We start from the raw sequence: 115,343 nt of genomic DNA on the forward strand, positions 1-115,343 counted from the left end.
TTAGCTTTGAGCTTGAAGCGGGTAAGTTGCTGGCGCTGCTTGGGCATAATGGCGCGGGTAAATCGACCTTAATCAAGCTGATGTTAGGCCTGATGCCGCCAAGCAAGGGCACCCTTGAAGTTTATGGTCACTCACCTTTTAGTGGCCGTCAGCGCGGCGCCTTAAGCATTGGTTATTTGCCAGAAAACGTCAGTTTTTATGACAATATGGCTGGCGAAGATGTGCTGCATTACTTTGCTAAATTAAAAGGCGTGACTAAGGCGCGCGTCAATCAACTGCTGAGTGAGTTTCAACTGGATTACGCTAAAAAGCGGCCAGTGCGCACTTACTCTAAAGGCATGCGTCAGCGCTTAGGCTTAGCGCAAGCGCTGCTGGCGCAGCCTAATTTATTATTGCTGGATGAACCTACCGTTGGGCTTGACCCATTAGCCTCAGCCTTTTTATATGACAAGGTGCGAGAGCTGACTGACACCGGCTGCAGCGTCGTGATTTGCACCCATGAGCTCAGCTTAATTGAGCCGCGAATGGATCAAGCTCTCATCATAGGCCAAGGACAATTGTTAGCTTGTGGCAGCTTAGCTAGCCTGCGCGAGCAAGTGCCTGGCTCAGGTTTAAGTTCTGGGTTAAGTTCTGGGTTAAGTTCAGGCGAAAATTCACATACGGATTTACATGCAAACACTGACATGAGTCTCAGCACCCTGTTTTACCAATTAATGACGCAGTTGCCTTGTTTTGATAGCTCCGCCGGATTGGAGATAGCTTCATGTCAGCGATAGTCTGGACCATAGCCGCCAAAGAGTTTGGCGATAATCTGCGTAACCGTTGGCTGTGGATGATGACATCAGTGCTAGTGTTATTAGCCTTTGTGGTCAGTGTTGGTGGCGGCGTGCTGCAAGGCGCGGCCTTATTGCCAAGTTTAGGCAATCAATTGGCGGCCTTAGTGAGCTTGTCTTTGTTGTTATTGCCCTTAGCCGCCATTCTGATTAGTTATGACAGCTTTGTGGGCGAGCAAGAAAGCGGCACCTTATTGTTATTACTCACTTACCCGCTGACTAAGTGGCAGCTGATCTTAGGTAAATTAGTCGGCCACGGCTTAGTGCTGGCGGCGGCCATGCTAGTGGCCTTTGGCGGCTGCGCTGTATTTACTGCTATTTATGGCACGGCTGATGTGAGTGAAGTAGTGCAAGGCTTTGGTCATTTTATGCTGAGCGGCTGGTTACTGGCCATTATCTTTGTGCTGATTGGCTATGGCGTGAGTTTAAGTGTGCGCGAAAAAGCTAAGGCGCTTGGGGTGTTACTGTTGGTCTGGTTTGTGTTCGTCCTCCTCTATGACTTAGTGATTTTGGCAACAGTAGTGAGCTTTGCCGACGCCCTTAATCGGCAGTGGATTAATATCGCGATTTTAATTAATCCCGCGGATGTGTTTCGTAGCCTTAATTTAGCGGCAACACCAGCCTTGGCAGGTCAAGGACAATCGGGTCTGGCGAGTTTGCAGCAACTTGGGGTGACAAGCTTAAGCTTGTACGGGGCGTTAGTGACTTGGCTGCTCGTAAGCTTAGCTCTATGTTATTGGCGTTTTGCGGTTAAGCGCTTGTAACTAAGCCTTAATCATAGTTTTTGCTATCTATATCAAAAGAGATAAGTGGGGGCGGCGCAGGGGCTGGGTGTTTTAATTTCTGAAATTAAGATTTCCAATTTCTAATATATGAAATCAATATGTTAGCCTTAACTCAGATTGAGCTGACTATCACAGACACTTTATTTTTAACAGTATAAAATCCCCCTTAACGAAGTTACAAAATTTCAACAAAGTAAACCTTGATGGGGGAATTTAAGGTGTTACAACTGACTCCATATTTGAACTTGGATGTTCAGGGCAAATGCCTGGTAGACCATGTCAATGGCAGCCACATAGCTTTGACATTCTCCGAAGCCGAAGTATTAGCCAGACTATTAGCCGAACCTGATGTTATTTTAACTAAGGAAGAGCTATTAGCGGTCGGTTGGCCTGAACGTGTGGTCGCCCCTACCTCGTTGACGCAATGCGTTAGTACCTTACGTAAAAAATTAGAGCCTTATCCAGAAGTCCAGCTCAAGACCTTAGCGCGCCGCGGTTATCAACTGCATATTAGCGAGCAAAGTAAGGTCAAGATGGTGGCGCTGGCGGATCCCCAGTCCATTAAGAAAGCGGTACTCAATGTGTCGTTATCTATTAAGGCCACGGGTATTTTAGTGCTAGTGCTGATCATGGCCATTATTTGGTATCAGTGTGATTGGCATGGGATTATTAAGCACAGCGCGAATTGGCGCGCAGGTGAGGCTGTGCCATTAAACATTGGCGGCCAGCAAACGATGGCAAAGCTGATTTATCGCAATGGCATAGAGCAACTGCACCCATCGTGGTGGCAAAAACATATTGCGCCAGAAGGCAATAAGCTCACAGGTACCCCGGCATTTAGCAGCTTTGCGTTAGCCGATATTAAAGTCTATTCCATGGCATTATGCCCAGGGGATAGTTATGAGCATTGTGATGGTGATGGCATTATTAATATTGCCACTATTGATAGTCGCCCTGCTGGGTTGAATATGCAGGAGTTTATTCCGTTAACTAAAGCCCTTGAAAAACGTATTCGGTATAACCGCGTGACTATTCCAGAAATGGCATTTAGTGGCGGCTCTGTGCTTGAACATAATTATCATGGTGATGTGTATTTTCCGGTCGCAGGCGAGCTCTTGGTTCGCAACGATATCACTATGTCGCTGGTATACGATAAAGATACACAAGATACTGGCCAGTTTTATTATTCTTCTTGTGTCACCGACCAAGATTGTTTAACGACGCCGATAAAATCGCATCTGCGTGGTACTTTTGAGCAATATAAGCGCACTATTTCAGGCATGAAGGCTGACGTCTTTCATGTCAAAGTGACCCAAAAGAATTTAAGTCGGCCAGAAGAAATTAGTCGTTCAGCGGTGCACTTCTTTCGGGAAATGCGCAAACATGATGTGTTAGATGATGAGCTGTATTTTTACCGTCTATATCAAAACGATAATACCGCCGTATGGATAGTGCCGCGCATGGGTAATTTCATCATGTGGACTCGCTATCAAACCGTGTCGTTATAATGGTAATCATGCTGCTAAGAATGAATCAGATGAGTAGCTCAATGTAACCATTGGCGAGGTAGCAGTCAGATATTTGGGCTGCTACCTATGTGGACCGGCTATTATTTAACCGCTTGCAAGAGTTTACAAAAATGTATAAAAGCTTATAAGAGTACTGCCGCTTCAGCAAACCTATCACTCTCGCTATCATCCAAATCAATACAATGCGCTAATAGCCTTGCATAATCTCGTTTTATTCTAATTAGTTAGCTTAAAATTAATTTTTGGTTTATTTTAAATGCTTGTTTTTTTTGCATGATTTATCAAATGATGATAAATCCATTTGCAGCATTGAAAATTAATCTTTGCTTATATTTTATGTGATCTAGATCGCTCGCGTGCAGCGAGCTAGCGCTATAAACTGTCGCCATCTGTTTCAAGGATGTTAAGCGATGGCGTTACTGGTTAAAGTGTTATATCTAAGTATTTTTGGGATCTTTATTGTCTGGGGTTATCTTCCTCATGATGGCGGCATTAATCCCATTACTGATTTTATTTATGAGCATACTCAAGGCTTGCGTGAAACCGAAATTAACTTGCTCATTCATTTAATTGTACCTGGATTTATCATGGCATTAGGCTGGACTAGCTGGGATTTACTCTTGATGCTTGATGATAAAGTGGGTGATATGATTTAGCTCATGACCGCATTAGCCAATAATTGGTTGGCTAATATTATGCTTGGCGTGAATAGCGGATGCTTGTCATCCATGACTAAGTTTCCCTGACCTAGTTAATCTTAGCGTTCGATTATTTTCTATTGCTCTTACCTATTACTCTTACCTATTTTGTGCCTACCTATTTATTCATTCACTGTTGCTCGCGTTATAGTGCGCTAACGTTTTTATAGTGGCTAATATTGTTGATGATTAAATAATCCCTGCGTCCATTAAGGATGTGAAAATTTTGATCTAGTGCAAATATTTCCCGTGGCCAAGGGATTATAGTGCGCTCAATCACAGGAGGGAGATGAATAACATGAATCACTTAGCAAAATTGCTTTATTTAGCCATTTTTGGTTTATTGGTTTTTTGGGGCGTCATGCCACAAAATTCTGGTTTTTCTCCGTTTGCATTAATGGTGTATCAATACGCTCAAGGCTTAAGCCCTATTGAGCATCAGTTATTGAGTTATCTTATTATTCCAAGTTTCATTGTGGCGTTAGGCTGGTATAGCTGGAGCGTTTGGTCATTATTAGGCGAACGCTTAGTTAATCGTCCATCCCATAGCAGTTAATGGGTAAACAGTGAGACTGTTGCTGAACTCTGGTTTTCATATTGAACTCTGGTTTTCATATTGAACTCTGATTTCCTTATAGCGAACGTCTCGCGGCCATAACTCTTATGCTTAATCTAGGCTAAACAGGTAAAATAATGCCCTATTTATCTGTTTGCACTGATTAAATGACAGGCATAGCTGTTCCTGCTTGTCGCCATCATAGGATGTAAAGATGAAACTCGCCGATACCGTACTTGCCGTCAATAACGATTTACCTATACGTACCGACCAAGCTGTTCATAGTGGCAAGGTTAGAAGTGTGTATTGGCTCACCGCCGCAGATAGTGCTCGTCTGATTTCACAACAAAATTACGATGTTCCTGCCGATACGCCACTGGCCATTATGGTGATTAGCGACCGCATTTCTGCCTTTGATTGTATTTTCCACGGTGAGCAAGGTTTAGCGGGTATTCCCGGTAAAGGCGCAGCCTTAAACTCGATTGCTAATCATTGGTTTTCAGTGTTTGCCAACAATGGCTTAGCCGATTGCCATATTCTTGATGTGCCTCATCCATTAGTGTGGATTGTCCAAAAAGCCCAGCCGATTAAAGTGGAAGCCATTATTCGCAGTTATATTACTGGCTCTATGTGGCGCGCTTATAGCAAAGGTGAGCGCGAGTTTTGTGGTATTCGTCTTCCTGATGGCCTAACGAAAGATCAAAAGCTGCCTGAACTTCTCATCACGCCCTCTACCAAAGGCATTTTGCGCGGTATTCCAGCGGTGCCAGAGCAAGATGACGTTAATATCAGCCGCCATGATTTAGAACAAAATTATCAAGCCTTTGGTTTTCATAAGATTGAAGACATTGCCGTGTATGAAACCTTACTTAAGCAAGGGTTTGAAGCCATTCGCGCAGAGCTTGAAAAAATTGATCAAATCTTTGTGGATACCAAGTTTGAGTTTGGTTATGTCACCGACAAACAGGGGCAGCCTAAATTGATTTATATGGATGAAGTCGGCACGCCTGATTCATCGCGTATTTGGGATGGCGCGGCTTATCGCGATGGCCACATAGTTGAAAACTCTAAAGAAGGGTTTAGGCAAATGCTGCTGACTCAATATAACGACCCCGACTTGTTGCTCAATAAAGACAGAATGACTGAGCGTGAGCAGTTTGCCCGCGATACCGATTTACCCCTTGAAACTATGCTGGCGACATCGCGCACTTATGTGGGCATTGCCGAGAAGATTATGGGTAAGCCGCTGAAACTTGCCGACAATCCGCGCCAAGAAATCATTGAGGTACTGCGCGATAAGTATCAATTGATTGATTAGAAATGGTGTCAGGTGCGATGAGCTAAACAGTCGGCCTAGCTAAATAGCTAGGCCGACTGTTATTTAAGTAGTGATAGCCAGAGCGGTTAGAGCCTGACTAGCTATCGCTTAATGGCTTGAATGATTGCGGCTTGATTAATTATGGCTTGATTTTATAAATCACTTCTACCGAATCACTGACTGTGATTTGTCCTTGCTGATAGCTCATCTCTGGGCTGCTATCGGCCATGGCCGCCATGCGATACATGACTGGCCGAATCGGTTCTTGCGATAAATAACTGATTTGCCATACGCCTGCGAGCTTACTACCAAAACCTTTAGCCACATCGGCGGCGTTAGACTGGGCATCTTTTATGGCGGCTTGGCGCGCTTGCTGCTGCAGCTCCGCCATCTTGCTTGACGATAATTGAATGTTATCCACGCGATTTAAGCCTTGCTCGATAGCTGAATTTAAAATGTCATTCAGTTGGCTTAACTGCTCAATAGTGACAGTCACAGTGCGATTTGCCTGATAACCCACTAATTGGCGTGGGGCGTTATTGTGATACTCGTAACTTGGCTGTAAATCAAGATTGGCGCTATTAATATGCTCGCGTTTGACGCCAGCTTCTATCAGGCGCTGACTAAAATCCACCACGGCTTTATCTGACGCGGTTTTAGCTTCTTTGGCATCTTTTTTGATAATGCTCACTGTGACTTGTAGGCTCGCCATATCAGGCTCGGCGGTAATTTGCGCCTTACCTTGAGTCACTAAATGTGGGAAATCTAAGCCATTGGCTAAGGTCAGTGGGGATGCGAGTAATAACAGCGAGGTAGCAAGGTGCGACAATTTCATAGTGTAACTCCCAAAAAAGACTAATAACTATCTAGGCGTACAATAACAATAAATAGTGGCCGTGCGCAGTGGCCAAAAGCGAATACCCAACACTGTCACTTATACCATGTTTAGCCTGAGTTCGAACCCAAAGGCGGATTAATCGCTATGGCTGGTGACTTTTTAAGCAAGGCGGCTGTACCTTTTAGCTGCATCAGGTATAATCCGCGCAATTTTTTGATGCTACTTTGATAGCCAGTGAGACGCCATGACAGTAAATACCTTTGACCCCAAGCAGACGACTACGCTTGATACCCCAGCCAAGACCATAGCGGCCAGTGAAACTACTGCCACCACCGCCAGCGGTAATCGCATTGGTTTTATTAGCTTAGGTTGTCCTAAAAACTTGGTGGACTCAGAACGTATTTTGACTCAGTTAAGAATTGACGGCTATGAAGTCACCAATAGCTATGACAATGCTGACTTAGTAATTGTTAATACCTGCGGTTTTATTGATGCTGCCGTTGAAGAGTCGTTAGATGCCATTAAAGAGGCATTAGAAGAAAACGGTAAAGTATTAGTGACAGGTTGTCTTGGCGCCAAAGAAAACACTATTCGTGAAGTGTTTCCTGACGTATTAGAAATTACTGGCCCTCACAGTTATCAAGAAGTGCTTAAGCATGTACATCAATACGTGCCTAAGCCTGAGCACAACCCGTTTCTGTCATTAGTACCAGAAACTGGGGTGAAGCTGACGCCTAAGCATTACGCTTATTTAAAGATTTCGGAAGGCTGCGATAACCGCTGTACTTTCTGCATTATTCCTGAGCTGCGTGGTGATTTAGACAGCCGTCCAGCGGGCAGCATTTTAGATGAAGCTAAGCGCTTAGTTGAATCTGGCGTGCAAGAGATTTTGGTCGTGAGCCAAGATACTTCGGCCTATGGTAAAGATAAGGGCGGTCGCACCGATTTTTGGAACGGCATGCCAGTGAAGCAAGACATAGCTACCTTAGCTAAGCATTTGGGCAAAATGGGTGCTTGGGTGCGTCTGCACTATATCTACCCATACCCTTGGGTGGATGATTTAATTCCATTAATGCGTGATGGCTTAATTCTGCCGTATTTAGATATCCCAATGCAGCACGCGAGCCCGCGCATCCTTAAGATGATGAAGCGCCCTGGCCGTGTGGATAGACAGCTTGAAGCCATTCAGCGCTGGCGCGAAGTGTGTCCAGACTTAGTGATCCGCTCGACTTTCATTGTCGGCTTCCCTGGTGAAACCGAAGAAGACTTTGAAATGCTGCTCGACTTCTTGCGCGAAGCCAAGCTTGATAGAGTCGGTTGCTTTAAGTATTCAGAAGTGAAAGGCGCCGTAGCTAATACTCTGGCTGAGCTTATCAGCGAAGAAGTGAAAGAAGATAGATACCACAGATTCATGCAAGTTCAAGCTGACATCAGTGCCGAGCGTTTAGCGCGCCTTGTAGGCCGCGAGCTGGATGTACTGATTGATGACGTTGATGATGAAGGTGCCGTTGGTCGTTGTTATGCTGACGCGCCAGAAATTGATGGCATGGTATTTATTAATGGCGAAGTTGAATTAGAGCCTGGCATGTTAGTGCGCGCTGTGATTACTCATTCAGACGAACATGATCTGTGGGCTGAATTAGTGCAGTTGGAAGACTAATTAAGCGGTAGGTCGACAGCTAAATCTCATCCATTGTGATTGATACTAAGCGAGCTTTGGCTCGCTTTTTTTATGCGGCCGTTTTGTAGTGATGAGCATTAAGGTAGCTAGGTGTGGCGGTAAATGGTGATGCTTACTGATGTTTGCTGAAGCTCAGTGACGGCTAGTTAAGCTTGCTGCCGGCAATAATAGGGCAGATGTCAAAAGAGGCATCGCCTCGCAGCTGATGCCCCTTTTTGCTCCCTTGGCGTTGGTAAGCGCCTTTACCTTTTTTGGGTTGTTCAACCCGAGCCTTAAACAGTGGACTGGTAACTAATGCCTTGAGGGCATTATCTTGAATCTTACCGCGCCCGGTGTCATGGCTAAGTAACCGGTTATTCATTGCAATCTTTACTGGTTTACCCATATAAATTCCTTTAGGCATAGCTCTTTGCCGCAATAGGCTAAGTCACAGGATATGCCATGGTCAGCATAGCAAAAAGGCCATCAAGTAGATAACTTAATGGCCTTTATTATCACGATTTTTTGGCGCTTAAGTGTAAGGCTTAGTTACCCGCAATTTTCATGTTGCCAAGCAAGATACCGCCAGTGCGGATAGATGATCGTAAGTCACGATCTGAGCTAATCGCCTGAATATCTTGGAACATATCTTTAAGGTTACCGGCAATGGTAATTTCTTCCACGGGATATTGGATCACGCCGTTTTCGACATAGAAACCCGCCGCGCCACGGGAATAATCACCGTTTACCATGTTAACGCCTTGGCCCATCACTTCGGTCACAATTAAGCCGGTTCCCATTTGGGCAATCAGCTCATCAAAAGTGTGGCCGGTATCAGTTAAGGTCCAGTTATAAATGCCGCCGGCATGACCTGTGTTAGTCATGCCCATTTTGCGGGCTGAATAACTGGTTAATAGGTAAGTGGCTAACACCCCATCTTGAACAATGGCGCGATCGCGTGTGGCTACGCCTTCGCTGTCATACGGGGCGCTGGCAAGGCCAGATAACATATGCGGCTCTTCAGCAATCGAGAACCAATCTGGGAAGATTTTAGTGTCGAGAGAATCTAATAAGAAGCTTGATTTACGATATAAGCTGCCGCCACTAATAGCGCCAATCAAATGCCCCATTAAGCCAGTGGCGATTTCTGGCGCTAATAATACCGGTAATTGACCGGTCGCAATTTTGCGAGCGCCAAGGCGGCCTACAGTCTTTTGCGCCGCCTGCCTACCGACAATAGCTGGATCTAGCAGTTGATTAAACTGACGCGACACACTGTAGTCATAATCGCGCTGCATATCGCCTTGGGCATCTTCACCTATCATCACGCAGCTTAAGCTGTAGCGTGATGAGGCGTAACCATTAAGGAAACCGTGGCTATTACCATAGACTTTAATGCCGGTATGGGCATTGGCGCTGGCGCCGTCAGAATTTTTAATGCGACTATCAACATCCATTGCCGCAGCTTCTGCGCTGCATGCCATTTCGGCTAACGTGGCTGGAGTAATGTCTTGCGGGTGATATAAATCCAAATCTGGGAAGTGGCGCGCCATCAGGCTTGCATCCGCCAGACCAGAAAAAGGGTCGGCAGAGGTGAATTTAGCAATATTATCAGCAGCTTTAACGGCTTCACGAATGGCTTGTGGGCTTAAATCTGAGGTCGATGAACTGCCTTTGCAACCATCACGATATAAGCTGATGCCCAAAGCACCATCTTTATTAAACTCAACAGTTTCAATCTCTTGAAGGCGGGTTGAGACTGAAAGCCCTTGCTGCTTGCTGATAGCGACCTCAGCGGCTTGACAGCCCAGTTGACTAGCATAATCCAATGCCATGGCCACAGCTTCTTTAAGGGCATCTAATTGGGTTTCGATTCTGGTGTCTGACACAGCCATTCTCATTTAAAAATAGAAGATAGCTTTAGCATAACAAAGATAACTGGGTTGGCACACTGACTAATTAACTGATTGTACAAGTGCTTAAAAGATGAACAGCATAAATTCAAGACCTAGAATACTGAAGCGAAGATGCACGCAGAGTGTTAGAATTAGCCAGTAACTACTTTTGAGGCTTTATAGATGAATATCGTTGGTGATTCCGAACATTTTAAACAACCCTATGACAATGATGATGATTATATCAGTCGCACTGGGGTCAAGCGTGAATCAGAGGCTTCGCAGGAATTAGGGAAGCAATTGGTAAGCTTGAGCAAATCTCAGTTGGCAAAAATGGATTTGGAAGAGCGGGTGTTAGATTGTGTCTTAGCTGCTAAGAGTATCAAGATTAATACCGAGGCTTATCGCCGTCAATTGCAATACATTGGCAAGGTTATGCGCACTGTGGATCCTGAACCTATCCGTTTTGCCATGAACAATGTGCTCAACAAGAATAACAATGAAGCCGCTAAGCAACAGATTTTTGAAAAGCTTAAAGATCGTTTGTTAAGTGGTGGCGACAGTGAAATTCAAGTGTTGTTAGAGCAACATCCGCAGTTAGATAGACAAAAGCTGCGTCAGTTAATTCGCCAAAGCACTAAAGAATTAACTAAGGGTCCAGAATCAAAATCGGTCAAGGAATTGATCAAATATTTACGGACTGAAATACAAGCTTAATTAACTTTTTCGACAAGGATTGCGGCATGAGAAGTATCTCATCTACCAAATTTTACTGGCTAACTTTCTTGGCAATTATCTTACTGAGTGGTTGTAATGGCCCGAGTGATGAATCTGGTAGTGGTAGTGGTAGTGGTGAAGATAATTTATCTATTAGTTTTCATACCGTAGAGCAGGGAATATGTGGTGGCGCTACCAATTCGGTAAGTTTTGCCACAGGCTCAAGCATTTGTGTTAGCGCTAAGCTTAATGTTAAAGATGGCTCCAACGTGGGCCAAATGCTGAATTTTAGCAGTAGTTTTGCTGCTGTCACTCCCGCCACTAAATTGACCAATAGTGATGGTATCGCCCAAGTGATTATCACTAATGACGATAAAGCCCAAGGGGCTGGCAGCGTGACGGCCAGTTTTACCACAATTGCAGCGACTAATTTAAGCGCGAGCGCTAATTATGAATTTGTGGCGGCGGTTGAGGATAAATCCAGATACCAACTCATTAGCAGTATTAACCTTAATGGCACGCCAGTCACCCGCATCAAAGTGGGTGAAACCGTGCAATTACAAGCGCTAGTGACAGATGACCAAAATCAAGCTGTGACTAATGCTAAAGTGACGTTCAGTGCAGGTAATGCCAGTTTGCAGCCTGCCACTGCGCTCACCAATAACGCTGGCTTAGCGCAAATTCCATTTACCCCAAGCGTAAATGAATTAGGGGCGAGTGCGCTGACCGCAAGCATAGATCATAGCGGCCAAGTCATTACTAAGACCAGCTTATTTGAAGTGCTGAGTAATGATGTGGTTGAAGACAGTACTCAAATTAAGCTCGGCCATTTTGCCGATGGTACATTTATCAATGGTACTTTAGGGACTAGCTTACCTAAAGATAGCAATGGTAATTACCTGTTAAGTGCCATTGGTAGTTTTGGGCTAACAGCCTCGCTAGTGACTATCGATGAGCAAGGCAAAGTCACGCGTTTACAAACTCCAACCTCAGTGAGCTTTAGTTCAAATTGCTCGCTGGGTGGCAATGCCAAATTAGATACTCCGGTCACTAGCGTCGCAGGTGATGCTAAGGCCACCTTTGAAGATACTAGCTGCAGTGGTAACACTGAGCGCAATGATGAGATAATAGCGACTGCCTTAATTGGTAATCAGAGCCTGACAGCAACCTTGCCATTTATCTTAGCGCGCCAAACGTTAGCTAACTTAAGCTTTATCTCCGCTGAACCTAAGCAAATTCGCATTAAAGGCGCTGGCGGTACGGGTAGCAGTGAAAGCTCCTTAGTGACGTTTAAAGTCTTTAGTGCTAATGGTCAGCCTGCCGCGCAGCAAACGGTTGTATTTAGTCTAGATACTCTGGTGGGCGGGTTAAGCTTTGCCAATGGCCTTGGTAGCGCTACTGGCATCAGCAATGCACTGGGCGAAGTCAGTGTGCGGGTATTATCAGGCACAGTGCCAACACCTGTGCGAGTCACGGCAACAGCCACTGATGCTGACACTGGCATAAAAATCAGTAGTCAGTCCGAGCAGTTAACTGTTAATACCGGTTTGCCGCAGCAATTAGCCTTTAGTTTATCCACCACAACCTCAAACCCAGAGGCCGGTTCGCGGGACGGCACTAAAGTCACTATTACTGCCTATGCGGCTGATAATTTTTCCAACCCAGTACCTGATGACACTAGCATCAATTTTACTTCTGAAGGCGGTCAGATTGTACCTAGTTGTTTAACGGTTAATGGCAGCTGCAGCGTTGAGTGGACCTCAAGTGCGCCGCGAGTGCCTGATAATCGCATTACTATTTTGGCTTATGCCTTAGGTCATGAAACCTTTTTTGATACCAATGGTAATAACGTTTTTGATGCTGCCGATGGCGGAGTTATTGCTAAGGCTTGTATTGATGCTGTAGGTAATGCCCAGACTTGCTCGGGTAATGGCATGAATATTGAAACTTATCATAGCCAAGGCTTTAGCGATTTAGCCGCGCCATTTCGTGATGATAATGAAAATAATCAATATGATATTGGTGAGAAGTACTTAAGTTTAGCTGACAATGGTGTCTATCCTGCAGCTGATGGCCGCTTTAACGGCCCTCAGTGCCAAGGTACTCTTTGTGGGCAAGGGGTGTTTAGTAAGAGTTATATTCGCAAAGCGCTAGTGATGACTATGTCAGGTTCAGATGCCTTAATGACAGTGTTCAGTGCTAATACCATTATTGCCAACCCTAGTGGTCAGCTAGTTACCCCTAATCTGCCAGCCTTGGCAGGTCAAAGCTTTAGAGTGAACTTAACTGACACATCAACGCCAGCGCAGGTTTTACCCGCAGGTACAGTGGTTACTGTGACCTCAAGTCTAGGTGCGATTAGTTTTAATGGGTATCAGGTGCCTAATACCAATAGCGCTGGTGGCACTAGCACTAACTTTACCCTCACTAATAATGGCGTTCCAGGTGCTGCGGTAGTCACTATTACGGCAACAACGCCAAGCAGTAAAGTCACGCAAATGAACTTTACTGTGAACTTACAATAGTCCTTATTTTTTGCCATAAAAAAGCCTGCATTCGCAGGCTTTTTTCGTTAGGGCACATTAATGCTGAAGTGAACTTAAGTCGTGTTAATTCAAAGATTCATTATATGAAATCAGCACACATGTGAGCGGCGGCAATATTTTAGTTTGAATTGTACCGGATCCATGGTGAAGGTCTTAAAGGCATCAAACCAGCCCACCACACTTGGGATTAGTGTCCAGCAAAAGGCGAGGTACAAACTGCCTTTGAGTGGTTGACCTAGATAGAAGCGATGAGCCCCGACCCCGCCAAGTAATAAACTAAACCAAGCGGTAAGTTTCTGGCTTTTAAGGTGCAAGCTTGGGTCGATGCCAGCGAGTGCATCTAAGCTGAAATCGCACTGACATTGATGACAGGTTAAATCGCTATAGGCGATGGTGGCGCCACACTGATTACACAGTTGAGTTTGCAATTGACCGACTCCAGTTAGGTGAACATAGTGAGCTGCAATTATGCGTACAAGTGTTCGCTGAGATCTAGCAACGCGGATCACAAATTGAAAATATAGCTAGAAAACACAGCGAATCATGGCATGACCTCAGCCGTATTTTATTGATTTAGGCATTTACACTGGTGTTAAGTGATAGATGTTTCATTTGTTAACAATAAGTTGTAGCTTGTGTTGGTAAGCAGTTGTCATCAAGCGCTGCTCAATAACAATAATAAGCATGAGGTCACTATGGAATCTATTACTCAAATAATCAGCACTATTAATAGCTGGGTATGGGGGCCACCCATGCTGGTATTAATTTTAGGGGTGGGGTTCTTTTTATCTTTGGGGCTTAAGTTAATGCCCGTTTTAAAGATAGGTTACGGATTTAAGTTGATGTGGTCAGGCCGTACCGCTGAAAGCGATGATGCTGTAAAAGGCGAGATCAGTCCTTATAACGCCTTGATGACTTCCTTATCGGCCACCATAGGCACAGGTAATATTGCTGGCGTAGCGACCGCTATTTTCATGGGGGGACCGGGCGCATTATTTTGGATGTGGTGCACAGCTATGGTGGGTATGGCCACTAAATACAGTGAAGCGGTACTGGCGGTTAAATATCGTGAAGTCGATGACCAAGGTAACCATGTTGGTGGCCCCATGTATTACATCAAAAATGGCCTAGGTAAAAAGTGGGCGTGGCTAGGAACCCTGTTTGCTATTTTTGGCGCATTGGCCGGTTTTGGCATTGGCAATACTGTGCAAGCTAACTCAGTGGCTGAAGCGCTGGCGACAAGTTTTAATGTTCCTGCTTGGGCGTCCGGTACCACCATGATGGTGTTGGTGGGGTTAGTTCTCATGGGCGGGGTTAAGCGTTTAGCCGATATCTCAGGTAAATTAGTGCCCTTGATGACGGTTTTTTATGTGGGCGCAGGCCTTGGCGTGTTATTTATTTATGCCGATCAAATTCCGGCAGCGTTAGTGTTAGTGATTGAAAGCGCTTTTAATCCAGTAGCTGCTCAAGGCGGTTTTGCCGGCGCTGCCGTATGGGCCGCAATTCATTTTGGGGTTGCACGCGGCGTGTTTTCAAATGAAGCCGGGCTTGGCAGCGCTGCAATTGCGCACGCAGCTGCCAAAACCAAAGATCCAGTGGCTCAAGGGTTAGTCGCCATGCTTGGAACCTTTATCGATACCATCATCGTGTGCTCTATCACGGGGTTAGCCATTATAGTCACGGGGGCGTGGACATCGGGGGCTAATGGCGCTGCGCTCACATCCCATGCCTTCTCCCAAGCTTTGCCTATGGGCAATTATATTGTGGCTATTTCTTTAACTGTCTTTGCTTTTACCACCATTTTGGGCTGGAGTCTTTATAGTGAAAAGTGCGCTCAGTATCTGTTTGGCACACGGGTGATAACGCCCTTTCGATGGTTGTGGACATTAGCTGTACCGCTTGGAGCTATCAGTTCCCTCGATTTTATTTGGTTGCTGGCTGATACCTTAAATGCGCTGATGGCCATCCCGAACTTAATCGCCTTGATTTTATTAAGCCCAGTGATTTTTGGCTTAAGCCGCGAGTATTTTAAACGCCGTAAAGAGGCTTTAGCTAAGCAGTCGCTGAATTGATTAATACCGTTGGGTTTTATGATTGCTAGGTATTAAGGGGTAAGAATGGGGCGCAACTAAGTTAGCTTAGCTTTACAATTTGCTAGCCATGTTTTTTTAAGCATAACTTGCTAACCATGGTCATTATCAACAATGGCCATGGTTTTTAGTTTATTAAGGACGTTTATTGAGCATTCAGTTGAGTGCAGATTTAGCCGATTACCGATTGAGTGGTTTGATTGTGTAGGCTGCGAGCAACCTAACTATGCCTAGTCGCTACTGTTATCAAATTCTGTTTCATCGGTAAATTCTGCAATAGGGTCAACTACTGGTAAGTCGGTAAATAGGCGCTGGAAGTGACGTTGCACCCCTTTTAAGTTAATTTCGGCCAAGCCAGAGGCAAAGCCAAACCAAGCATAGAGGCCGCTGTAGTCTTCAAACATGGAAGGTAAGTACTGAGGTTTATCAATAACCCCTTGCTGATAGGCTTGATAAATCGCGGGAATATCTTCAATGGCAAGTTTGCCAACAAACAACATAGGGATAAGTTCTGGTAAGCCCGCGGTAATGGCGGCGCGAATGAAGTTAATGTTTTCAACATAGCCGCGCACATAAGAAATGTCTTTAGTGAAATAGCTGCCACCGCGCACATCGCCGCCGCGAAATACCCTTTGGGTGATGCGATAGCTGTCGGTGGCACTTAAGTTGCGTTCACGGAAATGACTAAATACTTCAATAAAATCAGCGCCATTTTCCGCCATGTTGACGGCTTCAATGCGATCGCTAATGCGCCGCGCTCGGCCAGGGGTTGAGCTTAAGGTGAGCATTTCTAGTAATACCGCCAAGCCTTCTTGGGTAGCGGCTACTCGCGGCGAACCGACCCCAAGCCAGCTGGCATAGGGCTGAGCGCGGCCATTTAAGGTGGTGCCTACATGCACCCAGCCTTCGTGGACTTCATAGATATTTAAATCCGCTTCACTGAACTTAGCATGGCTACTTATTTTTATGGTATCGCCACCGACTGCCGCGTCCGACATGATGCCGTCGCTGAGGCGCACCCGAATATCATCACTATGAAAATAACTATTTAACCGTCGACTTAATTCATCCACAGCGTAGCTGGCATCCAGTATCTTGGGGTGCTGACTATTGGCGCGTTTAGCGGCGGGGAGGGAAAATAAGTAGCTTAGGCGGTCACCTAACTGCTTGATGCTATGACGATCGCCATGCAGTTTTTGGGTGGATGAACCGTACAGTTGACTGCTGAGCTCACCAAAACGTTTATTGCCGCGATTTTCAAGCATTTCAATCACAAGTAAATATTGATCGGCGGTTTTACTTAGAATTTTGCCTAATGGATCGCGATGGCCAAGTTTGCGACGAATAGCCACTTTTAAATCCAGCAAAGCTAACGTTAATTCGCGCGGATAAAAAGGCAGAGGTCGCTGCTGATAAAAGGCTTGATCAATGGTGGGTAGGCGATTGGGGGTTTGTAAAAAGGTATGCTCGTATTCTCTTGGCCATTTTATGGCATCGAGAATCTGGATCGGTTTTTGGATCCGAATCAATTCATCAGACAGTGATTTTAAATTTTCTTTATATGCTAAGGAAATTGATGTCATCTTGATGTCCTTTATCAAACCTTTTTTGAGTGTATATCAAGTTAGTGAAAAATCAGAACATTTCGTCAAATGATGCCAAAATGTTGCTTGTTTTATGGTTTTTACTCAAGTGCCGCTTGCATTGATAAGGGGTTGCCACTTTGATTTTCCCACTCCTACTCGCTTTTATACGAGTTTCGTTGTTTTTGTGTGTTGCTAGGCTAAATAAATGTTGGTTAAATGTTTGAAATTGCTTGCGCCAGGTCACTGAATAGACAAAAATCTCTTTGCCGTCTTGGCCTTTTATTTTGGGTGTACGTATCGTGAAAATAGGAATTTTGTCCCAACATCCTGAGTTGTATTCCACGCAGCGCTTACTTACTGCATGTATTAGCCGCGGCCACGAGGCGCAGGTGATTAATACAGTCAATTGTTATATGAATATCAATTCGGTAAAGCCGAGCATCCATTTTGAAGGGCAAGATTTAGTGGGATTTGATGCCGTGATCCCGCGCATTGGCGCCGGTGTGACCTTTTATGGCTGCGCCTTAGTGCGGCAATTTGAAATGATGGGGGTGTTTGCCGCTAACGATTCCATCTCGATTGCGCGCTCACGGGATAAATTGCGAGCGTTACAGTTGCTATCGCGCAAAGGTATTGGCATGCCTATTACTGGCTTTGCCTGTAAGCCGGATGATATTTCAGATCTCATCAATATGGTGGGCGGCGCGCCCTTGGTGATTAAATTACTGGAAGGCACTCAAGGCATAGGTGTCGTGCTGGCAGAAACTAAAAAAGCGGCTGAAAGCGTGATTGAGGCGTTTTTAGGCCTTAAGACCAACATATTGATTCAAGAATTTATTAAAGAATCTAAGGGCAGTGATATTCGCTGTTTCGTTGTGGGCGATAAAGTGGTGGCCTCCATGCGCAGACAAGGCCCTGAAGGAGATTTTCGCTCCAATTTACATTTAGGTGGAGTCGGCGAGAAAGTTAAAATTACGCCGCAAGAGCGTAAAACGGCGATAGCCGCTGTTAAAGCCATGGGATTAGTAGTGGCAGGGGTTGATATTTTACGTTCCGATAGAGGCCCGTTAGTGCTTGAAGTGAATTCATCACCAGGGCTTGAAGGCATAGAAAATTGTACTGGCATAGCCATTGCTGAAAGTATTATTGAGCTAATCGAAAAAGAAGTGATGGCGCGTAAGGTTAATCGCAAAGTGATAGCTTAACGCAAAAATAAGCGTAAGCCGCTCAGGCGTTTTATTGGATTAAGCCCGCTATTGCGGGCTTAATTGTCAGCTAAATTTATAAAAACTAACTTTATAAATCAAAGCCGTATGAATAGCCTAATACCACTTTAGGATCGTCAGTCTTAAGGTCAGTGTCTGTGATCATAAAGCTCACTGTGCCAATCGTAGTTTCGGCATTAAGCGCAATGTTGTAATCAGAATAGTCTTTTTGATCGAACCAATCTTGGATCACATCACCGCTTGAATAACCATAATGAATATTGATTGAGTAAGTCTCGTTAACTGGGATACCTATGTCGGCAGTGAGATAACCATAATCTTCTTTATCCACACCTTCAGAGACTATGTCATCTGATGCATTGACCACATGAGAGTAACCCAGAGTGAACCACTTCCAACCAATGGAGCCATAGATTTCGCCCAAATCTATTTTATCGTCAGCATCTGGATAGGCGTAGTAGATATAACCAATGTCATACGCGAAATCGCCATAGCTGTTGGCATATCCGCCAGCTAAATCAAGTTCATAACTAGTGTCGGTACCAAAGTCGACATTTGATGCCCAGCTGGAAAGATAAAAGCCTGATTCATGCTCATAATCTAAACCGCCTTGCACTGCGGTGGCATCAGCAGTTTGCGTGACGCCGCGCCAAATGTAATTAGAAGTAACTCCAATATTGCCAGATACCGCAGCGCTTGCGATACCCGACACCATACTTGTAGCCACGATAATGGCTATGCTTGTTAATCGAGTGCTCATGCTATTTCCCTTTATTATTAGATGTTTAATTTAAACCTAATGCAAATGGTTACAGCAAATTTGCAAAACTGCAGGTTGTTCTAACGCTAGTGAGTTTTTGCTTGTCACTATTTGTCGCAGCTATCTAATTCTCAATTCTTATGCTTATGTTAAGCGCTGAATAAGGGCTTAATTTAATGAATCACGTAAGCCTTTGCCTGCTTTAAACTTGGGGATTTTTGCCGCTGGAATTTGAATTTCTTTACCGGTTTGTGGATTGCGACCGGTACGGGCTGAGCGAGTCGCTATCTCAAATGAGCCAAATCCAACCAATGAGATCTTGTCACCATTTTTCATGGCTTCAGTTACCGCCATTTCAAACGATTTCAGCGCGCGGTTTGCTTGTGCTTTTGACAGATCGGCATTTTCGGCAATTTTGGCAACCAGTTCAGCTTTGTTCATTATCGTGTCCTTCCTTAGAGAGTGATGTTTTCATGTAACATGCCACAGCACATTCTTGATTGGAAGTTGTTGTTGCTTAAAATTGACTCAATATGATGAGTTTTTACACTAGGGGTTTTAATGGCTCGCCAATTTGTGCGCATAGCTTTGATTGTTATGGACTCTGCAGCGCGCAATATCATTAAGGATTAACCTTCTAATATTTGATGCAACAAGCGTTTCACTAGTTTGGGCTCAAACGGCTTATCACACACGGCGTCTACTCCTGAATGAGAGATTTGATTCAGTTTATATTCATCGGCTTCTGATGTGACCATTAAAATCGGGGTGTGGCTATTTTCACTGTCTTCTCGAATAAAGCGCGTTAAACACAAGCCATCCATAGTTGGCATATTGAAATCTGTCACGACTAAGTCAAAATATTGCTGTTGAAATAATAATTTAGCCTCACTGCCATCGCTTGCTTCAGTAATGTTTCTGAAACCTAAATTATTGAGTGTGCGGCGAATAATATTGCGCGACAATTTTGAGTCATCAACTAACAATACGCGCAGTTCATGAGGGTCTAAATATTCAAGTTCGATTTCTTGATGGCTGAGTAAATCGGCGGCTGAAACGAGCGCGGTATGCAAATTATCCCGTGAAAAGGGTTTAGGTAAAATGGCAACCACCCCAGATTGCTTATAAGCATCTAATTGGGCGAATCGGGATTCACTCGAGACTAGCATTAACAAGATATTTTCAAGATCAGGATCTTGTTTAATGTATTTGACGAGATCAAGCGCTGTGCCGTCGGCAAAGTGCATAGCGCAAGCAATCACATCGGGATGGCATTGCTTAGCTTCGGCCTTAGCGGAAGTGATACTATCTGCCGTCTGAATATTACACACGCCTTCATCATGTAATCTTTCCATGATGATTTTCTGCTGCATAGGTGACGGCTCAACTAATAATAACGTGAGGTCACTAATATCAAACTGGCTCATAAATCCCTTAGGTCATATTCCATCCTTTGACTAAGTATTTACCAGACTGACAAGTTTGCAATTAATTGACTGAAATTGGCTTAAAAAAGTTGCGAGTTGAGGCGCTAAATGCCACTTGCCATTGCAACACTTGGCTGATGATTGCACTGGCTATCACTAGCCCAATCGGGATAACAATGCCATTCCACTGCACTACCACTTCTTTTGGATTTATCTGCCAAGCAATCACTGCCGTGGTGGCTAACGCCATGATGGCAAGAGCTTGAATAGCAATGTAGAGTCTTAACAGTAACAAGCCCCAATCGGCACGTAAGTAAATACCCACCAATACTGGTATCATACCTAAGCTAAATAAATTGAGATTAGCGCTAGTGATGGCGTAAGTCATTCCTAATGTAGCAGCAAGTAAATAGCAAATAGTTAGACTGGCAATGGGCCAAGGGTAGGATTTCATAGCAAGCTCTGTTAGTTTTTGCCAAAGTGTAAAAACTCCTATCGCTTGAGTCCAGTAAATTGCCTTAATATTCAAAGAAGAGGTTAGCGTGACAGAGAATGATTTTTGGCAGTTGGTGAGTCGCACCAGCGCTGAGCAAGATGAGCAAAGCTTAGTCACAGCCCTGACTCAAGCTTTAACTGCTTTGGACGATCAGCAGTTAGCTGAGTTTGATGTGTATTTTTCTAAACAAATGCGTAGAGCCTACACTTGGCCTATGTGGGGCGCCGCGTTTGTGTTGACCGGCTGTGATAATGAATATGCGTTTGCTGAATTCCGCTGCTTCTTGATTTCTTTAGGTAAAACCTGGTTTGAGCGTATTTTAGTGGAGCCAGATTATTTAGCTGAGTTACCTCAGTTTCCGATGCGCGATAATTTTCCTTATCCGTTTGTGGATGAATATGATTTGGTCGCTGGCAAGATTTATGAAGATCGCACCGGTGAAGAATTGCCGTTTGTGCCATCGACTGGCAATCGCCCCGCAGGCAAGAAATTTGATGACAGAAAAAAAATGCTGCTTAAGCATTATCCTGGCTTGTGTCAGCGTTTTCCTTTTTAAAGCGCGCAGATAAGCTAACCTCAGATTCACATGTAATTAGTGACATTTGATGTATATTTAAGCTAACTTTTGATGTACTAATCGTTGCTGTGAATTACAACGTTGAATCTGAGCGCGAGGGATATGCCTGCGCAAATTCCAAAGGAGAGCTTAATGAGTGCCCGATCTTATCTTTCACTTGTCATAGTTGGTGCTATTGCACTGACTGGCTGCGCGCAAACGCCTACTGAGAATAAGGCTGAGACAGTGGTTAACTCAGCGGTTGAAAACAGTCAGGATGCAAGTATGGTTACCCAAGCTGGAGCAGTAACCATAGAATGGCTGGATCCCGCTAAGTACACCGACATTAAGGCTTCTTCTGAATTGCAATCGCGCTTTCAGCAGCGGGTATTTGATACCTTAACGGCGAATTTAGCCCAGCAAGTAACGCCTATGCTGGAGTCGAACGAAAAGCTTGAGTTAGTAGTCACTAATGTTGATTTAGCTGGCGATATTCGGCCAACTTTTGGTGCGACCTTAAATGATATTCGCATTGTGAGTAATTTATACCCGCCTCGCATTACCTTTACGTATAAGGTGATTAAAGGCAACCAAACTATGCTGGCTGGCAGTGAGAAACTGCAAGACTTAGGTTTTCTTGATGGCATTCAACCTATTATAGATAGACCCTTTATGTATGAGTCTGGGCTCTTAACCACTTGGTTTAATAAAACCGTGGCGCCAGTTCTGCAAGGCTCACCTTCGGAATAACGCTTCGCACTAAAAACAAAACAGCCGCTTTTTAGCGGCTGTTTTTGTTAGTAACGCTTGATTGCTTAGCCTTGTTGCTTAAAGGCTTGCAAGGTTGATAGCACTAACGCGAGCTTTTTCACAACAGTTTGCAGCTGCTCAGTGTCGATATCTGTGGCTGGAAATTGCGCTACTTCAGTGGCTAAGTCTTTGACATAAGGTAGAAAACGTTTACTGTTTTGAGTAAAACCTTGTTCTGGCTTAAAAATGGTGCTGAATTTAGCGTGCCCAGCTTGCTGTAATGCATCTAATTTAGCATCGGCATCTATGGCTTGGCGGTAAGCAAGTTGCAGATTCTGTTGCAACTGTTCCAGAATTCGTGAATAAGGCATTAGGTTTCTCTCAACAAAGGTCAGTTAGGGATTATATATGAAATGCTCTTCTCCCCGCAAAATTCCGCGCGCATTTATGCTGTTATTACTTAGCTGGTGGGGATGGGGCGCCGCTTATGCCAGTGAAGCTAATCCGGCCTTTTACCGTTTAGATAAAGCGGGTAATAGCGCTTTTTTATTGGGATCAATTCATGTGGGGCAGGCGAGCTTTTATCCAATGCAGCCCCATATTGAAGCTGCTTTTAGTAAGGCGAAAAGCCTGGTGGTTGAAGTTGATATTAGACAGCCAATGGCGCCCGAGTTATTACTGCGGATTGCTAAGGCATCACCTGCTATTGGCATTACCCCAGCGACTCAAACTGAATTAACTCAGTATTGCCAGAGTCGCCAAGCCTTTTGTGAGGCATTAACGCCCTGGCAGCCATGGTTGCAATCCTTACAAATCAGTTTGCTGCAATTTGAGCAATTAGGTTTTACCCCAGCTTTTGGGGTTGATCAATATTGGCTTAATAAGGCGCAGGCTAAATCGGTATTAGAGCTAGAAACCAGTGAGTTTCAATTGGCCTTGTTAGCCTCATTTGATGCTAGCACCCAAAATTACTTGTTAGCAGAGGCTATTACTACACCCGATAGCAGTTTGCGCGCATTGATTGATGCTTGGCATCAAGGTCATGATCAGCAGCTGCTTGAGCTGACCGAGGCGGATATGCTTGCGAATACTCAGCAAGATTTAGTGCAAAAATTATTGTGGGATCGCAATCAAACCATGGCAGCTGATCTTTATCGCATGCTGGCGGATGGTCAGAGCCAGCAAGCTATTTTTGCGGTTATAGGTGCAGGGCATTTAGTCGGGCCTAAATCTGTGATTACTAAGCTTAAGGAATTAGGGGTAACAGTGACGGATTGCCGCCAAGACAGGTCAGCATGTGAATAATGTTAACTTGGCTATACTGGTTAAGGAATAAGCATGGAGGCTTAATTTTGCAACCTAACTCGCCAACTAGCTACGCTAGATTTGAACACATTAGCCGTAATTGGGATCAAAAATTCGATAAATTCGTCGCGCGGGTAAATCCTGGTGAATATTACTTAACGGGCAATGATGAGTTGATTTATACCCGACTAGGTTCTTGTATTTCTGCGTGTATTTATGACGATAAATTAGGCATAGGTGGCTTAAATCATTTTCTGTTACCAGAAGCTGGTAAGTATGAACGCCAAATTGCGGCCGATAGTTATTGTTGCCGTTATGGTAACTGGGCCATGGAGCAATTAATCAATGGTATTTTAAGCCGCGGTGGCAGTCGTTTTAATTTAAAAGCTAAAATATTTGGTGGCGCCAGTATTGGTAATCAAATCAAGACCAATATAGGTCAATTAAATATATCTTTTGTATATAGCTACTTAGATACAGAGAATATTCCCATCTTAGCGCAAGATGTTGGCGGCATTTGGCCGCGCAAGGTCTTGTTTAATCCCACTAGCGGTAAAGCCATGGTTAAACGGCTAGCCAGCGAAGCCATTGAAATGCTTGATACTCAAGAGGAGCGTTACCTCGATAGCATTTCTAAAAAGCCTAAAAATGGCGATATTGAGCTATTTGATTAATGGGATATGTCATCACTAGCCGCTATTTTTTCTCTTGGCCGATAAAATGCACATAACGGCCAAGGGATAAATAGGGTTCTTGTTGGCAGTAAGCTAATTCCATCGCTAATAACTGCTGAAAATCAAAATTGTCAGGCATGGATTTTTTAAGATAATCATTAATGACGCGTACGCCCGACTGACAAATAAGCTCAAGTTGCCATTCAGTAAACCAAGTTCTCACCTCTTGTATATAGAGAGGATGCGTTGGCGTTAAGCGTACCTTTTTCTTAATCTTGAAATCGGCACTGACATAATCAAAATTGCCCGAGACTAAGGCGTGAAAACGCATGGCTTCTTTATTGAAAAACATCAATGAGAATAAGCCATCCTTGCTCAGAAAATCTAATAATAGCGCTAAGGTATTTTTAGCATCATGCAGCCATTCAGCGACCGCGTGACATAAGATTAAATCAAATTTACCTTCCACATGCTGAGGTAACTCTTGAATGGCGCAGTGAATTAGGCGGATATCGAGCGGCTCTTCACTGGCAGCAATTTGCTCTTGCGCTTGGGCTAACATCTGCTCAGAAATATCACACAGAACAATTTCATGGCCTTGGGCTGCTAATTTTTGGCTGATAAAACCAAAGCCGCCACCTGCATCTAAGACTCTTAATTTATTCACTTTTTTATCTTGGCAATACTTCTCTATCGCCGCTTGCAAATCGCGCCATAAAACGGCAGCACGAATTTCTCCCTTTGGAGTTCCATAGATATTTTTCGCAAATTTAGTTGCGAGTTTATCGAAGTTTTTGTCTTGCACGTATGATCCGCCTTGAAGAACTATCGGCAAATTTTGCCACAGACGGCTAAGGGCGTCAGATAAATATCGGCGTAACTGGGTTAAAACCGCACTCTAGCTGAGTAAATGTTAATCAAGCTGTTTTTTTGGCGCGACTGGCTTATAATTCTTAGCTGATTTTTAGACAGACACCTGCGGATATGCAACATATAGTTCACCTTAATGAAATGCCATCGTTGTTCTCTCTCTATCGCAAGATAATGTTTGGGCGTAAGCCTGGCTGGAATGGCGAGTTATTGGAGTCAATTGAGGTTAACTGTTGTGATATTGCCATAAAAGCTGACGCCGTTGAGCGCTATGCCAAGGTCTGTGAATATCAGTTTGATGGTGAGACTCTACCTGCCACATTTTTGCATGTGTTAGTGTTTCGCCTGCAAGCTGAGTTGTTCACTCATAAAAGCATTACTTTCCCGCTGCTTGGCATGATCCACCTTAAGAATAATATCCGCCATCTGCGTAATGTCAGCATTGATGAGCGCGTCGATATTGGCTGCCACATGAGCGATAGCCGCATCACTGAACTTGGGCTTGAGTTTGATTTAACCGGCCAAGTAACGGTTAAGGATGAAGTGGTGTGGCAATCGGTATCTACCTATTTATATCGCTGCCCGCAAAGCCGCTCGTCTCGTGTGCGCCCGCCTAAAGGCGCTGCTATAAATTGGGAACAACCGCTGCAATGGCACTTAGATGACGACTTAGGTCGCCGCTATGCTATGGCCTCTGGCGACTATAACCTCATTCACTTGCACCCAATTTTATCGAAACGCTTTGGCTTTGATAGGGTATTAGTTCATGGCATGTGGTCGAAAGCGCGCTGCATAGCGCAAATGATGCCCCATGCGACTATGCCTGCCTTTGAAATAGACGTGGCCTTTAAATTGCCATTATTTATGCCTGCGGATGTTACTTTTGCGCTTGAGCCGATTGATGCTGGTTATCAATTTGAAATGCGAGATATTAAAGGTCGCAGGCCGCATTTAACTGGGCAATTGACTTACCTGTAAGCCTCATAGTTCACCTGTACCTTGATAAGCGTGTGTGCGCCGCAGCACGCTTGTTACGACTAAATCCATCTGTTTCTTTGAGCTAGCCCCAAATTCCTCTATGATCGCAACGCCCTAGCAGATCCCAGAGAATAAAAAATACATGCTATCTGATATCGAAATCTCAAGAAATTCCCCATTAGTGGCCATCAGTGACTTAGCAGCAAGGCTTGGTATCCAGCCCGATGAATTAGTGACTTATGGCGTCCATAAAGCCAAAGTTTTGCCAAGCGTATTCAAACGCTTAGCGCAAGCGCCACTTGGCCGTACCATATTAGTTACCGCAGTGACCCCAACGCCTTATGGTGAAGGTAAAACTGTAACCACCATAGGCTTAACTCAAGGCTTACACGCTTTGGGTGAGTCTGTGTGCGCTTGCATTCGCCAGCCGAGTATGGGGCCAGTGTTTGGCGTTAAAGGCGGCGCCGCGGGTGGTGGTTATGCTCAAGTAGTCCCTATGGAAGAGCTTAATCTTCACCTAACTGGTGATATTCATGCGTTAACTAGCGCCCATAATTTAGCGGCTGCGGCGTTAGATGCGCGTCTCTTTTATGAAACTCAATTAGGCGCTGCAGCCTTTGAACTGCAGTCGGGATTAAGTGCGCTTAATATCGACCCCGAGCAAATTTTATGGCGCCGCGTAGTTGATCAAAACGATCGCAGTTTGCGCCAAATTGAAGTGGGTATTGGTCGCAATAATGGCCCAGTGCATGCTTCAGGTTTTGATATTAGTGCTGCCTCTGAGTTAATGGCGATTTTAGCTTTAAGCCTTGATTTAGCCGATATGCGCGCGCGGATTGGCCGAATAATCTTAGCTAAATCAACCGATGGCAACTGGATTAGCGCTGATGATTTAGGTGTCGCAGGCGCCATGACAGTGATTATGCGAGACGCCATTGCGCCAACCTTAATGCAAACCTTATCGGGCGCGCCTTGTTTAATTCACGCCGGCCCTTTTGCTAACATAGCTCACGGCAATTCCTCTGTGATTGCTGATGATATGGCGCTGCGCTTGGCCGATTTTGTGGTGACTGAAGGCGGTTTTGGCTCGGATATGGGCTTTGAAAAATACGCCAATATCAAGGTGCGCACGTCAAATATTCCGCCTGCGGCTGTGGTATTAGTGGCAACCCTGCGCGCCTTAAAAGCCAATAGTGGTGTTACTGTTAGCGATATTAATGCACCTAACCAGGATGCGCTGCAGGCAGGCTTTGAGCATTTATGCTGGCATATTAATAATGTCAGTAAGTATGGCGTGCCGGTTGTGGTGGCGATTAACCGCTTCCCTACTGATACCGATGAAGAGTTGCACTGGTTGCAGCAACAAGTGACTAAGACGCAGGCGTTTGCTTGTGAGATTAGTGAAGCCTTTGCCAATGGCGCCAGTGGCGCCCTTGATTTGGCGCGCAGCGTGATTAGCGCTTGTCAGCAGCCAAGTGAGTTTACTCATTTGTACGATGTTAACTTGCCGCTGGACGTTAAGCTTACCCAACATATGCAGCTGGCCTATGGCGCCGCGGGCATAGAGTTAAGTGACTTGGCCGCGAGTCAATTGCAAAGTTTAGCCACAGATTATGGGCATTTGCCTTTATGTGTGGCAAAAACGCCGATGTCGATTAGCCATGATCCGCAGCAAAAAGGCGTGCCGTCGGGCTTTATGGTGCCGGTGGCTGAACTGCGTTTAAATGCGGGCGCGGGCTTTATTACTGTGATCACTGGCAATGTGATGACTATGCCAGGCTTAGGTTTATGCCCTGCCTATTTGCAGATAGATATTGATGCCAATGGTGATATTCAGGGCTTGTCCTAATCGGTCATTTAACGCTTAGTGATAACCCATTAAGTTAAAAAAGGCGCCAATCGGCGCCTTGCTGTTATCCAATAGTCCGCCGTTATGCTGGTGGATTCTCGTGATAAATATGAACATCGCGCTGCGGGAATGGAATTGAAATACCTTCCTCATCAAAGCGCATTTTCACGCTGCGAGTCACATCCCAATACACATCCCAATAATCTTCTGGGCGAGTCCAAGGACGTACCACAAAATCTAAGCTGGAATTATTTAAGGTGTGTAACTTCACTAATGGCTCAGGCATAGTCAGCACTTTAGGGTGCGAAGTGATGATTTCCATCAATACTTTTTCAGCATGAGGAATATTATCGCTGTAGCTAATGCCAAACACTAAATCAACGCGGCGCTCGCGTTCGGCAGTCACGTTGTTAATGGTATCACCCCAAATTTTGTTATTTGGAATAATTAAGCGCTGATTATCAAAGGTCATAACGGTAGTCGATACCAGCGTCATGTGGCTCACTTTACCTGTCACGCCTGCGGCATTAATCAAATCGCCCACATCAAATGGACGATAGATTAAGATCATCATGCCTGATGCAAAGTTAGATAAGGTGTCTTGCAGGGCAAAACCAATGATCACACCGGCGATACCAAAACCGGCTAATAATGGGCCAAGCTCAATACCCAACTGAGATAAAGCGACTAGCAAGCCGATAGTAAAGACGATTTTACCCGATAACTTGATAAAGAAGTCTTGCAGTAACTTACTGAACTTTAAGCGAGAGTTACCTACTGCACGCTTAACTATGGTTTCAGCCACGCGGCCTAATAACATAGCTAGCATTAAGATGACGCTAAACAGCACTAGCTTGAAAACTAAGGTTGGACCGTTGTCGACAAGCTGAGAATAACCTACCCCAAACCATTGCTCCATCAGGCCTTTAGCCACATCGGCATTAATAAGCCCTTGAGTTAGGTCGCCAGACACACTGAACAAGATTTTCTTCAAATCAGCGGTATTTTGGCCTAAATCATCCAGCAAGCTGATGGTGACGTTAAGGCTTGCAGTGCTTTTACTTAACCACTCTTTTAAGGTGGCTTGGCGGCTTAATAAAGTGCTGCTCGCATCTTTACCTGCGCTGCTCACATCAGCATTGACCGATTTAAGTTGGAGCTGAATATATTGAATGAGGGAGGCCAGTTCATGGCCGCGGCTCATTAAGTCATCGCTTAACTTAGTTTGCTGGACATCAACGTTCTCACCTAACTTTTGCGCCCAACGCAGAGTTTGCAGTTGAGCTTGGAAAAACAAGTCACGCTCATTTTGGCGATTGGCCATTTGCAGCAATACTGTCTGGTCATTAGTGGTATCAAGCTTTTGCTTTAAATCACTAATGTCTTTGTTTAGATAAGTATTGGCCTTATCTAAAAATGCCAGTTGCTCGTTAATTAACGCTAATGCTTTCACCTTATCAAGATCAGGCTGGTTCATTAAGCTGCCAATATCGGCGCGAATAGCATTGATATTGTTTAAGATTGAGAACTCAGTGAGTTGTCTCAGTTCACCTTTGGCTGACTTCAGGGCGATGATATCTTGATCAACTCGTTGCTGTAACGTATCAATCTGCGTAAACGCTGAGGCATTGGCATCTGGAGTGATTGGTTCTGCAGCGATTACGCGGCTACAAGAAAGGATCAACAACAGAATAAGCGACATTCCTCTGAATGCTGCTGTTTGCATAGGATTTCTTCCAAAATTAAAATAGGCGCTAATGGTATTCGCTAAAGGGGGGCGGGTGCAATCCTTGCGCTATGGCGAATGACAAACAGCTGATCTTGGCCGATATTCTGAGTGTTTTTTGTACGCTAAACCACGGCTTTTTGCGGTCATGGCCAATAACTGCCATGGCTAAGGGCGGCGCCATTCATTTCGTCACTATTGAGCATCTGTTACACTAGCGCATTGAATTTTTTTAGGGTTTTCCTATGCTGTGCCCCCATTGTCATCAGGGATTTAGAATGACCGCGATAGCTAATACTCGCGGCAAAGGTTTTGCGGTCGAGTTTCAGTGTCCTAAATGTGAGGCTTGGCTCGGTAAAAGTGCCTGGTTGCAGCGCGCTAAACTGCTTGGCTTTTACGGTACGGCGGGAATGGCACTGTTGGCCTATCTCAAGCCTGAGATGCAAGGGATGGCAATTGTGATAGCTATTTTTTGCGCTATTACTTTGATGGTGTCGCATTTACTGGATCAATTGCAAATTCGTGAAAAACCGCCGGAGCCAGAAGCCATTGAGGTTAATCATAAGTTTGCAAGCGGTGCGGTTGATAGTGGTGCTAACAAGTAAGGCGCTAACAAATGAGGCATTGGCGCTGCCAAAAAAGTCTAGCGCCAAAAGTCTGGCGACTTAGCGATAATCATATTGCTAAGTCGTGATCATTATTGAATGACTTGTTCTTGACCTGCAAGGGAGGCTTCAACCCAATAAATTCCGCCTAAGATCCCTAAGATAAATAGGCTGATAAAGGTTAAAATCCCCCAGTTATCTTTCAGAAAGTTAATCATTTTTTTTGCTCCACTCATAGCCACGTTAGCCGAATCATAGCCTGATGGCATTAATGATGTCTTAATTTCAATCAAACTTGCTATTAACCATTAATTTCTTTTAGAATCCGAGCACATTACATTTGTAACCTCTGGTAACAATGTGGCCGCCGCTAACCTAGTACATAAGTTATCGATCAAACAAAGAACATTCATTGGGCTGCTATTAGCATCCTGGTTGATGCTGTTTGTGTCGGCGCCAGCCCATGCTCTGAGTCATTATGATGAAGTGGGTTTCACGCATTGTAGTTTGTGTGCCCATCACCATCAGATGCAGGCTTGTTTACCTCAGAGCTTTGTACCTCCTGCCGTTAGTCCACAAGTGTGCCCGCATACAGTCACAGCGACTCCTAGCCTGTGGCGTCAGCACACCAGTCATTTCCAAAGCCGCGCGCCTCCGTCACTCAACTAATTTCATTGTTTAGTCTTGGCATACAAGCTCGTCTTGTAGTGCCCACTTTTGCATACAAATTTTTTGGGTAATGATATGAATTTCTTATTTTCAGGGCGTAAACGCTCTTTTGATTCAGCGGTTATTAATTTAGCGTCTATCAATTTAGCGTCTATGGGGATAATGCTAGTTAGCGCGCAAGCTTTAGCGGCTACGAGTGATGATGCAGCGCTGCAATTAAGCGCTGTGGTGAATGGTTATTATCAAAGTGGCGAGCAAACCTTATCTAACTCGGGCGAAGGCTTTGGTTTGGGTGAAACGGAAGTGTCGTTAGGCGGCAATATTGATGATGCCTTTTATGGCAAGGTCACGACAGTGCTGGCCTATCATGACGGTGAAACTGAATTAGAGCTAGAAGAAGCCTTCATTCAGACCTTAGCCTTACCTGCAGGCATTTCGGTGCGCGCCGGTCGCTTCTTATCTGACATTGGTTATTTAAATAGCCAACATTTGCATACCGATGATTTTAGTGTGCGGCCTTTGCCTTATCGCGCTTTTTTAGGCGATCACTATTTTGATGATGGTTTACGAGTGTCTTATGTGATGCCGACTGATTGGTATTGGGTGGTAGGTAGTGAGGCATTTAGCGGTGATAAGCTGCGCGCAGAAGACCCTGATGGCGATAGAGATTTCTCTACGGTCGGGGTTTATACCGCGTTTACCAAAATTGGCGGCGATTTAGGGCTTGAGTCCTCATGGCAGCTTGGTATGAGTTATCTGCGTAACCAAAATGGCCGCGCTGGCGAGCATCATGAAGAGCATGCTATGGCGGAAGAAGGCCATGATGACGGTCATGATCATCAAGCAAAATTCACCGCAGAAAATACCTATATTATCGATGGCGTGTATAAGTGGGCGCCAGCTGGCAATAACAAGTATCAGCAACTGACGTTAGCGGCAGAATACTTTTATCTTGATGGCATTAGTGAGCATCAAGAAGTGGGCGCTGTTTCTCATTACTCTGGTTGGTATGCCAGCGGTAATTATCAGTTCAGCCCGCAGTGGTCGACAGGCGTGCGTTATAGTCGCTTGAATGTGCAAGAGGAGCATGACGAACATTTTCACCAAGTTGGCTATCAAGAATGGGATGCCAATATCAATTGGCACCACAGTCACTTCTCAACAGTACGCTTGCAGTTTACCCACCAGAATAATGATGAGTTGGGCTTTGATGACAACATAGTAACGCTGCAATACGTTATGTCTTTAGGAGCTCATAATGCGCATCAATTCTAAATTATTGGCCCTATGTTTATGGGGTAGCAGTATCGGTTTGGCTCAGGCGCAGTTAGCCATATTTGCTTGTGAACCAGAATATGCGGCGCTGGCGAAGGAGCTTGCGCCTAACGCTGATATTTACAGTGCAACTACCGCTTTGCAAGACCCGCATCTAGTGGAAGCTCGACCAAGTTTAATTGCCAAAATGCGCCGCGCCGATCTAGTGATCTGTGCTGGCGCTGAACTTGAAGTCGGCTGGCTGCCGATGCTGCAACAAAAGTCGGCTAATCCTAAGGTACGTAATGGCGCACCAGGCTTGTTCTTTGCAAGCGAGCATGTCGACACCTTAGATAAGTTAACTCAGGTGGATCGCAGCATGGGGGACGTGCACCGCGCTGGTAATCCCCATGTGCATTTATCACCGCCGCGCATGCTGCAAGTCGCGGCGGCGTTAACGGCACGTATGCAAGCATTGGATCCCGCCGAGCAAGCGCACTATCAGGCGGCTTTGCAGTCATTTACTGAGCGCTGGCAGCAGGCAATGGCGCAGTGGCAGCAGCAAGGCGCTACGCTTGCCGGCATGAAAATCATAGGTTTTCATTCAAGCTTTAGATACCTCTTTGATTGGTTTGGCATTGAGCAAGTGGCCGATCTTGAGCCTAAGCCAGGGGTGCAGCCATCGAGTAATCACTTGGCAAGCTTAACGGCAAGGGCGGGGCAAGGGGATGTTTGCGCCATAGTGCAAGCATCCTACCAAGATAAACGCCCTGGGGCATGGCTGTCTGAGCGCAGTCAATTGCGAGTATTAGTGCTGCCTATGTCGGTGGGGGGCGACGCTAACAGCCAAGATTTATTTGCTTGGTATCAAGGCTTAGTCACTCAATTAGTGGGCGCACGCTAATGGATGGCGCATTGCTATTGATTCTATTGCCGGCCTTAGCGGCCGGCTTGCTGGTATTGGCGACGCATGTGGTGTTGGGGCGGCAAGTGCTTAAGCGCGGCATTATCTTTATTGATTTGGCGATTGCGCAAGTTGCGGCCCTTGGCACTGTCATGGCGCATCACAGCCATTACTTAAGTGACATCCCGCTAGTGACTTGGTGGATGCCGGCGCTATTTGCCTTGGCGGGCGCTGGCCTGATTGCTTGGCTGGCGCGCCATTGCCGTGATGAACTTGAGGCCATTATAGGTTGTATTTATGTGGTATCGGCCGCGGGCGCTATGCTGCTGCTCGCTAACGATCCCCATGGCGGCGAGTTACTTAAGCAAGTCTTGTCTGGGCAAATACTTTGGGTCAATTGGTCACAGTTAGCTGTGCCTGCACTCGTGTCAGCCTTGCTGTTACTCTTATGGGCTTATCGGCCAAGCGTACTTTACGGCAGCTATTTTTACTTTATGTTTGCCATAGTGATTACCTTGTCGGTGGAACTCGTCGGTGTATATCTAGTGTTTTCGAGCTTGATATTGCCAGCGCTTGCCGTTAATCGCATCACTCGCTATTGGTGGTTAACGGCCTTTGCTCTCGGGGTGAGTGCCTATGTGGTAGGACTGTGGCTTTCAACCTTATTTGATTTGCCCGCAGGCTCGGCCATAGTGCTATGTTTGGCGCAATTTACTGTGATATTTCGCCTGTGGCAGCAGTGGAGTATGGCTAAAACAGTAACATAGCGTACACATGTATCTAAAAAAGATTGAGCGCCATTAGCCCTATGGCTATACTGGCGCCTCAATTTTTAGTGGAGCTTGTTGTGCTGTTAATCATCAGGTCGATTATGCTGGCAGTCATGTTATTGCTGGCATTCATTTTTGGCGGGCTTTATTGCGTAGTTAAGCCGCGTCATCGCGATAATGTACATATGTTCGCTAAGCTGTTTTCCTTTGCGGCGCCCGTGCTCGGTATTAAGGTCATAGTGCGTCAAGCGCCAGCACTTGCCGATCAGCCTTGTATCTATGTTGCTAACCATCAAAATAACTTTGATATGTTTACCCATACCGCAGTCGTGCCAACGGGCACTGTGAGTTTAGGGAAAAAGAGCATAGTGTGGATGCCGCTGTTTGGTCAGATTTACTGGTTATCTGGCAATATTCTTATTGATAGAAACAATCGCCAAAAGGCGTTTGATACCATGGCGCAAACCGTTGAACAGATAAAACAAAAAGGTTTGTCTGTGTGGATTTTCCCAGAAGGTACGCGTTCGCGTGGCCGCGGTATTTTACCCTTTAAAAGCGGCGCATTTCATACTGCCATTGCCGCCGGCGTGCCGATAGTGCCTGTTGTGGCCTCGTGCCAGAGCGACATTAGAATGAATCGCTGGAATAACGGGGTTGTGATTATTGAAGCGCTGGCGCCGGTTGAGACCAAAGATTTAGACAAGTCAGATGTCAAAGCGTTAGTGGCTGATGTGCATCAAGCCATGGCGGATAAATTTATTGAGCTGAGTGATGAAGCCAAGCGCATGAGCTAAGGCTGGCAATTGTTGGCTTAGCAGCTAAAGAGTTAGCCGATCTCATCTTGATTGAGTATATAATTGGCGGCAGATAATTCGGTAGGAGTAAACCCATGTCTATACAGCAAGAGTTGCAAGAGCAATTCGAAGAAAATCGTGAAATCGTCGAAGCGCTGCTGGCTGACGGTTCTGAAGTTGACGCTTTATATACCATTGAGCATCATTTTTGCTCGACTAATTTTGATAAATTAGAAAAAGCGGCTGTTGATGCTTTCAAACTGGGTTTTGAAGTAAATGATGCCGAAGAAATGGAATTGGAAGAAGGTGGCACCATTTTCTGTTTTGATGCCATAGCTAAGCATTTGTTGAGTGTTGATTTACTGGATCAAGCGTGTGAGCAACTGATGCAGTTAGCCGCTAAGCACAATGTTGAATATGACGGTTGGGGCACTTATTACATAGGTGATGACGCCGAAATAGACGAAGATGATCTGGATGACGAGCCTGCTGAAGCCCCTTGGAACTAAGCGGCTGCATTTGCGCTAGTTGATTGTTCTCGTTAGCAGTTCATAAAAAAACCGAGCCTAGGCTTAATGCCACTCGCTTAAGAGCGAGTGGCATTTTTACTTGGATATTTCACTGTTTTCTTTAGCACCACACGCGGGTAGCTGGGCCGCTTCCTCTTTGGGGGTAAAATCAACCTTTTGCCATTTTCCCTCAGTCGTTTTAAGTGCTGTGGGATCGCTCCCGGACTCCCTCTGTCACTCCAACCAAACTCATCCTGTATTAAAAACAGGGCATTAATGAAACTTATCCTCTGTGGCTCAACTTTATGCTGCACTGCCATTGCGGCCATCTCTAGCCGAACAATATTGTAGGTCGTTAAGATCCCCCATAATTCTTGATACACCCCATCCTTCTTCTTACTGCGCAGGACTGGTTTATTTTCCAGTTGATATTGCTTTAGCTCACTATAACCCCTCTCTATCTCCCATCGCTGCCAATACACCTTGAGTAAATCGTTCACTGGATAGATGTTGGGGCATAGGCAGGACGTGATAAACCCTTTGATATCACCTTTGGGTGACGGAATAAGAATAAGGCGGGCTTGCCAGCTCTCCCCCAGATAAGGCGCTTGCTGTTTAGCTTGGGGTGATACCGGCATCTCAACCAGATGGTCATACTCTGAGAATGACTCGATAATTTGATAGCGGGTCTTAGACTTTATCGGGGTTAACCAATGGGTGTTTGCACCGCTTTCTTGCCCGCTGATGAGCAATTCGGCAGACATAAACCCACGGTCAAACAACGTGAGCGAATTCTCGGGAGCTGAGCCAACCAATTGCTGTGCATAGTGAATTTCACTGTGGGTAACAGGCCCGAAAGCCGCATCAGAAAGTAAGTGGCTACGAGTAGACATTAAGGTGACCGCCAGCACAGAGGGAAAAGAAGCCGTGCTTTGTGCAAAGCCAAAGTGATGGTTTTCTTCAGTGTTATGCGTCTTAAAATACGTCCCATCAACACTGAGCAATTTCAATCCCGCTATCTCATCAAATTCGCACTGTGTTTCCCACTGTGCAGCGGTTGTTTTGAACAGATAACGCATGGGCTCTGAACCCAACTTTTCTTTGGCTTTGATGATACTACTGGTCGCCAGTGGCGGGAGCTCCCCCTTGGAGTCGGGAAATGCCAGTGAGAGCGTATCACAGACTTGCTGAATCGAGCGGTTACGCATCAAACCAATGCCTAGAACCAACCAAACAGCTTGCTCTGCAGGGAAACGGCGGGTTCGAAGCGAGGCCCTGCCAGTTTGTTGCACAGCCTCAGCCACCCAATCCATGGGAACATGTTTGGCGAATACATCAATATCTTGCGCTTGGAAAAATTCAGCGGTAACGAGTAGCTCTTTAGAAAATTCAGACATAAAAAAATCAGCTGCAACTTAGGTTGCGGCTGATTATGAAGCCATTGAAAGATCGTTCAACTACTTAAAACGATCGGCATTAAGCCTAGGCTCGGTTTTTTTATGCTTACCATTTTTGCCGCGCTTGATAGTCTTGCTGCGGCGTCTTGGTTTGTCTTTGGGTGGCAATGCGCTGATTTTTACCGAGTAGCAGTTTAATTTGATAACAGGTTTCCCGCGCTAATAGTGATGCGGTGGCTGCTAGCCAGTTGCGATGAATCGATAACTTAATGGCTGCTAGTGCATCAGGAGATCGCGCCGATAACTCTGCAATCAATGCTAACGCCGCGGCCATAGGATCAGCGCTTACTTGTGTCACTAAGCCAAGATTATGGGCACTGGTGGCATCGAGCACTTTTGCCGTCATGGTGAGCTCTAACGCCTTATCTTTGGGCATTAAGGTGCGCAGCATATGTAAGCCTGCCATATCGGGCAGCAAGCCCCATTTAGCTTCCATGATAGATAAGCGGCACTCGGGCGCTGCAATTCTAAAATCCGCGCCTAACGCAATCTGCATGCCGCCGCCAAGGCAATTGCCTTCTAACACAGCAATCACAGGTATAGGTAAACGCTGCCAACCGATAGAGACGCGCTGGGCTAAATTGGCTGCGCCTGGGCGCCATTTAAGCAGTAATCTTAAGGCTTGGCTTGGGCGCTTCATCACACTTGCGATATCAAGGCCTGCGCTAAAGTTATGATTAGCGCCATATAAAATGACTGCGGCTAGATCGCGACGTTTTCCTAATTGTTTGATTATTTTATCTAGGTCTAAAAACATCTCAAAGGTGAGCGCATTGAGCTTCTCTGGGCGATTTAAGCATACCAAAGCGACCTGATTTTCAATGGTAAGACTGACGAGTGACATTATGAGCATCCTTGCTAGCATCTGGGGTTTGGTCTAATCAATTGTGAATATTATTAACACGTTCAATCATGGTCAGTCCAGCTAACTCCTTGTTGTTTAATCACATCAAATATCACAATGGCATTTCAGCAACTACACTTGAGGCGAGAGTTATCCATAGGGCGATGCAGGCAAGCAGGTCCTACACAAGATTAAGCAGCGGATAATCATAAAGACATTGATAAGGACATATCGAGATCATGACTACACAAGTGCTTATTTGTGATGATTCAGCCATGGCGCGTAAACAAATGGCGAGAACATTACCTGCCGATTGGGATGTTGATATTACCTATGCCACCAACGGGGAAGAAGGATTAATAGCCATTTTAGCCGGCAAGGGGGAGGTGGTGTTTCTTGACCTTAATATGCCTGTGATGGACGGTTATGAAGTGCTTGAGCAAGTGCAGCGGCAAGATTTACCCGCCTTAATTATCGTGGTTTCTGGTGATATTCAAATTAAAGCCCATGAGCGGGTAAAGGCGCTAGGCGCCTTAGATTTTATTCAAAAGCCAGTCAATGTGGATAGTATCCGCAATATCTTAATGGAATATGGGGTTATCGCTGAAACTAACCATGTCAGCGAACTTGACTCCACCATGCTCAAAGTGGACTTGCGCGATGCTTGCCAAGAAATCGCCAACGTCGCCATGGGGCGCGCTGCTGATCTTCTCGCTAAGCTACTGGATGTATTCGTGTTAATGCCAATCCCTAACGTTAATGTGCTTGAGGTGAGTGAGCTTACTATGGCGCTCACTTCTGCCAAAGAAAACGAAAAAATCTCGGCGCTGTGCCAAGGATTTATCGGCGCTGGTATTCGCGGTGAAGCGTTACTGCTATTCCATGATGCCTGTTTTAACGAAATGGCCAAGTTAATGGGACTCAATTTCCCCGCATCAGCTGACATGGAAACCGAAGTCTTGATGGATACTGGCAACGTGTTAATTGGCGCCTTTTTAAATGGCGTCGCCGAGCAATTAGACATGCACTTTAGTCAGTCTCACCCACTTATTTTGGGGCGGCACTGCAGTTTTGATGAGCTTATTAGTGAAAACTCATCGCAGTGGCAGCGCACGCTTGCGATGGAAATTAATTATCAGATTGAAGACCATCAAGTGCAGTGCGATCTCTTGCTACTGTTTACTGAAGATTCAATTCCAACCCTGAGCTATAAACTCGGTTATTTGTTGGATTAAGGGGACGACTATGGCTGATTTGGATGCAATGAATGAGCTGCATTGGTTAATTGATATGGTGCAAACCATAGAAGTCGGGCTAGTAGTGCTAGATAGGGACTATAACATCCAGTTGTGGAATGGCTTTATGGAAAACCACAGCGGCATAGCGCCCAATGATATTAAAGGCGATAACTTGTTTAAGCGTTTTCCAGACTTACCTGCCTCTTGGTTAAAACAAAAAATGGAAACGGTTTTTACTTTAAAAAATCAGGCATTTATCAGTCACGAACAAAGACCTTATGTGTTTCAGTTTAATAACTATCACCCGATTACCGGCCAAAGCCGCTATATGTACCAGAACCTGAGCTTGCTGCCACTCACCTCGTTAACTGGCAAGGTCAGCCATATCAGCATCATAGTTTATGACGTGACTAATGCGGCGTTAACGCGGCGCAATCTCTTAAAAGCGCAAGAGACTATTACGCAGCTGCAAAAAGCCGATGAATTAACTGGGATAGCGAGTCGCCGCCAATGGCTGCAGAATTTAGACAGTGAATTTAAGCGCTGTCAGCGCTATCAAACAAGTGCCTGCATCCTTTTGTTTAATATTGATAACTTTGCCAAGATTAATAGTGATTTTGGTTATGATTGTGGCGATGTGATTTTAGCCTCTGTGGCTAAAAAGTTGAGCATGAGTATTCGAGAAACCGACAGCGTTGGCCGCTATGATGGCAATACCTTTGGGGTGATTTTACCTAATACCCCGCAAGATCAAGCCATAGTCTTTGGCCGGCGCTTCTTGCATAAGCTCGCGACTCATCCGTTTAAAATCGAAGGTAACGCCATTACCCTCACTTGTAGTGCTGCCGTGGTCGAGTTTGGGGTCAATTTTGATAGTGCTCGTTTTTGGTTGCAGCACTGTGAAACCTTGCTCGGGCAGGCGAAAGCGCAAGGTGGCAATCTGTGTTGTCATGGAGAATGAGTTCATTATTTTAGCCCCCAAACACAACAGCCCCGCATGCGGGGCTGTTAGTTTTAGTGCATCGAGTGCATTAGCGTCATAGATTAAGCGTGGCTGACCAACACTAAACGAATGGCATCAAGCTTAAGTGGGCAATCATTGAGATATTGCGCCAATTCAGTCATTTGCCCTTCGATATGCTGCAACTCTTCATCACGAATGTTGGGATTTACCGCTTTTAGGGTTTTAAGGCGGGCTAACTCGTGACCTAATTGCTCGGTCATTTGGGTGCGCGCACTCACTAACAACTCATCTAATTGCGTCTGTGCTACCACTTCAGCCTTAGCAAATAATGGGTGCAGTAAGGTTTGCGAAGCACTCACTAGCTTGCCACCGATATGACGGTTCACAGCGCTTAATTGGCGATCAAAACTATCGTAATCAACATTGGCGCTGAGGTTGTTACCGTTTTTATCCAGTAATACCCGAATCGGGGTTGGCGGTAAGTAGCGATACACTTGGCTTGCCTTAGGCGCACTTGCTTCAGCTAAATAAATCAGCTCAAGGAAGATGGTGCCTGCGGGTAAAGCCTTATTCTTTAATACCGCGACACTGGTGGAGCCAGTATCTGAGCCAGTAATTAAATCAAGGGCGGTTTGCACTAACGGATGCTCTTGAGTGATAAGCGCAATATCATCACGCGACAGCGCAGTTTCACGATCAAAAGTCACAGTAATGCCATCTTCTGGCAGACCTGGGTAAGTCGGGAACATCATGTGTTCGGTCGGCTTTAAGATAATGGTGTTTTCACCTTTATCTTCCTGATCTACGCCTATGATGTCCCATAAACGAATGACTGACGCAATTAAGTTAGTGTTGTTATCTAACTGACTTAAGCGCTTGATTAATGCATTGGCCTTGTCGCCGCCATGAGAGTTGATTTCAAGCAACTTGTCACGGCCTTGCTCCATAGCATGCTTTAAGCTCTGATAACGCTCCTGCGTGTCTTCTATGATGGTATCTATGCTGTCTTGATCGCAGGCGATTAAGGCATTTAATAAGGCTTCGCCAAATTCACCATAGAGTAAGTGACCGCTTGGGCAAGTCAGCTCAAATGCATTTAAGCCCGCTTGATACCAACGCATTAACTGCTCTTGAGCTGTGTCTTGCAAATAAGGCAGATGAATTTCAACATCATTTTGCTGGCCGATACGGTCAAGACGACCGATACGTTGCTCCAGTAAGTCAGGATTCAACGGTAAGTCGAATAACACTAAGTGGCTCGCAAACTGGAAGTTACGTCCTTCAGAGCCAATTTCAGAACAGATCAGTGCCTGCGCGCCGCCATCTTCTTGGGCAAAGAAAGCGCCCGCTTTATCGCGCTCGATAATCGACATGCCTTCATGGAATACGGTCGCTAAAATACCTTCGCGGGTACGCAGCGCTTCTTCCAGTGCTAAAGCAGTTTCAGCTTGGCTAGCAATGATGAGTACTTTCTTGCTGCGATGACTCTTTAAGAAATCGATTAACCAATCTACTCGAGGATCAAATTTCCACCACGAGGCATTGTTATCATCAAACGCTTGATAGAGTTTCTCTGGGCTTAATACTTGGGCGATTTTCTGGGCTTGGCTCTTGTAGCCGCCCATCATGGCATTCACGCGCGCGGCTGTGGCATATTGCTCAGGCATTTGCTGCGGATAAGCATGGAAAATACGAGTCGGGAAGCCTTTGACTGAGGCGCGGCTGTTGCGATACAAGACGCGGCCAGTACCATGACGGTCAAGCAGTTCTTGCAGCAAGGCATCGCGAGCAGCAACGCTGGCATCACTGTCAGCGTTAACCGCAGCTAACTGCGCGCTTACATCCGATCCCGCCAAAATGGTGGTTAAGGCCGTAATTTGCAGAGGACTTAATGGCTCGCTCGCCACTAAAGATGCCGCCGCATCGGCCACATCTTTATAGTTTTCTTCTTCTTGTAAGAAGGTGTCGTAGTCGTAGAAACGATCTGGGTCTAACAGGCGCAAACGCGCAAAATGACTCTGGTGACCTAACTGATCTGGGGTTGCCGTTAACAGCAATACGCCAGGGACCACTTCAGATAAGGCTTCAACGATACGATAAGCGCGGCTTGGCTCATCTTCAGACCATTCTAAGTGATGCGCTTCATCGACCACTAACAGATCCCAGTCGGCATCTAAGGCTTGGTCAAGACGACGCTTTTTACGCAGCAGTTCTAATGAACAAATGACTAACTGCTCGGTATAGAAAGGGTTGTCATTATCAGCATAAGCTTCTACGCATCTGTCTTCATCAAAAACAGAGAAACGTAAGTTGAAGCGGCGCAGCATTTCTACTAACCACTGATGACGCAAGGTATCTGGCACTAATACCAAAATACGCTCAGCGCGACCTGTCATTAATTGCTGGTGGATAATTAAGCCAGCTTCAATGGTTTTACCTAAACCTACTTCATCGGCTAACAATACGCGCGGCGCGTGACGGCGACCCACTTCATGGGCAATCCACATTTGGTGGGCGATTAAGCCAACGCGTGGGCCTTGCAGGCCGAGCATGTCTGAGCTTGATAGCTGATGACGCAGTAATTGGCTTTTATAGCGCATGCCAAAACGATCGAGTCTGTCGATTTGACCGGCAAATAATCTGTCTTGTGGCTTATTAAAGCGAATGTTGTGGTTAAGCAGAGTTTCTCTGAGAGTCGTTACTTCACCGTTATCGGTGCGCGGGCCAGTGTAGTACACCAGATTGTCGCGCTCTTCTAACTCAGTAACGCTAAGGCTCCAACCTTCGTGGCTTTCAATGGTATCACCCGGGTTGTAGATCACCCTAGTCAATGGCGCTTCGGTACGGGAAAACATGCGGTTTTCCGCGGTGGCAGGGAACATCACAGTCACCATGCGGGGCTCAACTTGTACCACAGTTCCTAAACCAAGTTCTGATTCAGTATCACTTATCCAGCGCTGACCTAAGGCAAACGGCATCTTTTACTCTCATCTGGGGCTAGTCACAAAGGGCGCGAATCTTACACCAATCGGGGGGACTTTAAAACCGCTGGCTTCAGCATAAGTCGCCAGTGATGAAATCTCAAATGCACGGCTGAATAAGCTTTTTCATCCTTGTCATACTTTAGTCACATTTACAGGCTGTGATAGCAGACAAGCTATTAATAATGGCTTTACAAAGCGATTGAGGTTTATCAACTTGGGTGTAGTATTAAAGATGAGGTGACATTTAATGGAGGGCAAGCTAGGTGAGATTCAGGACGGCATCTTAAATCAGCAAATTGGAGGCTCCATGGATACTGACAGCAAAAAGTTATTTGTACTGGATACTAACGTATTGTTACATGAACCTTTAGCCATCTACTCCTTTCAAGAGCATGATGTCATGGTTCCCATGACAGTTCTTGAGGAACTGGACAACATTAAAGATCGCAAGAGCGATGTTAGTCGTGATGCTCGCGTCGCCATTCGCGCGCTTGAGAGCATACTTGGTGGCTCTGTCACTCCAGAAGACATCATTAGCGGTGTGCCATTACCTTTACGTGAAGGCCATGAAGATGCTGTTGGCACCTTAGCGATTTTCCCCGACCATAAAATTGCCTACACCATAGGTGACTTGCCTGGGGATAATAACGATAACCGCATTATCAATACTGCGCTGCATCTACAGCGTCAGTTCCAACCTAGACAAGTCATATTAGTTACCAAAGACATCAACATGCGCCTCAAAGCTAAGGGCGCAGGCATGGAGCGGGTTGAAGACTATCGCACAGACCAGCTTATTGATGACATTCGCTTTCTATCGAAAGGCTTTCATCAGTTTGATGGTGGCTTTTGGCAGCGCCTTGATAAGGTGAGCACCGAAAGACACGGGCGTTACACTGAGCACTCAATCCCAACCTCGGCGTTAGCCACCGAAGGCTTATACACTAACCAATATTTAATTGATGAAGACTCAGACTTTTGTGGACGGGTTGTCTCCCCAGGGCCTGAAAATTTAATCGTGCGCGACCTTGGGCGTAATCGCTTACTAAACCAAGAAGCTTGGGGCATTAAGCCTAAAAACATTTATCAAGGCATGGCGCTCAATGCGCTGCTCGACCCTGATATTGACTTAGTGATTTTAACGGGGCCCGCGGGCTGCGGTAAAACCTTGCTGGCCATGGCAGCAGCGCTTGAAATGGTGGTGGAGCGTAACAAGTACGAAAAGGTGATAGTGACCCGTAATACCCCAGAATTGGCCGAATCTATTGGCTTCTTACCGGGAACGGAAGAAGAAAAGATGATGCCATGGCTTGCGGCCATTACCGACACCTTAGAAGTGCTGCATAAGAATGATGTTAACCCCAATGGCAGCATGAGTTACATCATGGAAAAGGCCAACATACAGTTTAAGTCGATTAACTTTATGCGCGGTCGCTCGATTCAAAACTCTATTGTGCTGTTAGATGAATGCCAAAACCTCACCGCATCACAAATCAAGACCATGATCACTCGCATGGGCGAGGGTACTAAATTAATTTGCTGCGGTAATTTATCGCAAATTGATTCTAACTATCTGACCGCCGTTACCTCAGGCTTAACTTACATGGTGGAGCGTTTTAAGAACTTTGATGGTAGTGCCAATATTTATCTTAATGGCGTAGTGCGTTCACGCTTGGCTGAATATGCTGAGGAGCATTTGTAGTCACTAGACAATTGACCAGATAATACTTAGCCCTAAGGTTAACGCTCAAGTTAGCCGCGATTAGTCAGTCACAATGCCGATTTTATCGGCATTGTTATTTTTATCTGGCCATTAACCATTTTATAGCCGTTGGTCTAGGTGGCGCTTCCTGATATTATTATTAACCACCGTAAGAGCCTGAGATAACGAGACAATGAAGTCAAACGAGCCAGAATATCAATTAAAATCGGCCATTCAAAAAAATTATAACTGGGCCGTATTTTACACTTATATGGGCGTTATTTTATTATCTTGTTTAGCGGCTTGGTCGGCGTTTGATGTTGAAAAAGAGGCGTTAGTGAGTCAGCGCCAAGAGCAAATTGAGCGCCACGTTACCCAAATCGACATGTTGCTTGAATCGAGTATTCGAGCCGTCACCAGTCTTAAAGATGCCGCCGAAGATAGCCTCGAATTAAGCCAAGACTCGCATTTCAATCAAGAGCCAAGCATCGAAAAGTTTACTAGGCAAGAAGGCTTTTTTACCTTATCCCCCAATTATGCCGCCAACGGTAAGCCGTTCCTTAATATGGGGCGAATTACTGGCACTGGCTCTTTAAAAGATAGGGATGCTGGTTTCTATAAAGAATTAGAAATGCTGTTTGAATTATCTTTATCATTCCCGGTGGCCAAAGAAGCTGTACCTAACGCCTCGGCGATTTATTACTTATCTAATCGCGAGTTAATGTCCTATTACCCTTGGCCTGAAAATGAGAAAGGCTTTCGGTTGGGACTCCTTAAGAAGAGTCAGTTTTTACTCGCGACCCCTGAGATGAATCCGCAGCGCAGTGTCTATTGGTCTGAGGCTTATACCGACCCTGCGGGCAAAGGGTTACTCACTACCTTAGGCATTCCTATTTATTTGGGGGATGAGTTCATTGGCGCCATTAATCTTGATATGACCTTATCAAGCTTAATTAAACAGATGCGCACTTATTTTAAAATGCCGGGCACAGTTATCTTGCTCGATCAGCAAAACAATATCTTGTCTCACAGCGACTTTAAGGTGAGCGATAACAATCGCGTTTATCACATTAGTCAGCGTATTCCATCGGCGCTGCACTCATTACCCGAAGCAGACTTGTTAAGTCCTGGCCGCGGCCAAGTGAAAAATGGCTATTATGTTCAGGCAATTAATCTGCAAAATGTGCCTTGGCGTCTGCTGTATTTACAAAATGAAGATGAGCTTTACGCTGAATCGTGGAAAAAACTGGAAAATACCTTCCTCATTGTGGTCATGGCTCTGTCTTTATTGGTCACTGTGGTGCATTGGCAGACACGGCGCTCGTTTGTAAACCCAGCCTCTAAGTTGTTGTCACATCTTGAGGGCTGCTCGATTTCACCGCGTAAACCGCCCCAAGAAATTAGCCCAGGGTGGGAGCCGTGGTTTCAGTTGGTGAGCCGGATTTTTGAGGAAAACTTGCAATATACCGCCCATCTATCTGAGCAAAACAAACGGCTAGATAACTTGGTGGCGCGGCGCACTGAACGCCTAAAAGAAACCACAGAAAGGCGAGAGCGCGAATATGCATTACTGCGCTCACTGCTCGATTCAATCCCAGAGGCGATTGTCTTTAAAGACAAAGAAGGTCAGTACTTAGGTTGCAATAAGGCCGCCGAACGTATGCTTGGCATTAGCGAAAGTGAAATGCTGGGCATGTCGCCAGAAGAAGTGTCATCACCTGAACATGGCGCGCGTATTCGCACAGAAGATATGCAGGTATTACGCGATCGTACTTCGCTGCGTTACCAAGAAAAAGCCGTGCTTGCGGGCAAACCTGTGCTGTTTGATACCTTAAAGCTGCCGTTTTATAACCGGCGCGGTGAACTGTTAGGCCTGATTGCCGTATGGCGTGATGTCACCCGTGAATACGAGTCAGCCGAACAGTTACGCTTGTCAGAAGAGCGTTATCACTTAGCCATGGACGCGGTAGAAGATGGCTTGTGGGATTGGTATTTAGACTCAGAGCAAATCATTTGTAACCCGTCTTATTATTCGATGCTGGGCTATCGCAATAATGAATTCCCTGCGTTAATCAGCACTATTGATGGCTTAATCCATAGAGATGATCGCCTGCGAGTCGTGCAATACCGCGAGCAGTATTTAGTTAATCCCGTCGGCGCCTTTGAGATTGAATTTAGAATGCGCGCTAAAAATGGTGATTATCACTGGATATTGGCTCGTGGCCGTATGGTGGAATTCACACCCGATAGACAACCTAAGCGTATGGTGGGTACTCATAAAGATATTACCCGTCAAAAGATTAACGAAGTTGCCTTGTTAGAAGCTAAGCAAGACGCTGAACTTGCCAACATGTATAAGAGTGAATTCTTGGCCAATATGAGCCATGAAATCCGCACCCCCATGAATGCCATTATTGGTATGTTGGAATTAGCCAATCGCACCGAACTGACGCTGCAGCAAGAAGATTACTTAGATAAGGCGAGTTTCTCGGCGCAATCCTTGCTGCGCATCATTAACGATATCTTGGACTTTTCTAAGATAGAGGCCGGTAAGTTGGAGCTTGAGCGCGTGCCATTCCCGCTCGATAAAGTGTTAGATCACGCGCTTGACCTTAATGGCTGGAAGGCGCAAGAAAAGGGCGTTGAATTACTGCTGTACGCGCCTGTGACCTCGGGCTTAGTGCTAAAAGGCGACCCATTACGCTTAGGCCAAGTGCTGATTAACTTATTATCTAACGCCGTTAAATTCACGCCTTATGGCGAGATTGAGCTGGGTTGTGAAGATGTCGGCGATAGAGATAGTCGCATTTCCTTAATGTTTTGGGTGCGCGATACCGGCATAGGTATCAGTCAAGAGCAGCAAGCTAAGCTGTTTGATGCTTTCTCCCAAGCCGATGGTTCCACCACGCGCAAATACGGCGGCACAGGCCTTGGGTTATCTATCAGTAAACATTTAGTGTCTATGATGGGCGGCACCCTGTCGGTTGAAAGTGAGCCTGGTAGCGGCAGTATTTTCTCATTCACTTTAAGTTTTGAAATTGCTGAAGAATTAAAGCCTGCCATTAAAGCGCCGCTGAAACCGCTGCAAAAGCTGCGCACCTTAGTGGTGGATGATAATCCGAGTGCCCTGCAGATGTATGCCACTGAAATGCGCGAATTGCACTTTGAAGTGTCAACGGCAGCCAGTGGCGCCGAAGCCTTATATAAGCTTGAGCATCATCCGGTGGATTTAATTCTACTGGACTGGGTCATGCCTGAAATGGATGGCCTGCAAGTCGTGAGTGCCATTGATGATATGGTCAGTGATGGCCGCTTATCGATTCGCCCTGTGATTATCATAATGACGGCGCACAACACTGAAGACTTCCCAGCTTTGCTTGATGATGAACGCGTCCATGCCGTGCTGCATAAGCCGTTAAAGGCCTCAAGCCTGTATGATGAAATCATCAGTGCGTTTGATACCCATCAAACGACTAAGGCTATCGATGCCAAGCCAAATAAAACGCCAGCACTGCCCGCCAAAGCCGCCCATGTCTTGTTAGTGGAAGATAATTTAATTAACCAGCAAGTGGCGAGTGAACTGTTAAAAAGCGCAGGTTACCTAGTGGATGTGGCGGATAATGGTGAAATCGCGTTAGCTATGATAACCCCAAATAAGTACGATGCTGTGCTTATGGATATTCAAATGCCGGTGATGGATGGTCTTACGGCCACCCAAGAATTACGTAAGATTTATTCAAGCCAAGAGCTGCCAATCATAGCCATGACAGCTCATGCCATGAGTGGTGATAAAGATAAGAGTTTGGCGGCAGGCATGAATGCTCATATCACTAAACCTATTGTCTTGAGTGAATTGTTTGAAACACTAGAATACTGGATAGCTAAGTAATCACTATTAGTGCGAGTGCTAAAGCAAGGTTAGCGTGGCTAACATCAGTTATGCATGGCTCATGCAAGGAATGCATGGGCCAATAAAAAGATGGCAATAATAAGCTGGGAATGAGTTGAGTATTTACTTTACCGCAGCTTATGATGTGTGCCTGCTCTAGGATAGGCTCGGCGTAAGCCCAGTGACTATTAACCGTCACTATAGTCAACCCATACCTAGTTAATATGCACACCAGAATTATAAAAAGATAATGCACTCATAGCGTTATTTGTAAGAGACTAAATTGCTAAGTCCAAGGAGTAGGGATGAACTTCAAAATAGCCCCAATATTAACGGCGCTGATGCTAGCAGCGCCTATGATGGCGCCAGTCTCAATCGCTTATGGTGAGGAGCAAACCAAGATATCAGGTTTTCTTAAGCTCGCTTACCAAGCCGATGGCCAATTATTATTACAACTCAATGAGCAGGCTATCGCCTTCAAGCAGCCATTTATCTTATTAACCGCACTGCCTCATGGCGTCGGCTCTAACGATATTGGTCTAGATAGAGGTCAATTAGGTTGGACGCGCTTAGTGCAGTTTGAACGCCACGGTAATTTTCTGCGCTTAGTGCAACTCAATAGCCGTTATCGCGCAGACAGCGATAATGGCGCAGAGCAGCGCGCAGTGAACGAAGCCTTTGCCCAATCGGTATTGTGGCAAGGCCGCATCAATAGAGGTCAGCCTTCGACTGTCGATATTAGCTCGTTAGTGCTGGCAGATTTGCATGGTGTCAGCGCCCGCCTTGCAAGCACTAATCAAGGCGAATATCAGCTAGACCCAGAGCGTTCGTTAATTTTACCTAAGAGCATTAAAGCCTTTGCCCGCAACGCGGATGTTGATGTGTCATTAACCTTTAGCGCCGAGGCATCTGGCGCTGAAGTTGCCAAAGTGGCGCCCGATGGTACAGCGCTCACGGTAAGAATGCGTTACTCCTTTATTCAGCTGCCAGAACCTGGTTATGAAGCGCGGCCATACACGCCTATGAGCGGCTATTTATCCGATAGCTACTTTGATTACGCCGCGCCTTTGTCTCAGCCGTTAGAGCAACACATATTGCTGCGCCATCGCTTGCAAAAGATTACCCCGGGTGCCGCGCCATCGCGCGTCGTCAAACCTATTGTGTATTATCTTGACCCCGGCGTGCCTGAACCTATGCGCACTGCATTATTGGAAGGTGCCGCTTGGTGGAAAACCGCCTTTACCAAGGCAGGCTTTATTGATGGCTTTGAAGTGAAGTTATTGCCAGAAGATGCTGACCCACAAGATGTGCGTTATAACGTCATTCAGTGGGTGCATAGAGCCTCTCGTGGCTGGTCTTATGGCGCGGCCATTACCGATCCGCGCAATGGCGAAATCATTAAAGGCCATGTGACCTTAGGCAGCCTTAGGGTGCGCCATGATCACTTAATTGCCCGCGGATTAACTTCTGGCTGGGAAGATAGACAAGCGGCCGCTGATGCCAGTATGGATTTATCGTTAGCGCGTTTAAAGCAGTTATCCGCCCATGAAATCGGCCACACGTTAGGGCTAGATCATAACTTTGCGGCGTCCACCAATGCCAATGCCTCAGTGATGGATTACCCCCATCCTATGGTGCGCATTAATAACGAACAAATAGATATAGGCCACGCCTATACCAATACGCTCGGCCGCTGGGATGATTACGCCATTGCCTATGGCTATGGAGATTTTGGCGACAATAGCGCTAAAGCCATGACTAAGCTGCAGCAGCAAGTGTTAGAGCACGGATTAAGGTACATAGGTGAAGCGGATTCGCGCACTGATAATGCCAGTCACGCCTACGCTAGCCTATGGGATAATGGCTCCAATGCCGCCTCTGAACTCACGCGCATGCAAAGTATCCGTAAACTGGCCTTAGCTCAGTTTAATCCTAATGCTTTATTGGCTGATGACCCCCAAGGTCAGTTATCCGATGCGCTAGTGCCTATTTACTTATTTAGCCGCTATCAAATTACCGCCGCTGCTAAATATTTAGGAGGCACAGATTATACCTACCAAGGTGATCAGCAAAGTTGGGATTACATAGCGCCCGAGCAGCAAAAACAAGCCCTCAGCGCCTTGCTGCAAACCATTACGCCAGACGCGCTCGCCCTTGAAGATGAGTTGCTGCAAAACTTAGTGCCTAAGATGGGTAACTATCAATCCAGCCGCGAGAGCTTTGGCTCTCATCTTGGGGTGATTACTGACCCCTTGTATATGGCCGAAGTATTAAGTCGCCATACCCTAGATGCCATATTGCAGCCTGAGCGCTTAAACCGTATCTATCAAGCATCCTTAACCGACCCAGAGCAATTAACTCTATCATCGCTGTTAAAGCAAGTGCAGCGAGTGACCTTAGATGATGAAGTGTTAGGTCGGCAGTTAAAGGCCATTAGCCAAAGGGTTAATGCTGTGATGCTTGATAGCTTACTTAATGCCTACCATAACGCTGCGACTAGCAGTGAAGTGCGGGCGATATTGCTGATGGAACTTAAGTTGATTGAAGATAAGTTAGAGCGCTTATCTAATCGCAGTAGCAGTGAATATGCGGCGCATTATCAGTGGTTATCCTTAGGGTTAGCGAAAGCAATTAACGACGCTAAGTTTAGGTTTATCCCAACCCCTGCGCAGTTGCCCCCGGGCTCGCCAATTTAACTGCAAACATCGCAATAAAATAAAGGAGCCTTGAGCTCCTTTATTGTTTGCGCAGTTGCGCTCTGCTAACGCTTAGCCAAACGATTAAACACTGCTGAGCTTAGCGGGCGCAGGCGCACTAAATAAGCGTTTAGCTAACATGTAGCAACCTATGCCCATCACTAAGTTAGTTAGCGGCAGTGCTGCCAATAAGCCCGTCACGCCAAAGAGTTCAGCGCCAAGCCAAGCCAGTGGCAACATAAGTAAAAACAGCCGGCATAAGTTGAGCGTTAACGATGCCATCGGCATATGGTAAGCGTTAAGGCTGGTGGCCACGATAATCACGACGCCCAGTGGCCCATAAGCCAGTGGCAGCAATAAGATATACAGATGCAGCCATTCAATCACCTGCGGATCGCTTGAAAACAGCGTAGCAATAGGGTGAGCGAGCAGGGCGATAGGGATATAGAGCAAGGTTTGAAATACCAGCACAAATTTAAGCGACAGCATTAAGGCTTGATGCGCCCGCGCCGGTTGATTAGCGCCAAGATTTTGGGCGATAAAAGGCACTAAGCTTGATGATAGCGCCATGACTCCCAGCAATAAAATGGACTCGACCCGAGTGCCAGCGCCAAAGGCCGCCACGGCATTTAAGTCCATGCGCGCTAAAATGGCCATCATCAAGGCATTGAAAATCGGGTTAATTAAATTCATTAAGGTGGCGGGGCGGGCAATTAATGCCAGTTGCTGCCAATTGTGTTTAATCCGCTGCCATGACCAGCCGCCCCAAGCAATGAGTTTACGTTTCACGAGTAATAAATGGCCGGATAACCCTAAGGCAATCACCCAAGATGCCACCGAGGCTATGGCGGCGCCTTGAATTTCTAAGCGCGGAAACGGACCTAAGCCAAATATCAGTAACGGGTCGAGGATTAAATTTATTAGCGCCGCTAACGCCATGATTTTGGCAGGCGAGCCAGTATCACCTGTGGCGCGCAGTCCTTGATTGCCCACCATTAACAGCACTAATAATGGCGCGCCTAAATACCACACCGACATGTATTGATGGATGAGTATGAGTGCGGCAGCGTTCGCCCCTAAGGCGCTAAAGAGTGGATCGATTAACGCGCCACCAAGTAAAGCCAGTAGCGCGGTTAAACTAAAGGTGAGTAAGAGCGCATCGCCCAAAAATAACTTAGCGCGCGCGGCGTTACCTGAACCAATAAGCCGGCCAAGCTGAGTGGCCACGCCCGCGCCTATGCCAATGGCTATGCTCGCCACTACTAAGGTCATAGGAAAAGTAAAGCTAATAGCAGCTAATGGCAGCGTGCCTAATTGACTGATAAAAAACGTATCAACTAGGTTGAAGCCGAGTACAGTTAGCATTCCCACCAAATTTGGCAGGCTCATAGCTAGCAGTACCTGACTGATAGGGGCACTGAGTAACCCGTGTCTGTCTCTCATTCACTACCATTACAATGCGTCAGAAAGCGGGCATATTAGCAGGAAAGCGTAGACTAGCCCAAGCCACAAACTGCCAGCCATGGAGCTATCTCACTCTTAATCTGTCAGCTTCATCACGCTGTTAGCCCTTAAGCCCAGATTTCATGCTGAGTTTGGGCTCGATTGATGAAATTCTTAAAAAAAATCCATGTTCGCACTTGAATCTCACTTGTACGTCCCCATTAAGTATTTATCAGATGCTAAGCAAACAGGATTTGCTGCATCACACCATCATACCCAACCTACTTTGGGCAAAAAAAATCATTAGGAGAATCCACAGATGAATATTCGTCCATTACATGATCGCGTTATCGTTAAGCGTTTAGAAGTTGAGTCAACTTCTGCTGGTGGTATTGTGCTGACCGGCAGCGCTGCCGAAAAGTCAACACGCGGTGAGGTTCTGGCTGTGGGCAATGGCCGCATCATGGAGAACGGCACCGTTCGTCCATTAGATGTTAAAGTCGGCGACACAGTGATCTTCAACGAAGGTTATGGCGTGAAGAAAGAAAAGATTGATGGCCAAGAAGTGCTGATCTTATCTGAAGCCGACGTAATGGCTATCGTTGAATAACCACTCGACATTTCCACTGAATATTAAAAATTAAGGATTATCAAGATGGCCGCTAAAGAAGTTAAATTTGGTAACGACGCTCGCGTAAAAATGTTAGCTGGCGTAAATATTTTAGCTAACGCAGTTAAAGTGACCTTAGGCCCTAAAGGCCGTAACGTGGTTCTGGACAAGAGCTTTGGCTCACCACTGATCACTAAAGATGGTGTCTCTGTTGCCAAAGAAATCGAACTGGAAGACAAGTTCGAGAACATGGGCGCACAAATGGTGAAAGAAGTTGCTTCTAAAGCCAACGATGCTGCCGGTGACGGTACCACTACTGCAACAGTTCTGGCTCAAGCCATTGTGATTGAAGGCTTAAAAGCCGTTGCTGCTGGCATGAACCCAATGGATCTTAAGCGCGGTATCGACAAAGCTGTTATCGCCGCGGTTGCTGAACTGAAAAACCTGTCACAAGAATGTGCTGACACTAAAGCTATCGCCCAAGTAGGTACTATTTCTGCCAACTCTGACGAGTCAATCGGCCAGATCATTGCTACCGCGATGGAAAAAGTGGGCAAAGAAGGCGTGATCACCGTTGAAGAAGGCCAAGCGCTGGAAAACGAGTTGGACGTAGTTGAAGGTATGCAGTTTGACCGCGGTTACCTGTCTCCATACTTCATCAATAAGCAAGAAACTGGCAGCGTTGAATTAGATCACCCATTCGTACTGTTAGTTGACAAGAAAATCACTAACATCCGTGAATTACTGCCAATCCTTGAAGGTCTGGCTAAAACCGGTAAGCCATTACTGATCGTTGCAGAAGACGTTGAAGGCGAAGCCTTAGCGACTCTGGTAGTGAACAACATGCGCGGCATCGTTAAAGTGGCTGCGGTTAAGGCGCCAGGTTTCGGTGATCGTCGTAAGGCTATGCTGCAAGACGTAGCTATCCTGACCGGTGGTAATGTGATTTCTGAAGAAATCGGTCTGGAACTGGAAAAAGCAACGTTAGAAGATTTAGGTACTGCTAAGCGTGTTGTTATCACTAAAGACAGCACCACCATCATCGATGGCAATGGCGACCAAGAGCAAATTCAAGGCCGCGTAGTACAGATTAAGCAACAAATCGAAGAATCAACTTCAGATTACGACAAAGAAAAACTGCAAGAGCGTATGGCTAAGTTAGCTGGCGGTGTTGCTGTGATTAAAGTCGGTGCTGCTACCGAAGTTGAAATGAAAGAAAAGAAAGCCCGCGTTGAAGATGCGCTGCACGCTACTCGCGCTGCCGTAGAAGAAGGTGTGGTTGCTGGTGGTGGTGTTGCCTTAATCCGCGCTGCCTCACGCATTGGTGAGCTGGATGTTATCAACGAAGATCAAAAGCACGGTGTAGTGATTGCACTGCGCGCGATGGAAGCGCCACTGCGTCAAATCGCTATCAACGCTGGTGAAGAAGGTTCAGTGGTTGCTAACAACGTTAAGAATGGCACTGGTAACTATGGTTACAACGCTGGTAACGATACTTACGGCGACATGCTGGAAATGGGTATCTTAGACCCAACTAAAGTAACTCGTAGCGCGCTGCAATTTGCGGCCTCGATTGCTGGCCTGATGATCACTACCGAAGCTATGGTTGGTGAAATCCCACAAGCCTCTTCTGCTCAAGATATGGGTGGCATGGGCGGTATGGGGGGCATGGGCGGCATGATGTAATCCTATTGCCCAAATATTAGTACTTCCTAGGAAAGCCCGTAAGCTTATAATTTACGGGCTTTTTTGTTGACTTAGCTTCCTATAAATACCCATAATATTTCACTGGTTCTTAGAATTTCTAGGTGTTAATGAGGGGTATCTAAATTTTATACTGTCCTAAAAATAGGTGTGTAAACCTCAGTACCCCTCGTCTTGTACCCCTCTTTAGGAGTTGTGGATGCCTTTAACTACGTTAGAAGTTAAAAAAATGATTTGTCCAGACGATAAATCTCAGGTGAAGAAATCTGACGGCAATAACTTGTTTTTATTAGTTAAAAAAAGTGGAGTCAAACTTTGGAGACTGAGGTTTAGGCATGCCGGTAAGTACCAAGAGATGGCGTTAGGGAAATACCCCTCTATATCTCTGGCTGAAGCTAGAAGGTTGGCGGAAGAAGCAAGAGCTTCATTAATTCATGGTATTAATCCTATGGATGAGCGCAGAGATAGAAAGCGCGTCAAAACAGCCTCTAAAGATAAGCTGTTTTCAACAATAGCTCTTAAATGGTGGGAGCAGCAAAAAGATTCTTGGTCAGAAGACCATGCATCTAGAGTTAAGCGTTGGTTGCTGGTGGACTCTAAATCTATCTGTGGGCTTCATATTGAGGAGATCGATGCAGGTCATATAACTGAATTAATGCTTGCCATCGAAGCAGGTGGAGCGTCTAAGAAAGCCCCTAACATTTTGGCTCTTATAAACCGAGTATTTGGCTATGCATTGGCGCATCGGCTAACACGTAATAACCCCGCTCAAGGCTTGCCGTTGAGGGATATATTAAAGCCTTTGCCGCCAGTCAAACATAGGGCTGCAATTGTTAAGCCTAACGAACTTGCTCAATTGATCAGCGATATAGACACCTCAGAATCGGGAAACTACTGCGCTATCGAAGCTTTAAAGCTGCTCCCTCGACTATTTTTAAGACCAACTGAGATAAGAAACTTAAAGTGGGAATACATCGATTTCGATGAGCGTTTGATAAGGATTCCAGCAGAAGAGATGAAGCGTGGGCGAGAGCATTTAGTCCCGATGTCTAAACAGGTGGTTCAACATCTTCAAGAGATAAAAGCAGTAACAGGTTATTCGAAGCTGGTTTTCCCAAATCAAAGGGATAGCAGCAAACCAATGAGTAAAAATATCTTAACCAATCGTCTTCGTGATTTGGGCTATCCCGCTGATGTTATGTCAGCTCACGGTTTTAGAAGTACCGCGTCAACCATCTTGCATGAAAAAGGTTGGAATCATGAGGTGATTGAAGTGCAGCTTGCTCATCTAACTGGGACTGCAACCTCAAGAGCTTATAACCGTTCACTTTATCTGGCAGAACGGAAAAAATTGATGCAGGAATGGGCTGATTTTTTAGATAACCTCGTACGGTAGCGTTGAGTAAAGACTAATGAGTAAATTATTCAAATTGAGAAATTGGGTAACGATTGAAGAGGCGGCTCAATATCTTAGCGAAAAGATAAATGAAGTTATCACTGTTACTGATTTATATCGTTTGGCATACGAAGGTCATTTACAGCTTTCAGTGTATTTGGTTAATAGAGCTTTCGCATTGAAGGGGACATTGGGTGAATTATTTTGTTATGAAGCCTACCTGACACAGCAAGCCTTTGAAGTACATGATTCTACAGTTTTTAGCATAGATGGTGTATGGGATTTAACCATGCAAGGTAGTGAAGCTGTTGAAATAAAAAACAAATTTTTAATGGGTGATTCAGCGCTAAAGGTTACGACAAGGAGCAAGAATGGGGTGTTATTACATCAAGATGGAGTAACTTGTCAGCTTTACAAATTCTATGATTCAACATTCGATAATCTAGATTTAGAGGATAAAGCACGCGCAATAGCAAATGACCCAACGATGACTTGGAAGCATCTCCCTTCGATTGTAATCCCTAGAATTAGATTCGATGAGTTTGGGATAAAGTATGTGCCTTGTGATCAATTATCAGATGTGGATTGTATGTTAATTGTTCGCCGCCGAGAGTTGGAGAGCTTGATTGAGCTTCTCGAGGTGACTCAGCAAGATGATAAGCCAATTAGCACTAATGAAAAGAACTCACTTTTAGTTTTAATTGCTGCGTTATGTAACGAAGCTAATGTTGACTGGAACCAAAGAGGTATTTCAACATCGTTAACAGTTATGACCGATCATATCGGTGCTTCATTGACGGATGACACCATACGTAAAATCTTGAAGCAAATTCCTTCAGCTATCGAGTCTCGAAGCAAATAATCCAGCATAAGCAAAAACCGAATTCGGAATCCTAAAACCGAATTCGGCTTTTCGCCAGATCAAATCCAATAACCTCTAAAGCGAATTAATTAACGTTTAGAGGTTCCTATCGTGTCAAACAAAATCATCCGCTTGCCTGAAGTCAAAGGCAGAACTGGCTTGTCCACCAGCACCATTTACCTGCACATGACAAAAGGTATCTTTCCCAAGGCTATCTCTTTGGGGGAGCGTGCAGTTGGTTGGCTTGAGGCAGACATTGATCAATGGCTTGATGAGCGCATTGCAGCATCTAAGGCGGTTAACAATGGGTAGTCGTAATAATCCTAATCGGATCAAAATTCACCGCTTCTATACCGTTATTGAAGTTAGTGAAACATTGGGGGTTCATCCAAAAACCGTACGCAATTGGATTCATGCTGGCCTGCCTGTTGTGGATGAAAAACGTCCTCTTTTAATACATGGGGTTGACTTGAAAATTCATTTAAAAAGGAGACGAAAAGCAGACATATTCAAGTGTGAAGTAAACGAAATGTACTGTTTTAAATGCAAGCAACCCAAAACGCCTGATATCAAATCTCTTGAGTTTATCGCTAAGCCTGCGGGAATGGCTCAAATGACAGGGCATTGCTATGAGTGTGGATGCCAAGCTAATAAGTACGTTTCTTGGCGAGATGTAAACCAAATTTGGCTAGAACTCGGAGGGAAATTACCGATAGCTGAAGAGCACTTAATCCTGAGAGGAAGTGCTCTCTTGAATTGTCCTTTCGCTAAGGAGTTTGATGATGAAAAAAAGTAGTACGAATAATGCGCGAATTCTTCATGATTACATCAAATATTTGAGAGATGCAAAACGCCAAGATGATTCAACAATTGATGGCGCGATGAAGTCCATCAATCGCTTTGAAGAATGCACGGATTATTCTGACTTTAGTAAGTTCAAGGCCAAACATGCTATTGGTTTTAAAAGGAGTCTGCTTGCTAAAAAGTCAATTGTTACTGGTGAAAAGTTGAGCAAGGCGACAGTGCACACAGCAACTCGTCACTTAAAGATGTTTTTTCAATATTTGGTTACCCAGAAAGGGTATCGATCAAAAATTAATTACAGCGATATTGAGTACTTCAACTTGTCTGAAAAAGATACTCGTATCGCTAATGCAAAACGCAAAAGAAACGTGGCGAAGATTGAGCAGATAATGCAGACATTAGAAGCTATGCCTTGCTCAAATGAGATTGAAATGCGTGATAGAGCTTTAATGGCTTTTGTTATCTTAACTGGCGCAAGAGATGGTGCTGTCGCTTCAGTTAAAATAAAACACGTTGATATTGTTGAACAGAGCTTTTATCAGGATGCAAGGGATGTAAACACGAAATTTAGTAAAACATTCACCACCTATTTTTTCCCTGTGGGTGACTTGCCATCAAAGGTGTTGAGTGAATGGATTGAGTATCTGATTAGGGAACTGGGGTACAGCCAAAATGACCCGTTATTTCCTAAAACAAAACTGGCACACAACAAGAATCAGCAATTTGAAGCTGTTGGTTTACTCAAGGAGCATTGGAGTAATGCAAGCCCAATTCGTAAGGTTTTTAAACAAGCCTTTGAAGCTGTAGGTTTGCCTTATTTTAATCCTCACAGTTTCCGCAATACGTTAGTACGGTTAGGTGAAAACTTGTGTCGAACGCCTGAAGAGTTTAAGGCATGGAGCCAAAACCTAGGGCATGAAAGCGTGCTGACCAGTTTTTATAGTTATGGCGATGTGCCTGATTATAAACAAGCTGAACTATTGCGTAAGTTAGCTCTGCCTGCTGAAAAAAGCTCATCAGATATGGAGGAGCAATTTAAGCAATTTATGAAGTTTCAACAAATGATGGCAAAGAACTAAAACTGTCAAATTAACCTGATCATCTGGTATCAATAAACATTCGTATGTTGATGCCAGATTTTTTTATGTCATACCGGTATCATAAAAATAGGGTGTTGAGTTTGTGATGCCTGTTGTATATGATACCCCTATATTTGATACCAAAATCGGAAGTGAGTGACCCATGCGAATCTTTTCCTATTGCCGTGTTTCGACAACTGAGCAAACCACCGAGAACCAAATTCTTGCCATTCGCCAGAGGGGGTATGAGGTGAATGATGCTCGCATTATCAGCGAAACGGTTTCTGGCTCTGTTGAAGCGATGAAGCGTGAAAAGTTCAAGATGCTTACAAACCACCAGCTTGAACGTGGCGATATGCTGGTGGTCTTAAAGCTTGATCGTTTAGGTCGCGATAATATCGATGTTCAAAACACCATTAATCTGCTTACTGATAAAGGCATAAAAGTGGTTTGTCTTGATTTACCCGTTGCAGACCTTTCAAGCGCTGAGGGTAAGCTAATGCTTCAGATGTTTTCAGCCTTTGCAGAGTTTGAGCGAAACCGTATCAGGGAGCGGACAAGAGAAGGGCTTGAAAGAGTTAAAGCACAAGGCAAAAAACTCGGCAGACCAACAGCGGATAAGACGACTCAATCAGTCCAAGCCAAGAAAGCTGAGGGCTTGTCACAATCTAAAACCGCTGAGGTATTAGGTTTGGGGATTGCGACTGTAAAAAGGCATTGGAACAAGGCTTAAGTAAGGGGAATGTTGGCTTACTAGGCTCCGCTAGATAATCTGATTTTTAAATTCAAATGCATAAATTTTTGTGGCGCAGTTTTCGCATTAGTAAGTGGCATACTAGCTATTTTTGCCTAAGCCTGCAATTTTTAAATAGTTCATCATTTGACAGCAGAATCTAAGATAATGAATGCCTTAATTTAGTTTCCTCGTCTCAAAATCAGCATTTTCGTAGCCGCAAATCGTTAAATTCAGGTACTATCCAAGCAACGTCTTTAAAACGCATGGCAGCGCATTAACTTTTCAGGGCTGCCAAGGTTTGCGAACCAACTTTGGTGGAAAATTTTTCTTATGTCTCAATCTTCAAACAACCTAGCTGCTGAATCCTGGGCTATTGCCGACTTACTTCGTGGTGATTTTAAGCAGAGCCAGTATGGCCGCATTATCCTGCCGTTTTGTTTGTTACGTCGTTTAGAGTGTGTGCTGGAGCCAACCAAAGAAGCTGTGCTGGCAAAGTTTGAACAAATTCAGCCGATGAACCTGCCAGAAGAAGCGCAAGAGAAAATGCTGCTGCGCGCAACTAATGGTTTGTCGTTCTTTAACACCTCGAAAATGGATTTATCTAAGCTCGGTGAATCGGGCATCAAAGCCAACTTAGAAAACTACCTGCAAGGCTTTTCGAAAGATGCGCGTGAGATTTTTGAACACTTCAAATTTATGGAATTTATTGGCCTGCTGAACGATGCCAACCTACTTTACAAAGTGGTGCAAAAAATCCGTACCATTGATTTAAGCCCAAAAGCCATCTCCAACCACGATATGGGCTTAGTATTTGAAGAGTTGATCCGCCGCTTTGCGGAAAGTTCTAACGATACCGCAGGAGAGCACTTCACCCCACGCGATATCGTGCGCCTCACGACCTCACTGGTCTTTATGGAAGACGATGAAGCGCTAACGAAACCAGGCATTATTCGCACCATCTATGACCCAACTGCGGGCACCGGCGGATTTTTATCGGCAGGGATGGAATACGTGCATGAGCTAAACCCGCAAGCGGTGATGCGCGCTTATGGCCAAGAGTTGAACCCTGAAAGTTACGCCATCTGTAAAGCCGATATGCTGATTAAAGGTCAGGAAGTTGGCAACATTAAACTGGGCAATACGCTCTCCAACGACCACCTATATGCCGACAAATTTGATTACATGCTGTCCAATCCGCCATTTGGTGTGGACTGGAAAAAAATCGAAACCGATATCCTGAAAGAGCATAACGAAAAAGGCTTTGATGGACGTTTTGGTGCTGGTTTACCTCGGGTGTCGGATGGTTCGTTACTCTTCTTAATGCACCTGATTAGTAAGCTGCGTGATGCCGCCGACGGTGGCGGTCGTATTGGCATTATCCTCAACGGCTCGCCGCTTTTTACAGGCGGTGCCGGTAGTGGTGAAAGCGAAATTCGCCGCTACATCCTGGAAGCCGATTTGCTGGAAGCCATTGTCGCGCTGCCCACCGATATGTTCTACAACACCGGCATTTCAACCTATGTCTGGGTGCTTTCTAATAAAAAAGCCCGTGAGCGGCAAGGTAAAGTCCAGCTGATTAACGGCGCGGATTTATGCGGCAAAATGCGTAAATCCTTAGGCTCGAAGCGCAATCTGATGGATGACAGCGATATCGCTACCATCACCCGCACCTTTGGTAATTTCGAAGCGGTTGATGCCTACAATTTAGATAAAGCCGCCGATGTCAAAAGCAACCGCGGCCGTCAGTCGGCCAACCCCAAAGCGGACGTACCCAAAACCTTTGCTAGCAAGCTATTCGCCACCCATGAATTTGGCTACCGCCGCATTACCATCGAGCGGCCACTGCGGTTATCGGCTAAGTTCACCGATGACGCCATCGCCTCGTTACGTTTTGCCTCAGGCGCACTGAAGCCGGTGATGGAATGGGTGTACCAGCATATTGGCGATGAATGGTGCGAAGCCGGTTCTTCAGGTAAAGAGACCACTTACGGCCAATTGGCCAGCCATGAAGAGGCGATCCGTAGCAAAATCAAAAAAGACTTTGCCAATTTAAAAGAAAAACAAATCAAAGACCTGCTAGATGCCGCCACGTGGCGTAGGCAACAAGCCTTAATGGAAAAAGCGCAAAAGCTGCGCGCTTTTTTTGTCAAAGAAATTGGCGATGTCCAGCATGACGACTTTAACCAGTTTGCAAAAATGCTCACTCAAGCGCAAAAAACCGCCGCGGCAAAACTCGATGCTAAAGAGCAAAAACAACTGCTGGATGCCATTACTTGGAAAAACCCAGACGCTGAACCCATTGTCAAAAAAGTGCTGAAGGGCAATGCAAACCCAATCTACGGTAGCTTTAACTACCAAGGCAAAGTGGTGGAATTTGAAACCGACGGCGACCTGCGTGATAACGAAAACGTGCCGCTAAACCCAAGTCTCAGTGTTAACGAAATCAACGAAGCCTACTTTAAAAAAGAAGTGCAACCGCATGTGCCGGATGCATGGATTAACCCCGACAAGCGCGATGACCAAGACAAAGAAATCGGCATTGTCGGTTACGAAATCCCATTTAACCGTCATTTCTACGTGTACCAGCCGCCACGCAAGTTAGAAGATATCGATGCGGATTTAGATGCCGTGACCAAAGATATTCTGGCGCTGTTACAAGAGGTGCATTCGTAATGGGGCGTTATCAGGCTTATCCGGAGTATAAGGATTCAGGGGTTGAGTGGATTGGCCAAATACCAACAGATTGGGATGTAGTGCCACTCAAGCGCGTTGCTACATTAAAGACTGGCTTAACACCTCCTACTGAGAATCAAGATAATTATGGAGATGACGAAAATGAATTCCCATGGGTCAGACCTGAAGATTTGAATGATTTGGGCCAGGCTGTAAATGCGACCAAATTCCTTAGTGCATCTGGCTGGAATATGATGCGCCATATTCCAGCATTATCAACGTTGATTTGTTGTATTGGTACGATAGGAAAACTTGGGTATGTAGAACGCAAGGTTGCTACGAATCAGCAGATTACTGCAGCCACCTTCAGTTACGCGCATAAATTCAATTTTTACTTACTTCTCGCTGCCAAAAATGTTTTAGAAGAAACTGCAACTGGCAATGTGATTCAGATACTTAATTCAGATCGATTAAGTAATATTAAATTTCTGCTATTACCCAAATTAGAGGCGGTAAAAATCGCCAACTTCCTCGACTACGAAACCGCAAAAATCGACACCTTGATTGAGCAGCAACAACAACTGATTCAACTGCTCAAAGAAAAACGGCAGGCCGTGATCAGCCATGCGGTGACTAAAGGCCTTTCTTCTATTAACGGCGGGCCAAACGCCCCGATGAAAGATTCTGGTGTGGAATGGTTGGGCGAAGTGCCGGCGCATTGGGAACTAGTTCCGTTGAAGTATCTTTGCAATTTCAGTGGGGGAGGAACACCAAGTAAAGAAAACTTAAGTTACTGGGTGGGTGGTGATATTCCGTGGGTTTCACCTAAAGATATGAAGTCGTTTTGGCTTAATGAAACACAAGACAAACTGACCGAAAAAGCAGTTAAAGAGTCATCAACAAATTTTATAGAACAAGGCTGTCTTTTGATGGTTGTCCGATCAGGTATCTTGCAAAGAACCATACCAATTGCAATTAACACAGTGCGTGTGACCTTGAATCAAGATATGAAAGCATTAAGTTTTAACTCAAGAATGAAAGCAGAATACGCCGCTAACTTTATTATTGGCAATGAACAATCTTTGCTATTGGAGTGGTTAAAAGACGGTGCTACCGTTGAGAGTATTGAGCATGAATATCTGACAAAAAGCCTATTTCCAGTACCTCCTGTAAAAGAGCAGGACGAGATCAATCGATACATTAAAGAACGAATGGATGTATTTCATAACATGGAAGAACGGGCATCCGAAGGTATAAAGCTTCTGCAAGAACGCCGCACCGCTCTTATCTCCGCCGCCGTCACCGGCAAAATCGACGTGCGCAACTGGCAAGCCCCAACCAACTAAAAGTAAAGAATAAAGGGATTTATGATGTCTGATCAGTCAACTGAACGCGTGTTTCAAAACGACATTATCCGGCAAATGCTGGCCAGTGGCTGGCAGCTGGGGCAGCCGGAAAAATACAATCGTGAACTGGCGTTATACCCTGAAGACCTGTTGGGTTTTGTACAAGACACTCAAGATGTGCAGTGGCAAAAGTTTAAAACGCTGTATCCGCATAACGCCGAGCAAAAGCTGCTGGAACTAGTTGCAGCGCAGCTGAATAAAGCCGACCCAAATGCCACACACAAGGACTCTCGCACCTTCGGCACGCTCGGTGTGCTGCGCCATGAGCTGCGCGACCGTAATGTGCGTTTAACGCTGTGCCAATTTAAACCCGAGCATGATTTAAACCCTGATACGCTGGCGCGCTATCAGCAAAACCGCCTGCGGCTAGTGCCGGAATTGGTTTACAGCCCTTGGGCCACTGACGCTGAGCTATTAGAAACTGGCAGCAAAGCTAAAGCGTGGCGTATTGATTTGGTGTTGTTTGTGAACGGCATCCCGATTGCCACCTTGGAGTTAAAATCAGAATTTAAACAAGCGGTTGATAATGCAGTTAAGCAATACAAAACTACGCGCTTGCCGATTTGCCCAACCACCAAAAAGCCAGAACCTTTATTGACCTTTAAACGCGGCGCTATTGTTCATTTTGCCGTCAGCCAATATCAGGTGTATATGGCCACGCAACTAGCTGGTGGTAACACGTACTTTTTGCCTTTTAACAAAGGCACCAGTGAAGGCGCTGCCGGTAACGATATTCCGCAAGATATTTCGCGCTATGCCACCGATTACCTCTGGAATGAAGTACTGCTGCCGGACAATATTTTAAATATTCTGGCCAGATTTGTGCATTTGCACATTGAAGAAAAAGAAGACTGGGAAGGCCGTAAGTACAAAAAAGAGAGCATGATTTTCCCGCGTTATCACCAATGGGATGTGGTGAAAAAACTGTTACATGCCGCAAAAACTGAGGGTGCTGGCCAAAAATATCTGATCCAGCACAGTGCCGGTTCTGGTAAATCCAATTCGATTGCCTGGGCTGCTCATCAGCTTTCATCGCTGTACGACCAAAAGGGCAATAAGCAGTTTCATTCGGTGATAGTCGTCACCGATAGAACTGTGCTGGATGCGCAGTTACAAGACACCATCTATCAGTTTGAACATACCGATGGTGTGGTCGGGCGCATCAACCGCGAAGAAGGCGACGGCTCAAAATCGGAGAAGTTGGCCAGCGCACTGCAAAGCTCACAGCCGATTATTATCGTCACCATTCAGACTTTTCCGTTTGTGCTGCAAGCCATCGAAAAGAGCGCATCGCTGAAAGAGCGTTGCTACGCCATTATTGCCGATGAAGCGCACTCATCCCAAACCGGCTCTACCGCACGCAAGTTAAAAGAAGTGCTGATGGTGGAAACCAAAGACGAGGATGAAGACTTAAGTGCCGATGACATTATCGCTGCCGCTGTTGCCTCGCGCCGTGTATCGACCAATTTAAGTTACTTCGCGTTTACCGCCACGCCCAAAGCCAAAACGCTAGAGCTATTTGGCCGCTTACCCAAGCCCGATGAAGCGGCGTCGAAAACCAATAAGCCTGCGGCATTTCATGTGTACAGCATGCGCCAGGCCATTGAAGAAGGCTTTATTCTGGATGTGCTGAAAAACTACACCAACTACAAAGTGGCTTATAACCTTGCGCAAAAAATTAACGGTACTGACCAAGAAGTCGATAGCAAAAAAGCCAAAGTAAAATTAAACCAATGGGTTCGCCTGCATGACCATAACATCGCCCAAAAGGTGATGGTGATTGTTGAACACTTTAAAGACAACGTGATGGGATTATTAGGCGGCCAGGCCAAAGCTATGGTGGTGACCAGCTCGCGTAAAGAGGCCGTGCGCTACAAACTGGGCTTTGATAAATACATCACGGAAAAAGGGTATCAAAGTATTCGAGCCATGGTGGCGTTCTCGGGGGAGGTGGAATTTAGCGAAAAAGATCCAAATTCTGCCGCGCTGATTGGTGAGAAATTCACTGAAACCAATATGAACACACATCTCAAAGGCCGCGATATGCGCAAAGCCTTTGATAGCGATGACTACCAAGTGATGATCGTTGCCAACAAGTTTCAAACCGGTTTTGACCAGCCCAAACTGTGTGCGATGTATGTTGATAAGAAACTCGGCGGCGTGGAATGCGTGCAAACATTGTCGCGTTTAAACCGCACCTATCCGAGCAAAGAAGTGACAGGCACTTATGTGCTGGATTTCTTTAATGAACCGGAAGAAATTCTTGCAGCGTTTCAGCCTTATTATCAAACCGCAGAATTGGCGGATGTGTCTGATCCAAATCTCATCTTCCAGCTATACGACAAATTGCGCGCCGAAAGCATTTTCACTTGGCATGAAGTAGAGCAGTTCTGCACCTACTTCTACGAAAGCAATAAATCTAACGCAGCAATCGCCAACATCTGCAAACCGGCGGTAGAACGCTGGCAAAAGCGTTACAAATCGGCTGTGGATGCATTCAAGCAAGCCAAAGAGATGTTTGAACGCACCAAAAAGACTGGCGATGCGGTGTTAATTGCCAATGCAGAAAACAGCTTAAAAGACTGCCAAAAAGAAAAAGATGCGCTGGAGATCTTCAAAAAAGACTTAGGCACCTTTGTGCGTTTTTACGAGTTTATGTCGCAAATTGTCGACTACGACGATACCAATTTAGAAAAGCTCTGCCTCTACGCCCGTAACCTGCGCCCGATGCTGCGCGAGACCATTGTTGATGAAGATGATATCGACCTGAACAACGTGATGCTAAGCCATTACCGCGTATCGAAAATTCGCCAACAGAATTTGCAGCTAAAAGAAAACAACGGCGATAACAACCTTGAGCCAAACGAAGCCTTAGGGACTGCACGGCCAAAAGATAAAAAAGAAGAATTCCTGTCGCAAATTATCAGCCGCCTCAATGAGCTGTTTATTACCGATCAGCTCACCGATGCCGACATGGTCAACTACGCCTACACCATCCGCGACAAAGTCGGCGAGAATGCCTTAGTTATGACTCAAATCGCCAATAACTCACCCGATCAAGCCATGCTGGGGGATTTTTCAAAAGCGATTGATGATGCCATCCTTGATAGCAATGAGGCACAACAAAACCAAATGATGCAGCTGTTGAGCGACCCTAACAAGTCGGCATTGTTTGCGAAGGTGGTGTTTGATTTGTTGGTGATGGGAAAAGGGCTTGGATCTGCGATTTAGCTGCAATACGCCGGAAAATGATATTGTGGTTGGACAGGTTGAAATAATGATAAGTCGGTCGTGCTCAAAGGTTATTTACCTCAAGCCGAAAAGCCGCCCGAGCTGAAAAACGACTATATTGCCAGTATGCATCTTCACGTTCTGGTGCATACCGAGCCATATCGTTACGCTAACTTCGAAACTATTATATGTTTATAGATGGCGGGTATAATCAGGGGTATTTTTTGTTGGCTGCAGTTTTAAGTTCTATAAAATCAGTGATTTATGCATCACTGTGCAGCATGATGTAAACGTATTGCCCAAGTACTAGTACTTCTAAAAAGCCCGCAACCCTAGTGTTTGCGGGCTTTTTTGTTAGTACCCCTCCAGTTAAATTCAATACTATTGGGCGACCTCCCAGAATGATTAGGGGTCAATGTGGGGGGGCTTTAGTGTTCTCTTTCTTAAATCTAAGTGCATTTGAATTGTGATGGGGATAACGTAGTAGGCAGATAGCGCTGTTTTGTGGCATAGCAAAATCCTAAATCCCCATGCTCATAATGCCGATGCTTCTGATGCAAATAGGCTTAGGCGTTTAGCGCGACTGTTTGCGCATTTTTCCGCATACTGTATTTGACGGAATTATGATAAGTTCCTTTAAATACAGATGGTTGGCTGTGCGCGTTTTAACTGGTCTAATGAGGTAGACGCGCATAAATACTAAGAAGTTAAATGCCATAAGGAGAACAAAGTATGGATTGGTTAATATGGGTATCTTTAGGCGCTTTGTTTATTGGTGTTTGGCACGAAATGAATAGGTTTCCTGCTACAAACGATTCAATTTTAAGGCTACAAGAAAGATTTGATGAACTGGAGTCAGAGAATCGAGACTTACGGGAAAAAGTCGAAAGCCTTGATGATGAGGTTTTGTCACTTTCAAATGAAATAGACAAATTAAAAGATCCAATTTATTACCAAGCAATAGAGGATGGAGATGGTCATGCGCTTTATGAAATGGATAAAGCTCGTGGCAATATTTGAACTCTAGCATTTAACAAGCAAAGGCAGCATCGCCCCTGCGGGGGGGCTAGACCTCGCTACGCTTTGAACGTTATGTGTCTATTACATTTACGGAGGATGTCATGGTAGATATAACTCATCGAGTTGGTATCAAAACTTCACCTGAAAAAGTTTATCAAGCATTGACCACAAATGAGGGGCTAGCCAAATGGTGGACTCATGACACCACTGGGGCTGGCGGTGTAGGCTCAATAATCAATTTTCGTTTTAACGGTGGTGGCCCAGACTTTACCGTTATCAAACTAGTCCCAAACAAAACAGTCTGCTGGCAACATTTAGGAAATGTCCCAGAGTCATGGGTGGGTACGGAAATTTCATTTCATTTGGAAGCCAAAGGTGAGCAAACTTTTGTAAGGTTTATCCATTCAAACTGGGAAGAGGCAACCGAGTTTATGGCTCATTGCAATACGAAGTGGGCTGTATTTTTACTCAGTCTTAAAGATATGCTTGAAACAGGTCAAGGGAAGCCGTTTCCAAATGATATTCAAATAGATCATTCATAATTTGTGCGCCACATGACCCTTAGTTGCAGCAGACTGCCTTCGGCAGCCGCTGAGTTCAAACGTTAACCCATAGACATTTCAACCCGACACTGATGAGTTAGGGCTAAGAATCAAGCTCATTTATGCCCAAAGGCGAGTTAATGCTAGCAACGACAGGTTCCAAATTTAACCAGCATAAACTTGCTTGGTCTCATCAATTTGGTAGCGCAATGGTACGGTAATAGTGGTCAGCAATTTTGGTGAATGACCCAATCAACTATGCTGAGGGTATCATCAGGGGATGTTAAGCGCGGCCTTTTACAATGCATTTAAATCAGTGCCTTAGCTTTAACTGTGCTGCATGATGCAATTTGTACCGCTTTGCGCTGTGATAGCGGTCTTGCTTCATTTGATTTATCCAACGCACACCTCTGCTGCACTTAAGCCAAAAGCCAAAAGCTAAACGAATAAGCCTCGATACTTAACGGTTTCGGGGCTTTTTAATGGCAACTATTAGCTTGCCGCAGTTGGCTTTATCACGGTAATCCTATAGCGCCGACACTTGGTGGTGTTTTAGCGAGAGTAATTGCTGCACATTCATACAATTTTTAGAGGGTAAATAAAGCTTGGTCTATACTCTGAAATACTAAGGATTTTAACGACAATGGAATGGATTCTAATGTTATGTATCTCAGCGTCTAGATTGTCATCCTCATTGTTTATTCCATGTAGCACCACATCCAAGCCAGCCGAATGCTCTAGGGTATTGGCGTGGCATTTTTATTTGATTAGTGCATCCCTCTTATGATGTTAAAACAACTCTGGTATGGCTTAAAAAAGGGCTTGAATATGAATGGCGCAATGCAGTCTGGCAGTGAAGCAAGTGTTGAGTTATTAGAATTAACCGCAAAATTGGTTGCTATGAATAAGGTGCAAGCCATTGTTGAGCTTAACCTTGATGGCACTATCATTACCGCTAATTCGCTGTTCTTGGACATGATGGGCTACCGTCTCGAAGAAGTTAAAGGGCAGCATCATAGTTTTTTTGTCACACCAGCGCATAAGGCTAGCTTTGAGTATCAAGAGTTTTGGAAAAAACTCAATCGGGGCGAGCATGAGTCTAATGAATATAAGCGTGTTGGGCGCGGCGGCAAAGATGTGTGGATCCAAGCCTCTTATAACCCGGTTTTAGATGCTAACGGCAAGCCGTATAAGGTGCTTGAGTTAGCCACAGATATCACAGCGCAAAAATTTCATAATGTGAATAGCAGTGGCCAATTGATTGCCATTAATAAAGCCTTGGCCGTGATTGAATTTAATCTAGATGGCACCATCATCAATGCGAACAATAATTTTTTAAGCGTGATGGGCTACGAGCTTACTGAAATTCAAGGTAAACATCACAGTATGTTTGTTGAGCCAAGCCTGCGTGATAGCCATGAATACCGCGAGTTTTGGCAAAAGCTTAATCGCGGTGAATATGAGAATAAAGAATATAAGCGTATCGCTAAAGGCGGCAAAGAGGTGTGGATCCAAGCCTCGTATAACCCTATTTTTGACTTAAATGGTAAGCCATTTAAGGTGGTTAAGTTTGCCACCGACATTACCGCCGAAAAATTTAAAAGTGCTGATACCAGTGGCCAGTTAGACGCTCTTAGTAAGGCGCAAGCTGTGATTGAATTTAATATGGATGGCACCATCATTAATGCTAATCCTAATTTTCTGCAGGTTATGGGTTATAGCCTTGATGACATTAGGGGCAAGCATCACAGCATGTTTGTTGATCCCCAATATAAAACCAGTCACGAATATCAAGAGTTCTGGCAACGCCTCAATCGCGGTGAATATGAAGTCAGCGAATATTTACGCTTAGGCAAAGCGGGTAAAAAGGTGTGGATCCAAGCATCTTACAATCCGATTTTTGATCTCAATGGCAAGCCGTTTAAGGTGGTCAAATATGCCAGTGATATTACCGAGCGCAAGCGCACTATCGCTAAAATCCGTAATGTTTTAATGGCGATGTCGCGCGGGGATTTAAGTCGCAATATAGATCAAGAATTATTCGGCGAATTTAAAGTCATAGGTAATTCATTGAATGACTTTATCGAGACATTAAAAGACATGGTCGCCAATATTCGTAGCGCATCAAATACCGTCTTTGATTCTGCTAAGGAAATCGCCTCAGGCAATGATGAGTTGAGTCATCGCACCGAAGGTCAAGCCTCTAGGCTTGAGCAAACGTCAGCCGCCATGGAGCAACTTAATAGCACAGTGCAGCAAAACGCCGAAAATGCCAGCCGCGCGGCGGTGTTATCTACCTCTATGATGAGTAAAGCTAACGATGGCGGTAATGTGGTGGCGAGCACCATTTTGGCGATGGAAGACATTAATGCCTCCAGTAATAAGATTGCCGATATTATTAGTGTGATTAACGAAATTGCCTTTCAAACTAACTTGTTGGCACTTAATGCGGCGGTTGAAGCGGCAAGAGCCGGTGAGCAAGGACGCGGTTTTGCCGTGGTGGCAGCAGAAGTGCGCAACTTGGCGCAGCGATCTGGCAGCGCAGCGAAAGAAATCAAAGGGCTGATTAATGACAGCGTTGATGCGGTCGAGAAGGGTACTAAGCTCGTTGACCAAACCCGCACCACCTTTAAAGAGTTATTTAGCGCCATTGAAGAAGTGAGTCACATGATTGGTGATATCGACAATGCCGGTAAAGAGCAATCAAGTGGTATTCGCGAGGTAACACTATCTGTGAGCCAAATGGATGATATGACCCAAAAGAATGCGGTATTAGTGGAAGAAGCGTCAGCCGCCAGTAAATCTATGGCTGACCAAGCGCAAAGTTTATTAAATCAAATTGAATTCTTTAATGATGGCACTGTTCAGCGCCAGTATTAATGGCTGCATTAGCGTTAACCCATGTAATTGCCATAGCCGCCGTTGTGAATCTTGGGTTATGGCGATTACGTGGCCAAGCGGCCGCTGCTGCCTTAGCGCTGCTCACGCTAACACCTGCCTGCACTAAGTCTTAGCCCTAACACCTGTTAGCGCTAAGACATAACCGCTAACCTGGGTATGGCCTTCAGTACTCTTGCTTGAGGCATTAACCACGTTAGCTAGGTGCATTCACTGGCAAACCATAAGTTAACTATCGCTTTTACCTAAATTACAGTCTTGGCAAAGAAGTTGTAAATTATTGATATCAAGTGCGAGCTGCGGATGTTTTGACCTCGGCAAAATATGATCAACATGCAAACTTATCCCATGCTCAGTGGGTGTGCGATGGCACACTACGCAAATCGCTGGCCGCTGACTCAGCACTTCAAATCTAAGCTTTCTCCAAGCCTCAGACGCGTAGAAATTAGCGGCTGGCTTGGCAGCAAATTCCTGTAATTGTTCTGCGTCAGTAAATTGCAGGTGCCCAAACTCTGGCGAAAAGTAGCTAGCTTTAACATAGTTACTCGTTTGCTGGCTGAGCCATGTGTAAATATTGCGCTTGGCCGAGAGTTCGGTTTTATAGCTACGGGTGCGCCTGTTATTACCTTGGCGAAAGGTGACTTCAATTTTAAACGTCATTGTTTGCCCTGTCTTTGTGTCCCTACCTAAGTGTCAGCCTATCACTAACCGTGAGTGCGCATAGCTATGATTGCGTGCTTTGTGTCACGCTTTGCTTTTTAGGGGGTATTAGTTCACGCCTTAGTGAAAACTTTGATCGCGGTGCGCTTATTGCTGGGGTGGTAATCAGTGTTAAAACGACTTAGATATTAGCTTGTTACACTCATTGCGACTCTTGGTAACGAGTCTGCGATTTTTGGAATATGGTATGCCGTTTTCATCTATCTATCGAGCCTTGGGAGTGAGAGCTATCACAGTTACTAATTAACTTCTCGTGAATACTTGTTGAGGTAACCACCCATAATTATAGAAGTACGACTTATGCAAGAAGTTAAATCGAGTCAGGCACGTGTGGTGCTGATCAGTGTCGCGGTAGCCGCCGTCGTCATTTTTATCTCGCAAGCCATCATTGGTCTGCAAAAAATTGAATTAGGCTTTGCCACCTTATCCATCTTACCTATGTTGTTTGCGGTAATGATAGGTATGTTGCTGTCGGTCAACTGGACCAAGCAAAAAATCAAAGTGTGGGGCAAGGTCTTTACTGAAAAAGAAGAAAGCTTTTGTAGCAAGATGGTGGGCTTTTGCTTACTTATCTTAGGCACTCAGTATGCTGGCATGATCATTCCTAACTTGGACATCATCATCCAAGCGGGCGTGCCGTTATTATTCCAAGAGTTAGGCAACCTGTTACCTATCTTCATTGCTGTGCCGCTGGCAGTCAAATTTGGTTTTGGTCGTAAAGCCATTGGCGCTTGTTCATCCATCAGCCGCGAGCCATCGATTGCCGTTATCCAAGGCCGTTTTGGTACTGGTAGCCCTGAATATGTGGGCGTACTGGCCATTTACTTATGTGGCTCTGTGGTTGGCACCTTATGGTTCAGCATCTTAGGCAGCTTAGCGCCATTAACTGGCTTGAGCCCATTAGCATTAGGCGCAGGCGCTGGTGTGGGTAGTGGCTCTATGTTAAGTGCCGCATCTGGCGCATTGATCTCAGGATTAGATCCTGAAATGGCTCAGCAGGTATTAAGTATTGCTGCGGCTTCAAACTTGCTGTCTTCAGTATTGGGCGCCTTGTCGCTGACCTTCTTAGGGGTCCCATTAGCTGAAATGATGTACAAAATTTGTAACAAGGATAAATAACATGAAACTGATCCTCGACGATATGAAGCTGGTCTCTCTGGCCATTCTGTTAGCTGCTTTTACTCAGTTTCTGACCAACGCTACGCCGCCGTTAGAGATGGTTCATAGCTTTATCGCTATGTCGCTGATTGTGTTTATGTCTTTGGTAGCTAAGAAGTTTTTACCATCTTCACTACCAACATTTGCGTATGCCACCATTATTGGCATCTTGATTTGTTTACCAGAAACCCCAGTGCGCACTTACTTTTTAGAGTCAGTGGGTAAAATTCAATTTTTATCTGTGTGTGTTCCTTTATTGACCTTTGCTGGTTTATCAGTGGGCGGGCAGATGGAAGAATTGAAGAAGATGTCTTGGAAAGTCATCGTTATCTTCTTACTGGTATCGACTTGTTGTTTCTTCGGCGCATCGATCATCGCCCAGATTGGTTTCCAAATGAAAGGAATTATCTAATGAGTAATCCATATCAAGCGTTTAACTTAGACTCTAAGTTGTTGGCATTGGCTGAGTTCAGTAAAGAAACTCGTCGTCATTTACACCAAATTCCTGAGTTATCTGGCGCAGAAACCAAAACTTCGGCTTATTGCAGCGAGTTGATGGAGCAAGCGGGTTACCAGTTGACGCGTTATGATGATTGCACTGGCTTTGTGGCTAGTTTAGAGATTAACCCACAGTGGGATTGGATTGCATTTCGCGCCGATATGGATGCGCTGGAAATGGATGACCTGACCAACAATGAGTTCAGCTCTAAGCACCCAGGCTGCGCCCATAACTGTGGTCACGATACTCACATGAGCATTGCCTTGACTGCAGCTAAGTATATGGCGGCGAATACCGCTGAGCTTAAGCACAACGTGCGTTTTGTGTTCCAAATGGCTGAAGAAGATATGCGAGTACCAGGCGCCAATAAAATGGTGGAATTGGGCTGCATGGATAACATCAGTGAAGTGTATGCACTGCACAATGATGCGGCGCTAGAATACGGCACAGTGAAGTTTAACAATGGCATTATGTCATCGTATGGCTCAGCGTGGACCTTGAATGTTCACGGTGTATCGGCTCACGGTTCTACCCCGCAAAAAGGCTTAGATGCCATTCGCGAAGCGAGCCGCATCATCATGGATATGGATTACGTGGTGGCTAAGCGCACCAATCCATTTAGCCCTGCGGTATTTGGTTGCGGCATGTTTAATGGCGGTAGCATTCCGAATGCTATTCCTGATCATGCTTCTGCCCGCGGCACCATTCGCGCCATGGACTCTGAAACCGATGCCATCTTAAAAGACAGCTTTAACATGTTTGTTAAAGAGAGTGAAATTCGCGGCTTTAATACCACTATGGATTGCGTAGGTTACCCTGCGGTTATCAACCATCCTGAAGCTTATCAGCGCTTGCTGACAGTAGCTGAAGGCATAGTGCCAAGCGATCGCTTACAAGCCAATGGCTTACCTATGTCTGGTAGCGAAGATTTCAGCTTAATGGTTAATGCTGCTAAAGATGCTAAGGGCGCTATGTTCTTCTTAGGTAGCGGTAATTCAGCTAAGGGTATTAGCAACTACCTGCATGCTAACCCTTACTTTATTGATGATGATTTCATGCTGATTGGCGCGCAAATCTTTATCAAGTTAGCTTCTAGCTAAGCTCAAATTAAGGCTAAGCGTCAGTCAACGTTCAGCTTGCTAAGTTAATGGCAAGTGAGTGTTTGGTGGGCTTAAGGTGTCAGTGTCAATACACGCATGTGTACATGACCTGACACCTTTTTTATTGGCTTAAGCTTTTAATAAACGGGCAGTTTAAGGCTGGCGAGCAGTTGCTGGCTTTGCTCTTCGTTATGTTGATGCATCACGCTTTCTACGACATTTTTAGATAAATGGGGCGAGAACGACGAGATAAAGTCATACATATAATTTTGCAGCAAAATATCTTTGCTAAAGCAAATCCACGCCTTACTCGGCGGGAATAAGTGGTTCAAGTTAATGTAAGTCAATTCACTATTGTGAATATCTCGCGCCGCCAGCGATGAGATAATGCCTATGCCATAACCTAGCTCTACGTAGCGCTTAATCACATCGGCATCCATTACCGTCATAAAGTAATGGGGCGATAACCCCGCGCGCTCAAACATAATGTCTTGGGTGCGCCGCCCAGTTGAACCTTGCTCATAACTCAGTAATGGGTATTGGCTTAATTGCGCTAACGTCGGCGCTTGCTCTTTGGCTAACGGGTGATTTTTAGGTACCACTAAGCCTAAGGTCCACAGATACGCTGGCAGTACGATTAAGTCCTGATCTGAGCCTATGTCATGGGCGACAATGGAAAAGTCAGCATAGCCTTTACTTATCACGGCATTGCTTTGCAGCGGCAAGGTAGGGTGCAGATGGAAGTTAATTTTCGGGTACTTCTTAGTGAAGTACGACACACTGTTGGGCAGTAAATAGCGCGCTATGGTGTGTGTGGTATAGATGTTGAGCGCGCCGGTTTCTGGGTCAAGATACTCTTTAGTGAGCACTTTAATTTTTTGCTCAATAGCTATCATGCGCTCGGCTTGAACGATAATCTTCTCGCCAATCTCAGTGATGCCGCTTAAGTTTTTGCCGCGCCGCTCAAAAATTCTGACCCCTAATTCTTTTTCGAGTAAGCCCACTTGCTTACTGACCCCAGGCTGCGATGTATACAGGGCCAATGATGCGTTAGAGACGTTGAGGTTATTATCCTTAATCGCTTTTAAGTATTTTAGTTGTTGTAGTTTCAATCCCTTACCTCATTAATCTCGTCCTCAAGCTAATAACGGATTATATACATTATCGGCTATTAGCACAGTTAGCTTTTCTCATGCGAGCAATACTGCTCACTTAAGCTGCTACTTAGTCTAGAGTTTTCTCGTGTGATGGCGCTTTAGGCCGCCGCAGTCAACATGATGGCAAATTTCACATAATATCCTTAGGTTATTCGCAGCAAACTAGCAAAAGGTTAGCATCATGTAGTGGCTAAAGTTAGAGCAAGCTCGACACTTTTGATTAAGCCTTGTTTTGGATCATGCCCTAGGGTCGTTTTTGGCGGCCAACACTGTTAAAATCAATACTTATCTGAATTATTTTGGTCAAAGAGTCACTAAGATGGGAAGAGCTTATCAAAACCGTAAAGAGTCCATGGCAAAAACTGCGACCCAAAAGACAAGGGTTTACTCTAAATACGGTAAAGAGATCTATGTCTGCGCAAAACAAGGTGGCGTAGAGCCTGATGGTAACTTATCACTGCGCCGTTTAATCGAGCGCGCCAAAAAAGATCAAGTGCCAACACATGTTATTGAGCGCGCTATTGATAAAGCCAAAGGCGCTGGCGGTGAAGATTATGAAGTTGCCCGTTATGAAGGCTTTGGCCCTGGCAACTGTATGGTCATCGTCGATTGCTTAACGGATAACGTTAAGCGCACCTTTACTGACGTTCGCCAAGCATTCGTTAAAAATGACGCCAAATTAGGCGGCCCAGGCACTGTGTCTCATATGTTTGACCATCAAGCTGTGTTTGTATTCCCAGGCGATGATGACGAAAGCATTTTAGAAATGCTGATGATGGCTGATGTCGATGTGACTGACGTTGAAGTTGAAGATGGCATGGTGAGTGTATTTACCCCTGTCACTGAATTCAACCATGCGCGCACTGCCTTGTTAGAAGCTATGCCTGATGTAGTTTTTGCCATGGAAGAGATTTCTTTCGTGCCGCAAACCATGACTGAAATCACTGGTGAAGATGTTGAAACCTTTGATAAGTTCATCAACCAATTAGAAGATTGTGATGACGTGCAAAACGTGTATCACAACGCAGAAATTAAAGATTAATCTTTCATTTCTTTGGATATAAAAAATGGCCACTTTATAGTGGCCATTTTTTTTGAATATTTGCTATCAATTCGACATAGCATGAAATATTTGCGTGCGGCTATGATCGCGATTATCGCTCAACTCTAGTTGCCACTGCGAGTCACTGCTTACGTTTAGCTGTTGTTGATACTGGATTATATTAGTAATGGCGAAAGGGGTGTGCGGCGCCAGTTGTTTGTCTTGCTCTACTGTGTTCAATAATTGCAATTGGATGGCTGTTTCAGGCATTGCCATTAATTCTTGGCAATTTGGTTCTGAAGGATGACATAACTGAGGTAATTCAGCGGCATTGGCATGAATTAACAGTGAACTGGTGATAGCTATGCAGGCTAAAGTAAGTTTCATAATGACTCCGCTATGATTCATATACAGCTGATATTTATTGAATATCTTAAATGAGGGGCGGCGTTACCCCTTGATGCGGATTGTAGACATACTAGGCGCAAAAAAGCCAATCTGCTTATAAGATTGGCTTAAGTTGTTAATTGAATGATGCTATTTAGCGGGTAGTGCTGCGCTCAATCAATTGCACTGGGATCATTAATTGGGTCTGATGAGAAGTTTGCTGACTTAGTTGCGCCAACAGAATATTGATTGATTCTAAGGCGAGTCGTTCAAAATCTTGTTTAAAGGTTGTCAGTTGATAATTTAACCACGCGGCTTGTGGAATATCATCAAAGCCAAGGACTTGTAGATCGTCAGGTATGCGTAACTGGTGTTGATGACGAGCGCTATCAATTAATGCTATGGCTAACAAATCGGTAGAGCAAAATATGCCATCAGGCCTATTCGCTTGGTCTAACATCTGGCTGATTAATGGCAGTGCTTGCTCATAATCATAATTAGTTTCTAGCAAGCCTGCCGCATGACCATAAAGCTGTAACACTGTGTCATTAAAGCCACGCCAACGCTCACTATTGGTTAAGGTTGGAATATTACCTGTTAGGTAAGCTGGGCGCTTAACGCCTGCCGTTTTCAGTTTTTCAGCCGCCATTTTGCCCGCATTATAGTTATCACTGATAGCAAAACTACTATTGCTGTTATGTGCTACTCGCGCAAATTGCACTATGGGAATAGAAAACTGCTGACATTCCTCATAAAGATGGTTGTTAAATTGGGCCGATGCGGCAATAACGCCATCTACTCGATAGTTGAATATATTGGGAATGCTGTGTTGATTGTGATCGTCATACTGCCACGGGATTAACACTGCCGAATAGCCACGAGCTTGCAAGGTACTGCTTAGCAGTTGCAAGGTTTTCATGTGCAATGGGTATTCCGCATCAGGAAAAACTAGGCCTATGAGGCGAGATTCTTGGGTTGTCAGACTACGGGCAAATGAGTTAGGGCGATAATTAAGTGCTTTGGCCGCCTGCATCACTTTTGTCTTGGTTTTTTCAGAGCAAGAACTGCCCTCAACAAATACGCGAGATACTGTTGATTGTGATACCCCCGCCAATTTTGCGACATCTCTTGATGTGACCATTTTTTTGTCATCAGACATAGAATAAATTACCCAAATTCAAAATGTTGCGGCATCAAAATAAATGATTTACGTGAAAACTCACCAATGTGGCCTCAATAGCTAGTGTTATGATAATTAAATGCACTAAGCGTATGTTTTTATTGTCATTACAAAAGAGGCCATCAAAATTGATGGCCTAGTATATTAACACTAATTAGAAGTAGTAACGCATTCCCAATGCAAATTGGTCATCACTATTTTGATATTGGTTGGCGTCCCACTGATCGCTACCTAAATCAAATTGGTATTCAGCCCATGCGACGAGTTTATTTTTATCAAAATGATATTCAAGGCCGGGAATAATGGTTTTACGTTCATAACCTTGGCTTCTATCATCGGTATCAGCTAGGTAGTTTAGGTTTAAAGTTGCTCTGAATCCTGATTCAAAATGATAATAGGTATACAGCTCATAACCTATGGAGTCGTAAAATTGGCCTTGGCTGTTTACTTCCCAATTACTACCTTGGTTAATGCTGGTACCTAAATAGAAACTCTCGCCAGTATAATTGGCAGCCAACATTGCAATGCGGCTGGTTTGATCGCCAGATAAATTGGTACCAACAGAAAAGTTGCTCATATCATTTTGATGATAAGCGAGGCCCAAGGTGTATCCTTCAGCAGGGCTGTATTGTACCGATACTCCTAAGCCGTTATCAAAGTCAGCAGTTTGGTTGTTGCCAAGTTTTACGCCTTCACGAGTGGTTTGATAAGTAAATCCATACTTAATCCCTTGGTAGTTATTGCGATATACCACAGAGTTAGATGCACGGCCTGCGCCACTATCAATGCCCCAATCATTAAGGTTATAAGTACCGAATGCGCGGCTACCGAAGGTGCGTCCTAAGTCAGTAAACCAAGCTACGTCATAAAAAGCACTCCACTGCTTAGTACCGGCAGAAACTTTGCCGTATTTCTCGTGTTGAACTCCTGCGTAAAGAATGCGATCGTAAATGTTGCTGCCATTGGCGCCAGAATTGTAGCCCCATTCAGCATGACCAAAACCGGCCCAGCCATTCTCTAACTGTTTTACACCTTTAAAGCCTAAGCGAGAACTACCGCTGTTCCATTCACCTTGATGATCATTACCCTTGTTTTGATATCTAACTTCAAAACGACCGTCAATGCTTAATGAGTCACCTTGTTTATTGGCGAAAGTGAAATCCGCTAAAGCAGCATTTGAGCATAAGCCTGCTGCAATAAGGATTAATAAAGATTTTAATTTCATTGGGTTACCTTGCTATTAGCTACGACAGGTATACGAGATAGTAAGCTTTAAGAAAGCAAGCAGGGGATGAAGCTGCTTGCTCATTTTGGGATTACAGGCTTGGGTTCAAGATTTGCTGGGTGCGTTCAAAAACGTCTAAACCTTGCTGCTTTAACCAGAATGGAATATCGATTAATACCCAGTTTTCAACTAATTTGTCACCTTCGCGGTAATAAACATCAACCACTTGCATATCTGCACGAATTTCGCCACCAGGCATGCCTAGGAAACCACCCACTGGGGTGTTAGACAGGTTTGGCCAACCGAAGAAACAAGAGAAATTACCTTCAGCAAAACGGCAAACATGGCCATTGAACTTTTTATCTTTTAAGTTGTTACGAAATGGCAGCTGATGCTGCTGCTGGTAACGTGGAATGGTGTAAGAAGCACCAATACCACATGGGCCATACCAAATCATGTCCTTAGACCAGCTCATTTCTAATACTTCTGGCGGGCAACCCATAGCGCCGCTGTCATTGAGCGCACTTAAATCAGCAACCATTTTGTTCACTAAAGCTAAGGTTGCAACGCCTTCTTCTTCTGGAGCATCTTCAAATAACAAGCCATCATGATTGCGTGGACCTGGGTACACAAAATAGTTACCCGTAGAAGGCGGCAGTGGATAAGCTCCGGCCTGTTGCATTAAACCTAACAAATCAACAAATAAGCCGGTCTTAGTGATCTTGCCATTTTCAACACAGTTAAACTCGGCGTAACGCAGGCTGATCATCTTGCCTGTGGCGCGAACACCTAAATAATCTTTATCGAACAAGCCCATAAAATGGCCCATGCTCATAACCCATTGCTCGCCACTAATTTCATTGGTGCCACCAATGAAGACGTCTTGACGACGTTGCATGCGAGTTAGTGAACTCATTAATGGCGCCCAAAAAACCTCGGCGGCAGCGGCAGCACCTTGCTGTTCACGGAATGGATAAACGCCGCGCCACAGGTAATCGTCACTGGTGTGGGCCTTAAGTACATCGGCTACATTGGCCGGAGTTGCTTGTTCAATGGCGGTAAAATATTCGCGAACAATACGTTTGGTTTCTTGATACTTAGTCATCTGATTAACCTTAAATTATTGGTTTACTGGCTGGCGTTATCGCCAGCACTATTGATGGTAAATACAGCTTACTGATGGGCTGCTTTTTCTTTTTTGTACATTACGCCGCCTTTAAGTGTTTCTGGCAGGGTCAGCCATAAGAGGGCTGCAACTATCCACACGATTGGGGCGCCCCACATAGCTGTGGTTAAATCGGTACGTTCGGAGATAAAGATCAACACCATAGGTGCCCACATGCCGAGGATTCGACCACCGTGGAATAGCGCTGCGCCATAACTACGTAAGTGAGCTGGGAATAGTTCTGAGAAGTAGCCACCCCACACAGCACTGGCAGATAAACCGAAGTTATAAATCAAGCCTAATAATGCAAGTAGGTTGAGGCTGCCTATCATGATGTCGCTTGGGGCGATGAAGAATAATGACGCCATCACACCTGCTAATAAGAAGCCAATGGCGTTCACTTTACGGCCAAATTTGTCTGCAATGGCTCCCCATACCCAGGCGCCAAATAAGCTACCAAAGGCTGAAATCGAGAAGATGATGCCTATGGTGGCGCCATCAAACTGACGGATTTCTTTAAGATAAGTAGTCACAAAGCCGCTAAAGAACTGGTATCCGTAGAAGTTAAGGCCAGCTAATAGTAAACAGATGAGAGTGATGCGTAAGTTGCGACCACGCAGCATTTCACCCCAAGAACCCTTAAGTTCAGGTTCGGCATTGCCATTGGCATCCAGTACCGCTTCTTCACCGAAGGCTGCATACTTTTTATCGCTTGGCAGCACAAATATCATTACCAATGCCGCGACTAGTGGTGGTACACCACCCACCCACATCAGACTTTCCCAAGGAGCGTCAATGCTAGAAATAAAGGCGGCATACGCCCCCATAACCATCAGCGCTACTGAAAACATACTGGATGCAAATGCAGTTAACTTGCCGCGAACCGTAGGTTCAAATAAACCTATCATGGTGGAAACTGCTACGGTGAAATAACCACCTAGCGAAATGCCTATGATTAAACGCATGGCGGCCCACGCGGCATAGTCGGTGAACATCATATTAATGATGGTGGCACCACCGTTAAGGGCGGTGATTGCAATCAAGGTGCGTTTTTTGCCGAATTGGCTCGCAACCCAAGCGCAGCTCAGCGCACCTATTAGAGCGCCAATAGATTGCCAGGTATAAAATTGTGCGGTATCGGCGAGAGTGATGCCGTCGTACGCTTCGACGATATATGGGCGAACATAGTCAATAATTACAAAGTTGTAGCAGTAGAAGAAGTAACCGACCAAGATTGCTAGATACGCAGCAATACGTTGGAATAATGGCACATCCTTCATTGGGATTTTAGTTGTCATCGTTTAAATTCCTCTGCCCTTATCGACCTGACTAGCAGGTGTGAGCAGTTAAAATTGCAAAATTCACAAACTTAATTTGCATGCTTTGGTTTTGGCGAGCGCATAGTACACATTTGCTTGAGTGCGTCGCTGTGATTCAAATCACACCAAAATGAATACGTACCCAAAAATGATCGCTGACGTGATTTTGGTTGCAAATATTCGTCTAGTGGGATCTTTATCAATTACTTGGGGTGGGGTTGTGGTGTTGATCACGTTGATGGCGGGTTGTTATCAGTGTTTTTAGATATTGGTGGCACTATGGTGGGATTGATTCCTGTGGGTTTTACGCTCAGTAGAGAGCTTATTGATTAGAATGGTTACGTATTCAAGTGTCTGGGTGATGTTGATGTACTTAGTGCTGACGGTCGCGCTTAGTATATTAGTCAATCATAATCGCGGTAGTAGTGATGATTTTTCGACTGGAGGGCGTCAGTTTGGCGGCGTCACGGCTGGGGTTTCAATTTTAGCGACTTATGTTAGTGCTATGACTTTTATTGGTATGCCTGGGTGGGTATATCAAGCTGGCATGCAGGCCATGGCCGTGCATTTAAATTATCCCTTTGTGATTTTTTGTGCTGTGGTTTTCTTTGTCCCAGTATTTTATCGCTTAAGGCTGACCAGTATCTATGAATATCTAGAATTAAGGTTTGGCGTAATAGCGCGAACCATCAATGCTTTGGTGTTCTTAATTGTTCAATGTATATCGGCAGGTGTGATCCTTTATGCTATTTCCCTGATTTTAGTGAGAGTGTTGCCTATCTCGATTGAGCAAGCCATTATTTATTTAAGCCTCTTTACCGTTGCATATACCTTTTTTGGAGGTATTTCTACCGTCATTTGGACGGATATGCTGCAAAGTGTGGTGCTCTTGATTGGCAGTGCAGCCTTGTTTGGTGTGCTGATATCCGATATGTCTCACATCAGTATAACGCCGCAACTTATTGAAAAATTTCGTGTAATAAATCTTAGTTCTGAGCTTGATAACGATACCAGCTTATTAGCCGGGTTAGTGGCTGTGAGTTTCTTGCATTTAAGTGTGTATGGAACTAATCAGTTAATTATCCAAAGAACGCTGGCAACACGAGATCTTAAGTCGGCACGAACGGCCATGATGGTTTGCGGTTACGGCTCATTTTTTGTGTACTTATTTTTTAGTATTTTAGGGGTGCTACTGTTTGTGTTTTATCAAGGTGAATCCTTTGATAACAGCAATAATGTCATTTTAGATTTTGTCTTTAATCACACCAATCCTATTATTATTGGCTTAATTATTTCTGCCTTAACCGCTGCCGCTATGTCGACTTTAGACTCAACCTTTAATTCGATGGCAACTGTGATGACGTTCGATTTTTATCAGCGTTTTATTAAGCAAGATGCCACTCCTCATCATTATGAAAAAACCGCACGTTGGCTGAGTTTGCTGGCAGCGATCTGTGTGATTATCCCAGCTTTATTATCCATTTCTAATGAATCGGTATTGAAAACGATTGCATCACTCACCTCCTTATTTGTGGGGATTCGTTTAGGCTCGTTCTTACTTGGGCTGTTTTGTCGTTATGCCAATGAACAGGGCGTTATTTGGGCGAGTGTTGTTAGCACAATCGCTATTGTGTTGTGCCGCTTTACAGAAATGGCTTGGCCTTGGTATGCGCCTATAGGTACTTTGGTATTTTTAATGGTGGGGATAATTATCAGTCGTTATCGGGGGCAGTTAACTGCAGAGCAGCAAGCATTTGTAGTGCATCAAGCGACACTTTGGCAGCGCCCGCGTAGCGGTCAGTACGGTTTGATTATCTTTGGGGTATTGACCTTGGCGTTGTGCTCCTACTTGCCTGAGTTAGTCTTGATGATGTGGCAGCATTAAGCTGCCACGACTTAAGTTTACTTGCTGTGCACTCGATATTGCCGCCATGGCAGTGAATCTAAGGTGCATAGCAATAATCCCGCCCAAATCAGGCTGAAACTCACTAGCTTAATTTCATCAAAAGCTTCGGCGAAGATAAATACCGCCAGCAAAAATTGTAAACTTGGTTCTATGTATTGCATCAGGCCAATATTGGTGAGACTAGTGCGGCTTACGGCTAAGGTAAACAAGGCCAATGGCACTAAGGTGACAGGGGCTGAACCTATGTACAGCGCGACTTCAATGGCGCCGCCGGCAAATGCTTGGCTCTGACCGCTCAGCGTTACATAGGTGAGATAAGCTAAGGCAATTGGCGCGAGCCAGATAGCCTCTAACGTCACGCTCGTCATAGAGTCAAACTTAATGTATTTCTTGCACAGGCCATAAAGGGCAAAAAAGCCACTCATCACTAGTGCTATCCAAGGTAATTGACCATAACCCCAGACTTGATAACTAATGCCGGCGATGGCAAGTAATACCGCGACCATCTGCACTTTAGTCAATTTTTCATTCAGAAATATCACCCCAAGGGCAATGGCAAACAAGGGGTTGATAAAGAAGCCCAAACTTGCCGCCAACACTTGGTCATGGGTAATCGCCCAAGTAAAGGCGTACCATGAAAAACACATGATAAGGCTGGCCAGTAAACATAATAAGCTGGAGCGTTTATCTTGCCGTACTTGCGCCCAATCAATGGGCTGTTTTAACAAGGCTAATAAGGCAAGCATTACCGGCACTGAAAACACTAACCGATAGGCTAATAATTCAAGGACATCGGCGCCAGGTAAAAATTGGTAATACAGGGGTAGCAGTCCCCACACCGCAAAGGCTGCGGCTGCAAATAAATTGCCTTGAGTTTGGGTTTTCATGAAAAATTATGTGCGCAAAAATAATGCGTGATTATGGCAGTCTATTGGCTGAAATTAAACCTGAATTGAGTAATTTATTGTTTATAATCAGTTGCTTGTTTTGTTTTTGTTGGTGAGTGGTGAATGGGTTGTGTTTGCGTCTAGGTGTTATTAGCCATAGACGCGATTTCTGCCATTATTTTTGGCAAGATACAGATATTCATCGGCTTGTTTGATTAGCGCTTCTAAGTGAGCATCATCGCCCTCACTACTGATTAATCCTATGCTGACACTGGCTTGTATTTGATATTGTTCGTGTTGTATAACGAGCTCATTAAATTGCTGGCGAATGCGCTCGGCAATTAAATGCGCTTGTTGATGATTGGTATTGGCCAGCGCAATAATAAATTCTTCGCCGCCAAAGCGGCCAAACATGTCGTGCTCTCGCAGTTGCTGCGCAGTAATTTTGCAAAAGGCTTTGAGCACGGCATCGCCGCCCGCATGGCCATAAGTGTCATTAATCTGCTTAAACTTATCTAAATCTAAGGCTAACAGGCTAAAGGTTTGTGTTTTGGCCTGACACTGGGCCAAGCTATGGCTCGCCGCTACCGTAAAATGACCACGATTAAAGCAGCCAGTAAGCGAATCGGTTTGCGCTAGGCAGCGCAGTTGTTGTTCAAGGTTTTTGCGCTCAGAAATATCGAGGAAGGTTTGAATAATAATGGCCTTGCCTTCAATGACTAAATTGCAAAAGGCAATTTCAGCGAGAAAGCGGCGCGCTGTGGTTGAACCCATCTCGATATCAATGCGGTTAATGCTTGAGGGCTGGCCGTCATTGTTTTGAAAGGTGCGCAAGCATTGATGATAATGCTCTTGATAATTGCTGGTAATTAATTGGGAGAAGTCTTGCGGCAGCGGCTTATTTTTATCCAATTTAAATTTTTCTAGCGCATAGTCATTAAGCATAAGCACTTGGTTATCTAAGGTGGTGATCGCAAAGCCTATGGGCGCTGAGTTAATCACGTCTTGCAGTTGCTGCAAGGTACGTTTGGACTCTTCAAGTGCATTGGCAAGGTAGTTATCTAGCTGTTTTCTAATGGTGATATCTCTAAAAATAATCAGCACTTGCCCTTGGCTTAAATGTGCAAATCGCGCTTCAAGGTGAATATCATCACCTTGAGTATGCAAGCTAAATTCATAGATATTGGGTTGAGTTTTATCGCGCACCCCGGCTAAATGTTGCAGCAGGTTACTAATATCGTCAGTGACTATGGTGCTAGCTAAGCTTTGATTTTTCTCATGCAAGCTAAACACGCCTTGCAGCGATTGCCCGACCCTGAGTTCTAATACTCTATCTTTGCTATCAAGCCACACATAAGTATCAGGCATGGCATTCAGTAAAGAATTAAGGTTTTGATTCTTAGTATTAAGCTCATTAGAGCTGAGATCTAATGAGCGCTCGGTGATCAGTAAATCTTCCGTAAAATCTTCATAAGCTTGCTCTACCAGCTCAACTAAGCTGGCAAGCTTAGGATCGTCTGGTAGACCATCTGGATACAATTTATGGAGCTGACGTTTTAGTAATCTGTGCATAGTTCAGAAATACAGGTGATAGTCATAGTTTGGTTATGTAATTCAGCTTGATGCTTGTCATCAAAGGGCGCGATTTCCCCATAAGAGTAAAAACCGCACACTTGGGTGTCATGATTGAGCCTTTCTTTAACTATATCAAGCTCTTCATCAATCATTTGCTTGAGTAATTGTTTGCGACCAACGCAGCTGATGAGAATGGCAAGCTGTGGATTGTCATGGGACTCTAAGCACACCTCAATAGCACTGGCTGCGCCATTAATGATGGATTCAACATTGGCGCGCATCAGGCGGGCGGTCGCCCCTACGGGAATGCCGCCGGCAAAGGTGATGCTTTGATGATCTTCATTCACGGCTAGCATAGTGCGCACTAATTTAGTGCTGTGTCCCACTTGTGATATTTCAAGCGGATAACGCAGGCCGCTGGCAGGCAGGCCTTCAACTTTATCACCCAGATATTCTTTATAAACCGTTAACGCGGGTTGATGGTCAAGCTCTAATAGCTCATGGCCATCGGATGCCGTAATGAGCCTATCTGGGCCAAATGGCAGCCAACCGCCGCGAGAGCCATGGCTTACTTTCAAAGCGCGGCCATAAAGGCCAATGGCCACGACTTGTTTGCTACTAATGTGGTCTTGCGCCAAGGTATGGGTTTGGCGGAATAGGAAATTATCCCCAGCTAAACCGCCAGTAATAGCCACTTCTTTGGGTAAGTTATCCACTAAGCCTTGAGTTAAGTCGCTGCCAAATACATTAAGGCCATCACTTAATACCATGACCAGTTTTAGGTCGTCCCCAAGCAGTTCGTGAGCTAGCCGTTTACCTGTCTCATACGACTCTTGCGGCATATCCACTTGCTGGGTTGTCATACGGATACTGGTGTTACTAAAAGCAATGAGGGTTGCTACTAAGCCATTATCTATCACTTGGTCTTGGCTGATTTCACCAGAGGTGGTCGCGCCAATATAGAAGGCTAGGGGAAGTTGTTGTTGCAGGCTAGTTATGGCTTCTTGATATAGGGGCAGGTTGCCAAATAAGAGTACTAATATCTGCTGCGGCTTTGAGGTATCTAAGCTGATGGCTTGATCCCAGTGGCCATTGCTAAAGCGTAACTGTTGGGTTTGCATAGACGCATCCTTGACGAAACTAATTAAGTCCATAAATCAATTGAATTAAGTGTAGTCAATATTTGTAGTGTGGTGGGAAGTTAATCAAGGGATGCTTGCGATTATGTTTTGGCCAGTTATTATGGTGACCATTTTTTAGCTGTAGGAAATAAATGAATGAATAAAAATTGGATAATAGCTCCGCTGTTTTGTGTTGCTATGAGTGGTTGCAGTACTGTCAATCCGTATACGAATGAACAGCAATCTGCGAAAGCGACCAATGGCGCTATTATTGGCGCGCTTGCGGGTGTTGCTATTGGTGTGGCTTCATCAAGTAAAAATGATCGCGGTAAAGGCGCGTTAATTGGCGCAGCCTCTGGCGCGGCTTTGGGCGGCGGCATTGGTTATTATATGGACGTGCAAGAAACTAAGCTGCGTCAGCAATTACAAGCCACAGGCGTGAGCGTGACTCGTGATGGTGATAACATCATTTTGAATATGCCTAATGAAGTGACCTTTGGGGTGGATCAAACTAACCTCAATCCTGCGGCTATGGGCGTGTTAAATTCAGTGGCATTAGTGGCTAATGAATATCCAAAAACCCGCTTAAATGTGTTGGGTTATACCGATAGCACAGGTTCAGATAGTTACAATTTGCGTTTATCGCAGGTGCGCGCATCAGAAGTGAGTAATTATTTGATGCAGCAAGGCATTAAGCCGCAGCGCCTTGGCGCTTCAGGCATGGGAGAAGCCAACCCGATTGCGAGCAATAGCACTAAGGCTGGTCAAGCGCAAAACCGCCGGGTTGAAATTGTGCTGACGCCAATTAAGTAATTAACTTATTCGGCCATTCATTGCATGAATAATCTAAGTGCATGAATTATCTGAGTGCATGAGCTAGCTAAGCTCAATAAGTTAGTAAAATAAACAAGGACCCGATGGGTCCTTGTTTATTTAGTCGCAGTGTTTTTTGCAGTGGGTGATGTTGAAATGACGGTTTAGAGACTACTTGTCTAGATGCTGTGATTCATCAAAAACAGAGTCGCCAGTCCTAAGAAGGCAAATAAACCTATCACATCAGTAACTGTGGTGAGCACCATGCCGCCAGCTAATGCGGGATCAATGTTTAAGCGTTTCAACATCAAAGGAATAGCCGCGCCGGCAAGGCCTGCAACTGTCATATTGATAAGCATAGCGCCGCCTATTAGCATGCCAAGGGCCATATCGCCCTTCCACATCCACACGGCGACAAAAACTAAGCAAGCCCATAGGACACCATTGAGGAAACCAATGGCAAGTTCCTTGCCGATTAGCCAGCGTGAGTTACTTTGACCCACTTGCCCAAGGGCAATACCGCGGATAACTAAGGCTAAGGTTTGATTACCCGCCACGCCGCCCATGCTTGGGACAATTGTCATTAACACCGCGATTGTGGCAAATTTTTCAATGGTGCCTTCAAACATGTTACTGACAGAGGCGGCAAGTAAGGCCGCAAACAAGTTCATGGTCAGCCACAAAGAACGCTTTAAAGTGCTTTTGAGCACAGGGCCAAAGGTATCTTCATCATCGTCCATACCGGCCATACCCATCATGGAGTGCTCGGCATCTTCACGAATAATATCGACCACATCATCGATGGTGATCCGGCCTAAGAGATGACCTTCAGCATCAATCACTGGCGCAGATAACCAATCATGGCGTTCAAATAGTTGCGAAATCTCAGTATCTGACATAGTGACAGGAATGCCTTCCATATCAGGGATCATAATATCGTACACTGAAGTGGTAGGGTTTGACACTAGTAAGTCGGTGATACGAATGCCACCGAGTAAACGGTCGCGCTTATCAACCACATATAAGGTATCGGTCGCATCTGGCAGGCGGCCGCGTAGGCGCAGATAACGCAGAATCACATCAATAGTGACATCCGGTCTTAAAGTCACTGTATCGGTATTCATGATACTGCCAGCAGTATCTTCAGGATAAGACAGGGCTTGTTCAACCCTAGCCCTATCTTGGGTGCTCATAGACAGCAATACTTTTTGGTACAAGGCATCGGGTAAGCTGCGTAAAATATAGGCGAGATCGTCTGTGTCCATGCCAGCGGTTGCCTTAGCAACACCTTCTGGGGACATTTGTTTAATCAGATGATCTTTTAAATCTTCAGGAAGTTCTTCAAGAATTTCACCGGCTTGATCATGATCGATAAGCTGCCATAGCACTCGCCTAGTTTGTGGAGTCGATGACTCCATAATATGCGCTATGTCTTGAGCGGCCATGTTGCTGAGCATATCGCGTACATGGACAAACGTTCCACTACCAAGGGCGTGTGACAGTTGATCTAGGAGTAACTGAGTATGATCATTATTGAGTGCTTCGACTGGCATGCATCCCTCCCTTTTTGGCAGGCGCATATCATACTCTTAGCCTAGCTAAATGAACACGCCCAATTCAGCGGCTTTTAGCGCCGCGTTTACTCATTCTCATCAAATCGGGCGTTGATTAGATTGCAAATTGCATCCATGGCCGCTTGTGCTTCTTCGCCATCGGCGCGGATAAGTATGGTTTTGCCAGGGCCTGAGCCCAGCATTAATAACCCCAATACACTTGCGGCCGAGGCTTGTTTATCACCTTGAATTAAGGTGATATTAGCTTGATATTCACTGGCTAATAACGCCAGTTTAGTGGCAGGACGGGCATGTAATCCAAGCTTATTACATAGAGTTACTTGGCGCTCAAGCACTGGCATTATTAAGCTCTCGGTGACGCGATTGCACTGTGTGCTTACCGTTAGTAAAACGTTTTGCGAGTTGATCGGCGACATATACTGATCTGTGTTGACCACCGGTACAACCAATCGCAATAGTTAGGTAACTTCTGTTATTGCGTTCTAATTGTGGCAACCAAGTACCCAGTAAGCTTTCGATTTGCCAGATGAACTTATTGACTTGCACTTGGCGGCCTAAGAACTCTTGCACTGGCGCATCAAGCCCGGTAAGCGGTCTAAGTTCTTGCTCCCAGTGGGGGTTTGGCAAAAAACGCACGTCAAACATAAAATCGGCTTCGGTTGGCATGCCATGCTTAAAGCCGAAGGATTCAAAGGTGATGACTAGCTCTTTTTCAACGCGGCCGAGCAAAATTTCCCGCACCTTATCGCTTAACTCATAAATGGTTAAGTTCGAGGTATCGATGAAATGATCCATTATTTTGGACAGGGGAGCGAGCAATTCGCCTTCACGTTTAATCGCATCACTGAGTGAACTTTGGGATTTAGATAAAGGATGCAGGCGGCGGGTTTCACTGTAGCGCTTAAGAAGTACTTGATCGCTAGAGTTTAAAAACATGCTTTTAATAACAGTACTATTAGGCAGTTTACGCAGCTCTTGCTCAAGCAGTTTTTCTTGTTCAGGTAAATTACGTACATCGACACTGATGGCGATTTTATCGTTACTTACTTGCAATTCGCTCAGCAAACTACCGATTAGGGATAAAGGTAAATTATCGACACAATAATAACCAAGATCTTCTAATACTCGCAGGGCGACGGATTTCCCTGAGCCACTGCGGCCAGAGACTATAACCAGTTTCATGCTGTGATCACCTGATAGAGTTGAGTTTCATCTTCGGTCTTACGAATTTGCTTGAGAACTTGCTTATCACTCAGTTTTTCGGCTATTGCCGCTAAGGTCGTCAAGTGCTGCTGACATTCATCGCTCGGCACTAATAAAGCAAATATGATATCTACTGGTTGCTTGTCGATGGCATCAAACGATATAGGAGTTAAGCATTTAATAAGCACTCCTATGGGCTCGCTGATTGCATCAAGGCGACCATGAGGGATAGCAATGCCATTGCCTATGCCTGTGCTACCTTTCTTCTCGCGAGCTAATAGGCTCTCAAAAATTTCTTGGGAAGATAGGTTGGGGTATTGAGCTGCCACTAGATCACTGACAAGCTCAAGCCCCTTTTTCTTACTGCCCGGAGTGGCACAGGTAGTGCACTCTGGTCGCAGGATGGTACTGAGTTCCATCGTTAATGTTTTATCAATTTCTCTTTGTGTTTAATGACTTGACGGTCCAACTTATCTATCAGGGCGTCAATCGCGGCGTACATATCTTGATGTTCGGAGGTAGCGAATATTTCACCGCCACTCACTAGTAGCTTGGCTTCAGCAATCTGCTGATTTTTTTCAACATTTAAAACAACATGCACATTATTGATCTGTTCAAAATGACGTTCAAGCTTTGTGAACTTGTTTTCAACATACTCGCGTAACGAATCGGTTACTTCTACGTGGTGCCCTGTCAGATTAATTTGCATAGATGCCTGCCTCCAGTGAAATGGTGGGTTATAAACTTTTACGCTGATTGGACGGTGGGATCAACATAGCTTCTCGATATTTAGCTATGGTGCGCCGTGCAACGTTAATTCCCTGTTCTGCCAAAAGCTGAGCCATTTTACTGTCACTCAGTGGTTTCTTTTGGTTTTCTGCAGCGACTAGCTTCTTTATAAAAGCTCTAATTGCTGTAGAGGAGCATTCTCCGCCGTCATCCGTGCCTACATGGCTAGAGAAAAAGTACTTTAATTCAAAAATCCCCTTAGGGGTATGCATATATTTTTGAGTCGTCACCCGTGAAATCGTCGATTCATGCATTTCAACGGCTTCAGCTATGTCATTAAGAACCATAGGTTTCATCGCTTCTTCACCAAACTCAAAGAAACCTTGCTGGAACTCAACTATGCAAGTCGCCACCTTTAGAAGCGTATCATTGCGACTCTCTAAACTTTTAATAAACCATTTGGCTTCTTGCAAGTGGCCGCGAATAAACTGACTATCGGCTTGATTGCGACTGCTGCGAGCCATGGCGGCATAATGCTGGTTTACATTCAGTTTAGGCATATTATCGGGATTGAGCTCTACAACCCAACGACCATTTTTTTTGCTGACCGATACATCAGGGATCACGTATTCATCGCTATTTGGCGTAATTAACGAGCCGGGGCGCGGATTTAAGGTCTGGATCAGTTGCAGCGCATATTTGACATCATCTTCTTTGAGCCGAGTTTTTCGCATTAATAAACGAAAATCTTTGGCGGCTAAGACATCCAAATGTTCATCAATCAGCAGTCTAGCTTCCGCTAAATATGGTGTGTTTTCATTAAAATGCGACAGCTGAATAAGTAAACATTCGCGCAAATCTCGGGCGCCGACACCTATGGGATCAAAATGCTGAATCCGTTTAAGCACAGCTTCCACTTCATCAAGCTCTATATCGTCATCATCACTAATGGCATCCAGAATTTCAGCAGTCGATAAGGTGAGATAACCGCGTTCATCAATCGCTTCAATAATAGTGGTAGCAATGGCGCGATCGGTATCGCTAAACGGAGTCAGATTCTTTTGCCATTCTAAATGCTCATACAAGCCTTCGCAGGTTTCACCTTGAAACGGCATGTCATCATCGCGCAGATTAGCAGAGCCTGTGTTACTAGTTGCGGTAAACACTTCATCCCAACTGCTATCAAAAGGCAGCTCTTCTGGCATAGTTTCTTGGGTGAGGGCATCACTAGTATCGACACTTGAACTATCGCGCTCCATATCGACTTCATAGGAGTCAGCTTCAACGGCATCAGCTTCATAACTCATGTCGCTGCTGTCTGCTGTATTGTTGTCATTGGTTTCTAGTTCTTTGTCCTGATTCTTAACGTGAGTGACATCGAACTCGTTGCCTTCCGTCGCGGCTTGGATGGGATCATATTGCTCTTCATCCAATTCTAATAGCGGATTAGACTCCAGGGCTTGCTGGATTTCCTGCTGTAGTTCCATGGATGATAATTGCAGCAGACGAATGGCCTGCTGCAATTGCGGAGTCATGGTAAGTTGCTGACCCAGTCTAAGCTGGAGTGACGCTTTCATAATTACCGCTATCCCTACTTATGAGAGTTGTGATGGAAAACACTGAATAATAAGCGTATATCACAAAGTAAAAGACGACCTTACTGATCGCCTTGTTAACGTTAACTATAGCCTGAATTGTTCACCTAAGTACACTGCGCGCACTTGTTGGTTATCTAATATTTCAGCGGGAGTACCTTCTGCAATCAATTCGCCATGGCTAACGATATAGGCATGCTCACAGACGTCTAAGGTTTCACGGACGTTATGATCTGTGATTAACACCCCAAGCCCGCGGCTTTTGAGTTGTTCGATGATCTTTTTAATGTCGATCACTGAAATGGGGTCAACCCCTGCAAATGGCTCATCAAGTAGAATAAACTTAGGATTAGCCGCTAATGCTCTGGCAATTTCAACTCGGCGCCGTTCACCGCCTGATAACGACATGCCTTGCGAGTCGCGAATATGGGTAATATGAAACTCTTCCAGTAAATGCTCTAGCTGCGCTTCACGCTCATCGCTATTGAGCTCTTTACGAGTTTGCAGCACCGCCATAATATTTTGATAGACGGTTAGTTTTCTAAAAATGCTGGCTTCTTGCGGCAAGTAACCTATGCCTTTACGTGCTCGTAAATGCATAGGATCTTGCGTCAAATCTTCATCATTAATGAAAATATGGCCTTTATCGCTTTTTACCAGCCCGACCACCATATAAAAGGTGGTGGTTTTGCCAGCACCGTTAGGACCTAACAAGCCGACAATTTGGCCTGTCTTAACGGTTAAACTCACATCCTTAACTACCTGTCGGCTTTTATAACTTTTGGCGAGATGCTCAGCCCTAAGAGTCAAGCTTGTCATTATTGAGATTGCCCCTCGTTATTCTTTGAGTCGACCGACTGGCTAGTTTTCAGTAGTTTAAACTTGCCATCGTCTTTGCTTGGCAAGTCATCTCTAAAGCTTTCTGGTTTGATGATAGTAATGACGCGCTCGTCTTTTTGCTTGTCACCTTCAGCCATTAATTGTTGTTTTTCAATGTTATAAACGATTTTTTCGGCACTAACCTTACTGCCCGCTTGCTCAATGGTCGCATTGCCAATTAAGGTCATAATGCGCTTACTCATGTTGTACTGAATTTCATTGGCGCTAGCGGTCGCGCGCAGGTTATTTTCAAGAATTTGCGAGTAAGTGGCTGGCGTGCCGTGCGCTACTAATACTGTCATGCCATCTTGATTGCTGCTGGCGTTCAATTCTTTGGCATTGATTTTAATGCTGCCTTGAGTCACTACCACGGGACCATAATAGATGACTTGCTTATTCTTGATGTCGGCAAACTGACGCGCGGCATCAATTTTCACTTCTTGATTCAGTGAATCATTGATAGCCATAGCGCTAAAACTTAAGCCGCAAAAAATAAGGGTAGCGATTGATTTACTTAGGTTCATATGTTCCTTCTATCTGGCTTTTAAGCTCAATAGTTTGGGTATTTAAGTCAGCGTAGAGGCCTTTGCCTTTTACAGTGAAGCCTGTGCCTTGAATAGCTATGTCTCTATCTGAGGTCATAATCATAGTATTCAGGTTTAGCTCCAAATAGCTGGTTGTCAGCGTTTGAATGGGTTCATTAGGAGCAAGAGCTTCAATAATAACATCATTCTCTAATGTTACTTTACCCGTAAGTTTATCTAGGCTGCCTTGTTTGGCATGCAATTGCCATTGGTCATCACTATTTTCTGGGTACAACTGATACACAGGCTCAGTAAAAAACGTAGTCTGAGTCTGATTAAAGTGTTCCATATGCAGCGCGCTTACGCGACTGCTCACAGTACCATCTGGGTTAAATTCGACACTTTTAAGATTGTCGGCCACAAAATCGGGTTGCTCTTGCGTTTGCGATGTATGTAATTCTTGAGCCGATTTTTTAACTTGAACTTGCCAATACAGGATTAACGCCGCGCTAAAGAATAAGACTATGGCCAGAGTGACCCGATTCATACGCTCATCCCATGGGATAAATGAAATTTATCTTGGCTGAGTAACAATAAATCTGTGAGTTCTCGCACTGCGCCATGGCCACCATTAATGTGAGTCACCCAATCGGCTTGCTGCTTAACAAACGGATGACCATCGGCAACACATACCGACAAACCTACGTGCTGCATCACAGGTAAATCAACAACATCATCGCCAATATAAGCCACTTGGCTTGGATTTAAGGCTAATTTAGCTAAGAGTTCAGTAAAGGGCTGCTGTTTATCATCAACGCCTTGATAGATGTGTTCAATTCCTAAGGCAGACATGCGCTGCGCGACTAGGTTGGATTTTCTGCCGGTAATGATAGCGACTTGAATGCCAACAGATAATAGTGATTTGATGCCAAAGCCATCGCGAGTATGAAAGGCTTTTAACTCTTCGCCTTGATTGCCAAGATAAATACGGCCATCAGAAAATACACCATCGACATCACAAATGAGTAATTTGACCGCACTAGCTTTATCCCAAATCGCTTGGGCGACTGGGCCATAAAATGTTTCTTGCATCAGTTAGATTACTCCAGCTTTTACCAAATCGAGCATGTTTAACGCCCCAATGGCGTGCTGCTGTTCATCAACGACTATCAAGCCATTGATATTGCGGGTATCCATAATTTTTAATGCGCCGGCCGCTAAAATATCCGCGGCGACGGTAACGCAATTTTTCGTCATCACTTGACCAATCTCAGTATGACGTAAATCTATGTTGGCATCTATGATCCGGCGTAAGTCACCGTCAGTAAAAATGCCTAATAACTTATGATTGTCATCTACCACAGCTGTCATGCCAAGGCCTTTGTTGCTGATCTCATACAAGCTTTCAGTGATCTTGGCGTTTGGCGATACCAGTGGTAACTCATCGCCTGCATGCATAATGTCAGCTACTTTGAGTAGTAACTTGCGCCCTAAGCTGCCACCAGGATGCGACAGCGCAAAATCATCGCGGGTAAAGCGCTTAGCTTGCAGTAAGGCAACTGCTAAAGCATCCCCCATGACTAACGTGGCGGTAGTGCTTGAGGTCGGTGCTAGGCCTAATGGGCAAGCCTCTTCAGGCACCTGAATACATAAATGGACATTGCTAAGCTTGGCCATAGTGGATTCAGGTTTACCGGTAATAGTAATGACTTCTATACCAAAGCGCTTGATAACCGGCATTAATGTCAAGATTTCAGAGGCTTCGCCTGAATTTGAAATCGCAATAATCACATCTTGCTCGGCTATCATGCCTAAGTCGCCATGACTGGCTTCGCCTGGATGAACAAAAAAGGCAGCAGTGCCTGTGCTGGCTAAGGTCGAGGCAATTTTATTACCAATATGCCCAGACTTACCCATGCCCATGATGATGACTTTACCTTTGCAGTTGAGCAGCATAGTGCAAGCTGCGGCAAATTCAGGTGAGTCAACATATTGATAAAGATTGTCTAGTGCAGATTTTTCAATATCTACGACCTTGCGGCCCCACTGGCGCCATTGATGTTCATCTGTCATAACGGTTTCTCTGAGTCCTTGCCCTAAGCGGGAAATTAATTAGACCATAATACCAAAGCTTGGTAGCCAACGAATGAGGCTAATAACAGCGCGCCGTGCCATGGTAATAGTTGCTGGCGTTTACCGCTCAGTAATACCAAGATGGCTAAGGCGCTGCTGCTGGCGAGTACCATGTAAATATCACGGCTACTGGCCATGGCATCAACGCTGCCTGGGGCCAATAAGCCTGGAATGGCCAATACGGCTAAAATGTTGAATAAATTTGAACCGACGATATTGCCTATGGCTAAGTCATCTTCTTTCTTTAATACACCTGCAACACAGGCCGCCAGTTCAGGCAGGCTAGTACCGACCGCGATTATGGTCAGTCCAATCACTAAATCAGACATGCCAAAGGCTTGAGCTATACCTACGGCGCCATCGACCATCCAGTCTGCTGACAGAGGTAACAGTATGATGCCAAGGATTATCCAAAATACTGCCATCTTGGTTGATACCCCTGTTGGGATATCATCATTGTCATCTTCATCTGTGGCATCACTTGGGCGGCTTTTAATGCCTTGCCAAATCAAATAGCCCATTAGAACCACAAAGAGTCCAAGTAAAATCGCGCCATCTACGCGTGATAATTCACCATCATACAGTAAATAGCCGGCCAGCACTGTGGCGGCTAGCATCATAGGAATTTCGCGTTTCATGGTTTGGCTGCTAACAGCAATCGCCCCAAGCAGCGCGGTAATCCCTAAAATCAGGGTGATGTTGGCGACGTTAGAGCCAAGTACATTACCTATGGCGGTATTGCTCATACCATTGAGTGAAGCCGTGACTGACACAAACATTTCTGGCGCCGAGCTGCCCATGGCGACAATGGTGAGACCAATGAGCATAGGTGGCAGGCCTAAATTACGGGCAAAGGCGGCAGCGCCATAAACAAACTTGTCCGCGCTCCATACTAATAACGCGAGTCCAGCGGCCAAGAGCAAAATATTAAACAGCATTCTTAAAATAATGAATATTGGGATTATGGGGCGCATTTTCGCTGGATTTGAGTCAAATTAAAAGTGCTGAGGTAACAGAGTCGTGACTTGGTTGTGCTTAAGCTGTCATTTACGTACAATTTGCCTTCTGTTTCTGTGGCTCTTGAGGCAAAATCTCGACCTTTGACCTGAGGCACTGTGTGTCATCCAGTCAGTCCTTAGCATTGGCATAGACGTGAGCGGCGTTAATTGATAGCCCTCTAAGAACCATGGATTTTGATTTACGATAGGATGCAAAATGCCTGAGCTATCAACAGCCTTAGTGGAAGTGAAACGCCTGAATTTCAGTCGTGGTAATCGTCCTATTTTCAAAGATTTAAATTTAACTATTCCCAGAGGCAAGGTCACAGCGATCATGGGGCCGAGTGGCATAGGGAAAACTACCTTATTAAAACTCATTGCTGGTCAATTAACGCCAGACAGCGGTGAAGTCTTATTTGATGGCCACAATGTTCATCAATTATCGCGAGATGACTTATATCAGCTGCGTCGGCGCATGAGCATGCTCTTTCAAAGTGGCGCCTTATTTACCGATATTAATGTGTTTGATAACGTGGCGTTTGGCTTACGCGAGCATTCGGGTCTGCCAAGCACCATTATCGAGCGCATAGTATTAATGAAGCTTGAAGCGGTTGGTTTGCGCGGCGCGGCGCAATTATTCCCGAACGAATTATCTGGCGGTATGCAAAGACGCGCCGCCTTAGCGAGAGCCATCGCCATGGAGCCAGAAATGGTGCTCTATGATGAGCCTTTTGCTGGCCAGGACCCGATTTCTATGGGAGTAGTGGTTAAATTAATCGGTGATTTATCCAGCGCCCTTAATCTAACCTCGGTGGTGGTGAGTCACGATGTCGATGAAGTGATGTCGATTGCCGATTATGTGTATGTCATCGCGGATAAAACCATTATTGCGCAAGGCACGCCGCAAGAGCTTAGGGTATCAACGGATGCTAAATTGCAGCAGTTTTTATGTGGCAAGCCCGACGGCCCAGTGCCATTTCATTTTCCTGCCAAGGATTATATTCAGGAGTTAACCAATGGCCGTGCTTGATTCAATTGCGACACTTGGGCGCTATGGCATCAATCAGGTGGCAGGCTTTGGCCGAGCTGGCTTGATGCTGTGGGGCGCCATTGCCCATTGGCCGCGAGTAAACAAAGGCTTGCCACTACTGATTAAGCAAATCTACGTAGTTGGCGTGCAATCTATGCTGATTGTCTTAGTATCAGGCCTGTTTATCGGCATGGTATTAGCGCTGCAAGGTTATACAGTGCTGGCGGATTTCGGTACTGAAGAAAGCTTAGGCCCTATGGTGGCGTTAAGTTTGTTGCGAGAACTTGGGCCTGTGGTCACAGCTTTGCTGTTTGCGGGGCGCGCAGGCTCAGCATTAACCGCTGAAATCGGTTTGATGAAAAGTACTGAGCAGCTATCAAGTTTAGAGATGATGGCTGTTGATCCACTGCGGCAAGTGATAGCACCAAGATTTTGGGCTGGGGTCATTAGCATGCCATTACTGGCATTAATGTTTACTGCCGTGGGTATTTTTGGTGGCCATTTAGTCGGGGTTGAATGGAAAGGCATTGATGAAGGTGCGTTTTGGTCTATTTTGCAGGCATCGGTTGAATGGCGCCAAGACATAGTCAATTGCATCATCAAAAGCGTAGTGTTTGCCGTGGTCGTAACTTGGATAGCCCTGTACCGTGGTTACCATGTGAAGCCTAATCCAGAAGGCATTAGCCAAGCGACCACCAAAACTGTGGTGCAATCCAGCTTAGCGGTTTTAGCGTTAGATTTTTTACTAACAGCAATGATGTTTGCACGTTAATAGTCACAATGGGAAATGACCAATGTTAACTCGAAAGATTGAAATTCTAGTGGGACTGTTTTTATTAGCAGGACTGGCAGCATTATTGGTGTTGGTGTTTAAAGTGGCCAATGTCGATTTAAACAATGGTGAAAATAGCTATAGCTTGGAAGCGCGATTTACCAACATAGGTGGCTTAAAAGTGCGCTCACCCGTAAAAGTCGGCGGCGTTGTGGTTGGGCGAGTGACGGCCATCACCTTAGATGCTGAGCGTCTTGAGCCGATAGTGACGATTAAAATTGATAATAAATATAATCAATTTCCAGACACTAGCAGCGTCGCGATTTTAACCTCAGGCTTGCTCGGTGAGCAGTTCCTCGGCTTGACGCCAGGCTTTGTTGATAGTGACGTGAGCATGTTGGCAAACGGCGATCGTATCGATGATACCCGCGGTGCATTAGTGCTTGAAGATTTGATTGGTCAATTTCTTTACAGTAAGTCAGATAAATAAGGGAAGCTAAGCTATGACTAAATTATTGCCATCGATTGCTGCGATGTTTTTTATGTTGGTGTCGTTAAGTGCAACAGCGGCGCCCGTTGATAATCAAAACCCCTACCTCTTGATTGAAGTAGTGGCGAATCAAACCTTTGACCGCTTTAAGCAAGAACAAGCCAAAATTGCGGCAGATCCTGAATATTTAAAGGTGATAGTCACCGATGAACTTATGCCGTATGTGGATGCCAAATACGCAGCCTATAAAGTATTAGGTAAGTATTTACAGCAAACGACGCCTGAGCAAAGAGATGCCTTTGCTGATGCTTTTAAGCAGTATTTGATTGCCACCTACGCGCAGGCTTTCACTGAATACACCAATCAGGAAATTGCGTTTAGCCCAGCTAAAGATTTCAGCAAAGAGAAAATCGTCTCTGTGGACGTGGTTATTTTAGCGCCTGGCAGACCCAATATTACCGTGGCCTTTAAAATGCGCCGCCTTAAGAACAATGATTGGAAAGCCATCGACATGGTGGCAGAAGGCGTGAGCTTATTGGCCTCTAAAGAATCTGAGGTGGCAGGTATCATTAGCCGTGAAGGCATAGATGCTGTGATTACTCAGTTAGGAACTTTGGCGGCTAAACCTATTACGCCTAAGTCAAATGCCAAAGGAAATTAAGCCATGAGTCTTGCTGTGAGTTTTGATGCTAAAGATAGCGAGTGTTTTATTCGCGGTCGTCTCACGGAAAAAGATGTCATTGAGTTATGGCCTAAGCGCCATGACTTAGTTAGCAAGCAAACACTTAAGCTCAATTTATCTGAGCTTGAGTATAGTGACAGCGCTGGCATCGCCTTTTTAATCGAGCTATGGCAGCTAGGATTAGCGCACCAAAGTCAGCTGACTTTGGTTGCACCTTCGCCACAACTGAGTAAACTCCTCGGTCTGTATGATTTAGATTCACAATTTCCCTCGCAATAATCTTGAGTTTGCCGCGAGCCAGTTAAGGGTAATCAAATGGATTGCAACGAAATCGAACAGCTGTTGTTATCACAACTTCAGCTTGAAGAAGTGCATGTCAGCACTGATGGTAGTCATTTTAAAGTGATAGCCGTAGGCGAATGCTTTGAAGGTATGAGCCGCATTAAGCAACAGCAAAGTATTTATGGTCCATTGATGGAAAGCATCACCAGTGGTCAATTACATGCATTAACTATTAAAACTTTTACGCCGACCCAGTGGAAACGCGAAAAAATATTTAACTCGCCAGTGTAGAGAGTAAGTGTGGATAAATTAACAATTCAAGCCAATGGCGCACTCAGTGGTAGCGTCGTAATTTCGGGTGCAAAAAATGCTGCCTTGCCAATCTTAATGGCAGGCGTATTGGCTGAGTCTGAATTTGTGTTAAGTAATGTGCCACAGCTGCGCGATGTAACTACCAGTTGCAAACTGCTGCGCTGTTTAGGCGCTGAAGTTGATGTGACTGCTGATGGTCTCATTAAAATCCGTACCGACAAGCTCGATAATTTCTGTGCACCTTATGATTTAGTTAAAACCATGAGAGCCTCGATTTTAATCTTAGGCCCTTTGCTGGCTCGTTTTGGTACTGCGGATGTGTCTTTGCCTGGTGGCTGCGCTATCGGTGCCCGCCCAGTAAACCTGCACTTGCATGGTTTAGAGCAAATGGGCGCTCACATCGAAGTGAAAGAAGGTTATATCAAGGCGCGTGTTGATGGCCGCCTGAAAGGCGCTCATATCGTGATGGATATGATAAGCGTTGGCGCCACTGAAAACTTACTGATGGCTGCGGCATTAGCTGATGGCGAAACCATTATTGAGAACGCGGCGCGTGAACCTGAAGTCACAGATTTAGCCAATTGCTTGATAGCCATGGGCGCCAACATTGAAGGCGCAGGTACTGATACCATTCGCATTCAAGGCGTTGAAAAATTAAATGGTTGTCATTACCGCGTAATGCCAGATCGCATCGAGACTGGTACTTTCTTGGTCGCTGCTGCTGTAACTCGCGGTCATATTCGCTGTGAAAATGCTAAGCCAAAATCTTTAGAAGCGGTTCTGGCTAAGCTTGAAGATGCGGGCGCGACTATCACGACTGGCGCTGATTGGATTGAGCTTGATATGCAAGGTCAACGTCCAAAAGCGGTCAACATCAAGACTGTGCCATATCCAGGTTTCCCAACCGATATGCAAGCGCAATTTTGTGTATTGAATGCCTTGGCGACTGGTTCTGGCACTATCGTTGAAACCATTTTTGAAAACCGCTTTATGCATGTCCCTGAGCTACTGCGTATGGGCGCTGACATGGAATTAGAAGGTCACACTTGTATTATCCATGGCGTTGAGCGTTTAAGCGGCGCGCAAGTGATGGCGACCGATTTACGTGCATCAGCAAGCTTAGTGATAGCTGGCTTAATGGCCGATGGCGACACTGTGGTTGATAGAATTTATCACCTCGACCGTGGTTATGAGCATATCGAACAGAAGTTTGAAGGCTTAGGTGGGCATGTGGTTCGCGTAAAAGAGTTTGTGAAAGAGAGCTAATAGCGCTTGGCAACACTCATAAAAAACTCGGCTTGCCGAGTTTTTTTATGGCTAACGTTTAGGGGCTAACGCTTAGGCGTTTAAGGTAAGGTTAATCAGGGCAAGGTTTAGTCTGGCGCTTACGCGTTAGCTTAGTGCGGGTTAGCTTAGATGTTGCCAACCCGCGCTGCTTTTGGCTTATTTTGGCTGTTAGCGCTGAGTACTTAGCGTTTATTACTTTTCTCACCAATGATGACGGGTAATTCCATCGCCTTGCCATCACGAATCAGCGTCATGGTGATTTTGCTACCTGGCTGAGTTTCAGCAATTCTATCCATCAGCATTTCAACCCCTGGCACATCTTCATGCTGATATTGAGTGATGACATCGCGCACTTTTAATTTAGCTTTTGCCGCCGGACCGTTAGGGTCAATACCTGTAACGACTACACCATTAAGATTGGGAAGATTCAGGATTTGCGCCATGACAGGCACTACGGGCTCACCAGAAATACCGAGAGCGCCGCGGATCACTTGGCCATCTTTAATGAGCTTTGCCATGATGCTGTGAGCCAATTTAATCGGAATGGCGAAGTTAATGCCATGGCCGCCGTTATCATCACCTATCTTAAAGGCGGCGGTATTAATGCCGATTAACGAGCCGTTAGTGTCAATTAAGGCGCCGCCCGAATTACCTGCATTAATGGCGGCATCAGTTTGTAAGAAATCTAAATAGCCGCTTGAAAGACCGTTGCGACCAGTGGCACTGATAATGCCTTGGGTAATGGTTTGACCTAAGTTGTAGGGGTTGCCAATGGCTAATACCACGTCACCCACTTCTGCCGGGGTTGATAGGCTTAAAGGAATAATAGGTAAGTTATCGCCTTCAATCTTAATTACCGATAAATCGGTTTCAGGATCTGAGCCCACCACTTCCGCGGTAAATTTACGGCCATCTTGCAAGGCGACCACTATTTGATCGGCTTGTTTAATCACATGAAAGTTAGTAAGGATATAACCTTCGCCACTCATGATAACGCCAGAGCCTAGGCCTTGCAGGGCACTGTTACCTAAAGGCTGGCGCTGATCTATGCTGAGGCTATAAATGTTAACCACAGCAGGCGCTGCGCGGCGCACCGCGTTAGCGAAAGATAATTCGACCGTGCCATTGGCGCGGGTTTGAAAGAGGTTATTGAGTGATGCTTGCTTAGGTAATAACTGATTGACCAATAAGATCACGCCAGCCATAAACAGGCCGAGTAAGACGGCTTTACTCAGATATAGGAAAAGGTTCTTAAAATTCATGGTCGTTATCAATTTCAATAAGTGGCGCTAGCCTATCATGAAATTGTTGCTTGCGTCAGCGGACGCATACGCGTCCGCGGATTTTGCTTAGCCTCTGAGGACTAGATATAAGGCATTGCCATCGCGCATAATTCTTAGGGCCGTGGTCCCTTGTTTATCGCTTAAGGCTTGCTTTAATTGCTTGAGGTTAGTGATAGCTGTGCGGTTGACCGCGGTAATCATATCACCAGAGAGTAGCCCGCTCATCGCGGCAGGTGAGCCTTGAGTTACATCCAGCACTTTCACCCCTTGCTTAGTATCTTCAAGCTTAGCGCCAACAAAGAGTGGATGCATTTGCTCAACCGCGGCTTGATTGGCAGCTTTGGCTTCACCCAAGGTGACGTTAAACGTCTTAGTGTCGCCGTCACGATTGATACCTAAATTGATGCTAGAACCCGCACCTAAGGTCGCCACTTGCGCTCTAAGTGCATGGAAGCTTTTAATTTTTCTGCCATCTATGCTGGTAATAATGTCACCGGCTTTAATGCCCGCATCGGCAGCCGCGCTATTAGGCAAGACTTCAATGACAAAGGCGCCGTGCTGAGTGGATACTCCTAAGGCTTTTGCGAGTTGATTATCAAGATCGCGCCCTGAAATCCCTAAAATGCCGCGCCGCACTTCGCCATGCTCAATAATCTGGCCAACAAGGCTTAAGGCCATATTGGCTGGGATGGCAAAGCCAATGCCAACGTTACCGCCATTGGGGGCTACAATGGCAGTGTTAATCCCTAATAGTTCACCATTTAGGTTAACGAGGGCGCCGCCTGAATTACCTGAGTTGATGGCTGCATCGGTTTGAATAAAGTTCTCAAGCATCTCAATGCCTAAGCCACTGCGACCTAAGGCGCTAATGATGCCTGAAGTGACGGTTTGACCTAAACCAAAGGGATTACCAATAGCGACAGCAAAATCGCCAACTCGCAACTGATTAGAATCGCTGACTTTAATGGCCACTAAATCCTTGGCATCAATTTGCAACAAGGCTATGTCCGAGTCGGCATCTGTGCCCACAAGTTTAGCTTCCACTTCGCGGCCATCATGCAAACCTATCATGATGTTATTGGCGCCATTGATGACGTGGTTATTGGTGACTATGTAGCCTTTGTCGGCATCGATAATGACGCCAGAACCAAGACCACGAAATGGCCGTTCCCGCACTTGTTGCTGCGGCGCGTTAGGGCCAAAGAAATAGCGAAAGACTTCGGGAACTTGTTGGGTGGATACTTGTGTGCCAGACACTGCCACTGATACCACAGCCGGCGTAGTGCGCTCTAACATAGGCGCTAAGCTTGGTAGGGCTTGACCCTCAACGACTACGGGAAGAGCAGCACTAACCGGCGCGGCCACTAAAGCCAAGCTTGATGATAAGAGGGTGGCTGTTAGCGTAGCAGTGAGTAAGGATGAGGTTTTCTTCATCAATATATAAACTCCATAGTTGCGACAAATGCATCTGACCATGACTGAACTTGCGCTAAAAATTAACGATTGCTGAAGTACAGTTAAGCTAAGTTATGGTTATTAAATAAGATTAATAGCTTATTGAAAAGTTCATTTGTCAGCAAAAATGAGTTTAATTAACCGCCGGCAGCGGCTGTTCACGCTCTGAATGTGGGACGAGTTGTGGCAGATGTTTGATTTCATCGTCAGCATCAAGAGTTAACTGATTAGCGGCTAAGTTCCAATTAGCATTTAATTTATTGATTTGCTCGGTGAGGCTAGCTAACTGCTGGTAATGCTCCACAAAACGATCAGACACTTCTTGGCGATACTGAGTCAATTCGAGCGTCACGTGCTCTAACTGCTTTTGATTATCTTGAGTGTGAGTCGCTCTAAAAAGTAATGGGCGGCCAACGGCGCCGATAACTATTCCCATAACAAATGCCGCCAATAACAGCGCAAATTCCATAATTATTCCTTAGTTGTTAAACCAGCCCAGATTGTGCCAGAAAGCAAAACCCTTGTCAGTGTAAGCGCGCTATAGAAAGCATGAATAGGCAGACTGTGTTTGCACTCTGCAAATGTTTCTCATCATGTTATTCTCGCTAAAAAGACCATGAATAGGATGCAACGTGTCTCGACTTTCGCCACTAGAACATTATCAGCAAGATTTGTTACGCGAGGATTTCAGTCATGATAGTGCCCAAGAGCAAGCTGTTATTGCTCTCGAAGGCGTTTATCAAGCGCTAATTACCAAGCCTGTCACAGGTAAGTGGCAATGGTTGCAGCAAAAGCTGATGGGCTCTCAGCCACAAACCATACAGGGACTGTATTTATGGGGCGGTGTTGGGCGCGGTAAAACCTATTTAATGGATACGTTTTACCAAGCTTTGCCGTTTGACGATAAATTGCGAGCTCACTTTCACCGCTTTATGCATCAGTTACATCATGACTTGCATGAGCGTAAAGGCACGCGCGATCCTTTACCTGTGATCGCCGCCGAAATGGCAAAACGTTATCGGGTTATTTGTTTCGATGAGTTTTTTGTATCAGACATTACCGACGCCATGTTGCTTGGCACCTTATTTACTGCGTTATTTGAGCAAGGCGTAGTGCTAGTTGCGACGTCTAATATTATCCCCGATGAGCTTTATAAAAATGGTTTACAACGCGCACGCTTTGTACCGGCAATCGAGCAAATTAAGCGTCATTGCCAAGTGCTGAATGTGGATGCCGGCATTGATTATCGCCTGCGCACTTTAGAGCAGGCCGAAATTTACCACTATCCATTAGATAGTAAAGCTGACAGTAACTTAGCGACTTATTTTACTAAGTTGGCACCAGAAGCCGATGACAAGCAGACCGACATTCAACTAGAGGGACGAATGTTAACGATTCGCGCCCAAGCTAAAGGGGTTTTATGGTGTGACTTTCGCGCCTTATGTGATGGCCCGCGCAGCCAAGTGGATTACATGGAATTGGCAAAAGAGTACCATACCGTATTGCTAAGTAATGTGGAGCAAATGGGCGCTGCCACTACGGGCGATGATATCGCGCGGCGTTTTTTAGCATTAGTGGATGAGTTTTATGAGCGCCAGGTAAAGCTGATTATTTCTGCGGCCGTGCCACTTGAAAACATCTACAGCGATGGCTTACTGAGTTTTGAGTTTCGCCGCTGCCGTTCACGCTTAACTGAAATGCAATCCCATGAGTATTTAGCTATGGCGCATTTGGCTTAGCCGATAACAGTGAATCAGATCGTTGCGATCGCCGATCTTTTTAGAAATTTAGTGAAATATCAGGTGATTTTTAACTCATGCTTGGCTATAATCCGCCACCTGCCCACGTTACTCCGCCGATTGGGCGGAACAAACCATGTTTGCTTACTTCGCTCGAAGGGGTGAGGTGGTGACACTTCGTGTTATTTGATTGGCAAATAGCATGTGAGATAAAATTTAACTTTGGGTTTTTGTAAAAATGAAGACTACTTTTACTGCTAAGCCAGAAACTGTATCTCGTGACTGGTTCGTCGTGGATGCTGAAGGCAAGACTTTAGGTCGTATTGCTACCGAGATTGCTTTGCGTTTGCGTGGCAAGCACAAAGCTGAGTACACTCCTCACGTTGATACCGGTGATTATATCATCGTTGTTAATGCTGAAAAAGTGACTGTTACTGGTAACAAAGCTAAAGGCAAAATCTACTATTCACATTCTGGCTTCCCAGGTGGCATCAAGCAAATCAGCTTTGAAAAGCTGCAAGCTCATAAGCCAGAAATGATCATCGAGAAGGCTGTTAAGGGTATGTTGCCAAAAGGCCCTCTGGGTCGCGCTATGTTCCGTAAACTGAAAGTTTACGCTGGCGCTGCACATAACCACGCTGCACAACAACCTCAAGTTCTTGATATCTAAACGGGATTAAGCAAATGGCTGCAACTCAGTACTACGGCACTGGCCGTCGCAAAACTTCAACTGCCCGCGTTTTCGCAACTGCAGGTAGTGGTAACATCGTTGTTAACCAGCGTCCATTAGACCAGTATTTCGGTCGTGAAACCGCTCGTATGGTTGTTCGTCAACCACTTGAGCTGGTAGAAATGACTGAAAAGCTGGACATCTATGTGACTGTTAAGGGCGGTGGTATCACCGGTCAAGCAGGTGCTATCCGTCACGGTATTACCCGTGCTCTGATGCAACTGGACGAAGCAATGCGTCCTTCACTGCGCGCTGCTGGTTTCGTTACCCGTGATGCTCGTCAGGTTGAACGTAAGAAAGTTGGTCTGCGTAAAGCACGTCGTAGACCACAGTTCTCTAAGCGTTAATATTTCGCTCGAGTACGACTTGGAAACCCAGCCTTATGGCTGGGTTTTTTTATGGCTGCAAATTATGATAAGGGCGCCTGAGCATAAGTTTGTGGATCACAGGCTACCGCTTAGGCCATGTTTTTCAATTAGGAGGATCGTTAATGACATTTGCACAGTGGATGCTGGTTTTGGCCATAGTATTAGTGATAGAAGGCGTAGGTCCATTTTTGTTCCCAAATCGCTGGCGAAATTATATTCAGGAATTGACCGCTATAGAAAACAATGCTTTGCAACGCATTGGTGGCGCCTTAGTAACGGCAGGAATAGTTTTATTGATTATTTTTTCATAAATTACTTGCCTTATGCCCCCTAAAATCTGTTAAAATCCTGCTTTAACCGCAACCTTGCAGCAAACAATGGGCAAAAACGTAGTTGTTCTCGGCACTCAATGGGGTGACGAGGGAAAAGGTAAAATTGTCGACCTTCTCACCGAACAGGCAAAATATGTAGTTCGCTATCAGGGCGGCCACAATGCTGGTCATACCTTGGTTATCGATGGTGAAAAAACCGTCCTTCACTTAATTCCGTCAGGGATCTTACGTGATAATGTAACTTGCATTATCGGTAATGGCGTGGTGTTAGCACCAGATGCGCTATTGAAGGAAATCGCTATGCTCAAAGAGCGCGGCGTTCCGGTTGAGGAGCGCTTGCTGATCTCAGAAGCATGTCCTTTGATCCTGCCATTTCATTGCGCTTTAGATATCGCTCGCGAACAGGCTCGTGGCAACAATGCCATTGGTACTACCGGTCGCGGTATTGGTCCTGCCTATGAAGATAAGGTTTCCCGTCGCGGTTTACGCGTAGGCGATCTGTTCAATGCAGAGCTATTTGCTGAAAAGCTGAAAGAAGTGATGAAATATCACAACTTTATGCTGACAGAATACTATGGCGTAGATGCAGTTGATTACCAGACCACGCTGGATGATGCATTAGCAATTGCTGATTATCTGAAGAGCATGTGTGTTGACGTGGCTGATCTGTTAGATCAAGCGCGTAAAGCTGGTGACGACATCTTATTCGAAGGCGCTCAAGGCACCTTACTGGATATTGACCACGGTACTTATCCTTTCGTGACTTCGTCAAACACTACCGCAGGTGGTGTAGCAACGGGTAGTGGCTTCGGTCCACGTCACTTGGATTATGTTCTGGGTATCATTAAGGCTTACACCACTCGTGTTGGTGCCGGTCCTTTCCCGACTGAATTGCAAAATGAAATCGGTGATTACTTAGGAACTAAAGGCCATGAGTTCGGCGCGACCACAGGTCGTAAGCGTCGTCCAGGTTGGTTGGATATCGTGGCTATGCGCCGCGCCGTTCAAATCAACAGCATCACAGGTTTCTGTCTGACTAAGCTTGACGTATTAGACGGCTTAGAAGAAGTTAAACTGTGTGTTGGTTACCAGAATGCTGATGGCACTATTGCTCAAACCACGCCGTTAGCGGCAGAAGGTTATGACTTAGTGACTCCTGTTTATGAGTCAATGCCTGGTTGGAGCGATGTCACCTTTGGTGCTACTTCAATTGAGCAGTTGCCACAAGCAGCCATCAACTACATTAAGCGTATCGAAGAGTTACTCGAAACGCCTATCGATATCATCTCTACCGGTCCTGACCGTAACGAGACTATGATTTTAGTTAATCCATTTAACTAAGTTTATTGATATCAAAAAGGCCGCAAATTGCGGCCTTTTTTAATTAAGAAAATCCCATCACGGCCGATATCCAACTAAAGCGACTGCTATGGACATCGACCTTATGGAAAAAAGTATTAGCCGAATATTATTACTACTGAGCTGTTTGTGGCTCGTTACGCCAAAGGCGTTAGCAACAATTGAAGCCGTAGATATTTATTCAGATGCACAGTTGTTGTCGTTAATTCGTACGCAAACCTATTTGCAGCGAGTCAAAACCGATGACTGTCAGTTATTGCAAGACATCGAAGCTCGCGCTATGGTGCTTAAGCAACCGTTATATCAGTTTCTCTGGGGAGAAATGCTCAATCATGGCGTGTGTGTGACCGCCGATCCCCGCTATGGCATGTCAATTTTGCAGATGTCGGCAGAACAAGGCAGCAGTGAAGCCATGGTAAAAATTGCTGAGTATTATCACGACGGTAGATTCGTGATCCAGAATAAACACCGGGCCGTGCAGTTCGTATTACCTGCCGCGGCCAATGGCGATCAGCAAGCTCGTATTATGCTGGTCAGATTACAGGCGCAGGGGTATGGTAGTCCTATGGATTATGAAATGGGCTATCACTGGTTATTTAATGAGGTATTTGCCAATACCAAGACCAAACTTGAAGCCTTGCGACTGTTACAACAATTAGAAACCAAAATGCCGGCAAGCGCCGTTTCTAGGGCGCAGCAACAGCGGCTATCTGGTAATTGATATGTCCTGCAAAGATCAGGGCAAAAATGGAAATTGAATGATAAAAGACCCTCATTTTGAGCGTGAATCCGAAAATTATGAAAACCCAATCGCCAGTCGCGAGTGGATTTTAAATTACTTACAAGCTCAATCCGCACCTCTTACGCGGCAGAATATTGCTGACGCCCTCAAATTAACCGATGAAGATCAACTCGAAGCCCTGCGCCGCCGCTTGCGTGCCATGGAGCGTGATGGTCAACTGGTCTTTACCCGCGGTCAGTGTTATGGCCTTCCAGAACGTATGGATTTGCTGACAGGCACTGTGCTTGGGCATCGTGATGGCTTTGGCTTTTTCCGCCCTGAAGAAGGTGGCGATGATCTGTTTATCTCTGAGCGAGATATGCAGCTGTATTTCCACGGCGATAAAGTCTTAGCCCAAAAAGCGGGTGTAGGCCGCAAAGGTGGCCGCGATGCACGTATTGTTCGCTTAGTGCAGCCAAGGAATGCCGCCTTAGTTGGCCGTTTCTATGTCGATTGTGGCATGGCATTTGTGGTGCCTGACGATCGCCGCATCACTCAAGAAATCTTGATTGATCAAGACGATCGCATGGGTGCTCGTCATGGCGATGTGGTAGTGGTTGAGTTAACTCGCCGCCCAGGTCGCTATGTTAAAGCCGCCGGTAAAGTGACCGAAGTGCTGGGTAAGCAACAAGCGCCGGGTATGGAAATTGAAATTGCACTGCGCAATTACGATTTACCGCACACTTGGTCGAGCAATATTGAGAAAAAGCTTAAGCGTATCAGCGATGAAGTCACAGAAGATGATAAAAAAGGTCGGGTAGATTTACGCGAATTACCTTTAGTCACTATTGATGGCGAAGATGCTCGCGACTTTGATGATGCGGTATATGCCGAAACTAAGCGTGGCGGTGGCTGGCGTTTATGGGTAGCGATTGCAGACGTAAGTCACTATGTACGCACTGATTCAGCTTTAGATGCTGAAGCGCGCGCTCGTGGTAACTCGGTATATTTCCCATCGCAAGTTATCCCTATGCTGCCAGAAAAGCTATCTAACGGCTTGTGTTCTCTGAACCCTGGCGTTGATCGCTTATGCATGGTGGCGGAAATGACTATTTCTGCCAATGGTAAGTTATCTGGCTATAAGTTTTACCCAGCAGTGATGCACTCGCATGCCCGTTTCACTTATACCCAAGTGGCTGACATGCTCGAAGGTGGTGAAGTTAAGCCTGAGCATCAAGCACTGTTCCCGCATCTTAAAGCATTGCAGGACTTATATTTGGCCTTGGATGAACAGCGTGCTAAGCGTGGCGCCATCGCCTTTGAGACCTTAGAAACCCAGTTTATCTTTAATGCTGATCGCAAGATTGACAAGATAGTGCCGCGCTCGCGCAATCAAGCGCACAAGATCATCGAAGAATGTATGATCTTAGCTAACGTTTCAGCGGCGGCTTTTGTGAAAAAGAACAAGGGCGAAGTCTTGTACCGCGTGCATGACGCGCCATCAGAGCAAAAACTCACGCAGTTTAAAGAGTTTTTGGCTGAGCGTGGCTTAAGCATGGATGGCGGCCTTGAGCCAACTCCGGCTGATTACCAAGCCTTGATGGAAAAATTAGTGGGTCGTCCAGACGCCGAATTGATTCAAGTTATGCTGCTGCGCTCTATGCGCCAAGCTGTGTATACCCCTGATAATCAAGGCCACTTTGGTTTAGCGTTAGAAGCTTATTCTCACTTTACCTCGCCAATTCGCCGTTATCCAGATTTGGTACTGCACCGCGTTATTCGCTACTTATTGACTAAAGCCGAAGGCGCTAGTGATGAGAAGTGGACCCGTGATGGCGGCTACCATTATCAGCTTGATGAGCTAGATAAGCTGGGTGAAGAGTGTTCTAACACTGAGCGCCGCGCCGATGAAGCCACGCGCGATGTGAGTGATTGGCTCAAGTGCGAGTTTATGCAAGATCATGTGGGCGATACCTTTAATGCGGTCATTGCCTCGGTCACTAGCTTTGGCTTATTTGTGCGCCTTAACGACTTGTTCATTGACGGCTTAGTGCATATCTCAAGCTTAGGTAGCGATTACTACCAATACGACCCAATGCGTCAACGCTTAGTCGGTGAGGCGAGTGGTCAAGTGTATCAACTAGGAGATGCCGTCACGGTTAAAGTGGCTGCGGTCAACCTTGATGATCGCCAGATTGATTTATTGATGGAAGGCGAAGTTGCCGGCAGTCGTCGCCGCAAGCCTGCCAATAAATTAACCGCTCGTGAGCGCGTTAATTTAGAAGGTGCCAAGTTAGCTAAAGCGACTAAAGAAGAAGCTAAAGCTAGCAATGGCGCAAAAGGTAAAGATGGCGCTAAAGATAAGCCTGCAGCTAAAAAGCGTGGATCATCAAGCCGCCGTAAATCGCCAGCCAAAGGTGGAGCCGCTGCTAGTAGCGCAGCTAAACCTATAAAGGCAAAAAAACCGACAAAAACTAAGCGCAAGTCGTAAGAGAAAGTAGTTAATGAAAAAGCAAGAATTAGTGTTTGGCATTCATGCCGTAAGCGCCGTCCTCGAAAACAGCCCAGAGCGCGTGCTCGAGTTATATCTGCTGCAAGGTCGAGTGGATGATAGAGTTACCCCCTTGATTGTTAAGGCGCAAGAATATGGCGTGTCTTTGCAGCAAATGTCGCGCAAAGTACTGGATGAAAAAACGGCCAGCAGCCAACATCAAGGTATTGTTGCCCGCGTAAAGCCGGCGAAAATCCTGAGTGAGCATGATTTAGCTGAACTGTTAAAAGCCACAGATAAGCCATTTTTATTGATCTTAGATGGCGTAACAGACCCGCATAATTTGGGCGCTTGTTTACGTAATGCCGATGCCGCTGGCGTGCAAGGCATCATAGTACCTAAAGATAACTCTGTAGGTATTACTTCGATTGTGACTAAAGTGGCCTGCGGCGCCGCGGAAATCGTGCCATTGTTCCAAGTAACTAACTTGGCGCGCACTATGCGTTATTTACAAGAGCAAGGTATTTGGATAATTGGCACAGCTGGCGAAGCGGATGGTACCTTGTATCAAGCCGAGCTGACGGGACCATTAGCTATTGCTATGGGGGCTGAAGGCAAGGGCCTGCGCCGTTTAACCCGCGAAGCTTGCGACAGCTTGATTTCAATCCCTATGGCGGGCAGTGTTTCAAGCCTGAACGTGTCAGTTGCTACCGGTATTTGTTTATTTGAAGCCGTGCGCCAACGTTTAGCCTAATTTGGTCTTAGCGCCCATGCGCTTTAGCTTAAATAGGCAGTAGTCGAATTTGAGTTAACGTCATAAAAAAGATGAGCCTAGCTCATCTTTTTTTTGGCTATTACTGGAAGGTATAGAGCAGATTAAAGGTGGTAATGGTATCTGTGGGCTTAGTGCCTTCTGGCACGCGCTCAGTGTATTTAACGTTGATACCTATCTTAAATGCCCAGTCCTGAAACATGGTATTTTTATAGCCCATGTCCAAGGTCAAGGTATTGTTGTTTTCACCGGTTTCAGCGGTAAGATCGGCAGCCATGCTCGAATACTCATGAAACCTTTGCTCAAATTTGGCGGCGGTACGTAAAATATAATCGCGCTCTGCCAGCACTTCGCCATCGCTACTATCCACGGCAAACGGCACGTTATAACGATAACCTGGGCCTATTTCTAAGCTCAATTTAGTGTTGCGTAAATCAACGGCATCAAAACCATAACCCGTCGATACTGTGACGATTTTGGTATAAGAGCCAAATTCATCCCAAGTAAAATCACCGCGGCCAAACACATAACCACCATCAAGCTTGTAGTTAGACTGCAGCTGAAAGTCATATTTCTCAGATTTAGTGACTTCATTTTCAGATGAAAAATAGCTTTTAAACACAGCGGTTTGGGTGGTGTTTACTGTGTCATATTCAAGTTTAGTGCGGCCATTAAAGCTAGCAGATTCGGTATTGCCGGTATTGAGCTGAAATCCCGCCTCAACTTCGGCGGTAAAATCGCTCGGTGGCTCTTGGTAATCGGGCGGCACTAAGGCCAAAGCGTTACTTGAAAAAAGGCCTAAAGCCAACAGCGTCTTAAATGTCTTAGGCATGAATATTTTCTTATGGTGTGGTGGCTATGACCTTAGCTGCAAAGAGTTGCAAACCTATTGATGATCATAATACCGATTAACTTCTGTGGGGCAAAGTAGCAAATTTAGATAGTTTGGCGATTAATGCTTGAGTTTATGGCAGGGTTTTTGTACTATCGCGCTCCTT

107 protein-coding genes and 1 pseudogene (1 of these 108 running past the window's edge) are annotated in these 115,343 nt (G+C 45.3%); 64 read left to right on the forward strand and 44 right to left on the reverse strand.

The window, feature by feature from the left end; genetic code table 11:
• From FJQ87_RS03895 to FJQ87_RS03920, 6 genes are all read left to right on the forward strand, one after another.
• On the forward strand, positions 1 to 776 hold the 3' portion of the coding sequence (locus FJQ87_RS03895; RefSeq protein WP_140930715.1) for an ABC transporter ATP-binding protein. 70 nt of this gene lie to the left of the window's left edge; the window shows 776 of its 846 coding nt (coding positions 71-846); its start codon lies off the left edge, out of view; the stop codon is at positions 774 to 776.
• A complete protein-coding gene (locus FJQ87_RS03900) occupies positions 764 to 1,597 on the forward strand; it encodes an ABC transporter permease subunit (protein ID WP_140930717.1) in 834 nt (277 codons plus the stop codon). Before FJQ87_RS03895 ends, FJQ87_RS03900 begins: the two co-directional genes overlap by 13 nt.
• Before the next feature lie 239 nt (positions 1,598 to 1,836).
• Positions 1,837 to 3,126, forward strand: coding sequence for a helix-turn-helix domain-containing protein (locus FJQ87_RS03905; RefSeq protein ID WP_140933980.1), 1,290 nt, complete (start codon positions 1,837 to 1,839; stop codon positions 3,124 to 3,126).
• Between the two features lie 431 nt (positions 3,127 to 3,557).
• Positions 3,558 to 3,803, forward strand: coding sequence for a hypothetical protein (locus FJQ87_RS03910; protein WP_140930719.1), 246 nt, complete (start codon positions 3,558 to 3,560; stop codon positions 3,801 to 3,803).
• A 331-nt stretch (positions 3,804 to 4,134) separates the two neighbouring features.
• The gene (locus tag FJQ87_RS03915) at positions 4,135 to 4,401 is read left to right on the forward strand and encodes a hypothetical protein (RefSeq protein WP_140930721.1); all 267 of its coding nucleotides are present in this window, start codon (positions 4,135 to 4,137) and stop codon (positions 4,399 to 4,401) included.
• A 214-nt stretch (positions 4,402 to 4,615) separates the two neighbouring features.
• On the forward strand, positions 4,616 to 5,719 hold the full coding sequence (locus tag FJQ87_RS03920) for a phosphoribosylaminoimidazolesuccinocarboxamide synthase (protein WP_140930723.1): 1,104 nt from the start codon (positions 4,616 to 4,618) through the stop codon (positions 5,717 to 5,719).
• Between the two features lie 139 nt (positions 5,720 to 5,858).
• Here FJQ87_RS03920 and FJQ87_RS03925 read toward each other — a convergent pair whose 3' ends face one another.
• A complete protein-coding gene (locus tag FJQ87_RS03925; RefSeq protein ID WP_140930725.1) occupies positions 5,859 to 6,554 on the reverse strand; it encodes an oxidative stress defense protein in 696 nt (231 codons plus the stop codon).
• 247 nt (positions 6,555 to 6,801) lie between these two features.
• Here FJQ87_RS03925 and rimO point away from each other — a divergent pair, with 247 nt between their 5' ends.
• Complete coding sequence (rimO, locus tag FJQ87_RS03930) at positions 6,802 to 8,217, forward strand: 30S ribosomal protein S12 methylthiotransferase RimO (protein WP_140930727.1); 1,416 nt, start codon at positions 6,802 to 6,804, stop codon at positions 8,215 to 8,217.
• 163 nt (positions 8,218 to 8,380) lie between these two features.
• Here the strand turns inward: rimO and FJQ87_RS03935 are convergent, their stop codons facing one another.
• Both FJQ87_RS03935 and pmbA read right to left on the reverse strand, forming a co-directional pair.
• The gene (locus tag FJQ87_RS03935; protein ID WP_240778822.1) at positions 8,381 to 8,623 is read right to left on the reverse strand and encodes a ribosome alternative rescue factor ArfA; all 243 of its coding nucleotides are present in this window, start codon (positions 8,621 to 8,623) and stop codon (positions 8,381 to 8,383) included.
• 139 nt (positions 8,624 to 8,762) lie between these two features.
• The gene (gene pmbA / locus FJQ87_RS03940) at positions 8,763 to 10,106 is read right to left on the reverse strand and encodes a metalloprotease PmbA (protein WP_140930729.1); all 1,344 of its coding nucleotides are present in this window, start codon (positions 10,104 to 10,106) and stop codon (positions 8,763 to 8,765) included.
• 189 nt (positions 10,107 to 10,295) lie between these two features.
• On the opposite strand from pmbA, the gene yjgA reads away from it, so the two are divergent.
• On the forward strand, positions 10,296 to 10,829 hold the full coding sequence (gene yjgA, locus FJQ87_RS03945; RefSeq protein ID WP_140930731.1) for a ribosome biogenesis factor YjgA: 534 nt from the start codon (positions 10,296 to 10,298) through the stop codon (positions 10,827 to 10,829).
• Between the two features lie 26 nt (positions 10,830 to 10,855).
• Positions 10,856 to 13,354: an Ig-like domain-containing protein gene (locus tag FJQ87_RS03950; protein WP_140930733.1), complete on the forward strand. Its 2,499-nt coding sequence runs from the start codon at positions 10,856 to 10,858 to the stop codon at positions 13,352 to 13,354.
• A gap of 110 nt (positions 13,355 to 13,464) precedes the next feature.
• On the opposite strand, the gene FJQ87_RS03955 is transcribed toward FJQ87_RS03950, so the two are convergent.
• The gene (locus FJQ87_RS03955; RefSeq protein WP_140930735.1) at positions 13,465 to 13,803 is read right to left on the reverse strand and encodes a TM2 domain-containing protein; all 339 of its coding nucleotides are present in this window, start codon (positions 13,801 to 13,803) and stop codon (positions 13,465 to 13,467) included.
• 267 nt (positions 13,804 to 14,070) lie between these two features.
• Between FJQ87_RS03955 and FJQ87_RS03960 the strand changes: the two genes are divergently transcribed.
• Complete coding sequence (locus FJQ87_RS03960; RefSeq protein ID WP_140930737.1) at positions 14,071 to 15,447, forward strand: sodium:alanine symporter family protein; 1,377 nt, start codon at positions 14,071 to 14,073, stop codon at positions 15,445 to 15,447.
• Between the two features lie 248 nt (positions 15,448 to 15,695).
• On the opposite strand, the gene FJQ87_RS03965 is transcribed toward FJQ87_RS03960, so the two are convergent.
• The gene (locus tag FJQ87_RS03965) at positions 15,696 to 17,048 is read right to left on the reverse strand and encodes a flavohemoglobin expression-modulating QEGLA motif protein (RefSeq protein ID WP_140930739.1); all 1,353 of its coding nucleotides are present in this window, start codon (positions 17,046 to 17,048) and stop codon (positions 15,696 to 15,698) included.
• A gap of 302 nt (positions 17,049 to 17,350) precedes the next feature.
• On the opposite strand from FJQ87_RS03965, the gene rimK reads away from it, so the two are divergent.
• Entirely contained in the window at positions 17,351 to 18,256 is a 906-nt protein-coding gene (gene rimK / locus FJQ87_RS03970) for a 30S ribosomal protein S6--L-glutamate ligase (protein WP_140930741.1), read from the forward strand.
• Between the two features lie 91 nt (positions 18,257 to 18,347).
• Here rimK and FJQ87_RS03975 read toward each other — a convergent pair whose 3' ends face one another.
• The 4 genes from FJQ87_RS03975 to FJQ87_RS03990 form a co-directional block, all read right to left on the reverse strand.
• Positions 18,348 to 19,037, reverse strand: a complete 690-nt coding sequence (locus tag FJQ87_RS03975; RefSeq protein ID WP_140930743.1) for a TorF family putative porin — start codon at positions 19,035 to 19,037, stop codon at positions 18,348 to 18,350.
• A gap of 168 nt (positions 19,038 to 19,205) precedes the next feature.
• On the reverse strand, positions 19,206 to 19,478 hold the full coding sequence (locus FJQ87_RS03980) for an HU family DNA-binding protein (RefSeq protein ID WP_140930745.1): 273 nt from the start codon (positions 19,476 to 19,478) through the stop codon (positions 19,206 to 19,208).
• 188 nt (positions 19,479 to 19,666) lie between these two features.
• Positions 19,667 to 20,464, reverse strand: coding sequence for a response regulator (locus FJQ87_RS03985; protein WP_140930747.1), 798 nt, complete (start codon positions 20,462 to 20,464; stop codon positions 19,667 to 19,669).
• 61 nt (positions 20,465 to 20,525) lie between these two features.
• Complete coding sequence (locus FJQ87_RS03990) at positions 20,526 to 20,918, reverse strand: hypothetical protein (RefSeq protein WP_140930749.1); 393 nt, start codon at positions 20,916 to 20,918, stop codon at positions 20,526 to 20,528.
• 88 nt (positions 20,919 to 21,006) lie between these two features.
• On the opposite strand from FJQ87_RS03990, the gene FJQ87_RS03995 reads away from it, so the two are divergent.
• Positions 21,007 to 21,516 (forward strand): DUF4240 domain-containing protein, encoded by a 510-nt coding sequence (locus FJQ87_RS03995; RefSeq protein ID WP_140930751.1) that lies wholly within the window; start codon positions 21,007 to 21,009, stop codon positions 21,514 to 21,516.
• Positions 21,517 to 21,669: 153 nt separating this feature from the next.
• On the forward strand, positions 21,670 to 22,266 hold the full coding sequence (locus FJQ87_RS04000) for a DUF3016 domain-containing protein (RefSeq protein ID WP_168195135.1): 597 nt from the start codon (positions 21,670 to 21,672) through the stop codon (positions 22,264 to 22,266).
• 65 nt (positions 22,267 to 22,331) lie between these two features.
• On the opposite strand, the gene FJQ87_RS04005 is transcribed toward FJQ87_RS04000, so the two are convergent.
• Positions 22,332 to 22,637, reverse strand: coding sequence for a prephenate dehydrogenase (locus FJQ87_RS04005; RefSeq protein WP_140930755.1), 306 nt, complete (start codon positions 22,635 to 22,637; stop codon positions 22,332 to 22,334).
• A 37-nt stretch (positions 22,638 to 22,674) separates the two neighbouring features.
• On the opposite strand from FJQ87_RS04005, the gene FJQ87_RS04010 reads away from it, so the two are divergent.
• Positions 22,675 to 23,571 (forward strand): TraB/GumN family protein, encoded by an 897-nt coding sequence (locus FJQ87_RS04010; protein WP_140930757.1) that lies wholly within the window; start codon positions 22,675 to 22,677, stop codon positions 23,569 to 23,571.
• 47 nt (positions 23,572 to 23,618) lie between these two features.
• The gene (gene cheD, locus FJQ87_RS04015) at positions 23,619 to 24,245 is read left to right on the forward strand and encodes a chemoreceptor glutamine deamidase CheD (protein WP_240778824.1); all 627 of its coding nucleotides are present in this window, start codon (positions 23,619 to 23,621) and stop codon (positions 24,243 to 24,245) included.
• Positions 24,246 to 24,267: 22 nt separating this feature from the next.
• Here the strand turns inward: cheD and FJQ87_RS04020 are convergent, their stop codons facing one another.
• On the reverse strand, positions 24,268 to 25,050 hold the full coding sequence (locus FJQ87_RS04020) for a methyltransferase domain-containing protein (protein ID WP_140930761.1): 783 nt from the start codon (positions 25,048 to 25,050) through the stop codon (positions 24,268 to 24,270).
• Positions 25,051 to 25,229: 179 nt separating this feature from the next.
• On the opposite strand from FJQ87_RS04020, the gene FJQ87_RS04025 reads away from it, so the two are divergent.
• Entirely contained in the window at positions 25,230 to 26,093 is an 864-nt protein-coding gene (locus tag FJQ87_RS04025; RefSeq protein WP_240778826.1) for a MaoC/PaaZ C-terminal domain-containing protein, read from the forward strand.
• A gap of 142 nt (positions 26,094 to 26,235) precedes the next feature.
• Entirely contained in the window at positions 26,236 to 27,942 is a 1,707-nt protein-coding gene (locus tag FJQ87_RS04030; protein ID WP_140930763.1) for a formate--tetrahydrofolate ligase, read from the forward strand.
• 82 nt (positions 27,943 to 28,024) lie between these two features.
• Here the strand turns inward: FJQ87_RS04030 and FJQ87_RS04035 are convergent, their stop codons facing one another.
• Positions 28,025 to 29,668 (reverse strand): mechanosensitive ion channel family protein, encoded by a 1,644-nt coding sequence (locus FJQ87_RS04035; RefSeq protein ID WP_206194364.1) that lies wholly within the window; start codon positions 29,666 to 29,668, stop codon positions 28,025 to 28,027.
• Between the two features lie 278 nt (positions 29,669 to 29,946).
• Between FJQ87_RS04035 and FJQ87_RS04040 the strand changes: the two genes are divergently transcribed.
• Positions 29,947 to 30,273 carry a hypothetical protein gene (locus FJQ87_RS04040; protein WP_140930765.1) on the forward strand — a complete coding sequence of 109 codons (327 nt, stop codon included), beginning with the start codon at positions 29,947 to 29,949 and terminating at the stop codon, positions 30,271 to 30,273.
• 92 nt (positions 30,274 to 30,365) lie between these two features.
• On the opposite strand, the gene FJQ87_RS18915 is transcribed toward FJQ87_RS04040, so the two are convergent.
• Positions 30,366 to 30,491 carry a hypothetical protein gene (locus FJQ87_RS18915; protein WP_276613155.1) on the reverse strand — a complete coding sequence of 42 codons (126 nt, stop codon included), beginning with the start codon at positions 30,489 to 30,491 and terminating at the stop codon, positions 30,366 to 30,368.
• A gap of 526 nt (positions 30,492 to 31,017) precedes the next feature.
• On the opposite strand from FJQ87_RS18915, the gene FJQ87_RS04045 reads away from it, so the two are divergent.
• The 5 genes from FJQ87_RS04045 (at position 31,018) to rraB (ending at position 35,173) form a co-directional block, all read left to right on the forward strand.
• Positions 31,018 to 32,217 (forward strand): hypothetical protein, encoded by a 1,200-nt coding sequence (locus tag FJQ87_RS04045; protein WP_346763953.1) that lies wholly within the window; start codon positions 31,018 to 31,020, stop codon positions 32,215 to 32,217.
• A complete protein-coding gene (locus tag FJQ87_RS04050) occupies positions 32,201 to 33,100 on the forward strand; it encodes a zinc ABC transporter substrate-binding protein (RefSeq protein ID WP_140930767.1) in 900 nt (299 codons plus the stop codon). The genes FJQ87_RS04045 and FJQ87_RS04050 overlap by 17 nt, the downstream gene beginning before the upstream one ends.
• Positions 33,100 to 33,867 carry a metal ABC transporter permease gene (locus FJQ87_RS04055; RefSeq protein WP_140930769.1) on the forward strand — a complete coding sequence of 256 codons (768 nt, stop codon included), beginning with the start codon at positions 33,100 to 33,102 and terminating at the stop codon, positions 33,865 to 33,867. The genes FJQ87_RS04050 and FJQ87_RS04055 overlap by 1 nt, the downstream gene beginning before the upstream one ends.
• 80 nt (positions 33,868 to 33,947) lie before the next feature.
• Positions 33,948 to 34,664, forward strand: coding sequence for a 1-acylglycerol-3-phosphate O-acyltransferase (locus FJQ87_RS04060; protein WP_140930771.1), 717 nt, complete (start codon positions 33,948 to 33,950; stop codon positions 34,662 to 34,664).
• A gap of 95 nt (positions 34,665 to 34,759) precedes the next feature.
• Positions 34,760 to 35,173: a ribonuclease E inhibitor RraB gene (gene rraB, locus FJQ87_RS04065; RefSeq protein ID WP_140930773.1), complete on the forward strand. Its 414-nt coding sequence runs from the start codon at positions 34,760 to 34,762 to the stop codon at positions 35,171 to 35,173.
• 77 nt (positions 35,174 to 35,250) lie between these two features.
• On the opposite strand, the gene FJQ87_RS04070 is transcribed toward rraB, so the two are convergent.
• A complete protein-coding gene (locus tag FJQ87_RS04070) occupies positions 35,251 to 36,570 on the reverse strand; it encodes an IS4 family transposase (protein WP_140930775.1) in 1,320 nt (439 codons plus the stop codon).
• A gap of 106 nt (positions 36,571 to 36,676) precedes the next feature.
• Positions 36,677 to 37,474 carry a crotonase/enoyl-CoA hydratase family protein gene (locus FJQ87_RS04075; RefSeq protein WP_140930777.1) on the reverse strand — a complete coding sequence of 266 codons (798 nt, stop codon included), beginning with the start codon at positions 37,472 to 37,474 and terminating at the stop codon, positions 36,677 to 36,679.
• A gap of 239 nt (positions 37,475 to 37,713) precedes the next feature.
• Between FJQ87_RS04075 and FJQ87_RS04080 the strand changes: the two genes are divergently transcribed.
• Together FJQ87_RS04080 and FJQ87_RS04085 are read left to right on the forward strand one after the other, a co-directional pair.
• The gene (locus tag FJQ87_RS04080; RefSeq protein WP_140930779.1) at positions 37,714 to 38,709 is read left to right on the forward strand and encodes a response regulator; all 996 of its coding nucleotides are present in this window, start codon (positions 37,714 to 37,716) and stop codon (positions 38,707 to 38,709) included.
• Between the two features lie 10 nt (positions 38,710 to 38,719).
• Positions 38,720 to 39,673, forward strand: a complete 954-nt coding sequence (locus tag FJQ87_RS04085) for a diguanylate cyclase (protein ID WP_140930781.1) — start codon at positions 38,720 to 38,722, stop codon at positions 39,671 to 39,673.
• 83 nt (positions 39,674 to 39,756) lie between these two features.
• Here FJQ87_RS04085 and rapA read toward each other — a convergent pair whose 3' ends face one another.
• Positions 39,757 to 42,654, reverse strand: a complete 2,898-nt coding sequence (gene rapA, locus FJQ87_RS04090; protein WP_140930783.1) for an RNA polymerase-associated protein RapA — start codon at positions 42,652 to 42,654, stop codon at positions 39,757 to 39,759.
• A gap of 313 nt (positions 42,655 to 42,967) precedes the next feature.
• Here rapA and FJQ87_RS04095 point away from each other — a divergent pair, with 313 nt between their 5' ends.
• The 3 genes from FJQ87_RS04095 (at position 42,968) to FJQ87_RS04105 (ending at position 50,947) form a co-directional block, all read left to right on the forward strand.
• On the forward strand, positions 42,968 to 44,362 hold the full coding sequence (locus tag FJQ87_RS04095) for a PhoH family protein (RefSeq protein ID WP_140930785.1): 1,395 nt from the start codon (positions 42,968 to 42,970) through the stop codon (positions 44,360 to 44,362).
• Positions 44,363 to 44,555: 193 nt separating this feature from the next.
• Complete coding sequence (locus FJQ87_RS04100) at positions 44,556 to 48,251, forward strand: response regulator (RefSeq protein ID WP_140930787.1); 3,696 nt, start codon at positions 44,556 to 44,558, stop codon at positions 48,249 to 48,251.
• 305 nt (positions 48,252 to 48,556) lie between these two features.
• The gene (locus tag FJQ87_RS04105; RefSeq protein WP_140930789.1) at positions 48,557 to 50,947 is read left to right on the forward strand and encodes a zinc-dependent metalloprotease; all 2,391 of its coding nucleotides are present in this window, start codon (positions 48,557 to 48,559) and stop codon (positions 50,945 to 50,947) included.
• Between the two features lie 84 nt (positions 50,948 to 51,031).
• Here FJQ87_RS04105 and FJQ87_RS04110 read toward each other — a convergent pair whose 3' ends face one another.
• Positions 51,032 to 52,390, reverse strand: coding sequence for an MATE family efflux transporter (locus FJQ87_RS04110; RefSeq protein WP_140930791.1), 1,359 nt, complete (start codon positions 52,388 to 52,390; stop codon positions 51,032 to 51,034).
• A 319-nt stretch (positions 52,391 to 52,709) separates the two neighbouring features.
• Here FJQ87_RS04110 and FJQ87_RS04115 point away from each other — a divergent pair, with 319 nt between their 5' ends.
• The 11 genes from FJQ87_RS04115 to FJQ87_RS04165 all read left to right on the forward strand — a co-directional run bounded on the left by FJQ87_RS04115 (position 52,710) and on the right by FJQ87_RS04165 (position 66,891).
• Positions 52,710 to 53,000, forward strand: coding sequence for a co-chaperone GroES (locus tag FJQ87_RS04115; RefSeq protein WP_140930793.1), 291 nt, complete (start codon positions 52,710 to 52,712; stop codon positions 52,998 to 53,000).
• A 45-nt stretch (positions 53,001 to 53,045) separates the two neighbouring features.
• Positions 53,046 to 54,686 (forward strand): chaperonin GroEL, encoded by a 1,641-nt coding sequence (gene groL, locus FJQ87_RS04120; RefSeq protein ID WP_140930795.1) that lies wholly within the window; start codon positions 53,046 to 53,048, stop codon positions 54,684 to 54,686.
• Between the two features lie 217 nt (positions 54,687 to 54,903).
• Positions 54,904 to 56,100, forward strand: coding sequence for a tyrosine-type recombinase/integrase (locus FJQ87_RS04125; RefSeq protein ID WP_140930797.1), 1,197 nt, complete (start codon positions 54,904 to 54,906; stop codon positions 56,098 to 56,100).
• 16 nt (positions 56,101 to 56,116) lie between these two features.
• Entirely contained in the window at positions 56,117 to 56,962 is an 846-nt protein-coding gene (locus tag FJQ87_RS04130; protein WP_140930799.1) for a hypothetical protein, read from the forward strand.
• Between the two features lie 111 nt (positions 56,963 to 57,073).
• Positions 57,074 to 57,274, forward strand: a complete 201-nt coding sequence (locus FJQ87_RS04135; protein WP_140930801.1) for an AlpA family transcriptional regulator — start codon at positions 57,074 to 57,076, stop codon at positions 57,272 to 57,274.
• On the forward strand, positions 57,267 to 57,758 hold the full coding sequence (locus FJQ87_RS04140; RefSeq protein ID WP_140930803.1) for a helix-turn-helix domain-containing protein: 492 nt from the start codon (positions 57,267 to 57,269) through the stop codon (positions 57,756 to 57,758). The genes FJQ87_RS04135 and FJQ87_RS04140 overlap by 8 nt, the downstream gene beginning before the upstream one ends.
• A complete protein-coding gene (locus FJQ87_RS04145; RefSeq protein WP_206194365.1) occupies positions 57,742 to 58,845 on the forward strand; it encodes a tyrosine-type recombinase/integrase in 1,104 nt (367 codons plus the stop codon). The genes FJQ87_RS04140 and FJQ87_RS04145 overlap by 17 nt, the downstream gene beginning before the upstream one ends.
• Positions 58,846 to 59,008: 163 nt before the next feature.
• Positions 59,009 to 59,578 carry a recombinase family protein gene (locus tag FJQ87_RS04150; RefSeq protein ID WP_140930805.1) on the forward strand — a complete coding sequence of 190 codons (570 nt, stop codon included), beginning with the start codon at positions 59,009 to 59,011 and terminating at the stop codon, positions 59,576 to 59,578.
• A gap of 333 nt (positions 59,579 to 59,911) precedes the next feature.
• Positions 59,912 to 62,254, forward strand: coding sequence for a class I SAM-dependent DNA methyltransferase (locus tag FJQ87_RS04155; protein ID WP_140930807.1), 2,343 nt, complete (start codon positions 59,912 to 59,914; stop codon positions 62,252 to 62,254).
• Positions 62,254 to 63,600: a restriction endonuclease subunit S gene (locus FJQ87_RS04160; protein ID WP_140930809.1), complete on the forward strand. Its 1,347-nt coding sequence runs from the start codon at positions 62,254 to 62,256 to the stop codon at positions 63,598 to 63,600. The genes FJQ87_RS04155 and FJQ87_RS04160 overlap by 1 nt, the downstream gene beginning before the upstream one ends.
• Before the next feature lie 24 nt (positions 63,601 to 63,624).
• On the forward strand, positions 63,625 to 66,891 hold the full coding sequence (locus FJQ87_RS04165) for a DEAD/DEAH box helicase family protein (RefSeq protein WP_140933986.1): 3,267 nt from the start codon (positions 63,625 to 63,627) through the stop codon (positions 66,889 to 66,891).
• 464 nt (positions 66,892 to 67,355) lie between these two features.
• Here FJQ87_RS04165 and FJQ87_RS19015 read toward each other — a convergent pair.
• Positions 67,356 to 67,487 (reverse strand): annotated as a pseudogene (locus tag FJQ87_RS19015) (recombinase XerD); the annotation flags it as partial.
• A 136-nt stretch (positions 67,488 to 67,623) separates the two neighbouring features.
• Between FJQ87_RS19015 and FJQ87_RS04175 the strand changes: the two are divergent.
• The 4 genes from FJQ87_RS04175 to FJQ87_RS18920 all read left to right on the forward strand — a co-directional run bounded on the left by FJQ87_RS04175 (position 67,624) and on the right by FJQ87_RS18920 (position 71,467).
• On the forward strand, positions 67,624 to 67,911 hold the full coding sequence (locus tag FJQ87_RS04175) for a hypothetical protein (protein WP_140930811.1): 288 nt from the start codon (positions 67,624 to 67,626) through the stop codon (positions 67,909 to 67,911).
• A gap of 101 nt (positions 67,912 to 68,012) precedes the next feature.
• The gene (locus FJQ87_RS04180) at positions 68,013 to 68,453 is read left to right on the forward strand and encodes an SRPBCC domain-containing protein (RefSeq protein WP_140930813.1); all 441 of its coding nucleotides are present in this window, start codon (positions 68,013 to 68,015) and stop codon (positions 68,451 to 68,453) included.
• Between the two features lie 828 nt (positions 68,454 to 69,281).
• Positions 69,282 to 71,333 carry a methyl-accepting chemotaxis protein gene (locus tag FJQ87_RS04185; protein WP_168195136.1) on the forward strand — a complete coding sequence of 684 codons (2,052 nt, stop codon included), beginning with the start codon at positions 69,282 to 69,284 and terminating at the stop codon, positions 71,331 to 71,333.
• A complete protein-coding gene (locus tag FJQ87_RS18920) occupies positions 71,333 to 71,467 on the forward strand; it encodes a hypothetical protein (protein WP_276613156.1) in 135 nt (44 codons plus the stop codon). Before FJQ87_RS04185 ends, FJQ87_RS18920 begins: the two co-directional genes overlap by 1 nt.
• A 112-nt stretch (positions 71,468 to 71,579) precedes the next feature.
• On the opposite strand, the gene FJQ87_RS04190 is transcribed toward FJQ87_RS18920, so the two are convergent.
• The gene (locus FJQ87_RS04190) at positions 71,580 to 72,011 is read right to left on the reverse strand and encodes an HNH endonuclease signature motif containing protein (RefSeq protein ID WP_140930817.1); all 432 of its coding nucleotides are present in this window, start codon (positions 72,009 to 72,011) and stop codon (positions 71,580 to 71,582) included.
• 360 nt (positions 72,012 to 72,371) lie between these two features.
• Here FJQ87_RS04190 and FJQ87_RS04195 point away from each other — a divergent pair, with 360 nt between their 5' ends.
• The 3 genes from FJQ87_RS04195 to FJQ87_RS04205 are packed head-to-tail and all read left to right on the forward strand — an operon-like array spanning position 72,372 to position 74,828.
• Entirely contained in the window at positions 72,372 to 73,190 is an 819-nt protein-coding gene (locus tag FJQ87_RS04195) for a DUF3100 domain-containing protein (protein WP_140930819.1), read from the forward strand.
• A gap of 1 nt (position 73,191) precedes the next feature.
• Positions 73,192 to 73,641, forward strand: coding sequence for a hypothetical protein (locus FJQ87_RS04200; protein WP_140930821.1), 450 nt, complete (start codon positions 73,192 to 73,194; stop codon positions 73,639 to 73,641).
• Positions 73,641 to 74,828: an amidohydrolase gene (locus tag FJQ87_RS04205; RefSeq protein ID WP_140930823.1), complete on the forward strand. Its 1,188-nt coding sequence runs from the start codon at positions 73,641 to 73,643 to the stop codon at positions 74,826 to 74,828. Before FJQ87_RS04200 ends, FJQ87_RS04205 begins: the two co-directional genes overlap by 1 nt.
• Before the next feature lie 137 nt (positions 74,829 to 74,965).
• Here FJQ87_RS04205 and FJQ87_RS04210 read toward each other — a convergent pair whose 3' ends face one another.
• Positions 74,966 to 75,940: a LysR substrate-binding domain-containing protein gene (locus FJQ87_RS04210; RefSeq protein WP_140930825.1), complete on the reverse strand. Its 975-nt coding sequence runs from the start codon at positions 75,938 to 75,940 to the stop codon at positions 74,966 to 74,968.
• Between the two features lie 364 nt (positions 75,941 to 76,304).
• Here FJQ87_RS04210 and FJQ87_RS04215 point away from each other — a divergent pair, with 364 nt between their 5' ends.
• Positions 76,305 to 77,027, forward strand: coding sequence for a YebC/PmpR family DNA-binding transcriptional regulator (locus FJQ87_RS04215; RefSeq protein WP_140933987.1), 723 nt, complete (start codon positions 76,305 to 76,307; stop codon positions 77,025 to 77,027).
• 66 nt (positions 77,028 to 77,093) lie between these two features.
• Here the strand turns inward: FJQ87_RS04215 and FJQ87_RS04220 are convergent, their stop codons facing one another.
• The 5 genes from FJQ87_RS04220 to FJQ87_RS04240 all read right to left on the reverse strand — a co-directional run bounded on the left by FJQ87_RS04220 (position 77,094) and on the right by FJQ87_RS04240 (position 82,282).
• Positions 77,094 to 77,414 carry a hypothetical protein gene (locus tag FJQ87_RS04220; RefSeq protein ID WP_140930827.1) on the reverse strand — a complete coding sequence of 107 codons (321 nt, stop codon included), beginning with the start codon at positions 77,412 to 77,414 and terminating at the stop codon, positions 77,094 to 77,096.
• A 154-nt stretch (positions 77,415 to 77,568) separates the two neighbouring features.
• Positions 77,569 to 78,555 (reverse strand): LacI family DNA-binding transcriptional regulator, encoded by a 987-nt coding sequence (locus FJQ87_RS04225; protein ID WP_240778827.1) that lies wholly within the window; start codon positions 78,553 to 78,555, stop codon positions 77,569 to 77,571.
• 193 nt (positions 78,556 to 78,748) lie between these two features.
• The gene (locus FJQ87_RS04230) at positions 78,749 to 79,819 is read right to left on the reverse strand and encodes a porin (protein WP_140930831.1); all 1,071 of its coding nucleotides are present in this window, start codon (positions 79,817 to 79,819) and stop codon (positions 78,749 to 78,751) included.
• A 91-nt stretch (positions 79,820 to 79,910) separates the two neighbouring features.
• Positions 79,911 to 80,924: an ester cyclase gene (locus tag FJQ87_RS04235; RefSeq protein WP_140930833.1), complete on the reverse strand. Its 1,014-nt coding sequence runs from the start codon at positions 80,922 to 80,924 to the stop codon at positions 79,911 to 79,913.
• A gap of 68 nt (positions 80,925 to 80,992) precedes the next feature.
• Positions 80,993 to 82,282: an MFS transporter gene (locus FJQ87_RS04240; RefSeq protein ID WP_140930835.1), complete on the reverse strand. Its 1,290-nt coding sequence runs from the start codon at positions 82,280 to 82,282 to the stop codon at positions 80,993 to 80,995.
• Positions 82,283 to 82,664: 382 nt separating this feature from the next.
• Between FJQ87_RS04240 and FJQ87_RS04245 the strand changes: the two genes are divergently transcribed.
• Complete coding sequence (locus FJQ87_RS04245; RefSeq protein WP_240778829.1) at positions 82,665 to 84,188, forward strand: sodium/solute symporter; 1,524 nt, start codon at positions 82,665 to 82,667, stop codon at positions 84,186 to 84,188.
• A gap of 17 nt (positions 84,189 to 84,205) precedes the next feature.
• Here the strand turns inward: FJQ87_RS04245 and rarD are convergent, their stop codons facing one another.
• The 3 genes from rarD to FJQ87_RS04260 all read right to left on the reverse strand — a co-directional run bounded on the left by rarD (position 84,206) and on the right by FJQ87_RS04260 (position 87,792).
• On the reverse strand, positions 84,206 to 85,096 hold the full coding sequence (gene rarD / locus FJQ87_RS04250; RefSeq protein WP_140930839.1) for an EamA family transporter RarD: 891 nt from the start codon (positions 85,094 to 85,096) through the stop codon (positions 84,206 to 84,208).
• Between the two features lie 150 nt (positions 85,097 to 85,246).
• Entirely contained in the window at positions 85,247 to 86,668 is a 1,422-nt protein-coding gene (locus tag FJQ87_RS04255) for a GGDEF domain-containing protein (RefSeq protein WP_140930841.1), read from the reverse strand.
• Positions 86,653 to 87,792 (reverse strand): FIST N-terminal domain-containing protein, encoded by a 1,140-nt coding sequence (locus tag FJQ87_RS04260; protein WP_168195137.1) that lies wholly within the window; start codon positions 87,790 to 87,792, stop codon positions 86,653 to 86,655. Before FJQ87_RS04260 ends, FJQ87_RS04255 begins: the two co-directional genes overlap by 16 nt.
• Positions 87,793 to 87,948: 156 nt before the next feature.
• Here FJQ87_RS04260 and FJQ87_RS04265 point away from each other — a divergent pair, with 156 nt between their 5' ends.
• Positions 87,949 to 88,605 (forward strand): OmpA family protein, encoded by a 657-nt coding sequence (locus FJQ87_RS04265; protein ID WP_140930845.1) that lies wholly within the window; start codon positions 87,949 to 87,951, stop codon positions 88,603 to 88,605.
• A 179-nt stretch (positions 88,606 to 88,784) separates the two neighbouring features.
• On the opposite strand, the gene mgtE is transcribed toward FJQ87_RS04265, so the two are convergent.
• The 12 genes from mgtE to FJQ87_RS04325 all read right to left on the reverse strand — a co-directional run bounded on the left by mgtE (position 88,785) and on the right by FJQ87_RS04325 (position 98,180).
• The gene (mgtE, locus tag FJQ87_RS04270) at positions 88,785 to 90,158 is read right to left on the reverse strand and encodes a magnesium transporter (RefSeq protein ID WP_140930847.1); all 1,374 of its coding nucleotides are present in this window, start codon (positions 90,156 to 90,158) and stop codon (positions 88,785 to 88,787) included.
• Positions 90,159 to 90,244: 86 nt separating this feature from the next.
• Positions 90,245 to 90,520: an HPr family phosphocarrier protein gene (locus FJQ87_RS04275; protein ID WP_140930849.1), complete on the reverse strand. Its 276-nt coding sequence runs from the start codon at positions 90,518 to 90,520 to the stop codon at positions 90,245 to 90,247.
• Complete coding sequence (gene rapZ, locus FJQ87_RS04280; protein ID WP_140930851.1) at positions 90,507 to 91,361, reverse strand: RNase adapter RapZ; 855 nt, start codon at positions 91,359 to 91,361, stop codon at positions 90,507 to 90,509. Before rapZ ends, FJQ87_RS04275 begins: the two co-directional genes overlap by 14 nt.
• Positions 91,358 to 91,801, reverse strand: coding sequence for a PTS IIA-like nitrogen regulatory protein PtsN (ptsN, locus tag FJQ87_RS04285; protein ID WP_140930853.1), 444 nt, complete (start codon positions 91,799 to 91,801; stop codon positions 91,358 to 91,360). The genes rapZ and ptsN overlap by 4 nt, the downstream gene beginning before the upstream one ends.
• A gap of 2 nt (positions 91,802 to 91,803) precedes the next feature.
• Entirely contained in the window at positions 91,804 to 92,091 is a 288-nt protein-coding gene (gene hpf / locus FJQ87_RS04290) for a ribosome hibernation promoting factor (protein WP_140930855.1), read from the reverse strand.
• 28 nt (positions 92,092 to 92,119) lie between these two features.
• On the reverse strand, positions 92,120 to 93,688 hold the full coding sequence (locus FJQ87_RS04295; RefSeq protein ID WP_140930857.1) for an RNA polymerase factor sigma-54: 1,569 nt from the start codon (positions 93,686 to 93,688) through the stop codon (positions 92,120 to 92,122).
• Between the two features lie 105 nt (positions 93,689 to 93,793).
• Positions 93,794 to 94,525: an LPS export ABC transporter ATP-binding protein gene (gene lptB, locus FJQ87_RS04300; protein WP_140930859.1), complete on the reverse strand. Its 732-nt coding sequence runs from the start codon at positions 94,523 to 94,525 to the stop codon at positions 93,794 to 93,796.
• Positions 94,525 to 95,109, reverse strand: a complete 585-nt coding sequence (gene lptA, locus FJQ87_RS04305) for a lipopolysaccharide transport periplasmic protein LptA (protein WP_140930861.1) — start codon at positions 95,107 to 95,109, stop codon at positions 94,525 to 94,527. The genes lptB and lptA overlap by 1 nt, the downstream gene beginning before the upstream one ends.
• Positions 95,096 to 95,656 carry an LPS export ABC transporter periplasmic protein LptC gene (lptC, locus tag FJQ87_RS04310; protein WP_140930863.1) on the reverse strand — a complete coding sequence of 187 codons (561 nt, stop codon included), beginning with the start codon at positions 95,654 to 95,656 and terminating at the stop codon, positions 95,096 to 95,098. The genes lptA and lptC overlap by 14 nt, the downstream gene beginning before the upstream one ends.
• A complete protein-coding gene (gene kdsC, locus FJQ87_RS04315) occupies positions 95,653 to 96,204 on the reverse strand; it encodes a 3-deoxy-manno-octulosonate-8-phosphatase KdsC (RefSeq protein WP_140930865.1) in 552 nt (183 codons plus the stop codon). Before kdsC ends, lptC begins: the two co-directional genes overlap by 4 nt.
• Entirely contained in the window at positions 96,205 to 97,182 is a 978-nt protein-coding gene (locus FJQ87_RS04320; protein ID WP_140930867.1) for a KpsF/GutQ family sugar-phosphate isomerase, read from the reverse strand. It lies immediately after the preceding gene.
• Positions 97,183 to 97,217: 35 nt separating this feature from the next.
• The gene (locus FJQ87_RS04325) at positions 97,218 to 98,180 is read right to left on the reverse strand and encodes a calcium/sodium antiporter (protein WP_140933988.1); all 963 of its coding nucleotides are present in this window, start codon (positions 98,178 to 98,180) and stop codon (positions 97,218 to 97,220) included.
• Between the two features lie 277 nt (positions 98,181 to 98,457).
• Between FJQ87_RS04325 and FJQ87_RS04330 the strand changes: the two genes are divergently transcribed.
• The 7 genes from FJQ87_RS04330 to murA are packed head-to-tail and all read left to right on the forward strand — an operon-like array spanning position 98,458 to position 103,074.
• Positions 98,458 to 99,270 (forward strand): ATP-binding cassette domain-containing protein, encoded by an 813-nt coding sequence (locus FJQ87_RS04330; RefSeq protein WP_140930869.1) that lies wholly within the window; start codon positions 98,458 to 98,460, stop codon positions 99,268 to 99,270.
• Complete coding sequence (gene mlaE, locus FJQ87_RS04335) at positions 99,257 to 100,042, forward strand: lipid asymmetry maintenance ABC transporter permease subunit MlaE (RefSeq protein ID WP_140930871.1); 786 nt, start codon at positions 99,257 to 99,259, stop codon at positions 100,040 to 100,042. The genes FJQ87_RS04330 and mlaE overlap by 14 nt, the downstream gene beginning before the upstream one ends.
• A gap of 22 nt (positions 100,043 to 100,064) precedes the next feature.
• Complete coding sequence (gene mlaD / locus FJQ87_RS04340; protein WP_140930873.1) at positions 100,065 to 100,532, forward strand: outer membrane lipid asymmetry maintenance protein MlaD; 468 nt, start codon at positions 100,065 to 100,067, stop codon at positions 100,530 to 100,532.
• Between the two features lie 13 nt (positions 100,533 to 100,545).
• Positions 100,546 to 101,193: an ABC transporter substrate-binding protein gene (locus FJQ87_RS04345; protein WP_140930875.1), complete on the forward strand. Its 648-nt coding sequence runs from the start codon at positions 100,546 to 100,548 to the stop codon at positions 101,191 to 101,193.
• A gap of 3 nt (positions 101,194 to 101,196) precedes the next feature.
• Entirely contained in the window at positions 101,197 to 101,493 is a 297-nt protein-coding gene (locus tag FJQ87_RS04350) for an STAS domain-containing protein (RefSeq protein ID WP_140930877.1), read from the forward strand.
• Positions 101,494 to 101,529: 36 nt separating this feature from the next.
• Positions 101,530 to 101,787 carry a BolA family protein gene (locus tag FJQ87_RS04355; protein ID WP_140930879.1) on the forward strand — a complete coding sequence of 86 codons (258 nt, stop codon included), beginning with the start codon at positions 101,530 to 101,532 and terminating at the stop codon, positions 101,785 to 101,787.
• Positions 101,788 to 101,796: 9 nt separating this feature from the next.
• On the forward strand, positions 101,797 to 103,074 hold the full coding sequence (gene murA / locus FJQ87_RS04360) for a UDP-N-acetylglucosamine 1-carboxyvinyltransferase (RefSeq protein WP_140930881.1): 1,278 nt from the start codon (positions 101,797 to 101,799) through the stop codon (positions 103,072 to 103,074).
• A gap of 203 nt (positions 103,075 to 103,277) precedes the next feature.
• Here murA and degS read toward each other — a convergent pair whose 3' ends face one another.
• From degS to FJQ87_RS04375, 3 genes are all read right to left on the reverse strand, one after another.
• A complete protein-coding gene (gene degS, locus FJQ87_RS04365; protein ID WP_140930883.1) occupies positions 103,278 to 104,357 on the reverse strand; it encodes an outer membrane-stress sensor serine endopeptidase DegS in 1,080 nt (359 codons plus the stop codon).
• 87 nt (positions 104,358 to 104,444) lie between these two features.
• The gene (locus FJQ87_RS04370) at positions 104,445 to 105,812 is read right to left on the reverse strand and encodes a DegQ family serine endoprotease (protein WP_140933989.1); all 1,368 of its coding nucleotides are present in this window, start codon (positions 105,810 to 105,812) and stop codon (positions 104,445 to 104,447) included.
• Between the two features lie 154 nt (positions 105,813 to 105,966).
• Positions 105,967 to 106,302 carry a DUF1043 family protein gene (locus FJQ87_RS04375; RefSeq protein WP_140930885.1) on the reverse strand — a complete coding sequence of 112 codons (336 nt, stop codon included), beginning with the start codon at positions 106,300 to 106,302 and terminating at the stop codon, positions 105,967 to 105,969.
• Positions 106,303 to 106,465: 163 nt separating this feature from the next.
• Between FJQ87_RS04375 and zapE the strand changes: the two genes are divergently transcribed.
• The 8 genes from zapE to rlmB all read left to right on the forward strand — a co-directional run bounded on the left by zapE (position 106,466) and on the right by rlmB (position 114,327).
• Positions 106,466 to 107,572 carry a cell division protein ZapE gene (gene zapE / locus FJQ87_RS04380; protein WP_140930887.1) on the forward strand — a complete coding sequence of 369 codons (1,107 nt, stop codon included), beginning with the start codon at positions 106,466 to 106,468 and terminating at the stop codon, positions 107,570 to 107,572.
• A 238-nt stretch (positions 107,573 to 107,810) separates the two neighbouring features.
• Entirely contained in the window at positions 107,811 to 108,242 is a 432-nt protein-coding gene (gene rplM, locus FJQ87_RS04385; RefSeq protein WP_140930889.1) for a 50S ribosomal protein L13, read from the forward strand.
• Between the two features lie 14 nt (positions 108,243 to 108,256).
• Positions 108,257 to 108,649 (forward strand): 30S ribosomal protein S9, encoded by a 393-nt coding sequence (gene rpsI, locus FJQ87_RS04390; protein ID WP_140930891.1) that lies wholly within the window; start codon positions 108,257 to 108,259, stop codon positions 108,647 to 108,649.
• Between the two features lie 143 nt (positions 108,650 to 108,792).
• Positions 108,793 to 108,981, forward strand: coding sequence for a DUF2065 domain-containing protein (locus FJQ87_RS04395; RefSeq protein ID WP_140930893.1), 189 nt, complete (start codon positions 108,793 to 108,795; stop codon positions 108,979 to 108,981).
• A 66-nt stretch (positions 108,982 to 109,047) separates the two neighbouring features.
• Entirely contained in the window at positions 109,048 to 110,343 is a 1,296-nt protein-coding gene (locus FJQ87_RS04400) for an adenylosuccinate synthase (RefSeq protein ID WP_140930894.1), read from the forward strand.
• Positions 110,344 to 110,431: 88 nt separating this feature from the next.
• On the forward strand, positions 110,432 to 111,082 hold the full coding sequence (locus FJQ87_RS04405) for an SEL1-like repeat protein (RefSeq protein WP_140930895.1): 651 nt from the start codon (positions 110,432 to 110,434) through the stop codon (positions 111,080 to 111,082).
• A 37-nt stretch (positions 111,083 to 111,119) separates the two neighbouring features.
• Positions 111,120 to 113,573 carry a ribonuclease R gene (gene rnr / locus FJQ87_RS04410; protein WP_140930897.1) on the forward strand — a complete coding sequence of 818 codons (2,454 nt, stop codon included), beginning with the start codon at positions 111,120 to 111,122 and terminating at the stop codon, positions 113,571 to 113,573.
• A 13-nt stretch (positions 113,574 to 113,586) separates the two neighbouring features.
• Positions 113,587 to 114,327 (forward strand): 23S rRNA (guanosine(2251)-2'-O)-methyltransferase RlmB, encoded by a 741-nt coding sequence (gene rlmB, locus FJQ87_RS04415; protein WP_140930899.1) that lies wholly within the window; start codon positions 113,587 to 113,589, stop codon positions 114,325 to 114,327.
• A 100-nt stretch (positions 114,328 to 114,427) separates the two neighbouring features.
• Here rlmB and FJQ87_RS04420 read toward each other — a convergent pair whose 3' ends face one another.
• Positions 114,428 to 115,177: a DUF481 domain-containing protein gene (locus FJQ87_RS04420; protein ID WP_140930901.1), complete on the reverse strand. Its 750-nt coding sequence runs from the start codon at positions 115,175 to 115,177 to the stop codon at positions 114,428 to 114,430.
• Positions 115,178 to 115,343 lie beyond the last annotated feature (166 nt).

The organism is Shewanella sp. SNU WT4 (assembly GCF_006494715.1).
Lineage (GTDB): Bacteria > Pseudomonadota > Gammaproteobacteria > Enterobacterales > Shewanellaceae > Shewanella.

What these genes read in the sequence shown, in the direction of transcription:
- FJQ87_RS03900 (WP_140930717.1), top strand. Translation starts at nt 764, where the DNA reads ATGTCAGCGATAGTCTGGACCATAGCCGCCAAAGAGTTTGGCGATAAT.
- FJQ87_RS03910 (WP_140930719.1), top strand. Translation starts at nt 3,558, where the DNA reads ATGGCGTTACTGGTTAAAGTGTTATATCTAAGTATTTTTGGGATCTTT.
- FJQ87_RS03915 (WP_140930721.1), top strand. Translation starts at nt 4,135, where the DNA reads ATGAATAACATGAATCACTTAGCAAAATTGCTTTATTTAGCCATTTTT.
- FJQ87_RS03920 (WP_140930723.1), top strand. Translation starts at nt 4,616, where the DNA reads ATGAAACTCGCCGATACCGTACTTGCCGTCAATAACGATTTACCTATA.
- FJQ87_RS03925 (WP_140930725.1), bottom strand. Translation starts at nt 6,554, where the DNA reads ATGAAATTGTCGCACCTTGCTACCTCGCTGTTATTACTCGCATCCCCA.
- rimO (WP_140930727.1), top strand. Translation starts at nt 6,802, where the DNA reads ATGACAGTAAATACCTTTGACCCCAAGCAGACGACTACGCTTGATACC.
- FJQ87_RS03935 (WP_240778822.1), bottom strand. Translation starts at nt 8,623, where the DNA reads ATGGGTAAACCAGTAAAGATTGCAATGAATAACCGGTTACTTAGCCAT.
- yjgA (WP_140930731.1), top strand. Translation starts at nt 10,296, where the DNA reads ATGAATATCGTTGGTGATTCCGAACATTTTAAACAACCCTATGACAAT.
- FJQ87_RS03950 (WP_140930733.1), top strand. Translation starts at nt 10,856, where the DNA reads ATGAGAAGTATCTCATCTACCAAATTTTACTGGCTAACTTTCTTGGCA.
- FJQ87_RS03960 (WP_140930737.1), top strand. Translation starts at nt 14,071, where the DNA reads ATGGAATCTATTACTCAAATAATCAGCACTATTAATAGCTGGGTATGG.
- FJQ87_RS03965 (WP_140930739.1), bottom strand. Translation starts at nt 17,048, where the DNA reads ATGACATCAATTTCCTTAGCATATAAAGAAAATTTAAAATCACTGTCT.
- FJQ87_RS03975 (WP_140930743.1), bottom strand. Translation starts at nt 19,037, where the DNA reads ATGAGCACTCGATTAACAAGCATAGCCATTATCGTGGCTACAAGTATG.
- FJQ87_RS03980 (WP_140930745.1), bottom strand. Translation starts at nt 19,478, where the DNA reads ATGAACAAAGCTGAACTGGTTGCCAAAATTGCCGAAAATGCCGATCTG.
- FJQ87_RS03985 (WP_140930747.1), bottom strand. Translation starts at nt 20,464, where the DNA reads ATGAGCCAGTTTGATATTAGTGACCTCACGTTATTATTAGTTGAGCCG.
- FJQ87_RS03990 (WP_140930749.1), bottom strand. Translation starts at nt 20,918, where the DNA reads ATGAAATCCTACCCTTGGCCCATTGCCAGTCTAACTATTTGCTATTTA.
- FJQ87_RS04000 (WP_168195135.1), top strand. Translation starts at nt 21,670, where the DNA reads ATGAGTGCCCGATCTTATCTTTCACTTGTCATAGTTGGTGCTATTGCA.
- FJQ87_RS04005 (WP_140930755.1), bottom strand. Translation starts at nt 22,637, where the DNA reads ATGCCTTATTCACGAATTCTGGAACAGTTGCAACAGAATCTGCAACTT.
- FJQ87_RS04010 (WP_140930757.1), top strand. Translation starts at nt 22,675, where the DNA reads ATGAAATGCTCTTCTCCCCGCAAAATTCCGCGCGCATTTATGCTGTTA.
- FJQ87_RS04025 (WP_240778826.1), top strand. Translation starts at nt 25,230, where the DNA reads ATGCAACATATAGTTCACCTTAATGAAATGCCATCGTTGTTCTCTCTC.
- FJQ87_RS04030 (WP_140930763.1), top strand. Translation starts at nt 26,236, where the DNA reads ATGCTATCTGATATCGAAATCTCAAGAAATTCCCCATTAGTGGCCATC.
- FJQ87_RS04035 (WP_206194364.1), bottom strand. Translation starts at nt 29,668, where the DNA reads ATGCAAACAGCAGCATTCAGAGGAATGTCGCTTATTCTGTTGTTGATC.
- FJQ87_RS04040 (WP_140930765.1), top strand. Translation starts at nt 29,947, where the DNA reads ATGACCGCGATAGCTAATACTCGCGGCAAAGGTTTTGCGGTCGAGTTT.
- FJQ87_RS18915 (WP_276613155.1), bottom strand. Translation starts at nt 30,491, where the DNA reads ATGATTAACTTTCTGAAAGATAACTGGGGGATTTTAACCTTTATCAGC.
- FJQ87_RS04045 (WP_346763953.1), top strand. Translation starts at nt 31,018, where the DNA reads ATGAATTTCTTATTTTCAGGGCGTAAACGCTCTTTTGATTCAGCGGTT.
- FJQ87_RS04050 (WP_140930767.1), top strand. Translation starts at nt 32,201, where the DNA reads ATGCGCATCAATTCTAAATTATTGGCCCTATGTTTATGGGGTAGCAGT.
- FJQ87_RS04055 (WP_140930769.1), top strand. Translation starts at nt 33,100, where the DNA reads ATGGATGGCGCATTGCTATTGATTCTATTGCCGGCCTTAGCGGCCGGC.
- rraB (WP_140930773.1), top strand. Translation starts at nt 34,760, where the DNA reads ATGTCTATACAGCAAGAGTTGCAAGAGCAATTCGAAGAAAATCGTGAA.
- FJQ87_RS04070 (WP_140930775.1), bottom strand. Translation starts at nt 36,570, where the DNA reads ATGTCTGAATTTTCTAAAGAGCTACTCGTTACCGCTGAATTTTTCCAA.
- FJQ87_RS04075 (WP_140930777.1), bottom strand. Translation starts at nt 37,474, where the DNA reads ATGTCACTCGTCAGTCTTACCATTGAAAATCAGGTCGCTTTGGTATGC.
- FJQ87_RS04080 (WP_140930779.1), top strand. Translation starts at nt 37,714, where the DNA reads ATGACTACACAAGTGCTTATTTGTGATGATTCAGCCATGGCGCGTAAA.
- FJQ87_RS04085 (WP_140930781.1), top strand. Translation starts at nt 38,720, where the DNA reads ATGGCTGATTTGGATGCAATGAATGAGCTGCATTGGTTAATTGATATG.
- rapA (WP_140930783.1), bottom strand. Translation starts at nt 42,654, where the DNA reads ATGCCGTTTGCCTTAGGTCAGCGCTGGATAAGTGATACTGAATCAGAA.
- FJQ87_RS04095 (WP_140930785.1), top strand. Translation starts at nt 42,968, where the DNA reads ATGGATACTGACAGCAAAAAGTTATTTGTACTGGATACTAACGTATTG.
- FJQ87_RS04100 (WP_140930787.1), top strand. Translation starts at nt 44,556, where the DNA reads ATGAAGTCAAACGAGCCAGAATATCAATTAAAATCGGCCATTCAAAAA.
- FJQ87_RS04105 (WP_140930789.1), top strand. Translation starts at nt 48,557, where the DNA reads ATGAACTTCAAAATAGCCCCAATATTAACGGCGCTGATGCTAGCAGCG.
- FJQ87_RS04110 (WP_140930791.1), bottom strand. Translation starts at nt 52,390, where the DNA reads ATGAGAGACAGACACGGGTTACTCAGTGCCCCTATCAGTCAGGTACTG.
- FJQ87_RS04115 (WP_140930793.1), top strand. Translation starts at nt 52,710, where the DNA reads ATGAATATTCGTCCATTACATGATCGCGTTATCGTTAAGCGTTTAGAA.
- groL (WP_140930795.1), top strand. Translation starts at nt 53,046, where the DNA reads ATGGCCGCTAAAGAAGTTAAATTTGGTAACGACGCTCGCGTAAAAATG.
- FJQ87_RS04125 (WP_140930797.1), top strand. Translation starts at nt 54,904, where the DNA reads ATGCCTTTAACTACGTTAGAAGTTAAAAAAATGATTTGTCCAGACGAT.
- FJQ87_RS04130 (WP_140930799.1), top strand. Translation starts at nt 56,117, where the DNA reads ATGAGTAAATTATTCAAATTGAGAAATTGGGTAACGATTGAAGAGGCG.
- FJQ87_RS04140 (WP_140930803.1), top strand. Translation starts at nt 57,267, where the DNA reads ATGGGTAGTCGTAATAATCCTAATCGGATCAAAATTCACCGCTTCTAT.
- FJQ87_RS04145 (WP_206194365.1), top strand. Translation starts at nt 57,742, where the DNA reads ATGATGAAAAAAAGTAGTACGAATAATGCGCGAATTCTTCATGATTAC.
- FJQ87_RS04150 (WP_140930805.1), top strand. Translation starts at nt 59,009, where the DNA reads ATGCGAATCTTTTCCTATTGCCGTGTTTCGACAACTGAGCAAACCACC.
- FJQ87_RS04155 (WP_140930807.1), top strand. Translation starts at nt 59,912, where the DNA reads ATGTCTCAATCTTCAAACAACCTAGCTGCTGAATCCTGGGCTATTGCC.
- FJQ87_RS04160 (WP_140930809.1), top strand. Translation starts at nt 62,254, where the DNA reads ATGGGGCGTTATCAGGCTTATCCGGAGTATAAGGATTCAGGGGTTGAG.
- FJQ87_RS04165 (WP_140933986.1), top strand. Translation starts at nt 63,625, where the DNA reads ATGTCTGATCAGTCAACTGAACGCGTGTTTCAAAACGACATTATCCGG.
- FJQ87_RS04175 (WP_140930811.1), top strand. Translation starts at nt 67,624, where the DNA reads ATGGATTGGTTAATATGGGTATCTTTAGGCGCTTTGTTTATTGGTGTT.
- FJQ87_RS04180 (WP_140930813.1), top strand. Translation starts at nt 68,013, where the DNA reads ATGGTAGATATAACTCATCGAGTTGGTATCAAAACTTCACCTGAAAAA.
- FJQ87_RS04185 (WP_168195136.1), top strand. Translation starts at nt 69,282, where the DNA reads ATGAATGGCGCAATGCAGTCTGGCAGTGAAGCAAGTGTTGAGTTATTA.
- FJQ87_RS18920 (WP_276613156.1), top strand. Translation starts at nt 71,333, where the DNA reads ATGGCTGCATTAGCGTTAACCCATGTAATTGCCATAGCCGCCGTTGTG.
- FJQ87_RS04190 (WP_140930817.1), bottom strand. Translation starts at nt 72,011, where the DNA reads ATGACGTTTAAAATTGAAGTCACCTTTCGCCAAGGTAATAACAGGCGC.
- FJQ87_RS04195 (WP_140930819.1), top strand. Translation starts at nt 72,372, where the DNA reads ATGCAAGAAGTTAAATCGAGTCAGGCACGTGTGGTGCTGATCAGTGTC.
- FJQ87_RS04200 (WP_140930821.1), top strand. Translation starts at nt 73,192, where the DNA reads ATGAAACTGATCCTCGACGATATGAAGCTGGTCTCTCTGGCCATTCTG.
- FJQ87_RS04205 (WP_140930823.1), top strand. Translation starts at nt 73,641, where the DNA reads ATGAGTAATCCATATCAAGCGTTTAACTTAGACTCTAAGTTGTTGGCA.
- FJQ87_RS04215 (WP_140933987.1), top strand. Translation starts at nt 76,305, where the DNA reads ATGGGAAGAGCTTATCAAAACCGTAAAGAGTCCATGGCAAAAACTGCG.
- FJQ87_RS04220 (WP_140930827.1), bottom strand. Translation starts at nt 77,414, where the DNA reads ATGAAACTTACTTTAGCCTGCATAGCTATCACCAGTTCACTGTTAATT.
- FJQ87_RS04225 (WP_240778827.1), bottom strand. Translation starts at nt 78,555, where the DNA reads ATGGTCACATCAAGAGATGTCGCAAAATTGGCGGGGGTATCACAATCA.
- FJQ87_RS04230 (WP_140930831.1), bottom strand. Translation starts at nt 79,819, where the DNA reads ATGAAATTAAAATCTTTATTAATCCTTATTGCAGCAGGCTTATGCTCA.
- FJQ87_RS04235 (WP_140930833.1), bottom strand. Translation starts at nt 80,924, where the DNA reads ATGACTAAGTATCAAGAAACCAAACGTATTGTTCGCGAATATTTTACC.
- FJQ87_RS04240 (WP_140930835.1), bottom strand. Translation starts at nt 82,282, where the DNA reads ATGACAACTAAAATCCCAATGAAGGATGTGCCATTATTCCAACGTATT.
- FJQ87_RS04245 (WP_240778829.1), top strand. Translation starts at nt 82,665, where the DNA reads ATGTTGATGTACTTAGTGCTGACGGTCGCGCTTAGTATATTAGTCAAT.
- rarD (WP_140930839.1), bottom strand. Translation starts at nt 85,096, where the DNA reads ATGAAAACCCAAACTCAAGGCAATTTATTTGCAGCCGCAGCCTTTGCG.
- FJQ87_RS04255 (WP_140930841.1), bottom strand. Translation starts at nt 86,668, where the DNA reads ATGCACAGATTACTAAAACGTCAGCTCCATAAATTGTATCCAGATGGT.
- FJQ87_RS04260 (WP_168195137.1), bottom strand. Translation starts at nt 87,792, where the DNA reads ATGCAAACCCAACAGTTACGCTTTAGCAATGGCCACTGGGATCAAGCC.
- FJQ87_RS04265 (WP_140930845.1), top strand. Translation starts at nt 87,949, where the DNA reads ATGAATAAAAATTGGATAATAGCTCCGCTGTTTTGTGTTGCTATGAGT.
- mgtE (WP_140930847.1), bottom strand. Translation starts at nt 90,158, where the DNA reads ATGCCAGTCGAAGCACTCAATAATGATCATACTCAGTTACTCCTAGAT.
- FJQ87_RS04275 (WP_140930849.1), bottom strand. Translation starts at nt 90,520, where the DNA reads ATGCCAGTGCTTGAGCGCCAAGTAACTCTATGTAATAAGCTTGGATTA.
- rapZ (WP_140930851.1), bottom strand. Translation starts at nt 91,361, where the DNA reads ATGAAACTGGTTATAGTCTCTGGCCGCAGTGGCTCAGGGAAATCCGTC.
- ptsN (WP_140930853.1), bottom strand. Translation starts at nt 91,801, where the DNA reads ATGGAACTCAGTACCATCCTGCGACCAGAGTGCACTACCTGTGCCACT.
- hpf (WP_140930855.1), bottom strand. Translation starts at nt 92,091, where the DNA reads ATGCAAATTAATCTGACAGGGCACCACGTAGAAGTAACCGATTCGTTA.
- FJQ87_RS04295 (WP_140930857.1), bottom strand. Translation starts at nt 93,688, where the DNA reads ATGAAAGCGTCACTCCAGCTTAGACTGGGTCAGCAACTTACCATGACT.
- lptB (WP_140930859.1), bottom strand. Translation starts at nt 94,525, where the DNA reads ATGACAAGCTTGACTCTTAGGGCTGAGCATCTCGCCAAAAGTTATAAA.
- lptA (WP_140930861.1), bottom strand. Translation starts at nt 95,109, where the DNA reads ATGAACCTAAGTAAATCAATCGCTACCCTTATTTTTTGCGGCTTAAGT.
- lptC (WP_140930863.1), bottom strand. Translation starts at nt 95,656, where the DNA reads ATGAATCGGGTCACTCTGGCCATAGTCTTATTCTTTAGCGCGGCGTTA.
- FJQ87_RS04320 (WP_140930867.1), bottom strand. Translation starts at nt 97,182, where the DNA reads ATGACAGATGAACATCAATGGCGCCAGTGGGGCCGCAAGGTCGTAGAT.
- FJQ87_RS04325 (WP_140933988.1), bottom strand. Translation starts at nt 98,180, where the DNA reads ATGCTGTTTAATATTTTGCTCTTGGCCGCTGGACTCGCGTTATTAGTA.
- FJQ87_RS04330 (WP_140930869.1), top strand. Translation starts at nt 98,458, where the DNA reads ATGCCTGAGCTATCAACAGCCTTAGTGGAAGTGAAACGCCTGAATTTC.
- mlaE (WP_140930871.1), top strand. Translation starts at nt 99,257, where the DNA reads ATGGCCGTGCTTGATTCAATTGCGACACTTGGGCGCTATGGCATCAAT.
- mlaD (WP_140930873.1), top strand. Translation starts at nt 100,065, where the DNA reads ATGTTAACTCGAAAGATTGAAATTCTAGTGGGACTGTTTTTATTAGCA.
- FJQ87_RS04345 (WP_140930875.1), top strand. Translation starts at nt 100,546, where the DNA reads ATGACTAAATTATTGCCATCGATTGCTGCGATGTTTTTTATGTTGGTG.
- FJQ87_RS04350 (WP_140930877.1), top strand. Translation starts at nt 101,197, where the DNA reads ATGAGTCTTGCTGTGAGTTTTGATGCTAAAGATAGCGAGTGTTTTATT.
- FJQ87_RS04355 (WP_140930879.1), top strand. Translation starts at nt 101,530, where the DNA reads ATGGATTGCAACGAAATCGAACAGCTGTTGTTATCACAACTTCAGCTT.
- degS (WP_140930883.1), bottom strand. Translation starts at nt 104,357, where the DNA reads ATGAATTTTAAGAACCTTTTCCTATATCTGAGTAAAGCCGTCTTACTC.
- FJQ87_RS04370 (WP_140933989.1), bottom strand. Translation starts at nt 105,812, where the DNA reads ATGAAGAAAACCTCATCCTTACTCACTGCTACGCTAACAGCCACCCTC.
- FJQ87_RS04375 (WP_140930885.1), bottom strand. Translation starts at nt 106,302, where the DNA reads ATGGAATTTGCGCTGTTATTGGCGGCATTTGTTATGGGAATAGTTATC.
- rplM (WP_140930889.1), top strand. Translation starts at nt 107,811, where the DNA reads ATGAAGACTACTTTTACTGCTAAGCCAGAAACTGTATCTCGTGACTGG.
- rpsI (WP_140930891.1), top strand. Translation starts at nt 108,257, where the DNA reads ATGGCTGCAACTCAGTACTACGGCACTGGCCGTCGCAAAACTTCAACT.
- FJQ87_RS04395 (WP_140930893.1), top strand. Translation starts at nt 108,793, where the DNA reads ATGACATTTGCACAGTGGATGCTGGTTTTGGCCATAGTATTAGTGATA.
- FJQ87_RS04400 (WP_140930894.1), top strand. Translation starts at nt 109,048, where the DNA reads ATGGGCAAAAACGTAGTTGTTCTCGGCACTCAATGGGGTGACGAGGGA.
- FJQ87_RS04405 (WP_140930895.1), top strand. Translation starts at nt 110,432, where the DNA reads ATGGACATCGACCTTATGGAAAAAAGTATTAGCCGAATATTATTACTA.
- rnr (WP_140930897.1), top strand. Translation starts at nt 111,120, where the DNA reads ATGATAAAAGACCCTCATTTTGAGCGTGAATCCGAAAATTATGAAAAC.
- rlmB (WP_140930899.1), top strand. Translation starts at nt 113,587, where the DNA reads ATGAAAAAGCAAGAATTAGTGTTTGGCATTCATGCCGTAAGCGCCGTC.
- FJQ87_RS04420 (WP_140930901.1), bottom strand. Translation starts at nt 115,177, where the DNA reads ATGCCTAAGACATTTAAGACGCTGTTGGCTTTAGGCCTTTTTTCAAGT.